Origin of the sequence: Amycolatopsis sp. WAC 01376 (genome assembly GCF_003947415.1) — a bacterium.
Classification (GTDB): Bacteria; Actinomycetota; Actinomycetes; order Mycobacteriales; family Pseudonocardiaceae; genus Amycolatopsis.
This window is the reverse complement of sequence record NZ_QHKL01000002.1, coordinates 55,542-167,582: the sequence shown is the minus strand read 5'-3', so window position 1 is coordinate 167,582 and position 112,041 is coordinate 55,542. Positions and strand designations below refer to the sequence as shown.

Here is a 112,041-nt window from a genome sequence, read left to right as displayed (position 1 = left end):
CTTCGAAACAGAAACGGTCACACGGCAGGCCGGACAGCGCGAGCGCCGTGGTCACCGCGGACGGGCCGGGAAGGCAGGTCACCGGCACGTCCGCTTCGACACAGGCCGCCACCAGGCGGAATCCGGGATCCGAGACGCTCGGCATGCCGGCGTCGGTCACCAAGACCACCGTTTCGCCCGACTTGAGCGATTCAAGCAGTTTCGGCAAGCGTGCGGTCTCGACGTCCTCGTAGAAGCTGACCACGCGGCCGACCGGCGAAACGGCGAGGGCGGCGGTGAGGGAGCGCAGGCGACGGGTGTCCTCCGCGGCGATCACGTCGGCCGTCGCGAGAGCTTCGGACAGGCGCGGCGAAGCGTCGCGGACGTCTCCGAGCGGGGTGGCTGCCAGCACGAGGCGTCCTTCGGTCATTCCCGAAGGTTAACCGGTTCGCAGATCCGGACACCGAGTTCACTCTTCCGCCCGTAGGATCATGCCCCGTGACCGCACTGCTGACCCGTGACAACGAGAGCGTGCGGCCGGATCCGGTCGACGCGTTCCGGCCACCGAGCGATCGGGAGGCCTCACTCCTCGGCCGCGGCATGCCGACCGATCGCCTGCGCGGCTGGGTCGTCACGCTGGTGCTGACGCTCATCGGCGGCATCGTCCGGATCCAGAATCTGGGAACGCCCACGGACAAGGGCACGCCGGTCTTCGACGAGAAGCACTACGTCCCGCAAGCGTGGCAGATGCTGCGCAACGGCGGTTACGAAGACAACTACGGCTACGAACTGATCGTGCACCCGCCGCTGGCGAAACATCTCATCGCGATCGGCGAGTGGCTGTTCGGCTACAACGCCTGGGGCTGGCGGATCATGCCCGCGCTGGCGGGCACGCTGATCGTGTTCCTCACCATCCGGATCGCCCGGCGGCTCACCCGTTCCACCCTGCTCGGCGCGGTCGCCGGGATCCTGGTGATCAGCGACGGCGTCCTGCACCTGCAGTCACGCATGGGCATGCTCGACATCTTCATCGCGTTGTTCGTGCTCGCCGCGTTCGCCTGCGTGCTGTGCGACCGCGACCAGGTGCGGCAGCGGCTCGCCGTGGCCGTCCGCGAAGGCTGGATCGACGAATCCCGGTTCGGCCCGAAGCTGGGTTTCCGGTGGTGGCGGTTCGCCGGCGGCCTGATGATCGGGCTGACCTTCGGCGTCAAGTGGTCGGCGCTCTACTACATCGCCGCGTTCGGACTGCTCACCGTGTTCTTCGACGTGGCCGCGCGCCGGGCCGCCGGCGTGCAGCGGCCTTGGGTCGGCACGCTGCGCCGCGACGTGCTGCCCGCGCTGTGGGCGATCGTCGTCATCCCGATCCTGGTGTACTTCGCCTGTTACTGGGCTTGGTTCGCGAGCGAGACCGCGACCGACCGCAACTACGTGGCGATCAAGGACATCGATCCCGGTTTCTGGGCGTGGATGCCGCCCGCGTTGCGGTCGCTCGGCGACTATTCGATGAACGTCCTCGACTTCCACGCGAACCTGGTGACTCCCAAGGACAAACCGCATCCATGGGAGTCGAAGCCGTGGACCTGGCCGATGGGGCTGCGGCCGATGCTCTACGCGTACGCGGGTGGCACCGACGCGACCGGATGCGGCGAGTCGACCTGTGTGCGGGCGACGATGCTGATCGGGACGCCGGCGATGTGGTGGCTGGCGCTGCCGATGCTCGGCTGGAGCGTGTGGCGGTCGGTCTTCCGCGCGGACTGGCGCTACGCCGCCGTGCTCGTCGGCTACCTGGCCGGGTTCCTGCCCTGGTTCACCAACCTCGACCGCCAGATGTACTACTTCTACGCGACGCCGCTGGCGCCGTTCCTGATACTCGGGTTGACGCTGATCCTCGGGCACATCCTCGGCGGCGCGAAACGCGGATTCGAACGCCGGGGCACCGGCATGCTCGTCGTCGCCCTCTACGTGGGGCTCGTCGTGGCCAATTTCGCCTGGTTGTGGCCGATCCTCAACGGCAACGCGATCACCAACGAGCACTGGAACGCCGAACTGTGGCTGCCGTCCTGGAAGTGATCCTCAGCTGTCCTGCGGCCTGGATCGCAGGCTGACTTTCCCGATTCAAGTGTGACACTTGGACGGGAGTTGTTACTCTCCCCTGGTCAACAGCAGTCCGACAGGGGGCATCATGACGATCCGACCGCTCGGAGCGGCCTGCGCGGCCGCGGCCTTGTTCTTGATCGCGGGCTGCGAAGAGCAGACACCGGGGACCGCGTCGCCGCAGACTTCGGCCGTTCCGAGCACTTCCGAAGCCCCGAGTAGCAGCTCGAGCGCGCCTACGCCGACTACGCGCGCCAGCGCTACAGCCCCTTCGGCGACCGCCGGGACGGTCACCAAGCCCGCCACCGGCGGGGCGGTGGCTCACACGCTGGACGGCGCCGCGAGCGTGATGGAGGAGTTCCATCACGCGCTGGGCGCCAAAGACCTGGACACCGTGTGCCGGATTTCAGCGCCCGCCTACGACGGCGGGATGAAGGAGTGCCGCAGCCTCACGCCGATGTTGTTCGAGATGTTCACGCCCGCGGATCTGAAGAACCTGAAAGCCACGCGGGTCGACCGCGCGAAGGTGAAGAGCCAGGGGCCCGACCAAGTGACCATCCCGCCCAACGCGATCGCGCCGAAGGCGACGATCATGGACGGGGATCCCAAGATCTTCACCATGGGCTGGCGCGGCGGGACCTGGGTCATCATCGAGTAGGAGAGCAAGGGACCTTTGCTGGCGTTCGTTAGCACACTAACTAACGCTAGCAAAGGTCCCTTGCTCTCTTTTCGCAGGTCAGCGCGGTGGGCGCTGGGGCTGCGGCTGCTGGTGGGGCTGCGGTTGCGACTGCGGAGGGCGGCGCGGGACGATCTGGGTGACCGGGCCGTCCGGCGACTTGCCCGCGCGAGCGAGCCAGCCTTCGACGTCGCGCCGCACGGCGCTGAGCGTCGGACGGCGGCGAGGCTCCTGGTCCAGCGAAGCGATGAGGATCCGCGCGTGCGCGCTGCGGTTCGGCAGCTTCGACACCGGTTCGGCACGGGCGGCGGCCATCAGCGCGGCCATCGGGGTCTCCCGGGTGCCGCGCGGAGGCTGGCCCGACAGCGCGTAGCTGACCGTCGCGGCGAGCTGCCAAGCGTCCGAAGCCGGGCTCGCCGCAGAGCCCATCGCCTGCTCGGGAGCGACGAAGTCCGGCGTGCCGATCATCATCCCGGTCGCGGTCATCTTCGAGTCACCCTGGCTGCGGGCGATGCCGAAGTCGATGAGGTGAGCGAGCCCGTTGCGGTCGAGGATGATGTTCGACGGCTTCAGGTCCCGGTGCAGCACACCCTTCTCGTGCGCCGCGGCGAGCGCGCCCGCCATGGTCGACCAGAGCCGTCCGGCGGCGATGTCGTCGAGCGGCCCCTGCGAGTCGACGATCTCGGCAAGCGAGCGCCCTTCGAGGTACTCCATGACCAGCGCGAGACCGTCGGGTTCCTCGACGAGGTCGTACACCTTGACGCAGTTGGGGTGGTTCACCACGGCCAGCGCCCTGGCCTCGCGCTGCATCCGCTCTTCGGTGTCCCGGTCCGGCGCGTGCGCGATCTTAAGCGCGACCGTGCGGTTGAGCTGCGTGTCGACGGCTTCCCACACGGTGCCGAAGCCGCCGTGGCCGAGCCGCCGGACGCGCTTGTAGCGGCCGCCGCCGGAGTTGCGGGAACCCGGAGGTGCCGGAACCGGTCCGGGGACCGCAGCCAGCGCGGGAGGTTCGGGCGCCTGCGCCAGCGCGGTCGCCGGGTACTGCTTGGCGGGCGGGGGCGGCAGCTGCTGCTGCGGTTTCGGAGCGGGCGGCTCCGGGCGGTACGGCTCGACCTTCTGCCGGGGCTGAGGGTCCGGCCGGTTGATCACCGACCACGGCGGCGGGCCGACCAGCGCGACCGGGATCAGCCCCAGCACGCTGAACGGCAGGAACCCGAGCCAGAAGTGCAAGGCGGTGTTCGCGCCCATGCCGATGCTCGCCAGCACCATCAGCACGAACGGGATCCAGAAGAACCGCGAAGGCCACTTCGGTCCGCGGCGGAACGCGGTCCGCGCCTGCAGCATCACGAAGAGCAGCGACAGCGCGGGCAACCCGACCAGCAGGATCAGGTAGAAGATGTAGCTCAGCTGCATCCCGCTCGGATAGAACAGGACCTCGTACACGTTCTGGCCGCGACCGAGGTACTCGCTCTGCGCGCCGATCAGCGGGCTGTAGTCGGAGTTGAAGGTCGACAGGTCGCCGGCGGAGAAGCCGGACTTACCGCCCGACTTCGACGACGCGGCCTCCTGGTAGACCTGTGAAACACCGGTGGCCAGCAGCCACGGCAGCAGGAAGACGGCGACGACGCCGATCCCGCCGAAGATGGACAGGGTCACCATGTCGTAGCGATTGCCGGTGCCTTTGCGGATGATCGCGACGACCATCGCTCCCAGTGCGGGCAGCAGCGCGACCAGCGCTCCCGCGGTGCTCGTCGCCCACACCCAGTCCCCTGGCCAGATCCCTGGCCCGAACAGGCTGTGTGCGAACGAAAGCAGCGCGCTCGCTAGTCCCATGGACCCTGCTCCCCTCGCTCGTCGAGGCCGTTTCCGGCCTTTTTACCCCTAGTCCAGCTTAGGACGCTCCATGCGCGCACAGGGTTGCCGGGTTGTCGCGGGCGTCTCCCCGCCGTTATCACCGGGCATCGACATGGCCGGAAGTCCATGATGGGGTCCGGTACCCGAGCGCGAAGGAGCATTCGATGCACGCCGAGACGTATCAGCGGAGCCTCGAAGACCCGGAGGGTTTCTGGCTCGAAGCCGCACAGGCGATCGACTGGACCCGTCCGCCGACGCAGGCCCTCGACGCGTCGAGGGCGCCCTTCTACCGCTGGTTCCCGGACGGGGAGCTGAACACGGCGTTCAACGCGCTCGACCGGCATGTCCGCGACGGCCGCGGCGAGCAGACCGCGCTGATCTGGGATTCTCCCGTCACCGATTCGGTACGCCGGTTCACCTACGCGGAACTACTGGACGACGTCGCGCGCTTCGCCGGTGCGCTCGCGTCTCTCGGTGTCGGGAAGGGCGACCGCGTCATCGTGTACATGCCGATGGTCCCCGAGGCCGCGGTCGCGATGCTCGCGTGCGCCCGGCTCGGCGCGGTGCACTCGGTGGTGTTCGGCGGGTTCGCGCCGAAGGAGCTGGCGGCGCGGATCGAGGACGCGAAACCCAAGGTCATCGTGGCCGCCTCGTGCGGGATCGAGCCGGCGCGGGTCGTCGAATACAAGCCGATCATCGACGAGGCGCTCGCGGGAACCGCCCATCAGCCGGACAAAGTCGTGGTGCTGCAGCGGGAGCGTGCTCGCGCCGAGATGGGAGCGCGCGACGCGGACTGGACCGAACTGGTCGCGAAGGCCTCCCCCGCCGACCCGGTGCCGGTCGCCGCCACCGATCCGCTGTACATCCTGTACACCTCCGGCACCACGGGGAAGCCGAAGGGCGTCGTGCGCGACACCGGCGGGCACGCGGTCGCGCTGGCCTGGTCGATGGGCGCGATCTACGACATCGGGCCCGGTGACGTGTGGTGGACGGCGTCCGACGTCGGCTGGGTCGTCGGCCATTCCTACATCGTGTACGCGCCGCTCCTCATCGGGGCGACGTCGGTCATGTACGAGGGCAAACCGGTCGGGACCCCGGACGCCGGCGCGTTCTGGCGGGTCATCGCCGACCACGGGGTGAAGGCGTTGTTCACCGCGCCGACGGCGCTGCGGGCGATCAAGAAGGTCGACCCTGACGCGGCCGAAATCGAGAAATACCAGCTCAGCGAGTTCAAGACGTTGTTCATGGCCGGTGAACGGCTCGATCCGGAGACCTATCACTGGGCGCACGACAAGCTCGGCGTGCCGGTGATCGACCACTGGTGGCAGACCGAGACCGGCTGGCCGATCGCGGCGAACCCGCGTGGGCTGGAGCCGATGCCGGTCAAACCCGGTTCCGCGACGAAACCGGTGCCGGGCTGGGACGTGCGGATCCTGGACCAGGCGGGCGACCCGCTCCCGGCCGGCCGGGAAGGCGCCATCGCCATCAAGCTGCCGCTCCCGCCGGGATCGCTGCCCACGTTGTGGCAGGACGACGAGCGGTACCGCGAGGCGTACCTTTCGCGGTACGACGGCCACTACCTGACGGGTGACTCCGGGTACGTCGACGAAGACGGCTATCTGTTCGTCATGGGCCGCACCGACGACGTCATCAACGTCGCGGGCCACCGGCTTTCGACCGGTTCGATGGAGGCCGTACTCGCCTCCCACCCCGCCGTCGCCGAATGCGCGGTGATCGGCGTCCGGGACCAGCTCAAGGGGCAGCTTCCGCGCGGGTTCGTGGTGCTGAAGTCGGGTGTGGATTTCGACGCCGAAACACTCAAATCCGAATTGGTCGCGCTGGTGCGGCGCGACATCGGGCCGGTCGCGGCGTTCCGTGACGTGTCCATTGTGGACGCGTTGCCGAAGACGCGCTCCGGGAAAATCCTGCGCAAGACCATGCGCGGGATCGCCGACGGCCGCGACGAGCAGGTGCCCTCGACCATCGAAGACGCGAGCGTTCTCGATGCCTTGAAAGCGGTCCTGCGCGGCGGGTGACCGGTGATCGGCACGGCGTACTGGTCCGATCGGGTGTTGTCGTGTTTGCCCTATTGGTCTATACCTCTATGAGCAGAGAGTCTCCAGGTACCCGACCGGAGGTGCTCCATGAGTAAACGCCTGTCCAGAACCGTGCTCGGCGTGGCCGTCCTGAGTCTCGTGACGTTCGGCCTGCCCGCGACGGCGAGCGCGGGACAGCACGCGAAAGCCGAACGGACCGTCGCCGAGGTCGTCCCCGCGCCTGTCGACGCGAAGCCCGATCCTCGCGCGAACTTCCGGCTCAACCCCGCCACCGTCATCCGCACCGACCGCGAAGGCAAGCAGGTCGCCGAGTACCTGGCCGGGCTTCTCCGGCCGGCCACCGGCTACCGGTTGCCCGTCGTCACCGGCCACCGCGGCGGCGGCCCGGCCATCTCCCTCGAAACCGGTCGCGCGAGCGACCGGGTCGGCACCGAGGGCTACCAGCTCAAGGTCTCCTCTTCCGGCGTGACCCTGAAGGCGAACACCGACGAGGGCCTGTTCCTCGGAGTGCAGACACTGCGCCAGCTGTTCCCGTCGGCGATCGAGGCGAAGACCGTCCAGAAGCGGTCATGGGTGGTTTCGGGCGGCACCGTGCTCGACTATCCGCGCTTCGGCTACCGCGGGGCGATGCTCGACGTCGCCCGGCACTTCTTCACGCCGGCGCAGGTCAAGCTCTACATCGACCAGATCGCGCAGTACAAGATCAACACGCTCCACCTGCACCTGAGCGACGACCAGGGCTGGCGGATCGAGATCAAGAGCTGGCCGAAGCTGGCGACCGTTGGCGGGCAGACGGCCGTCGGCGGCGCCCCCGGCGGGTACTACACGCAGGAGCAGTACAAGGACCTGGTGCGCTACGCGGCTTCGCGGCACATCACGATCGTTCCCGAAATCGACATGCCGGGGCACACGAACGCGGCCCAGCACTCCTACGCCGAACTGAACTGCGACGGGGTCGCGGTGCCGCCGCGCACCGACATCGAGGTCGGCTACAGCTCGCTGTGCATCAACAAGGACATCACCTACAAGTTCGTCGACGACGTCATCCGCGAACTCTCGGCGATCACCCCTGGGAAGTACATCAACATCGGCGGCGACGAGGCCCACTCGACCACCCCGGCGGACTACCAGACCTTCGCCACGAAGGTGCATCCGATCGTCGCGAAGTACGGCAAGACGATCACCGGCTGGCACGACATCGCCAAAACGAAACCGCCGGTTTCGGCCGTTCCGCAGTTCTGGGGCACGACCGGCACGGACGCCAACGTGGCCGAGGCCGCGGCGCGCGGCAACAAGATCCTGATGTCGCCCGCGAACAAGGCGTACCTCGACATGAAGTACCACCCGCAGACCCCGCTCGGGCTGAGCTGGGCCGGGCTGATCGAGGTCAAGACCGGTTACGACTGGGATCCGGCCACGTATCTGCAGGGCGTGTCGGAGAAGAACGTCATCGGCGTCGAGGCGCCGCTGTGGTCGGAAACGCTGATCACCAGTGACAACATCGAGTTCATGGCGTTCCCGAGGCTGCCGGGGCACGCCGAGATCGGCTGGTCACCGAAGGCTTCCCGGACTTGGGACGCGTATCGGCTCCGGCTGGCGAAGCAGAGCCCGCGGTGGGTTCAGCAGGGGATCGACTTCTACCGGTCCACGCAGGTCGACTGGAAGTAGTTCCCGAGTGTCATGAAAGGGTCGTTCAGGACGAAAAATGTCCTGAACGACCCTTTCATGACACGGCCGCGGCGTCGAGGCGGGCGGTGATCGCGGCGCGAGCCAGCGCGTAGGGCTCCGTGCCGCCGAACATCACCGAATCGGCGTTCGCGGCCCGGCCGAGCGCGTGGAGTTCGAAGGCCAGCCGGTTCACATCGACGGACTCCCGCAGGTCCCCCGCCTTCCGCGCCTCGACGACAGTCGACCGGATGAACTGGGCGAAGCCCCGGCTCGCCTTCGCGACCGCGTCGTGGACCCGGCCGGTGCGCGCGTCGAACTCGGCGCCGGCGTTGAAGAAGAAACAACCGCCCGGGAAGACGCGACGTTCCGAGTAGTCGAGCCAGTTCGCGCACAGCGCGCGCAGCCGGGCGATGCCCTGCTCGACCTCCAGTGTCGGCTCGACGACGTTTTCCGCGAAGATCGCGCTCGCCGTCTCGACCGCCGCGAGCTGCAGTTCCTCCTTGGAACCGAACAGCGCGAACACCCCGGATTTGCTCAGTTCCAGCTCGGTGGCGAGCCTGCCGAGTGACAACCCGTCGAGTCCTTCGACGGACGCGATGTCGACGGCGCGCCGGAGCACGATCCGCCTCGTCGCGTCGCCGCGGGCCACCCGGCCGTCAACCGGCATTCCGTTCCTCTCGCCGCCGTTTCGCCGATTCCAGGCCGTCACGGTACTGCCGGGAAAGCGCCGGTGCCGCGAGCACCCGGTCCAGCAGCGCCCAGTACGCGTCCTGGCGGTCGTCGTCCAGCTGGGCGACGTTGGTGAACGACGCGACGTACACCTCGGCGATCGTCGGGTTCACCGGATCGCGTTCTTCGAGCGTCATCCGTCCCGAGGTGGGGACCTCGCCCGTCCGAAGCACGCGCAGGTACCAGCCGCTGCGGCCGGAGTCGATCATCGCCGGGATGACGTCCTTGCGCCCGGTCTTCATCGCGAGTTTGAAACACGGCGTCCGCGGCTGAGAGACCTGGACCAGCGCCTCTCCCCAAGCCCAGACATCGCCGACGCGCACGTCGTACTCATCGGCGCCGGTCACCGACGCGTTCTCCCCGAAATCGCCCGCGACCACCGGAAAACCCTGCTCCGACCAGGCCGCGTAGTGCGTCGAAGGGTAGACGTAAACCGCTTTGTCGACGCCACCGTGGACACTCCGGTCGGCCTGATCGTCACCGGCCAGATTGATCTCGTCCAGCTTCAAGAACGGCGTCTCCACCCGCGATTTCGCAATGGCGCTGTACACCGGGACGTCGCGCTTCGTGCCCAGCACGGACGGCCGCCCGACGAAGACTTCGTTCACCTCAAGTGTGCTCACACCCTAGAAGATAGCACGATCGTTCGTATACTTTGACTCCATGGACTTTCTCGCACTCACGACCCGGGCACATCACGCCACCGGAACCACGATCGCCGGAATCGGCGCGGACGACTGGGACCGCTCGACCCCCTGCGCCGAATGGACCGTCCGCGACATCGTGAAACACCTTATCGACAACAACGAGCACCGCGCCGCGCAGGCGACAGGCCTTCCCAGGAAGACCCGGCCGACGGCGGACGGCGACCTCGCCACGTCCTATGAAGAGAGTTCCGCCGAGTTCCTCGCGGCCTTCGGCGGCCCGGCGCTCGAAAAGACCTTCGACTTCGGGAACTTCGGTCCGCTCCCCGGCAAGAACGCCTTGGCCGTGCTGTTCGTCGACACGCTCACCCACGACTGGGACCTCAATACCGCCCTCGGCCGTGAACACCGCTGGGACGACGAACTCGCGTCTGCCGCACTCAAGGTGGCGAGCCGCTACCCCGACGTGCTGCCGGTACGCGGGCCCGGCGGCGCCTTCGACCACGCTGTCGAGGCACCGCCGGGCGCCACGCCGGGCGACCGGCTCATCGCGTTGCTGGGCCGTTCAGCTCAGCCGACTCTTCGTCACTGAACAGCCGGGAGCGGACCAGGAAGCGGACTCCTTCGGGCGCCTCCAAGGAGAATCCGCTCCCCCGGCCCGGAACGACGTCGATGGTCAGATGCGTGTGCTTCCAGTACTCGAATTGGGGGCCCGACATCCACACCGGAACGTCGTCGATGTCCTCGACGCTCAGGTCACCAAGGTGGACATCGGCCGCCCCGGTGCGGAATTCGCCTGCCGGGTAACACATCGGGGCGCTCCCGTCGCAGCACCCGCCGGACTGGTGGAACATCACCGGCCCATGGAGTGACACCAACCGCCGCAGAAGATCCGCGGCGGCCGGTGTCAAGCCGACCCGCTCGGCCATCAGAAGAACCCGAGCGCACTGTCCGAATAGGACACCAGCATGTTCTTGGTCTGCTGGTAGTGGTCCAGCATCATCTTGTGGTTCTCGCGCCCGATGCCGGACGCCTTGTAGCCGCCGAAGGCCGCGTGCGCCGGGTAGGCGTGGTAGTTGTTGACCCAAACCCGGCCCGCCTGGATGTCGCGGCCGGCGCGGTAGGCGGTGTTGCCGTCACGCGACCAGACACCGGCGCCGAGGCCGTACAGCGTGTCGTTGGCGATCTTCAGCGCGTCGGCGTAGTCGTCGAACCTGGCCACCGAGACGACCGGGCCGAAGATCTCCTCCTGGAAGATCCGCATCTTGTTGTCGCCTTCGAACACCGTCGGCTGCACGTAGTACCCGCCGGACAGTTCGCCGCCGAGGTCGCTGCGCTCGCCGCCGGTGAGGATCTTCGCGCCTTCCTTCTGGCCGATGTCGATGTAGGAAAGGATCTTCTCCAGCTGGTCGTTGGAGGCCTGCGCGCCGATCTGCGTCTCGGTGTCGAGCGGATGGCCCTGCTTGATCTTCTTGACCCGCTCGACGGCGTCGCCGAGGAACCGGTCGTAGATGCCGGACTGGATCAGCGCCCGCGACGGGCAGGTGCAGACCTCGCCCTGGTTCAGCGCGAAGAGCGCGAAACCTTCCTGCGCCTTGTCGTAGAACGCGTCGTTGGCCGCGGCGACGTCGTCGAAGAAGATGTTCGGGCTCTTGCCGCCGAGTTCGACGGTGACCGGGATGATGTTCTCGCTGGCGTACTGCAGGATCAGCCGTCCGGTGGTGGTTTCGCCGGTGAACGCGACCTTCCGCACACGGTTGCTCGACGCGAGCGGCTTGCCGGCCTCGACGCCGAAACCGTTGACGATGTTCAGCACGCCCGGCGGGATCAGGTCGCCGATGAGCGACATCAGCAGGTGGATCGACGCCGGGGTCTGCTCGGCGGGTTTGAGCACGATCGCGTTGCCGGCGGCGAGCGCGGGCGCGAGCTTCCAGACCGCCATGAGCAGCGGGAAGTTCCACGGGATGATCTGGCCGACGACGCCGAGCGGCTCGTGGAAGTGGTAGGCGACGGTGTTGTCGTCGATCTGGGAGATGCCGCCCTCCTGAGCACGCAGGGCGCCGGCGAAGTAGCGGAAGTGGTCGATCGCGAGGGGGATGTCGGCGGCGAGGGTCTCGCGGACCGGTTTGCCGTTCTCCCACGATTCGGCGACGGCGATCGCTTCGAGGTTCTGTTCCATCCGGTCGGCGATCCGCAGCAGCACGTTCGACCGCTCGTCCACCGACGTCCGGCCCCAGGCCGCGGCCGCGCCTTCGGCCGCGTCGAGCGCGCGGTCGACGTCGGCGGCGGTACCGCGGGCGATCTCGGTGAACACCTGTCCGGTCACCGGGGTCGGGTTCTCGAAGTACTGACCGCTCGCGGGCGGTACGTACTCGCCTCCGATGTAGTGGTCGTAGCGCGACTCGTAGCTGACGACGCTGCCTTCGGTGTTCGGTGCCGCGTACTTGGCCATCTTTCCTGCCTCATCGCTAGGGGTGACGGATGGCGGTGAAGCTAGGCCGGGTGAGGTTGCACGCACGTTGCAACGAAGTGAGCGCGGTCACCTATCCTCGAAAACGTGGCGGAGCTGCCCGGAGGTGAAGCGTCGCCGCGTGACCCTCAGGCGTACGCGCGGCTGCTGAAGGACGTCCACGACGCCGTCCTCTCCGGTGTCCCCGCGCCGCGTTCCCCCAGGTCGATCGTGTCGGCTTCGTGGAATCGCTCGCTCGCCGCGCGCGTCGACCCGGACAAGGGCGTCGCGCCACTGGTCTACGACTCCGGCGAAGTGCACGGGCTGCGCGACGAGCATCCGCTGGCTCCGGTGCTGCCGATCCTGCGGCAGACGCTGGTGAGCATCGCCGACGACGCCGAGCACATGATGATCGTGACCGACGCGGCCGGGCACATCCTGTGGCGTGAGGGCGCGGCGGGCGTGCTGCGGCGCGCGGACGGCGTGATGCTCGCCGAAGGCACCCGGTGGAGTGAAGACGTCATCGGGACGAACGCGATGGGCACCACGCTCGCCACCGGGGAACCGGTGCAGATCTACTCGGCCGAGCATCTGGTGCGGACCTATCACGGCTGGACTTGCGCGGCGGCGCCCGTGCGCGATCCGGAGACCGGCGCGCTGCTCGGGTCGATCGACGTCAGCGGTCCGCTGAGGACGGTCCATCCCGCGATGCTCGCGCTGGTGACGGCGGCCGCGCAGCTCGCCGAAGGCCAGTTACGGGCGCGGTTGGCGATGCGTGACGAACGGCTGCGGGCCGCGAACATGACTCACCTGGAAGCGTTACGCGGCGCGCCGGGAGCCCTGCTGTCGGCGAAGGGTCGCGTGCTGGCGGCCGAAGCCTGCGGCGATCTTCCCTCCACTGTGGACATCCGGCCCGGCGGCGGGCCGCTGACCCTGCCCGACGGACGGCTCGGCACGGTGGAGCCGTTGAGCGAGGGCTACCTGCTGCGCCTCCGGAACCGGGTTCCGCCGAGGCGCCCCCGGCTCGCGCTGGAGTTCCTCACCGACGGGCCGCCATCGACCACAGTGGACGGTCGTGAGGTGCCGTTCACCTTGCGACACGCGGAGATCCTCACTCTGCTCGCCCTGAATCCGGGCGGCCTTTCGGCGGAACGGCTGGCCTTGCTGCTCTACGGCGAGAGCGGCAACCCGGTGACCGTGCGCGCGGAGATCCACCGGCTGCGGACGCAACTCGGGTCGGACATCGTGCAGACGCGGCCGTACCGGCTTTCCGCCGAGGTGGACGCCGACTTCCTGCGGGTCCGCGCGGCGCTCAGGACGGGCGACGTCCTCGGCGCCGCGAAAGCGTTCCGCGGTCCGCTGCTGCCCGAATCGGAGTCGCCCGCCGTGCGCGAGGAGCGCGAGTCGGTCACCGCGTCGGTCCGCCGCGTCGTGCTCGGCAGCGGGGACGCGACGGCGCTGTGGTCGTACTGGGAGACGCCGTGCGGCGCCGACGACCTGGAGATCGTCGACGCGCTGTGCCGGGTGCTCCCGGACGGCGATCCGCGGCGTGCCGTCGCCTTCACCCACCGTGCTCGTCTGGAGCACTGAGTAGACAGCGTCTACATCAGTTTGATAGACAGTGTCTACAAGGTGAACTCGCGGTTACGGAGATCTGGATGGGCTACCAACGTTTCGTCGCGCTCGGCGACAGCTGCGCCGAAGGGCTGGCCGATCCGCATCCGTCGGGTGGCTTCTACCGCGGCTGGGCCGACTTCGTCGCGGCACGTCTCGCCGAGGAGGAGCCCGGTTTCCGCTACGCCAATCTCGCGGTCCGCGGCCGCAGGCTCGACCAGATCCACGCCGAGCAGACCGCGGCGGCGACCAGGCTCCGGCCGGATCTGATCGCGTTGTTCGGCGGCGGCAACGACGTGATGAGCCGCGGCTGGGACGCGCGCACGGTCGCCCGCCGCGTCGACACGGCCATCCGCGCCTGCACCGAGATCGCGCCGGTGGTCGTCACCTTCACCCTCAGCGACATCTCCCACCGCATGCCGATGGGTCACCGCATGCGCCCGCGCCTCACCGCGCTGAACGACGCCGTCCGCGAGGCGTCCGTCAGCTACGGCGCGACCCTCGTCGACCTGTGGCCGGACGACGCCGCGCACGATTCCCGCTATTTCGGCCCGGATCGGCTGCACCTGTCCGAACAAGGCCATCGCCGGCTGGCCGGGCACGTGCTCGGCAAACTCGGCGTCAGCCACGACCCGGCCTGGCTCGAACCGCTGCCCGGTTCGGCCGGGCGACCTGGCCTGCGCGCGGATCTGCGGTGGCTGACGCGGGAGGTCCTCCCGGTCGCGGTCACCCGTTTCCGCAACCGGCTCGTCGGCCGTCAGCCTGGCGACGGTTTCCTGCCGAAACGCCCCGAACTCCTGCCCGTCCACAAGGAGACCCGGTCGTGGGCGCCCGAACCCGCCTGATCGACACCGCGGCGAATCTGCTGGCAGAAGAGGGCGTCGGCGCCGTGACGCTGCGCGGGATCGCCAAGGCCGCCGGCGTTTCGCACGGCGCGCCGCTGCGGCATTTCCCCGGCCGCGCCGCCCTGCTTTCGGCGGTCGCCACCCGCGGCTACACCGAATTGCTCGATCGCGGCGCCGTCCTGCCGGACGGGACACCACGCGAACGGCTCATCGCGGCCTGCCACGGCTACCTCGATTTCGCGCTGGCCAATCCGGCGATGTTCGAGCTGATGTTCCGCCGCGACCTCATCGACGCGGACGATCCCGAACTCACGCGGGTGAGCAGCGCGGTGTTCGACTTCTTCGCCGCGATGGTCGCCGAACTGCAGGAAGGCGGCTGGCATCCCTCGACCGATCCGCGGCTGCTCGCGTCCTCGCTGTGGGCGTCGCTGCACGGACTCGCCCAGCTGTGGTTGTGGGGCGGGCTGGCCGGTGCGAGCTTCGCGCCGACACCGGAAAGGGCGCTGGCCGTTACGCTGGACGCCTACCTCGGGTCGTGAACCAGACGCTCGAAGTCCTTGCCCAGAACGGATTTCGCGGCATGCCAGCCACCCATCCCGTGCACGCCGGGCCCCGGCGCCGTCGCCGCCGAACACAGGAAGACGCCGCCGAGCGGGGTCCGATGTGGATTCCAGCGCGGGACCGGCCGTCCGAGCATCTGCCGCAGATCCACCGCTCCGGCGGCGACGTCACCGCCGGGATAGTTCGCGTTGTAGGCCTCGAGTTCCGGCGCGGTGACACAGCGGCCCGCCAGGATCGTGTCGGAGAACCCCGGCGCGAACCGTTCGATCCGCCGCCGGACGAGTTCGGTGGCGTCTCGCGGATCCCCGTGCGGCACATGGCAATACGCCCACACCGGCCGTTTGCCCGGCACCCCGCGGGACGGGTCGATCGCCATCGGATCGGAGACGAGCACGAACCGGTCTTCCGGATCTTCCCCGCGCACGATGGCGTTTTCGGCGGCGTACACCTGGTCGCGCGTTCCGCCGAGATGGACGGTGCCCGCCTTGCCGACCTCCGGTACCGCCCACGGAACCGGTTCGGACACCAGGAAATCGACCTTCGCCACGCCGGGTCCGTAGCGGTAGGACTCCAGCGCCTTCCGGTATCGCGGCGGCAGCAGGTCACGGGCGATTTCAAGGAAACCACGCGGGGCGATGTCGAGGATCACCGTGCGCGACTCCGCCAGCTGCCGCAGATCCGTGATCCGGCTGCCGGTGTGGATCCGGCCGCCGTGCGCGCGGACGTCGGCGTCGAGAGCCTCGGTGATGGCTTGGCTTCCGCCGCGGACGATCGGCCAGCCCGTCGAATGCGCGAGATGGCCGAGCAGGAGCGTCGCGCCCGCGGCGGCGAGCGAAGGCTGACGGCTCATCACATGCGCGGAGACACCGGAGAGCAGCGCGGGGGCTTCGGGGCCGGTGAACAGTCGCCGCTCCAACCCGGAAGCGAGCATCGCCATCCGGGCCGGGAGAAGGGCGGCGATCCGAGGGTCGCGGGGCGGATGGCGCAGGTCCCCGAGCAGCAGATCGGCCAGTTCACGGCTGTGCCGGGCCAGCGGTCCCAGCAAGCGGCGCCACCGCGGGCCGTCCGTACCGAGGGCATCACAGGTCCGGTCGAGATCTTCATAGGCGAGACCGGCCCGGTTACCGTCGAGCGGGTGCGCGTACGCGATCTCCGGCCGCAGGAGGTCGACTCCGTGCCCGGCGAGACCGAACCAGCGGAAGAAAGGCGACGCCGCCGCCAGCGGATGTCCGGTGGCGCAGATGTCGTGACGGACTTCGTCGTCGAACAGCGACGCCGTCCGCGTTCCGCCTCCGATCTCGCCCGCCGCTTCGTGCACTTCGACCGACAGGCCCGCCCTGACCAGCAAGACCGCCGCCGCGAGCCCGTTCGGGCCCGCACCGACCACCGACACGTCGATCGCCATACCGCCCCCTTGCCGGGATGCGGACATCCCGCCCGAATATTGTCGGACCTCTCTCCTAGATTGATCCGCTCCAACCCAATCAGGAAGGAGGGCCATGCCCGACCATGACACGCTGCTCGCGCGCGTCCGGAAACTCCTCGCGAAGGCGGAGGACCCGGCGGTCACCGAGGCCGAAGCCGAGTCGTACAACACCAAGGCCGCCGAACTGATCGCCAGATACGGCATCGATCAGGCGTTGCTGGCCGCTTCCGGGGCGACGGCGGACGAGATCACCCAGATCATGATCCCGATCGACAACCCGTACAGCCGGGACAAGGCGGGACTGCTCACGAACATCGCGCATCCGCTGCGCTGCCGGGCCCTGCTGCACCGGCTCGGCCAGTCGGTCACCGCGGTGACGGTGTTCGGCTTCCGCTCCGATCTGGAACGGACGGAACTGCTGTACACGAGCCTGCTGCTGCAGGCGACCACCCAGCTGACCCGGGTCCGCCCGGAGAACCGGGTGTTCGCGGGTGAATCCCTTGCCGCGTACCGGCGCACCTGGCTGCACGGGTTCTCCGGCGCGGTCTACGAACGGCTCCGCAACAGTGAGGACACCGCGGCCCGCACCCACACCACCGCGGCGGGCCATCGCTCCGCCGAACTGGTCATCCAGGACCGGACGGCGATGGTCAAACAGGCGTACGACGAGCAATACGGAGATCTGCGCTCGGCACCGCCGAGGCGGTTGTCCGGCAGCGGCTACCTCGACGGTCACTCCGCCGGCGAGCGCGCCAACCTCAACACCACCGGAATCACTGGACGGCGCCGCGCGCTGCCCGTACGCTGACCGGTCGCACCACCTCGCACGGATGAAGCCGTGCTCGAAAACCACCTCGTGAGAATCGCGTGTCCTCGGCTCTACTGAGGACATGATCGTGATCGAAGACCTGGCCACCCGGCCCGACCTGCGCCAGCCCGCGCTCGCCCTCGGCGGTGTCGGCGGCGAATTCCTCCAGCACGACCCGGCCGGTCTGCTGGCGAAGTCGTCCCACCTCGCCGCCCGCTGGCCGGAATACTTCCTGGTGCTGCTGGAAGACGATGTCCCGGTGGCGAGAGCGGCCGCCGTCCCGGTCGGCTTTCCGACGGCCGAACGCCCGGAACTGCCGGACCACGGCTGGGACGCCGCCTTGATCTGGGCCGCGGAAGATCTGCTGAGCACCCGTGAGACGAAGACACTGATCGCACTCGAAGTGATGGTCGCGCCAGGCCGTCGTGGCGGCGGCCTGGCCACAAAAGCGTTGGAAGCACTGAAAAAGCGCGCCTCGGAAACAGGTATGCGCAAGCTCGTCGTGCCGGTCCGCCCGGCCGGGAAGGAGAAGGCACCAAGACTGTCCTTTGAGGACTACATCGCCCGCCGTCGCCCGGACGGGCTACCGGAGGATCCGTGGCTGCGCACGCATGAACGGCTCGGCGCCCGGTTCGTGAAGGTGGCGCCCTTCGCGATGACGGTCACCGGCACCTTCGCCCAATGGAAAGCGTGGACCGGCGTCGAGCTCCGGGACGGCCTCACGGCCGTGCCGGGCGGGATCGCGCCGGTGCTCGCCTCCTCGGCACTGGACCTCGGCGTCTACGTGGAGCCGAACGTCTGGCTGGAGCACCTGGTAGATCAACCCGGCACCTGCTAGATTTCTTTGGCATGTGCAGGAGTGCGGCATGACCGCCACCGGACCGTCCGGCGACGAGCTGCTGCGGGTGCTGGGGGCGCTGGCGAATCCGCACCGGCTGCGGATCGTCGCGGCGCTGCGCGCGGAGCGCGCGTATGTGAGCCAGCTGGCGCGAGAGCTCGGCATCAGCCGGGCGCTGTTGCAGCTCCACCTGCGCAAACTGGAGGCGGCCGGGCTCGTGTCGGCCGCACTGGAGCTGTCGGAGGACGGGAAAGCGATGAAGTTCTACGAGGTGAATCCGTTCGTGATCGAGCTGAGCCCGGACACCATCGCCGCCGCGGCACCGACGCTGAGCACACCGGCAACCGGCGACGAGGGGGAGCGACCGTGAAGTGGCATCAATGGCAGGAAGTCGCCGGGCTGATCGGCATCTTCGTGTTCCTCACCGTGGTGATCACGGTGGTCGTATGGCAGTTCGGCGCGACCATCCGGGCCAGGGGCGCCCTCGCCCGCGAGCAGGAATACCGCAGGCTCGCCGAAAAAGCCGTCCAGGCGCAGGAAGAAACCGAACGCAAACTCACCGAACTCGACGGACGCCTCGCGGATTTGCAGAAGAGCGTGGGCACGGTCGAGCGGATCCTCAAGGAGGTCGACTAGACACGGCCTGATCACCGGTGAAAGACCCTGGGCCGCCGAGCGGCAACTCGACGGCCCAGGAAAGAAGAAGCAAAAACCTCGCCCGAGGCATCTCACTCCTTCACGCAAAGGACTGTAGTTCATGCTGCCCGAAAAGATCGCCGCCTGGTCTCTGAGGCACCGCGCGGTCACCCTCGTCGGCTGGGTCGCCCTCGTGGTCGTCGCCCTGCTGTCGGGAATGCTGCTGGACGGCGAAAGCCGGCGAAGCACCGATCCCGGCGAGTCCGGTCGCGCACAGACCGCTTTGAATGCCCAGGACGCCTTCGAACCGTTGCGCGAGAACGTTCTCGTCCAGGCGAAGGAGCCCGGCTCACGACCGTTCGCCACCGACGAGGAACTCCGGCGAGCGACCGAAGACCTGGTCACCACACTCACCCGATCCGGCTCCGTCATCGACGTCCGCTCACCGCTGGCCACCGACGGTGCCGAGCGGATCTCGGCCGACGGCGCGTCCGGCCTCGTCGGCTTTTCGATCGCGGGCGGCGAGGAAGACATCCGCCCGAACTTCGAAACCGCGTCCGCGCTGGTCGACGAGGTCGCTTCCCGGCATCCGTCGGTCCGGTTGGGCCAGTCCGGGGATCTCAGCCTGTCGACCGTGGTCGACAAGGGCATCCGGGAGGACGTGAAGCGGTCGGAACTCCTTTCGCTGCCACTGACGCTGGTGATCCTGCTGATCGTCTTCGGCGCGCTGGTCGCGGCCTCGGTGCCGTTGCTGCTGGCGGGCACGACCGTCGCGGCGACGTTCGGTTTCCTGTCCGTCGTCGACGACTTCACCCCGATCAACGGCGCGACCACGGTGATCACCCTGCTCATCGGGATGGCGGTCGGCGTCGACTATTCGTTGTTCTTCCTGAGGCGGCAACGGGAAGAACGCGCACGCGGCCACTCCGTCGACGACGCGATCCGCATCGCGGCGCGGACCTCCGGGCACGTCGTTGTCGTCTCGGGCGTCACGGTGGTCCTGTGCGTGAGCGGGTTGGTGTTCACCGGACTCGACAACTTCACCGGTCTCGCGATCAGCACAGCGTTCGTGGTCGGGCTGGCCGTGCTCGGCGCGGTCACCGTTCTGCCGGCACTGCTCTCGCTGCTGGGTGACAAGGTCGATCGCGGCCGGATTCCCTGGCTGGGCAAGCGCCGCACCGCCGCGGAGAAGTCACGGTTCTGGTCCGCGACGGCCCGCGTCGTCACCCGGCGGCCGTCGCTGTGGGGCGGACTCGCGGTGGCGCTGCTGATCCTGCTCACGCTGCCCGCCCTCGGCATGCGGCTGCAGGATCCGACACCGGCGGAGAGCCTGCCGCGGTCGGTCGCGACGATCGACGTCGCCGTCCGCACCCAGGAAGCCTTCCCGGGAGCCGTCTATCCCGCAATGGTGGTGCTGACGGCCGAGAACGGCGGCCCGGTCGACAGCCCGGCGTTGCGGTCGGCGATCACGGATCTCGACCGGCGGATCGGGGAGACCTCCGGTGTGCTCAACAAACCCGTCACGGTGGCGAACGTCGACGACGCCGTGGTCGTCCGGGTCCCGCTGTCCGGCGCGGGCCGCGACGCGGAAGCCGATGCCGCGCTGGCGAAACTGCGCACCGAGGTACTCCCGCGGACGATCGGCGAAGTGGACGGCGTCGAGTTCGCGGTTTCGGGCCGCACGGCGAGCGCCCGCGACTTCGCCGACCGAGTCGTCGAGCGGATGCCGCTGGTGTTCGGGTTCGTCCTGCTGGCGGCGTTCGTGTTGCTGCTGCTGGCTTTCCGGTCCGTGGCGGTGGCGCTCGGGTCGATCCTGCTGAACCTGCTGTCGATCGGCGCGGCGTACGGCGTGCTCACCTGGATCTTCCAGGACGGCCATTTCGCTTCCCTGCTGGGATTCACCCCGTACGGCGGGGTCGTCGGCTGGCTGCCGATGTTCATGTTCGTCCTGCTGTTCGGGCTGAGCATGGACTACCACATCTTCATCCTCAGCCGGATCCGCGAACACCGGGCCGAAGGCGCCGTCACCGCGATCGTCCGCGGCACCGGCACCAGCGCGGGAGTGATCAGCGGAGCGGCGGTGATCATGGTCGGCGTGTTCAGCGTCTTCATCACGCTGAGCGCGATCGAGTACAAGATGATGGGCGTCGGGATGGCGGTCGCCGTGCTGATCGACGCCACGCTGGTCCGCGGCGTGCTGCTGCCCGCTTTCCTGACGGTGCTGGGAGAACGGGCCTGGCGGCGCGACGGTAAATCCGTGGCCCCCGAACGCGTCCCGGAACTATCGTCGCCGAATGCCTGACGCGCTCTTCGCCCACGCCCGGCTCGCTCCGATCTACGACGCCTTCGACGGCGCTCGCGACGACCTGGACCACTACCTCGCCATCATTGGCGAACTCGGGGCGAAGAGAGTGCTCGACGTCGGCTGCGGCACCGGCTGTCTGGCGGTTCTCCTGGCCGAGCGTGGGATCGAGGTCGTGGGGGTCGATCCGGCCGAGGCGTCGCTGGAGATCGCGAAGGCCAAGGACCCGGAAGGGAAGATCACCTGGATCCACGGCGACGCGAAGGACGTGGGCGCGGCGGGCGCCGATCTCGCGGTGATGACCGGGAACGTGGCACAGGTCTTCCTGACCGACGGCGAATGGCGCCGGACGCTCGAAGGCGTCCGCACCGCGTTGGTGCCCGGTGGTCACCTGGTGTTCGAGATCCGGCGCCCCGGTCGCCGCGTGTGGGAGGACTGGGCCGCGGACACCGCGCACGACATCATCGACGTTCCCGGCGTCGGCGAGGTCGAGCAATGGCGTGAGGTCACCGAGGTGGACCTCCCGTTCGTGTCGTTCCGGTACAGCTACCGGTTCGCCGACGGCGAGGTCGTCACCTCGGACTCGAAGCTGTGGTTCCGCGAACGTGAAGATCTCGAAACCTTGCTGGCCGAACACGGCTTTCGCGTCCTGGACGTCCGGGACGCCCCCGACCGTCCAGGACGCGAGTACGTGTTCATCGCCCAGCGGGCCTAGAGGACTTCGCCGTCCGGAACGGTTTTCGGACCGGTGATCTTCACGTCGCCGCGGACGACGACGTTCTTCCCGAAGGTGACGTCGCCGTCCACCGAGAGGCTCGTGCACTCCTTCAGCGAAGGGGCGGAAGGGATCCGCGCGTCGAAGTCCGGCAGAAGCTTGTAGAACTCCTTGCTCAGCGACACGAACGGCGGGGTGGTGAACTCCGGGATCATCTCCCCGCCCTCGTCGAGCACGTACGCGTCGGACCGGACGACGAGCAGGTCGTCGGTGGTCTTCACCGGCGCGAAGCGGCTCCGCGGGATCTCGATGGCCCGCGCGCCCTCGACCGAGCCGATCGCCGCGCCCATCGCCGTCTCGAGCTGGATCACCGGCGTACTGGCCGAATCGGCCGGATCGACGGTCTTCCGGTTCACGATCAGCGGCAACTGCGGTGCGGCCGGGTCGGCGTCCTGCAGGGCTTTCAGCCGTTCGAGGTCGACCCAGATGTTGTTGGTGTTGTAGAAACGCCATTTGCCGACGTCGCCGAACGAGTCGTCGCCGTCGGGAACCTGCGCGGACTCACGCAGCACGATCCGGCCCGCGCGCCGCGCGAGGTGCCCGCCCTTGCGGTCGGCCGCGGTGCCGAGCACGGTCTCCATCGCGAACGGGACGTTCTCGCTCGCGAGCCACGCGGCGATCCGCGCGTCCGGCAGCGCGCCGAGGTTGTCGGCGTTGGACACGAAACACCAGCGGATTCCCTCCGCCAGCAGCGTTTCGAGCATCCCGCTCACCGCGAGCGCGATGTAGATGTCGCCGTGTCCCGGCGGGCACCATTCCAGTTCCGGGTTCGACGGCCATTCGGCGGGCCGCCCGTCAGCGGTGATCTTCGGTTCGCGGCCCTGCAGGAAGTCGGCCGGGATGACGTCGTCGGCGAGATCGGGGTACTTCTTCAGCAACTCCAGCGAAGGCTCGCGGGTGCCCGCCGAATTCATCAGGATCAGCGGAAGCCGCGCGTTGTACTTCTCGCGGGTGGAAAGCACCTGCATGGCGATGACGTCGAGGAACGTCTTCCCCGGCTTGATCTCCAGCAGCGACTTCGGTCCGGTGAGCCCCATGCTCGTGCCCAGCCCGCCGTTGAGCTTCAGGACGGCGGTGCGGTCCAGCACCCGGCGCGCTTCTTCGGCGTCCGGCTCGGGCAGGTCGACGAGCCTGCTGATGTCCTCGAGAGGTTCGAGTTCGTTTCCCGGCAATTGACCGGCGCCGGGTTCGGACAGCTGCTCGAGACGCCTTCGCAAGGCAGCCAGCTCCATGGCGTGGGCCCCCGCGGAACGCATTTTCGACAGCGTTTCGGCGAACTGATCGGACAGGTGCGCGTCAGAGCTCATTGTGCCCTTTCTGAACCACTGCGTCGGGGCGTCAGTCTATTACCGGTCTTGGCGCCAGGCCGTGCTCCGGGGTCAGTACCCCGGTCATGCGGACGTCATGCGGTTCCGCGGGCAACTCACGCACGAGTTCGGCGTCCCGGACGACGGCGATCAGCGCCGCACCGGGCGCCGCGAAGGCGAGCGACCGGTCGTAATAGCCGGCGCCCCGGCCCAGCCGGACGCCTTGATCGTCGACGGCGAGCGCGGGGATCAGCACCAGATCGGCCGTCCCCAGCGTGTCGGGACCGAGGCGGCGCCCCGTCGGTTCGAGCAGCCCGCGCAGCCGGCCGGGCCCGAGGCTCGGCGGGCCTTCGTAGACGGCCCACTCCAGCGGCCCCGGCGCTTCGGGGACGATCGGCAGCAGCACACGTTTCCCCAGGTCGAGAAGTTGATCAAGCAGTCCCGTCGAGCCCGGTTCGGTACCGAACGGGACGTAGGCGCAGACGACCTCGCCCGGCAGCCGACCGGCCGCGATGGTGAGCGCCGAGGCCTCCCGCAGCCGCTCTTCCGCCACCTGCGAACGTCGTTCGGCGGTTATCCGGGAACGCCACTCCGCTTTGCTCAGGTGTTCATTGCCAGGCTCGACCACGCGGTCAGGTTAGGCTTCACGCCTATGACAGGCGCAGCGACCACCCCGGCGGCACGGACCACGAGGAGCTTGCCCGATCGGGCGATTTCCGCGGCTTCGGACCGCATCACTCCTGGTAACGGTGGTGAACTTCAGTTCACCGACGGGCCTTCATCGCGTGCCTGGTCGAACGAACGGATCGAGATCCCCCAGTCATGACGGAGCCCATCGCCGAAGCGGCAGAGACCGAAGACGCGGGACAGTTCCGTTCCGTCGAGGATCAGATCGCGCTGACCCTGGACGCCGCGGTACGCCCGCGTCCGGTCCGGGTCGCCATCTCCGAGGCCCAAGGCCTCCTGTGCGCCGAAGAGGTCGTCGCCGAACACGCACTGCCCGGTTTCGACCAGGCGGCCGTCGACGGTTACGCGGTACGAAGCGTCGATGTCCGCACCGCGGGCCAAGAGCCGGTGCAGCTGCCGGTGGTCGGCGAGATCGCGGCCGGTTCCCGCCAGCCGCGGCGGCTACAGCCGGGCCAGGCCGTGCGGGTCGACACCGGCGCGCCGCTGCCGACGCTCGCCGACGCCGTCGTCCCGACCGCCTACACCGACGGTCACCAGGCCAAGGTCACCGTGCACAAGTCCGTGCCGTCCGCGGGCTACGTCCGCCGGACCGGCGAGGACGTGCAGATCGGCGACGTCGCCGTACGCAAGGGCGACACCATCGGCTCGGCCCAGGTCGGCCTGCTCGCCGCGGTCGGCCGGGCGAAGGTCCTGGTCTACCCGCGGCCGCGGGTTTCGATCGTGTCGGTCGGCGACGAACTGGTCGACATCGACCGGACCCCGTCGGTCGGGCAGGTCTACGACGTCAACTCCTACGCGCTGTCCGCCGCCGCGCGCGACGCGGGCGCCGAGGTGAGCCGCGTCGGCATCGTCCCCGGCGATCCGAAACGGCTGCGCGAGATCGTCGAAGGCCGCCTGCTGATGTCGGAGATCGTCGTCGTCGCGGGCGGCGCCGGCGGAAGCGCGGGCGACGAGGTGCACGCGGCGCTGTCCGACCTCGGCCACATCGACATGACCCGCGTCGCCATGCATCCCGGTTCGGTGCAGGGGTTCGGCAGGCTCGGCCCCGATTCGGTGCCGACGTTCCTGATCCCCGGCAACCCGATGAGCGCGCTGGTCGTGTTCGAGGTCCTGGTCCGCCCGCTGATCCGCGCCGCGCGCGGCACCCGCAACCCGCATCGCCGGATCGTCGGCGCGCGGCTGCTCTCCCCGATCACCTCGACCAAGGGCCGCAAGGGTTTCCTGCGCGGGCAACTCCTGCGCGACGAGGGCAACGGCGAGTACCTGGTGCAGCCGCTCGGCACCTCCGGCGCCCATCTGCTGGCGTCACTGGCCGAGGCGAACTGCCTGATCAACATCGACGAAGACCTCACCGAGGTCGCCGCGGGCGAGCAGGTCAAGGTGACCTTCCTGGCCCAGCGGGCGTAATGGGCGCACCGATTTCCGGCGTCGCTTATCCGATCGAGAGCAGGCATCCTGGCTGGCCCGCGAAACTGGGGCCGCTCCGGGTGCCCGCCGGGATCCTCGCCGTCCGGCCGATCCGGCTACGGGACGCCGGCGAGTGGAGCCGTGTCCGGCTGCGGGATCGCGGCCACCTCGAAATGTGGGAACCGACCGGTGTCGGGCCGTGGCCGGACCGCAACGCGTACTGGTCGTGGCCGTCGCAATGGCTGGCTCTGCGCGGACTGGCCCGGCGCGGTCAATGTCTCCCGTTCACCATCACGGTGGATGGACGCTTCGCCGGGCAGATCACTGTGGGTAACGTCATCCGGGCGTCACTCCGATCCGCCTGGATCGGCTACTGGGTGTCATCGGACATCGTTCGCGGCGGCGTCGCGACCGGCGCCGTAGCCCTCGTCACCGACCACGTCTTCGACTTCGGCGGGCTACACCGGCTCGAGGCCACCGTCCGCCCCGAAAACACCGCCAGCCTGCGGGTTCTCGCCAAAGCAGGGTATCGCCAAGAAGGTCTTTTCGAGCGATATCTCGATGTCGCGGGCGGCTGGCGCGACCACTTCTGCTACGCCGTCACCAAGGAGGAAACCGGTGACGGACTGGTGTCGCGGCTCGTCGCGAAGGGCCTCGCGGAGCGCGTTTGACCCCGTCACCGGGTCGTTCCGGTGACCGCGTTACCACAAGCTGTGAGATTCACCTAATTTGGTGATGCATTTTCCGTGATCGAAACCGGCGAGTCTGCGCGGCGTGTGTGACTGTTGTGGCTAGCGTGACTACAGCAGTGGATCGGGGGAGGTGACGGGAGATGCCCAGTTCGGTGATCATCGTCGCGCTCGCAGCGGCATGGCTCGTCGTTCTCGTGCCCATGGTCGCCCGCAAGCGCCAGCAGGTCGCACGGACGACGGACTCGGCCTTGGCGGCGCGAGTCGTGCGGAGCGGGAGCACACGCCACGAGGGACCGGAGGAGTTCGCGATGGCGGAGAACACGGAACCATCGGTAGAAGACGACCTGGCCGAACTCGAGGCGGAGCTCGACGCCGACCTCGAAGACGAGGAGCCGGAAGCCGAACCGCTTCCCCAGCCCTCGCACGCGGCCCGTCCCGAAAGAGAACGCCAAGGCGCCGGCTACCGGCCGGGCCGGGGCGGATTCGACCCGGAGGCGGCGGATATGGCCGCCCGCGCCAAATACGCGTTCCGGCAGCGGGTCGTCATCGCGCTCCTGGTGCTGGTCGTCACCACCGCGGCCGTCGCCGGCTTCCTGACCCCGACGGTCTGGTGGGCGAACGGTGTCGTCGACGCGGGCCTCATCGGCTACCTCGCGTACCTGCGCCGCCAGGTCCGCATCGAAAACGAGATCCGGCAGCGCCGCCTCGCCCGCTTCAACAACACCCGCGCCCCGCGCCGCCCGGAGACCGCCGACGACGAACCCCACGAGTCCCACGAGGACGTCGAGGTCGTCGCCGCCGAACGCCCGGCCGTCGTGGAGCGCAAACCGTCCCCGATGTCCCGCCTCCGGCGCCAAGCCGTCGTCGTCGACCTCGACGACGAGGATCCGGCCTTCCACGAGCTCGACGAGCCCGGGACCAGGCCTTTCCGCCGGGCCGCCGGAGAGTGACCCCCGGATTTTGGGGCTCCATGAGCCACTGATAGGCTCATGGAGCTCCAAATGAGGGGCAAGTTTCACCAGGGGCTGTAGCGCAGTTGGTAGCGCGTCTCGTTCGCATCGAGAAGGTCAGGGGTTCGATTCCCCTCAGCTCCACTCTCTCAGAACCCCTTCAGATCGGCTGTTTCAGCTGTTCGGAGGGGTTTCTTGACGTTCGGCGTCGATCTTGCGTGATCGTCTCCGCTGGTGACTGTGTGCCCCAACCCGGCCTGCCGGCCCTCACGATGGCTAAAGCTCGTGCAGTGTTCCGGGCGGTTAAGAGCTGCCCGGAACACTGCACGAGTCAGTCAGGGGTCACACGCGACAGGGGTTTCCGCCGGGGTGGCCCGCGGTGGCTTCGACATTGGCCTTGGCCTCACCGATCACCACGTCGGTGAGCGGGGTGTCCAGCACGACCGCTTGTTGGGTAACGCTTGTCGCGGTCGTCACGGTGCTGTTGAGCCGCAGCGAGCCGACCACCAGCGGGATCGTCAGTGGCGCACTGCCCACCGCCACCGAAAGCCCGTTGATCTTCAGGCTGGCGATGCTCGACGAACCGGCCAGCGACGGCACCAGCCCACCCGGTCCGACGACACAGGTCGCCGTCGCCGTGGATCTGATCACGCCCAGTTCGATCGTCACCAGCGGGACGACCGCGCCGGCGGTGACCTTCGAGGACTCCACTCTCGCCTCCGCGAAGGCGTTGTCACCGGCAGCGGGTGGCGATGCGGCGAGACTATCGGGTGTCTGGTCGGTCCTGGCGTCGAGCACGTTCAGCCGGACACCGACGATACCGGCGTTCAGGTTCACGTTCGCCAGGTTCTGATGATCGTCGGCACACGGCACGTCCGCCGGGTTCGCCCTGGTCACAATCAACCCGGCCAGGTTGAGAACCGTTGCCTGGCACGAGAAAACGCCGGTCCGATCCGAAGTCCGGATCCGCAGGTCGGACAGGATCGGGCTGGCCCCGCTGGGACTCGCCTTCAACGTCGCACGTGCCTCGATGTAGCGCCCGGTCATGGTGAACTGAGCGCCATTGCCGACCGCCGCAAACGGCTCGGCGGCCAGCCCTGCTTCGGTGTCCGAGGTACGCGCCTCGACGGTGATGCTGGTTCCCGCCGGGACACTGCCCTGCGGCTCGGTGTTCCAGGTGATCTTGCCCCAGGTCTGGCCCGCGACGCCGCCATCCTGGACGGCGGACCAGGTGCCCTGCGGCGCGGTGATCTCACCGAGCACGGACCCGGTCATGTCGCTGTAGTTGTACGGACCCGCGCCCGCACCGAGGTCGACGGTCAGGTCGACCGCGCCGACCGGGACCCCGCCACCGCCGATCGGCCCGGCGGCCGGGTCGATACGCTGGGCGTTGTTGGTGTTGAGGTTCGTGACCCACACCTTGCCGTTGCTGTCCACCGCGACTCCGGTCGGACCGGCACCGCCGGGCAGCGCCACATTGCCCACGAAAGTACCGTCGGTGCGGAGATGCCCGACCGTGGTCTGCGGCCCGAGTATCGAATGCGCGACCCACACGTTCCCGGCCCTGTCCGCGGCGACACCCTGTGCGTACTGGTTGCCGTGCGGGAAAGTACCGAGCACGGTGCCCGCCGGCGACATCTTGACCACTGCGGATCGGTCAACGGTGGAGTGCCAGATCTCGCCGGTGTTCGGGTCCATGCCGAGCCCGTAGTCACCGTGCGAGGTGCCGAGACAGGAACCGGCGCCGGTTCCCGGTTCGTAGCGCAGCAGGTTGTTGCCGAAGCGCGCGGACCACAGCGTGCCCGCCTTGTCGATCAGTCCGCCGTACCCGCCGCAGCCGAAGTTGATCTGGGAACCCGCCACGGGATCCCCGGACGTTCCCATCAGCTTTTCGTGATCGTTGTCGGCTCCGCCGGTCCACAGGTCGTTGTTGGCGTCGACGGCGACCGTCCTGGTGTTCGTGCCGGTGACACGGGTGTAGTTGATAATGCATTCATCGGCCGCCGTGCTGACGCCACCATTGTCGTTGACACCACCGGCGTTGGTCCATGGCCGGATGTCGCCGAGACCACGGGTGGTGGCGTACAAGCCGTCCTGGTCCCGGTCGTCACAGGTGTTGTACCCGAATGGGCCCTTGAGATAGTCACCGACCGGATTCGGCGTGCCGTCGGCATTGCTGCGCGTGCCGCCCTGAATCACGCCGATCCTGGTCACGGAGCCTTTTCCGCCGGCACTTTCCTCGCGGTTCGACAACCAGGTATTGCCGAATTTGTCGACCGTCGTGCGGGACGGGTTGTGCCCGCGACCACTGGGCGCCGATGTCCATTCCCCGACGATCGCGCCGGTGTTGACGTCGATGCGGACCATCGTTCCCCTGGCCGAAGCCGCGACATTGACGTACGGGAAGAACACCGTCGACCTGTTGAGCTGCAACTGGTTGTTGTTGGGCGCGTCGTGATTGACGTCCTGCAGTACCCCGTTGTCGAAATCGGCGTCCGTCGTATAGAGGACGTTCTTTCCCGCGACCGGCGCAGCCGCAGCGATACCGGGCAGCTGCGTCACCACAAGCGCTGCGGTCAGCGCTAGAACGTTGACCGCACGGATAAATCTTCGAGATCGTTGGCGCATCGCTAAGTCCCTCCCGAACAATACAGGTGCCCACGTCGTCGTGGATGCCCATCAGGAGTCGCAGGACGTATCAGACATGTTACCCGATGCGATCTACGAACATTTATTTCCAAATAGGACAAATACACAAACCGGGTCGGCCGAATGGCATTCGGGTGGCGCACTACGGCAAACTGATGAAGGGCCTCGGCAGTGTTCGCCGTTCGATGCCGAACCAGTCACCAAGCCCGTACACCGTCTCGCCGGACCGGTAGCCGGCGATCAGCTGCTCGACTTGATCGGCACGGAGTTGCCGGACGCGGCGGGGACGGTCGCGTTTGATCGACGACGGCTCGGGCGTATCGAGGCTGGGAAGCTTCTCGCGGAGCTCTTCCAGGACTCTGACTTGATCTTTTTCTCGAGTAAGCAACCCTAAGGCCCACAGCAGGTCAAAGACCCTTCCCAGGGTTATAGGAAGGACCATTTTGCTACCCGTACAGCCGCGAAGTACTGCAGCGGATCATGGCAAGCTGATCTGACGAAATCTCCGTGTAGATCTCCATCGTGACCGCGAACTGAGCGTGCCGGAGAATGCGCATCGCGACTCGAGGGTGCACGTCGAGATCCACCAGCAGCGACCCGCAGGAACGGCGCCGCCATGCACACTGATGTACCGGACGCCCGCCTTCCTCCATCACGTCGCCCACGACCGGAGAAAAGTTGCGCGGCTCGATCAGCGTGCCCTGCTCGGACGTGAACACGAGCCCGCTGTCCAGCCAGGTGTCTGCCTTCTCCTTGTCCCTCCCCCGACGCTCCACAGCCGCAGCTTCAACGCAGCTGCGGCGATGTCGATCAGGGACATGATGTCGGTCGGCGCCTTCACTTGGCGATGCAGGCACTTCCCTGGCTCCTCCCAGCTGTCAGGCGTATGCACGAGCACCAGCCTCCGAGGGACGCGTCGACTCGACAGCACGCCCCCGGATTACCGGTCGGTACCGCTTCGCGCGGGAATCCCTCTGAGTAACACCGAAGCGGGATAGTTCACCTCGCTGCGAACGCGGCCGCCGCCAAAGCGGCCGCGAAAAGCGCGTACGAAGCAAGCAGCCCAGTGCCCGAAGAGCTCAAGGTGCCACCGACGGCCCGCCCCAGCAACTGCCCGACGCATTCCGCGCTGATGACGGCGGTCGCCAGTTCCGCGGCGGTGAAATCGCTCGCGCCCGCGGTCGTGGCTCTGAGGTACAGGCCCGGATAGGCCAATCCGATGCCGATTCCGGCGACGGTCCAGGCGATGAGTGCTACGGCGAACGAACCGCCAAAGGCGACGACAGCAGTGCCGAGGGCCGTCAGGCTCAAGCCCACGACGGGAAAGCGCGCCGAGGGGAACTTCGCGGCCACCAGGCTGGTCACCGCCCAGCCGAGCGGGGCGGCGCTCAGGACGATCGCCGCCTGGCCGAGGCTCACCTGGAGCTCGCTCGTCAGAAGCACGGTGATCAGGCTGTCCGCGCCGAAATACCCGATCGCGAACAGCACCATCGCGCCGAGCGCGGCCGGGGTTCCGGGCCGCAGTCGCGCGGTGCCGGGAGGCAGGATCGCGATCATCCCGGCGACGGTGATCGCCGCCCCGGCGAGCGCGAGCGGCCAGAAGCCGTTGCTGAACACGACAAGTGCCGCTCCGAGCGGCACCGACAACGTCCGCAGCAAGGGCCGGGGCGCGTCGTCGCGTGTGTCGTCGCGGGCGGCGCGTACGACCAGCAACCGTCCGAAAAGGACGAACGGCACCGGCAGCAACAGGGTCCACCGCCAGCCGACGAGCCGTTCCAAGCCCAGGGTCGCCGCGGGGCCTGCCAGGGCGGGCACGATCCACATCGCCGAGGACGCCGCGATCACGCGGATCCGCAGCCGGTCATCGAGATGCCGGATCGCCGAGCTGACACCGAAGATCGCCAGCAGGCCGCTGGCGAGCCCGGCGGAGAACTGGCCGAGGGCGAACATCCACGCTGTCCGCGACATCGCGGCCAGGAAGAGCCCGCCGAGATAGGCGATCATCCCGATGGCGAGAGTGCCGCGCGGGCCCAGGCGGGCGAGAACCCGGCTCGCCAGGGGAAGTGCGACGAAGAGTCCCAGCGTCGAGCCGGCGATCAGGAGCCCGAGGTCACTCCTCGCGTCGAGATCGCCGGCGACGACGGGCAGCAGGGTGGAGGCGACGAATCCGGTGACGGCCGCCGCGAACTCGAGTGCGACGATGCCGACCGCGAGGAACAGCGGACTCGCGCGCCGGGTTCCGATCACGTGTAGAGGTCTCGGTCGTACCGGTTGAGCTGCACCCAGACACCGTCGGGATCCTGGACGCGCATCGAATGCCCGAAGCCTTCGTCCATCGGCGGACCCGGCTCGAATCCGGCGGCCCGCAGGCGCTCCGCGACGTCTTCCAGGGGTTCGTCGACTTCGAAGGCCAGTTCGCATCGGCCCACGTCGTCGCCGGTCGACCGGTGAATGGCCAGCATCCCGCCCTCAGCGGGCATCTCGACCCAGCCGCCGGGGCGCGACACCGGCCCGACCCGCAGGCCGAGTACCTCGTAAAACCGCGTCATCGCCTCGACGTCCGAGCTGTACCGGATCGGCATAACCTTCATCGTGCGCGTTCCTCACTGGTCCGCAGGTACTCCTCCAGCACCCGTTCGACGAACGACGAAAGCGATTCGTCGGCGTCGACGGACGCGTGCTTCACCCGCTTGATGAGGTCGTTCGGCAGATAGACGTTGAATTGCCGTTTGGCGACCTGGGTCATGCTCGCATGCTAGCAAGTGAGCATGCGGTCATGCGAGCGATCGCGAAGCACCAGCGGGATCGTGGCCAGCGCCAGTGCGGCGCCGATCCACGGGATGGCGGCCAGCGAAGCTCCCAGGTTCAGAGCCCCGGCGGCGAAGGCCGGAGTGAGGCTGATGCCCAGCTGGAAAGCCGAGACCGTGGTCGCGCCGGCGAGAGTCGGGGCGGAAGAGGCGATGGTGAACACCCGCCCGTAGAGCGCCGGGTTGAGCACGAAGGCCGCGACTCCCAGCAGGAACACCGTAGGTACGACAACCCAGGCGGAGGAGGCGAAGAGGGCGAGCAGCGCCGAGAAGACCGCGATGCCGACGGCGCCGCCGAGCAGGGCGTCGTGCGGGCGCTTGTCGGAGATCCGGCCGCCGAGAGACAGCCCGGCGAAGGCGCCGATCCCGAACAGCGCGAGGACCGCGGGGATCCAGACCGCAGGAAGGACGTCCGCCAGCATCGCCGCCAGGTAGTTGAAGGACACCATGTACGCGGCGGTGCTCAGGATCGTGATCGCGTAGATGCCCCACAGGCGTGGCGTCCGCATGGCGAGCAGTTCCCCCGCAAGGCTCGGTGCGGCGGACGCGGTGACGGGCAGGCCGACGGCGCACGCGACCACGCCCAGCACGGTGAGCAGCACGACGCCCCAAAAGCCACCGGTCCAGTCGGTGAGGTTGCTCAGCAGGGTGCCCGCCGGTCCCCCGGCCACCATGGCGACGCTGAGTCCGGCGACGACGACGCCGGAGGCGCGGGCGTTGCGGCCGGGAGTCACCAGGCTGATCGCCGTCACGGCCGCGACGGCGAAGAAGCCGGCGTAGGCGAGACCGGCGACGAACCTGGTGACCAGCAGGATCCAGTAGTCGTCGGCGAGCAGGCCGGTCGCGATGGCAGCGGCGAAGACGGCCTGCGTGGTCATCAATGCCGTTCTCCGCGGCCACTTCAGGCTCAGCACGGCGAACGGCGGGCCACCCAGCACGACGCCGAGGGCGAACGCGGTGATGAGCGCGCCCGCGGACGACAGGGAGACGCCGAGATCCGCGGCGGCCGAGGGCAGGACCCCGGCCATCAGGAACTCGGCGCTCCCCATCGCGAACAGGCTGAAAGCAAGGAGATAGACCCCGAGGGGGAGGCGCTTGGTCTCGATCATGGCGCCAGCATCGGCCGCTTCTGGCTGTTTCGGCAAAGAACTTTGCCGGAACCGGGACGACCTGGTGTGCTGGCGAAATGGAGAGCGACCCCACTGTCACCGCGGCGATCGAATCGATCGCGCCCCGGCTGCGCCGCGCCCGGGAGAAGAAGGGCACGACGCTGATGGAACTCAGCCGCGCCACCGGCATCTCCACCAGCACCCTGTCCCGGCTCGAATCCGGACAGCGCAAGCCGAGTCTCGAACTGCTGCTGCCGGTGATCGCCGCGCTGGGCCTGCGCGTCGACGAGATCGTCTCGTCACCAAGAGTGCTCGAACCGCCCTCCGACGGCCGTGTCCTCATCCCGCTCACGCGGCATGAGAACGGGCCCCGTGCCTACAAGATGACGATCCCGCCGGGCGACGACGAGCCCCGACCACGAACGCACGGCGGCCGCGAATGGCTTTACGTGCTGCGGGGAAGGCTCCGGCTCGTACTCGGCGACCAGGACGTCGTGCTCGGTCCCGGCGAGGCCGCCGAGTTCGACTGCCGGACGCCGCATTGGTTCGGCGCCACCGGCCGCGGGCGGGTCGAGGTGCTCAGCCTGTTCGGCGAACAGGGCGAACGGGTCCACGTCCGCGCCCGCACCCGGTGACATCAAACGCGCTGCTGGATACGGATCAAGTTCCCGGACGGGTCGCGGACTGCGCCGTCACGCAGGCCGTACGGCTGGTCGGTGGGTTCCTGGATGACCTCGGCGCCCGCCTCCTGGAGATTTTTGAAGAGACCGTCGAGGTCGTCGGAGGAGAACAGGATGCTCGCGTAGGTGCCCTTGGCCATCATCTCGCCGATGACACGACGCTCGTCCTCGGTGATACCCGGGTCGACGGCCGGCGGGTGCAGCACGATCGACACGGGCTGCCCCGGCGGGCCGACGGTGATCCAGCGCATGCCGTCGTAGCCGACGTCGTTGCGCACCTCGAAGCCGAGGGTGTCGCGGTAGAACGCCAGCGCGGCTTCGGGGTCGGTCTGCGGGAGGAAGCTCCCGTGAATGGCGATGTCCATGACGGTCACGCTAGGTGAGACCGGTTCGCCGCGCTTCTCGATTCCTGATCGGTCCTCGGCTAGGAGATCCGCTTGGTCAGATGCACGGTGACCCGGTCGCCGATCTCCTTCTGGATGATCTTCCGGAACGGCTTGCGCAGCGGCATCATGTGCACTCCGCCACCGATGGGCAGCATGCTCACCTCGTAGTCGTGGCCGTCCACGGTGCCGCTGACCTTGACGGCCTTGCCGGTACCGAAGAACTCCGAGGAGTCCGGCATGTTCACGCACGGCCAGCCGCTGTTCGAGTCGGGGATGACCTCGGCGGTGAACGTCACGTCGATCGCCTGCGGTGTCGTGTCAGCCATGCTTTTCACTCTTCCTTGCCGCTTGGATCGCGGCGACAGCGCGGTCGACGTCGGCTTCCGTGGTGCTCCAGTTGGACACGGAGATGCGCATCAGGCGCATCCCGTGCCAGGCGGTCGCGCCCATCCAGCACTCGCCGGAACGCTGGACGGCTTCGACGATCCTGTCCGTTTCGTCGCCGAAGCTGACGAGGACCTGGTTCAGCACCACGTCGTTCACGACGGTGATGCCTTCGCTCGCTTCGAGTTTCTCGGCGAACCTTCTGGCCAGCGCGCAGCATCGTTCGACCATCTCGGCGATCCCGGCGCGGCCCAGCTCGCTGAGCGCCGCCCACGTGGCGAACCCTCGTGCCCGGCGGGAGGACTCCGGCACGAAGTCGCTCGGCGCTCGCACCCCGCCGTCTCCCTGGCCGGTCAGGTACGCGGCGGTGAGCGCCATCGCGGCCCTGTGCGACTCGGGATGGGCGCAGAAGGCGTAACCGCTGTCGTAGGGGACGTTGAGCCACTTGTGCCCGTCGACCGCCCACGAGTCGGCCGTTTCCAATCCCGCGGTCAACTTCCTGAGCGAGGGAGCGGCGGCCGCCCAGAGCCCGAAAGCGCCGTCGACGTGCACCCAGGCTCCGTGCCGGTGGGCGATCTCCGTCGCGGCGGCGAAATCGTCGAAAGCGCCGGTGTTCACGTTCCCGGCCTGGAGGCAAACGATTGCGGGCCCGTCGAGCGCCTTCTCGAGATCGGCGACGTCGATGGCGCCTTGGCCGTCCGCGCGCACCGGCTTGACGACGTCGGTGCCCAAACCGAGCAAGCGGAGGGACCGGTCGATCGTCGCGTGCCGCTCTTCACTGGCGATGACCCGCAGCGGCGGCGCCCCGTGCAATCCACTGCGTTCGACGTCCCATCCGGCCCGCGCCAGCACGTGATGCCGGGCGGCGGCCAGGCAGACCGTGTTCGCGCCCTGCCCGCCGGTCACGAATCCGAACGAGGCACCGGACGGGAGGGCGAGAACGTCTTTGAGCCATTCGCCCGCCACTTCCTCGACGATCGCGGCGGCAGGCGACGTGACCTTGTTGAACGCGGGCTGGTCCCAACCGGTCGCCAGCATGTCGGCCGCCGTCGCCGCTTCGAGCGCTCCCCCGGTGACGAACCCGAAGTACCGCGGCCCGGTGTTCGCCACCAGCGCCGGCTCGACGGCGTCGGCCAGCCGCCGGATCACGTCGGCGGGCGGGACCGGATTCTCGGGCAGGTCGCCGAGCTTTTCCCGGACACCCGTCGTGTCGTGCGGGAAGACCGGGCCGTCGGCGACGCTTTCGCGGTAGCCCGCCACGCGGGCGGCGACGTCGGCCAGCAGACCGCGAAACTCTTCTTTGCCGCGGGGCTTCATTCGCTCATGCTTTCACGACCGCGGCCGTGAGGGATCCTTCTTGAACCAGGCACCGGCCAGGAACAGAGCGCCGATGAGCAGCAGGACGATCGTTCCGGCGTCGAAACCACCCAGCAGTCCGAGCAGGACCGCCCAGGCGACAACGCCACCACCCAGCCAACCGGGCACGCGTTCGCCGCGCCGGGTCGACCGGACCACGAAAGCGCCGAGCAGCAGCAACGGCACCCCGAAACTCCCCGGGCTGAGCCAGAACGCCTCGGCCATGGGGAGCCGGTCGGGCGAAGGGTCCAGCGTGACCGTGTTGAAGAAACCTTCGTCGAAGATCCGCGCCCAGACTTCCTGCCGCATCGTAGCGGCGACCACGGTGTGGAAGAGGCCACCGCCCAGGGCGAGAATCCCGCCCCAGGTGGCAGGGTCGCGCCACCGGACGCGGGTGGTGGTCGTTTCGGTCGTCTTGTCGATTGTCGTCATGCGCATCAGGCTGCTCGCCTGCGCGACCGGAATCCTCGGCCTGAGGTCGCCGGCACCTCCACCGAAATGATGAGATCGGCTCAGCCCGGACGCACGAGTCCGTTCTCGTACGCGAAGATCACCGCCTGCACCCGGTCACGGACCCCGAGCTTCGCGAGGACGTGACCGACGTGCGTTTTCACCGTGGCTTCGGAGAGGAAGAGCCGCTTCGCGGTCTCGGCGTTGGAGTACCCCTGCGCGATCTCCAGCAACACGTCGCGTTCGCGCCCGGTGAGCCGGTTCAGCAACGGAGAAGTCTCACGTGCGACCGCGAGCTGGTCCAGCATGCGACGGGTCGTGGAGCGCGCGATCACGGCATCGCCGGCATGGACGGCGCGGATGGCGTGCAGCACTTCGTCGGCCGACGCGTCCTTGAGCAGGAACCCGCTCGCACCGGCGCGCAGGCCGGCGATGGCGTACTCGTCGAGGTCGAACGTCGTCAGCAGGATCACTTTGGGCGCGTTCTCGCGGGCAGCGACCACTCCGGTGGCCTCTACTCCGTCCATACGCGGCATCTGGACGTCCATCAGTACGACGTCGACCCGTGTCTCGGCGAGCTTCGCGACCGCCTCGACCCCGTCTGCGGCCTGGACGACGATCCGGATGTCGTCGGTCGCGTCGACGACCATGGCCAAGCCGGTCCGGACCAGTTCCTGGTCGTCGACCAGTGCGACGTCGATCGTCATCTCGAAGCTCCTTGTTCGCCGACGCGGAACTCCGCGCGCACCCTGAAACCGCCGTCGACGGGACCGGCCTCGAACGTACCGCCCGCGGCTCGCACGCGTTCCCGGACACCGTTCAGGCCGGCGCCCGTGCCGGGGAGAGACGGCCGCTCGCCGGCACCGGCGCCGTCGTCCTCCACGACGAACACCGACGCGCTCGGGGTGTGCGTGATCGTGACCGTGACAACCGTATGCGGGCCCGCGTGTTTGACGCTGTTGGTCAAGCCTTCCTGGACGAGCCGGAACGCCGCCATGGCCGCGCTCGCCGTCAGCACGTCGAGCCCGCCCTGGTCGGTCAGCCGGACATCGACGCCCGTCGCGCGGACACGCTCCACCAAGGCCGGGATTCCGGCGAGCGAAGGCCGCGACTCGGTCTCCCGCAACACCCGCAACGTGTTCCGCATGTCGGCCAGCGCCTCGCGGGCGGTCCCGGCGATGACGGAAAGCGCCTGTGCCGCGCGATCCGGCGACTTGGAGGCGATGGCGGAGCCGCCTTCGGCCTGGCGCACGATGACCGCCAGTGAATGGGCGACGATGTCGTGCATGTCGCGGGCGATGCGCTGACGTTCGCCGGCCGCGGCACGCTCGGCGGTTTCCGCGGCCTCGTCGGCGAGGCGTCGCCGCCGGTCGAACCGGAAACGGCCGACGGCCCAGGTGCCAGCCACCGCCGCGACCAGCGCGAGAACGGCCAGCAGCAGCGTGAGCCACCCCGTGGGGAGCGCGCCGTAGGCCGTCGCCGTCCGAGCCGTGCACAGCAACGCTCCGAGCACGCTGATCCCGAGGGCGAGCAGGCTTTCGCGCAGCGGCCGTCGCGCGGCGACGGCGTACAGAAGCACCAGGTACGCCGCCGACGTCGGGAGGAAGAACAGCGGGATCTCCATGCTGTCGCTCGCACTCACCAGCCCCAGTGGCGCGGGCCGGACCACCGTGTTCGGCAGCGCGACGGTCACCGCCATCGCGAGTCCGGCGGAGATGAACGCGGCTCGAGTGGCGATCCTCCGCAGCGCGACGGCGGCGAGCACCGTGAACCCGCAGAGGCCCGCCACCCACAGCGCCCAGGCCGGGGAGTCGGCCACCAGGAGGATCTCGAGCGAAGGCGGTCCCAGCAGTGCCGCGATGGTCACGGCGATAAGGGCGTCCAGAACCGTCGGGTGTGTCCGCGTCCACCGGTCCACGCGGTCGGTCCACGTCACGGCCATGATCGTAGACACCGTTCACCGCGCGGTACAGATCGCTGACCAGGCGGGGATGTGACGTTGGGAAACCTTGTTTGACCTGCGCCGGAATGCCCCGGTACCGTGTTGTGTTAGCACTCTTGTCGGCTGAGTGCCAGTGCACGAAGGAGCAGCAGTGCCCACCTACCAATACGCCTGCAAGGAATGCGACCACGCTTTCGAGGCCGTGCAGTCGTTCTCCGACGCGAGCTTGACCGTGTGCCCGCAGTGCTCGGGGCCGCTTCGCAAGGTCTTCAGCTCGGTCGGTGTGGTCTTCAAGGGCAGCGGTTTCTACCGCAATGATTCACGCGACTCGAAGGCCAACACGACCACGGCCCCGGCCAAGACCGAGACCAAGTCGGAGCCGAAGACCGAGTCGAAGTCGGAGACCAAGAGCGCGGCATCCTCCTCCACGGGTACGACGAAAACGGCCGCCGCCGCTTCCTGACCTCCCGAGTTGTCCACAGGCCCCCGGTTATCCACAGCCGGGGGTTTTCGTTCTTTCCAGGGCACCGCACCGGCCCCTAGCGTCGAGATCATCACCGATCGACGAGGGGGAATCCCGTGCTCCACCATCTGCCTGTCCTGCGAAGACTCCACGGCAGGCCCGCGCGGCTGCTCCGCCGCTGGCTCGCCCTGTCCCTGCTGCTCAGCGGCCTGGTCACGCTGTTCCTGCCCGCTTCCGCCCGCGGGACGCCCGGCACCGCGACCGTGGTTTCCGCGCGTGACCTCCCGGCCGGGACGGTGCTGCGCGCCGGGGACCTCAAGCTCGTCGACCTCCCGGACGACGTCCGTCCACAGGGCGCCCTTGGCCGGTCCGACTCGGCGGAGGGGCGGATGATCATCGGTGCGGCACGGGCGGGTGAGCCGCTGACGGACGTCCGCCTGGTGGACGCGGCCATCCCCGGATCGGGTGATCCCGAGAGTTCGACTGTCCCGGTGAGGCTCGCCGACGCCGGGGTCGCGGAACTGCTCAGGCCGGGTCAGCGGGTCGACGTCGTCGCGGCCGCCGAAGCCGGGCGGGAGGCGTCTGTGCTGGCCAGCATGGCTGTCGTGGCGGCGGTCGGCGAGCAGGGCGACCATGATCCGAAGACCTCCGGTGCCGGGAGCAAGGGACCTTTGGTGCTGCTTTCCCTGCCCGCCGCGATCGCGACACGGGTCGCGGCCACTTCGCTGGAACGGTCCATAGCGGTTACCCTCCGCTAGCTCGCGCCCTGCCCTGTGGAGGCGGGCGCCTGCGTCCCCCCGGTATGGAGAAGGGACGGTCGGCGAACCGTCCCAGGTGAAGAGGAGAGCGTCTTGATCAAGGGTTTCAAGGACTTCCTGATGCGCGGGAACGTCGTCGACCTGGCGGTCGCGGTGGTCATCGGCGCCGCGTTCACAGCGATCGTCACGGCCTTCACGAACGGCCTGATCAAACCGCTGATCAACGCCATCGGCGGTTCGGACGCCGCCAAGGGGCTGGGGTTCAACATCCTCAGCGCGAACGACTCGACGTTCATGGACTTCGGCGGCGTGATCAACGCGGCGATCAACTTCGTGATCGTGGCCGCCGTCGTCTACTTCGTGATCGTGCTGCCGGTCAAGCACGTCCAGGAGCGGCGCAAGCGCGGTGAAGAGGCGGGCCCTTCGGAGCCGACCGACGTCGAACTGCTCACCGAGATCCGCGACCTGCTGCGCGCGCAGCAGAACCGCGCGAGCTGATCCGGATCACCGGTCGTGATGAGGCGGCCGGTTCTCCAGGAACCACGAGTCGGAGTCCGGGGAACGCTGCCCCGGCTCTCGCTCGTCGGAGGTCGTGTCCGGCAGGACGTCGCCGAAGATCTCGTCGACCCGGCGCTGTTTCTCCGCGCGAGAGGCCGCCGCGGCGGGGCGCTTGTCTTCGTCTTCACCTGGCATGACGTCCATTTTCGCACCGGTCGCGGGGTACGCCGCCCGGTGGGACCATCAGCGCATGAGCATTGTCGACAAAGCGAAGGGGCTGGCCGCGCAGGCCATCCACAAAGCGGAAGAGGTCGCGGGCGAAGTCCGCGAGAAGGCCGGGCCGCTGGCCGAGAAGGCCGGCGACGTCGCGGCCAAGGGTGTCTCGGCGGCGTCGGCCGGGGCGAACAAGGTCACCGGCGGCCGGTTCGAGGACAAGATCGGCCACGTCACCGAGAAGGTGGAAGGGGTGTTGCACCAGGACAAAAAGGGCGAGCCCGGGACAGAGCCCGGACCCGCTCCCAAGAACTAGGCCTCTTCGAGACCGGACAGCTCGTCGATCACGTACGGCACCAGCGACGAGAGCGTCGCCATGCCGTCGCGGACGGCCGCGCGTGAACCGGCCAGGTTGACCACCAGCGTGCTGCCGGAGACGCCGACGAGCCCGCGGGAGATGCCCGCGTCCACCGCGCCGGCGGCGAGACCGGAGGCGCGCAGTGCCTCACCGATGCCCGGGATCGGGCGGTCGAGCACACCGGCCGTCGCGTCCGGCGTGCGGTCGCGCGGGGAGACCCCGGTGCCGCCGACGGTGATCACCAGGTCGGCGCCGCCGATCACCGCGGTGTTGAGCGCGTTGCGGATCGCGGCCGTCTCGGCCTCGACCACCACGACACCGTCGACGATGAACCCGGCCTCTTCGAGCAGCTCTGTGACCAGCGGTCCCGTGTTGTCCTCGTGTTCGCCGTGGGCGACCCTGTCGTCCACGATGACCACCAGTGCGCGGCCCAGCCGTTGTGCGCTCCGTTCCATAGGCACACCGTATCCGGTTTCGGCTGATCTTCGCTCCCGTGGTGCCGCGGGCCACGACTTGTGACGATTCCCTGACGTGAGCCGGAGATCCGGCGCCGCCGTCGCGGATCGCCCCTAGCGTCGGGAAGGTGCGAACACTGGTAACCGGCGGGGCCGGATTCATCGGCTCCCACATCGCCGATCTGCTGTCCGATCAAGGTCACGAGGTCGTCGTCCTCGACACCCTCCTGCGCACCGCCCACGGTTCTTCGCGTCCGCCCGGGTACACCGGCCGCCACCGGTTCCTGCGTGGCGACGTCACCGACGCGGCGCTGGTCGCCGAGTCGCTGGACGGTGTCGAGGCGGTCTGTCACCAGGCTGCCGTCGTCGGGCACGGCGTCGATCCGTCCGACGCGCCGTCGTACGCGCTGAACAACGACTACGGGACGGCCGTGCTGCTGGCCGGGATGCACCGGGCCGGGGTCCGGAAACTGGTGCTCGCCTCGTCGATGGTTGTCTACGGCGAAGGCCGGTACGAATGCGCCAGCCACGGGATCGTCCCGCCGTCGCCGCGGAAACAGTCCGATGTGGACGCCGGACGCTTCGAGCCCACGTGCGCGACGTGCGGCGCGGAACTCGAGTGGCGGCTCGTCCCTGAGGACGCGCCACTTCGGCCGCGAAGCACCTACGCGGCCACCAAGCTCGCGCAGGAACATCTGGCGGCGGCGTGGGCCCGGCAAACCGGCGGGACGGTCTGGGCGATGCGCTATCACAACGTCTACGGGCCCCGGATGCCGCAGAACACCCCGTACGCGGGCGTCGCGTCGCTGTTCCGGTCCTCCCTCTTACGCGGCGAGGCGCCGATCGTGCTGGAGGACGGCGCGCAGCAGCGCGACTTCGTGCACGTCCACGACGTGGCCAGGGCGAACGTCCTGGCGCTACGCACCGACGGCCCCGAAGGTGACCTGACGCCGCTGAACATCTGTTCCGGGCAACCGCACTCCGTCGGCGAACTCGCCGAAGAACTCGCGAAGGCCTGCGACGGACCGGCTCCGAAGGTCGCCGGCGGCGCCCGTCCCGCCGACGTCCGGCACGTCGTCGCCGATCCCGCCCGCGCCGAACGGCTGCTCGGCTTCACCGCGCGAACCGGTTTCGCCGAAGGCATCGCCGGTTTCGCCACCGCTGAGCTGCGGGAACCGGTCGGTCTCTGAAACCGGGAACAGACCCGGCCCCCACCGGGTTGTCGTTCCCGGCAACGGAAATCGACTTTTTGGGGGTTTTGGTGGGCATCACCGTCGGAGACATCGAGATCGAAGCGCTCGGGGACGGCCTGATCAGGTTGCCGCTCGCGTTCTTCCCGGGTCTCGACCCCGAAGCCCACCCGGATGTCTTCGACGAGGACGGCACCGTGCACGTGCCGACCGGCGCGTACCTGATCCGCGGCAACGGCCGCACGATCCTCGTCGACACCGGCCTCGGCCCGCGCGAATTCGCGTTCCCGCCGGGGATGACGCCCGCCAAGGGCGACCCCACCCCGCCGATGGGCACAGGCGGCGACCTCGCGGCCGCGCTGGACAAGGCGGGCTGCCCCATCGACGAGATCGACACCGTCTTCCTCACCCACCTGCACAACGACCACATCGGCTGGATCGCCCCCGAGGGCGACCTGACCTTCCCTGGTGCTCAGGTCGTCTTCGGGCAACTGGACTGGGACGCCCTCATCGCGCCCGCCGGGACGGCCGAATGGAGCCGTGTCGGCATGGAGACCGCCCGCGCCGCGGGGCTGACCGAGGCGATCAGCGGCGACGACGTCGAGATCGCGCCCGGGATCGTGGCGCGGCATGCCCCCGGTCACACGCCCGGCCACTACGTCCTCGACATCACCGCGGACGACGAGCGCCTGCTGTTGCTCGGCGACGTCCTGCACACGCCCGCCCAGCTGACGGACACGCGGGTGAGCTTCCTCGGCGACGTCGACCCGGATCTCGCGCTCCGCACGCGGCAGCGTTTCCTCGCCGAAGCGGAAGAGACCGGCGCGATCATCGCGCCGGCCCACTTCCCGGACATGGGTTTCCTGCGACTCTGACCTACTTGCCGCAGAGCACCTTGTCGGTGAGCAGCTGATCCGCCTTGTAGTAGGCCTGCCCCAGGTCGGCCGCGGAGTCCCCGTAAGTCATGGACAGTTCGAAGGTCCTGCTGCCGTCCGGGGTGCCGGCCATCAGCGTCCCGTAGCCGTGGAACCCGCCCATCCCCTTGAGGACGGTGCCGCAGCTCGCTTCCTGGACGTACAAGCCGAGGCCGTAGCCGCCCTTGGGGTGCGGTTTGCGCATCTCGGCGAGCAGCGGGGCGGGCAGCAGCTTTCCGCCCAGCAGCGCGGAAAAGAACGTGTGGAGGTCCTTGGTGGTCGAGATCAGTTCACCGGCGCTGGACGCCCATGAGGGGTTCTGGTTCGTGATGTCGACCGTCTTCCACTGCCCGGGCTTCTCCTCGTAGCGGTAGTAGCCGTGCGCGTGCGGCCCGGGGATCCCCGGCCACGTGCCAGGTACGACGGTGTCCCGCAGTCCGAGCGGCCGCAGGATCCGGCGCTGGAGCTCGTCGCCGTAGGGGCGGCCGGCGACCTTCTCGATCACCAGCCCGGCCAGGACGTAGTTGATGTTCGTGTAGGTCCAGTCCGTTCCCGGCTCGAACAGCGGCGTCTTGGACAGCCCGAACCGCACCAGCTCCTCCGGCCGGTACGTGTGGTAGCGGTTGTCCAGGAATTCCTTGCCCACCAAGGGGATTCCCGGTACGACGGTGCCGTCCGGCCGGATCGCGCCGGTGTAGTCCACCAGACCGCTGGTGTGCTGCAACAGCATCCGCACCGTGATCCGCCGGTCGAAGGCGAACTCGGGCAGGTAGCCTGCCACCGGCGCGTCCAGGCCCACCTTGCCCTCCCCCACCAGCTGCAGGACGACGGTGGACACGAAGGTCTTGGTGTTGCTGCCGATCCGGAACCGCCCGTTCGTCGGCGGCTTGGCGGCCGAGCCCAGCTCGCGCACCCCCGCGCTGCCGGTCCAGTCACCTCGCGCGTCGTGCACCCGTAGCTGCGCCCCGGCGAAACCGGAGGCGGCGATCTCCTGGACCATCGCCCGCAGATCCGGGCGATCCCGTCCGCTGTCCGCGGCGGCCGCTCCCGGGATGGCCCCGGCCAGTAGCGCGGCCGCCACCGCGGTGATCCCCGCCCGCCGGAAGAATGTGCTCGCTGAAGTCGTCATGGCGGCAACGATCGCCGTCCGCGCTGACACCGCGGTGACACGCCGCTGACACGGTCAGGGCATGGACAGCGGCAGCCGGACTTCGAACCGGCAGCCGGGACCGTGGTTGCGGACGCCGATGCGGCCGCGATGGGCTTCGACGAGGCCTTTCGCGATCGCCAGCCCGAGTCCGCCGCCGCTCGCCAGCCCGCCGCGTTCGGGGGTGCGCGCCGTCGTCCCGCGGAACGCGACGTCGAAGACCCGGCCGATCTCGTCGTCGGGGATCCCGCCGCAACCGTCGGAGACCGCCAGCAGCGCCTCGCCGCCTTCGATGCCGATCTGGACCGCGACCGTTCCGTCCGGCGGGGTGTGCCGCACTGCGTTGGACACCAGGTTGCGCACGATCCGCGCCAGTTCCGGGTCGCTGCCGGAGACGACCGGCCACACGTCGGCGTACTCGATCATCCGCACGCGTTTCTGCTCGGCGAGCGGCACCTGCGCGGCGACGGCGTCGCTCACGACGTCGCGCAGCGGCACGGCTGCCATGGTCAGCTGCAGCGCTCCCGCGGTGATCCGCGACAGTTCGAACAGGTCGCCGACCATGCCGGACAGCCGCGTGGTCTCGCCGCTGATCCGCCGCGCGTAGCCGGTGATCTCGACCGGTTCGGCGACGACGCCGTCCGCGACCGCCTCGGCCATCGCCTGGATCCCGGCCAGCGGGCTCCGCAGATCGTGGCTGATCCACGCGACCAGTTCACGACGCGACGCCTCGGCCGCGCGCTCCCGTTCCCGCGCTTCCCGTTCCCAGACACTGCGGCGCGCGATCGCGCGGCCGAGCACGAGCGCCGCGGGCACGGTCACCAGCGCGACCAGCAGGCAGACCAGTGTCATCGTGGTCAGCGCGGGGGTGAACATGAACCCGCTGATCCCGAGCACCGCGATCAGCGTCGCCAGTACCGGGATCAGCACGAGGATCGTCATCGTGCTGGCCAGCGAACCGCGTCTGAGCAGGTACAGCGCCAAAACGCCGAGCAGCACCACCGGCACCGCGAACATCAGCGCGAACGGCAGGATATGCCAGGCGTGCGCCAGCATCTCGCCGAACGACTCCCCGGAGCCGATCATCGCCGCACCGGGTCGTACCGGTAGCCGACGCCCCATACGGTGGCGACGCGGACGGGTTTCGCGGGATTCTTCTCGATCTTCTCGCGCAACCGTCTCACGTGGACGGTCACTGTGGACTGATCGCCGAAGTCCCAGCCCCAGACCTTCTCCAGGAGATCGGCGCGGGAGAACGCCACACCGGGATGGGTGAGGAAGAACGCGAGAAGGTCGAACTCCCGGCTCGTCAAAGGGAGTTCCACGCCACCGATGGCCGCCTGCCGGGCGCTCATCTGCAACGCGAGGTCGCCGTCGGTGATCACGCGTGCCGCCGACTCGGGCCTCGGCATCCGCGCCCGCCGCAGGACCGACGCCACACGCAACGCGAGTTCCTTGGGGCTGAACGGTTTCGTGACGTAGTCGTCGGCGCCGAGCTGGAGCCCGGCGATCCGGTTCTCCTCCTCGCCGAGCGCGGTCAGCATCACGACGGGCACCTGGCTCACCTGTCGCAGGCGGCGGCACACCTCGAGTCCGTTGAGGCCGGGCATCATGACGTCGAGGACCACGAGATCGGGCCCGGTCGCGGAGAACAGCCGCAACCCCTCGGTGCCGTCACCGGCGACGTCGACATCGAAGCCCGCGACCTCCAGGTACCGCCGGACGACGTCCCGCACGGTCTCGTCGTCGTCGACGACGAGCACCCGCCCTTGCTCTGTCATGCAGCCCACCTCACCAGCTCGTCAGCACCAGATGGTTCACCACCAGCGCCGTCGCCGCGAACGAGGCGAGCCACCACCGCCGTCCCTTCGGCGGCAGCAGCGCCACCGCGGGCAGCAGCCACACCTCGAACGGTAGCCAGATGCGTTCGACCTCCGCCTTCGACAGGCCGGACAGGTCGGCGAAAGCGATCGTGAGCACCGCGGCCAGCACGATCAGGGTGACCGGCTCGCGGAACGACCGTTTCGGCTCGGCGAGGAACTCCGCGCCCGCGCGCCGTGTCCCGGCGATCACGGCCGGGCCGATCGCGATCAGCACGGCCGCGATGTCCGCCCACACCCAGTAGGAGTACGGGCGCAGTGTCGCGATCCCCTGGTAGTAGCGCTCGACGACCAGGTGATAGCCGTCGAGCCACCAGAATCCGGCCAGCGCGAACGCCACGACGACCACGGCCACGCCTGCCGTGGCGAGCAGCAGGATCCGCCACTGGCGGGTCAGCACGACGACAGCGAGCACGATCACGCCCAGCAGCACGAGGCCGTAGGAGAGAAAGAGGCCGAACCCGAGCAGCAAACCGCCGGGGAGCGCGAGGATCCGCCGCCGTGTGGCGAGCGCCAGCAGCGCGATGCCGGTCGCGGTGACACCCGCGAAGAGACCGTCTGCGGACACGCCGATCCAGATCGCGCCCGGGGTCAGGACGGCGAACGGCAGGACCGTTCTCGCGGCGTCCTGCCTGCCCAGCGCGGAGAGCGTCACCGGCACGGCGACCACGGCCAGGCAGCCGATCAGCACGACCAGCGTCGACGCCCAGGCCCCGCCGTGCAGGCCCAGCCGGTCGAGCCAGACGAAGACCAGCGTCGCGCCCGGCGGATGTCCGGAGACGTGCGTCGTCCAGGAATCCGGCTGGAAATCGAGGATGCGCGAGGAGAACTCGTTCAGCATCTTCGGGATGTCGGTGATCCCGGGAACCTCGTGCAGGTACTCGTGTTCCGTGGTGAGCCTGCCGGTGAACCCCCGCGCCCAGCCGTCGATCATCGCCAGCGAGAACGTCCAGAGCAGCGCGGTCACGTAACCGAGCGCGAGCAGCGGACGCCAGCGCAGCCGCGCGGAGAGCAAGGGACCTTTGGTGACGACCAGGAGCGCGAGCACGACCGCGGCCACCGAACCCGGCCCCACATGCGGCAGCCACAGCCCGAACAGCGGCGGCGCGAAGGCGTAGATCACCACCCCGGAACCGGGACGGTTGTAGTGGAGGCCGACCGCGATCGCGGCGGCGACCACGAGCATCGCCAGCCCGACGGCGATCAGATCGGCCCGGGGGGCGGTGCGGGAAGGGGCGGTGACTGTGGACATCACCGGCACCATAACCGCGTTTTCGGCCTCCGACGGGCCGGTGACGCAGTCCGTCAGAACTCGGTAAGACTCACCCCGCCGGCCTCGACCCGACCAGGAGCAGGCACAGCACAGCCACCGCCGTGACGATCCCGGCGATCAGCAGCATCGGGTCGAGCGACGGCTCCGAAGCCACCGCCTGCTGGGCGACGGGCGGGGCGGCCTCGGACGAAGGCGCGGGAGCCGCCGGAGCCGCGGACGCACTGCTCGTCGGCGGCGTGCTCGCCGTCGGACTCGGCGTCGCCGACGCCGTCGGACGAGCCGTGGTCGGTTTCGCGGGCGCGGGAGCCGGCTGCTTCGAGGGTGTCTCCGCGGCGAGCACGGTGACCGTCGCGCGCATTTCCGGATGCACCGAGCAGTAGTAGGAATACGTTCCGGGCTTGGTGAAGGTGTGACTCCAGCTCTGCCCGGCCGAAAGCTGCGGGCTGCGGAACGCGACCGGAGCGCTCGTCGTGACGACGTCGTGGGGTGCCTGATCGTGCTGCATCCAGGTGACCGTGTCCCCGGCCCGGACGGTCAGCGCGGCCGGACCGTAGGCGTAGTCCTGCATCATCACCTGCTGCGTGGCCGCTTCCGCCGGCATGGCTTGCAGGATCAGGAAGAGCGCCGCCAGCACGACACCGGTGACCCGCTTCATCGGACGAACTCGATCGCGATCTCGACGTGGATCCGGCGGACGTACCAGGGCGCGCGCCGTGGCCGGGGCAGGATTCCTTTGGCCCACAAGATGATCCGTTCTTCGTCGACATGGCGTAGCGATCCGTCGAGCACGAGTCCGCGGTTTCCGAGCCGGCCTTCGATCCGCACCCGGTTCTCGTCGACGACGAGTTCGTCGGAAGTGAAGGTGAGCACGCGGGTCGTGCGGCGCCTCAGGACGAGGTACCGCAACGGCCACGGATAAGTGCGCAGCGAAGGGACGTCCAGTTCGACGAAGAGCCCAAGGTCACCCAGATATCCCGCGGTCGCGGTGAACCTGCCGCGGGCCAACGGGAAGCGCAGGAATCTGAACGACGGTTCGAGGACGCAGCGGTCCGGGCACAGCGTGTGACCGGCCGCGGCCGGGGCGGGCAGGAGTTCGGTGTCGGACATCGCTCGTCTCCGTGCTGGGGAACGTGGATACTGGCGAAGGGCCCGGCCGGCCGCTTACCGGCCGGGCCCGCCACTAGCAGCTCGCCTGGTTCAGCAGCGGCGTGAGCACGGTTTCGAGCCACACCGTATGCGTCTTGATGTACTGGTCGAGGTTCAGCAGATCGGTGACCTGCTGGCCGAGCGACGTCTCCAGATGCGCGGATTTGACGTGCGCGACGATCGGCGCGAGCGTGTCGGCGACGACCTTGTCGGCCGACCCGTCCAGCACCGGGGCGAGGACGGTTTCCAGCCACACCGTATGCGTCTTGATGTACTGGTCCAGGTTGAGGATGTCCTGCACCTGCTGGCCGGGCGAGGTTTGCAGATGCGCCGCCTTCACGTGGTCGATGATCGGCTGGAGAATTCCCTTCGGCACGCAGGATCCCCCGCCGGGGCTGGTAGTCGGCATCGAATGCGACGAGGACGTCGGCGGCTTGCTGCTCGTCGAGGTCGGCGGCGCCCTCGGCGGTGTCGGCGGCGGAGTGCCCGAGCCCTCCACCTTGACCGAGGCCTTCATGTCCGGATGCACCGAGCAGTAGTAGGAGTAGTCCCCCGCCTTGGTGAAGGTGTGGCTGAAGGTCTGCCCCTGCTGCAACGTCGGCGACGTGAACTTCTCCGGGCCGTCGGTGATGACGACGTTGTGCGGCGCGGTGTCGTGGTTGGTCCACGTCACCGTGTCGCCGACGGCGACGGAAAGGCTCGCGGGGCTGTACTTGTACCCCATCATCTCGACGGTCTTGGCCGCCTTCGGCTCCGCCGCCTGTTCCTGCGAAAGTCCCTGGTACAGCGGAACCGCCAGCGGCCCCTGCTTGGACAGCGCGGCGAGATCGACGGCGGCGGTCCGACCGGTGTCCGCCTGCTGCCCGCCCCGCAGGGTGGCGAGGCTGAACAGCGCGACACCCAGGGCGAGGATCGCCACCGCCACCGGCCAGGTCCGCCGCGTTGACACCGACGGCGGCGCCTCGGCGGCGGGGTTCTTGGGCTCTGGGTTGTCCATGAAGGACACTCCTTTCTGTAGAGCGGTCACCGGCCGGGGCTGGCCGTGACGAGGAGGCTCGCCGCGAGGAGGACCACGATGACGAGCGCGGTCTCGGCGGCGACGGAATAGACGAAGGGGCGGACAGTGGCGGCGTTGCCGCGCAGGACGACGGCGAAGTCCAGTCGCCGCGACACCCAGCTCTTGCTGCCCTGCGCGATAATGAGGACGAAGGCGAGAACGAGCAGCTTCACCAGCAGCGTGCGACCGTAGTCCGTTGTGGACAGTCGATCCCAGCTGCCGACCGTCTGCCACGCGAGTACGACACCGGCCACGACCACCGCGAGCACGGAGAGCATCGCCAGCCGGGAATAACGCGGTACGACGGCGGCGAGTTCTCCGGGATCACGCCGGGACAGCACCCCGAACAGCAGCACGGCGAGCCCACCGATCCACGCGCAGATCCCGGCCAGATGCACGAGATCCGCGACCTGGGTGAGCAGCGGCCTGCCGCTCTCGACCGCGTGCCCGGTCAACCCCGTCGTGCGCAGCAACCCCAGCGTCACCACGCCCGCGCCGACCCGCCACGCCGTCGATTTCGCCGCGATCCGCCCGCGCTGCAACAGATCCGCGAGGACGACCCCGGCAAGGAGCCACAGCAACGCCTTCGCGAACCAGACGCGCCCGAACTGCGTATCGAGCCCTTGCCCGAGCAGGTCCCAGTCGAAGAGGTCGGCGGCCGGGCGTTGCGCCGCCCAGGCACCTTGCAGGCCGAGCCCGGCCACCGTGCCGGCGAGACCGAGCAGCCAGCCGATGCCGACGACCTTGCGCGCACGGCTGTGTTCGGCGCCGGCCGGCCACAGGAACGCGAAGAAGAACAGGCCGCCCGCGAACAGGGTCATGCCGAAGTAGTCCACACAGCGCGCGAGTACGTACCAGGTCTTGACCACGGCTCACCGGACCACGGGCGGGACGGGAACCGTTTCGAGGACGACCGTCCCGTCGGGCGCGCGGCAGTATCCGAGCAGCGTCGCACCGAGGCCGTCCGGCCCCGTCACCCCGGGGCCGCCGGTGACCCCACCGAGCAACGGAAGCGCGCCGGCGGTGTCCAGAAGCTGTTGCGCCACACCGGCTTGACAGGCCGGAAGCTCGGTGCCGGGCGGTGGTGGAGGCGGTGGCGTCGCCGACGGCGGGCCGGGGTGCGGATGCGACGGCACGGGGTCCGGTGGCGGCACCGAAGGACTGACCTCGACACCGCCACCGGGCACGGTCGGCTCCGGCGGGGCCGCCGGGGCGGGGACGCCGGTGACCGGAACCGCCGGCAGGGAAGGAACAGGGACGGGCGCGGGCGGTTCACCGCCGGGCAAAGGCGTGCTCGCCGACGGCGCGGGCTGGGCGAGCACCGGCGGGTTTTCCGCGGCCGCCGTCCCGGGTTTCAGCCCGAGACCCGAGGCGTACCCGACCACGATCACGACGGCGCCGGTGAGGCTCGCCGCGATCAGCTGATCACGGCGCGGGGCGATTCCTCGTAAGGCCACGAATACGTCCTCCCGTACGGGAAATTGACCGGGAAAAGAGCAGGTTCGATGGGCCAGAAGGAAACCAGTTGCCGCGTTACCCGGCATGATCGTCACATGAAGGCCAGGTAAAGGAAGCGGGCTCCGTGCCGCCGGACGGCTGTGAGTTCTGCCGCCGAATGCCCGCTCGACACGACCATTCGAGTGAAGCACCGGGATGCGCCGTCGTTCTTTCCCGAAAGCCGGTGAGTTTTCGTTAACACGGTTGTAGCGCGAACTCCCGCCGCCGCAACGCGTCCGACCCTTTCGTCGCCGACGATGGCTCCCATTCCCCGTCGTCCGACGCATTTTTGAGGGAGAACCATGTCGCTTTCCCCGCGCGGCGCCTTTGTGGCCATCCTGGTGCTGGCGTTCACCGCGCTGGCCGGCGCCCAACCGGCCATGGCGCACAGCGTGCTCGTCTCCAGCGATCCGGCGAAGGACTCCTCGATCGCCTCCGCGCCTTCCGTTGTCACTCTGGTTTTCAACGAGCCGATCGACCGCGGGTTCACCGAACTGGCCGTACTCGGCCCGGACGGTTCGTCGCATTGGGAAGGCGGGGCGCCGGTGGTCACCGGGGAGAAGCTGTCCGCGCCCCTGCGGCCACTGGGAGCTGCGGGCGTCTACACGGTGAGGTACCGCGTGGTGTCCGCGGACGGCCATCCCGTATCGGGTTCGGTCCCGTTCACGCTCACCGCGGCAGGCCCCGGCACGGCCGCCGCCGATCCGGTGGTGCGCACCGACACCGCGGCCGCGGGCCCGGCGACGGACGACTCCGTGCCGGTGTGGCCATGGATCGGCGGGGCCGCATTGGTAGCTGTCGCCGGAGCGTTCGTGGCCAGGCTGATCGCGAAACCGTGACGACCGGGCACCCTAACCCTGTTCCGGCCGCCTGGCCGCTCGGGGAAGGGCATCGTCAGAACTCGGTAAGAACTTCGCCGACGTCATGATTCGGTAAGCAGCGCAAGGGTTCTGGTCCGTCCATCCCGGACTTAACGTGCTGTGCGTGAACGATGACCAGGTTGACGTCGTGCTCCCCTGTCTCGACGAGGCCGGTGCCCTCCCCGGCGTACTGGCAGCCCTGCCCGAGCGATATCGGGCGATCGTGGTCGACAACGGCTCCACGGACGGTTCCGCTGGGATCGCGGCCGGGCTCGGGGCGAAGGTCGTCCACGAACCCCGGCGCGGCTACGGCGCCGCGGTGCACACCGGGCTGGAGGCGGCCACGGCGGACGTCGTCTGTTTCGCCGACGCAGACGGTTCCCTCGACCTCGCAGAACTGCCGAAGCTGGTCGATGGCCTCGCTGACGCCGAGCTGGCGGTCGGGCGGCGGGTGCCGACCGGCCCCGGTGTCTGGCCGTGGCACGCGAGAGCCGGCAACGCGCTGATCTCGTCCCTCCTGCGACACAAGGGATTGCCGGTCCGAGACATCGCGCCGCTGCGCGCCGTCCGGCGGCAGGCGTTGCTCGATCTCGACGTCACCGATCGCGCCTTCGGCTACCCACTCGAACTGCTGATCAAGGCGAGCCGCGCGGGCTGGCGGGTCGCCGAGTTCGACGTGTCCTACGGCGAGCGCGCGAAGGGTACGAAGTCGAAGGTCTCCGGTTCGCTGCGGGGAACTCTGCGGGCGACCCGGGATTTCGGGCGGGTGCTGAGCCGATGACCTTCTGCCTGTTGATCGTCGCCAAAGCGCCAGTGCCCGGTTTCGCGAAGACGCGGCTCTGCCCGCCCGCGACGCCGGAACAGGCCGCCGAGATCGCGGCCGCCTCGCTGCTCGACACCCTCGAAGCCGCCTTGCTGACCCCGGAAGCGCGAGTGGTCGTCGCCATGACCGGCGAACTCGGCAGGGCCGCCCGCGGTTCGGAAATCGCCGCTGTACTCCGGAAAACGGAGGTGATCCCCCAACGCGGGGAAGGTTTCGACATGCGGCTCGTCAACGCCCACGCCGACGCGCCCCGTCCCGGCGAGCCGGTGCTGCAGATCGGGATGGACACTCCGCAGGTCACCCCGGCACTCCTGACCGAAGCCGCGAACCGGCCCGAGGATTCCGTCCTCGGACCGGCCGAGGACGGCGGCTGGTGGGCACTGGGACTCAAGGACCCGTTACACGCCAAGGCCCTCGCCGGGGTCCCGATGTCGCGTGACGACACCGGCCTCCAAACCGTGCGCGCGCTGGCCGACATCGGGCTGCGGCCCGGCAGCCTGCCCACACTGTCCGATGTGGACACGATGGCGGACGCGCGCCGGGTCGCGGTGGCGGCACCCCGCGGCCGGTTCGCCCGAGCGGTGGCCGAAGTCCGGTGACCGCCTTCGACCGCGGCCTGCTCGGCCACCGCTGCTGGCTGGAACTGGCGACCGGCGAACGTGTCGACCTGCCGGTGGACCGCTGGACGGCCATCCCCTGCGACGGCGACGACGTCCTCCTCGGTGCCTGTGACGGTCCGACGCTGGACGTCGGCTGCGGCCCCGGCAGGCTCACCGCCGCGCTGTCCGAACGCGGTGTCGCGTCGCTCGGCGTCGACATTTCGGCCACCGCCGTACGGCTCACCCACGCCAGGGGTGCCGCCGCGCTCCACCGGGACGTCTTCGACCGGCTCCCCGGCGAAGGGCGCTGGCGGCATGTCCTGCTCGCCGACGGGAACATCGGCATCGGCGGCGATCCGCACCGCCTCCTCGCGCGGATGGCGGAGCTGATCGGCGACGGTGGGACGGTGCTCGTCGAGCTCGACCCGCCGGGCCGCGGACTTCGCCAGGACCGGGTCCGGCTGCGCCCCGATGACGGCGCCTGGTTCACCTGGGCGTGGGTCGGCGTCGAAGCGATCGCGGAACTCGCCGCCCGCACCGCGTTCCGGGTCGCGTGGGCCACCAGCCACGGCCACCGCTGGTTCGCCTGCCTGGAGAAAGCATGAACACACCTTCGGAGCGCGTGACGTCCCGGATCGGCCTCGCTCTCGCCGTCACCTTCACCCTGTGCTTCGTCACCGGCCTGATCAGCCATCTCATCCAGCATCCGCCGTCGTGGTTCGGCTGGCCGAACCGCCCGGTCTGGCTGTACCGGGTCACGCAGGGCACGCACGTGCTCTCCGGGATCGCGTCGATCCCCTTGCTGCTGGCGAAACTCTGGAGCGTCTACCCGAAACTGTTCGACCGTCCGGTGCTCCGTTCGCTGCCGCACGCGCTCGAACGCCTGTCGATCCTGGTGCTGTCCGCGGCCGCCTTCTTCGAACTCGTCACCGGCCTGTTCAACATCGCCCAGAACTATCCGTGGACGTTCTACTTCCCGCAGCTGCACTACGCGGTCGCGTGGGTGGCGATCGGCTCGATCCTGGTGCACATCGCGGTGAAACTCCCGATCATCCGCCGCTCGGTCACCAAGCCAGCCGAACCTTCACGCCGCGCCTTCCTCCGCACGACCTGGCTGGCCGCGGGCGTCGCCGTCGTCGCGACAGCCGGGGCGACGGTTCCGTTGCTGCGTAACGTTTCCGGCCTGTCCTGGCGGAGCGGCAAGGGACCGCAGGGGCTGCCGGTGAACCGGACAGCCGCGGCGGCAGGCGTACTGGACACGGCGAACGACCCGGCCTGGCGGCTTTCAGTGGTGACCCCGAACGGAACGAAGACCTATTCGCTGGAAGAACTCCGCGCGCTGCCGAGGACTTCGGCCGAGCTGCCGATCGCCTGCGTCGAAGGCTGGAGCGAATCCGCGCGGTGGAGCGGTGTCTCGCTGCCGGAGTTGCTGCGACACGCCGGAAGCACGCCGGGCACACCGGTCCGCGTGTTCTCACTGGAGAAGGCCGGTCCGTACGGGATCAGCGAACTCCCCGGCGAGCACACCGCGGACGAGCTCACCCTGCTGGCGCTGGAACTCAACGGTGAAATCCTCGACGCCGACCACGGCTTCCCGTGCCGGATCATCGCCCCGAACCGGCCCGGCGTCCTGCAGACGAAATGGGTCACCCGGCTGGAGACGCTGTGAAGACGTTGCGGCTGTTGCTGTTCCTGCCCGGCCTCGGCGCACTCGCGTGGGGCGCGGTGCTGTTCTCCGAGTACGCCTTCCCGCTGCGCCCGGACGTCTTCGGGACGCTCGGCTGGCTCGTCGGCGGTCCCTTGGTGCACGACGTGCTGCTCGCGCCACTGATCGGTGCCGTGGGATTCGCGCTGAGCAGGTTCCTCCCGGAACGCTCGCAGACCCCGGTGAAGACGGGCGCGGTGCTCTCGGGGGTGCTGACGCTGATCGCGTTTCCGTTGCTGTGGCGGCCTTTCGGCGGAGCCGCGAACCCCGGCCTGCACGACGCCGACACCGTCACCGGCTTGCTGGTCAGCGTCGCGGTCGTCTGGCTCGGCGTGCTCGTGGCTGTGTTCCTCCGCCGAAAGCGCGTTATTGAGGGGTAATCGCGGGGATTCACTCGCGGGCGGTGGGGCGACCGTGCCGCGAAAGCCACTTTCGCGACCCCAGGCGTCGCGAAAGTGGCTTTCGCAACCTCCCAACTTTGCCTTACCCCTCAATAAAAGGGCCACGCGCGACCGGGATTGGCAGCCGGTCACGCGTGGCCTCTGGTTCCGGCCCGCTGGGGGTTCGAGCCGGGGTTTGGTCTCGGCCGCGCACTGCGGCCGAGCGTTGGGGAGTGTTAGTTCGGCGTGACCGGCTGGCCGCCGAGGGTCACCTCGATCACCTTGCCGTCTGCGAGGGTGAACTTGACCTTGTCGTTCGGTGCCCTGGTGCGGATCTCGGCGACGAGCGCGTCCGCGTTGGGGATCGACCGGTCGTCCAGCTTCGTCACGACGTCACCGGATTTGAGGCCCGCCTTCTCCGCGGGGCTGCCTGCCGTGATCTCACCGAGCTGCGCGCCTCCGGTCGGCGCGGTCTGCACTCGTGCGCCGATGAAGGTCTGCTTCGCCTGGCCGGTGTTGATGATGTCGTCGGCGGTGCGGCGTGCCTGGTCGATCGGGATCGCGAAACCGATTCCGACGTTGCCGCCGCTCTCACCGCCCTGGCCCTGCGCGGACTTCGGGCTGTAGATCGCCGAGTTGATGCCGATGACCTGGCCTGCCATATTCGCGAGCGGGCCGCCGGAGTTACCCGGGTTGATCGCCGCGTCGGTCTGCACCGCCGACATCACCGTGGTCTGGTCGCCGCCGCCACCGGCGCTCACCGGCCGGTTCAGCGCGCTGACGATGCCTGACGTGACAGTGCCAGTCAGTTCGAACGGCGATCCGATGGCCACCACCGGCTGCCCGACCCGGAGATCGTCGGACCGGCCGAGCTCCACCGGGGTCAGCCCGCTGACGCCGCTGACCTTCACCACGGCGATGTCCGTCGTGGGGTCGCGGCCGACGACGGTCGCCGTGCCCTTCTTGCCGTCCTGGAACACCGCCTGGATCTGCCCGCCACCCGTGGCGACCTCGACGACGTGGTTGTTGGTCAGCACGTAGCCGTCGGTGCTGAGCACGAAGCCGGAGCCCTCGCCCGCACCCGACCGCCCGGACACCTGGAGCTCGACGACGCTCGGCGACAGCTTCTGCGCCACCGCCTCGACCGAGCCGGCGGGCAGATTGCCCGTCTGCTGGGCGGGCTTCGGCGCGTCGAGCGCGTTCACGGAAGAGCCGCCGGACGCGTCACCGGTCAGATAGCCGACCGTACCGCCCGCGACCCCGCCGACGACCAGCGCGATCGCCGCGACACCGGCGAGCAGCTTGCCCGAAGTGGACTTCGAGGCCTGGCGCTGCTGCGGCACCGCGTACACCGACGGACCCGGCTGCGTGTACGGCGTCTGGTGGCCCGGCACCTGGTGGCCCTGGGTGTACTGGCCCTGCGTCTGGTGCTCCCGCGCGGGCGCCTGCTGCGCCTGGGCGTGGGGCGACCACGGGTTGTACTGCTGTTCCGGGGTGTAGGCCTGCTGCGCTCCGGTGTGCGGAGTGGCATGGCCGCCGAGCCCGGTCGCGTCAGTCTGCTGCGGGGCGGGCTGCGCCGCCCAGCTCGCGCTCTGCTCCGCGTCCGGCTGAGCGCCGGCGGGCCGCGCCTTCTCGGCGTCGTGGCCGCTGGGGTCGTTCTCGGTCATGTCTTCACCTTGCGGGATGGTCCTGAGAAGTTCCTGAGCCAAAGCTGTGCATCGCACATGAGTATGGCCCTGTCAGCGGGTGGCGCGCAGTCTGTCGGCCGCCGGCCTCACGCTTCTTCGGCCTCGGCCGTCTCCGCCGTTTCGGCGATCATCAGCTCACCCGCCTGCTCGGTGAGCGTTTCCCTTGCGCTGTCGGGCAAACCGTCGTCCGAGACGACGACGTCGGCCTCTTCGAGCCCGGCGATGGTGGAGATGCCGACGATGCCCCATTTGGTGTGGTCGGCGAGCACCACCAGTTTGCGGCCCGCTTCGACGAGCGCGCGGTCGGTCTCGGATTCGGTGAGGTTCGGCGTGGTGAAACCGGGGCCGCCGGCCATCCCGTGCACGCCGAGGAAGACGACGTCCAGATGCAGCGATCGCAGGCTCTGCACGGCGACCGGCCCGACCAGCGCGTCCGACGGGGTGCGGACGCCGCCGGTGAGGACCACCGTGCGATCGGGCTGGTTCGCGCCGCGCAGCACGTCGGCGACCTGGATGGAGTTCGTGACGATCGTCAGGCCGGGGACCTCGTCGAGTGCCCTGGCCAGCGTCCACGTGGTGGTGCCCGCGGAGATGCCGATCGCGGTGCCCGGCCGGACCAGCCCGGCGGCGAGGGCGGCGATGGCCTCCTTCTGCGCTCGCTGGCGCACGGATTTGGCTTCGAAACCCGGTTCGTCGGTGCTCTTGCCCACGACAGAAGTGGCGCCGCCATAGACCTTCTCGACCAGCCCCCGGCCCGCGAGCACGTCGAGGTCGCGGCGCACCGTCATATCCGAAACGCCGAGCCTCGCGACGAGATCGCTGACCCGGACCGCCCCGGTCCGGCGCGCCTCCTCGAGGATCACCGCCTGTCGCTGCCGCGCGAGCACGAAGCCTCCGATAACCACACTGGATCAACTACACAAAATCCTACACGATCAAACATGCCGCGACGAGCGGATCAGCCTGCCACCATGAGGCCATGGCCAGGCTTCGCGACGTCGTCTTCGACTGCCACCACCCGGCTTCACTGGCGCGCTTCTGGGCTTCCGTGCTCGACGGCTACGAAGTCGCACCCTATGACGAAGAAGAGCTTGAGCGCCTTCGTTCGCTCGGGTTCTCCGGCCCCGAAGAAGACCCTTCGGTGTTGGTCGAAGCAGCGTCGGGTCCGCGGCTTTTCTTCAACCGGGTCTCGGAATCGAAGGTAGTCAAGAACCGCGTGCACCTGGACCTGACCGGAGACAACGTCGAACGCCTCGTTTCCTTGGGCGCGCGCGTACTCGCGAGTCCCGAAGACGGGCTCGTCGTGCTCGCGGATCCGGAAGGGAACGAGTTCTGCCTCGTTACTCCGCCGCCGTCTCCTTGACGCCGTCGATCGGGACGTTGCGGAAACTCAACACGAAAAGCGAGACGGCGCCGAAGAACAGCGCGATGTCGGCGACGTTCCCGACGAACCAGCCGTTGTAGTCGATGAAGTCCACGACGTGACCGCGCGCGAACCCCGGCTCGCGGAACAGGCGATCTCCCAGATGCGTCGTCGCGCCGCCGAGCAGCAGCCCGAGCGAGATCGCCCAGCCCGCCGAACGGACCTTGCGCGAGATCCACAGCAGCGCGACCACCGCGGCCGCGGCCAGGATCGCGAAGATCCAGGTGGAGCCGGCGCCCAGCGAGAACGCCGCGCCCGGGTTGTAGAGCAGCCGGAACCGGATGAAATCGCCGATCACCGGGATCGGCGCGCGGTCGGTGAGGGCGTCGACCGCCCACCATTTGGTCAGCTGGTCGGCCACCAGCAGCACCGCGGCCACCAGCAGTGTCCACAGCAGACGACGGGGCGGCAGCTCAGGCTCGTTCTCGGTGCTCATCACCCGTCAGAGTAATCACCTGTCAGGCAGGGGCTCCCGGGAGCCGCAGGGTCATCAGCGCACCGCCCGCGGGAGCTCGTCCCGCGTAGACGTCGCCGCCGTGCCGCTGCGCCGCGTGCTGGACGATCGCCAGGCCGAGCCCCGAACCGGGCAGCGTCCGCGCCTCCGACGAACGGTAGAAGCGGTCGAACACCTTCGGCAGGTCCTCGTCGGCGATCCCCGGCCCCGCGTCCTCGACCTCGAGCACCGCGGTGCCGTCGCCGACCGGGTACAGCCGGACCCCGACCGTCGACCCCTCCGGCGAGAACTTCACCGCGTTGTCCAGCAGGTTCAGCACCGCGCGTTCCAGCGCGCTGGTGTCGCCGGTCAGCACCCACGGCTGGAGCGAGACGTCGAACTCGATCTCGCCCGCGCGGCGGCGCGCCCTGTCGAGCGCGCGCTCGACGACGTCGACCATCTCGACCCGTTCATGCTCGATCCGCGGCTCGTCCTGGCGCGCGAGTTCGACGAGGTCGCCGATCAGCTGGGTCAGCTCGTCGAGCTGACCGCGGATGTCGGCCTCGATGTCACTGCGGTCCTCGTCGGACAGCGTCCGCGCCCCCGGCCTGCTCGCCGAAAGCAGAAGCTCCAGGTTCGTGCGGAGCGACGTCAGCGGGGTCCGGAGTTCGTGCCCGGCGTCCGCGACGAGCTGCCGCTGCCGTTCCTGCGATTCGGCGACCGTGCCCAGCATCGTGTTGAAACTCTGGGTGAGGCGGGCGAGTTCGTCGTCGCCGCTGACCGGGATCGGCCGCAGGTCACCCGTGGTGGCGACGCGTTCCGCCGCCGACGTCAGCCTGTCGACCGGCCTCAAGCCGGCTCTCGCGACGGCCGTCCCCGCGGCCGCGGCGACCAGGATCCCGGCGCCGCCGATCAGGAACAGGACCACCGAAAGTTCGTTCAGGGTGCGCTTGGTCGGGCCGAGCGACTGGGCGAGCACCATCGCCTGCCCCGCCCCCTGCGGGAGGGCGACGACCCGGCTGTCGGTCTTCGGGTCGGTGCGCAGGGAGAACGGCGACTCCCCGGTGGCGACCGCGATCTCGTCATGGCCGTAAGGCGGGCGGCTACCGGACTGCGGGAAGGTCAGCCGGATCTTCTCCCCGACCGTCAGCTGGCCGATCTGCAGGTCCGCGCTGGCCAGGAAGGCGCCGGGCACCTGCTGCAGCTCGGTCTGCACCTGCGGCGAGTCGACCGCGGCCTGCGCGCGGGCGAGCAGATTGTCGTCCACCTGCTGATAGAGGTTGTCCTTCACGACGAGATACGCGCCGAGGGACACCAACGCCACCGCGCCCGCCACCGAAGCGGCCGCGAGCAGCGTCACCCGGCCGCGGAGCGAGAAGCGCCGCGTGCTCCAGCGGTCGCCGCGCGGATCCTTTTCGGACACGTCGACGACCGGGACCGCGTCCGTCACGGCGGGGTTTCCCTCAGCACGTAGCCCACTCCCCGGACCGTGTGGATCAGCCTCGGTTCGTTCCCAGCCTCGGTCTTTCGGCGCAAATAACCGACGTAGACCTCCAGCGCGTTGCCCGAGGTCGGGAAGTCGTATCCCCACACTTCCTCCAGGATCCGGCTGCGGGTCAGAACGTGCTTCGGGTACGAGAGGAACAGCTCCAGCAGCGCGAACTCGGTCCTGGTGAGACTGATCTCCCGGCCCGCCCGGCGCACCTCGCGCGTCCCCGGGTCCAAGGTGAGGTCCGCGAACGAGAGGACCTCGGCGTTCTGACCGGCCTGCGGATCCGGGATGGCCCGACGCAGAAGCGCGCGAAGGCGAGCGAGAAGCTCTTCGAGTGCGAAGGGCTTCGGCAGGTAATCGTCGGCGCCGGCGTCGAGGCCGGACACCCGGTCGGAAACCGTGTCCCGCGCCGTCAGCACGAGAATGGGCAGGTCGTCACCGGTGCTTCGCAGGCGTCGGGCGACCTCCAGGCCGTCGAGCCGCGGCATCATCACGTCGAGGACCATCGCGTCGGGTCTGTTGGCGATGATCGCTTCCAGGGCCTGCGCGCCGTCCCCGGCCAGTTCCACCTGGTAGCCGTTGAACTCAAGGGATCGCCTGAGTGATTCACGGACGGCCCTGTCGTCGTCCACTACGAGGATGCGCATGGCGACAGTCTTACGCAGAGTGCTGAGACTCGCCTAAGAACACACACAGAACCAACAAAGGAAATCCGGCAGTCCAGAAGACGTTTCAGCCGGTCTCTGGCCCTTTCGCAACGGGTGCGTTCCATCTACGCCACAAAGCGAGCATCCGGACCCCCACCACCGCCGCGGCTGCTACAGCGGTCACCGGACCCGGCGGCAGTCGCAGAGCGTGACCGAGCACGACGAGCACGGCCCCCGCGAGCGCGGCGACCGCGTAGATCTCCTTCCGCAGCACGAGCGGGATTTCCCGGAGAAGGAGGTCACGCACCGCGCCGCCACCGATACCCGTCGTCATCCCGATCAGGCACGCCGCGTAGGGAGTCGCCCCCGCGTTCAACGCGATAGTGGTCCCCGCCGTCGCGAAGACCCCAAGCCCGAGCGCGTCGGCCAGCAGCACGGCGCGCCGCAGCTTCGCGATCTGCGGATGGAAGACGAACACGACCAGCGCCGTCCCGCCGCAGACCGCGAGATACGGCCAGGTCCGCAGGCTCGTGGGCGGCGTGATCCCGAGCAGGACGTCACGGATGATCCCGCCGCCGAGCGCGGTCGTGAGCCCGACGACGACCACCCCGAACACGTCCAACCTGGACCGCACTGCCGCGAGGGCTCCCGAAGCCGCGAACGCGATCAAGCCGAGGAACTCGAGCGCGGTGAGGATCATTACTGGTCGAGCAGGCCACCGCGGTAGGCAAGCAGCGCGGCCTGCACCCGGTTCGCCGCGCCGATCTTGGACAGGACGGCCGAGACGTAACCCTTGACCGTGGCCTCGGACAGGTGCAGGCGTCCGCCGATCTCCGCGTTGGACAGCCCCTGCCCGATCAGCCCGACGACCTCACGCTCCCGGTCGGACAGCGACGCGAGCAGCTTGCGCGCCGGCTGCGCGGCCCGCTGCTCGTCCCGATGCGACTGGACCATGCGCGCCGCGACCCCCGGATCCAGCACCGCGCCACCGCGCGCGAGGTCTCTCACCGCCCTGAGGAGCGCGGCCGGGTCGATGTCCTTGAGCAGGAAGCCGTTGGCCCCGAGCCTGAGCGCGAGACTGACGTAGTCGTCGATGTCGAACGTGGTCAACATGGCCACGGTCGGCGGATCCGGCAGGGCGAGAATGGCCCTCAGCGCGCGAATGCCGTCGTCAGGCGCCCGCATCTTGATGTCGAGCAACGCGACGTCAGGGTGGTACCGCCGGGCGACCTCGACCGCTGATCTCCCGTCGCTCGCCTCGCCCACGATCTCGATGTCGGCAGCGCCCGACATCATGGCACGCAGGCCCGAACGGACCAGTTCCTCGTCGTCGGCGAACATGAGCTTGATCAACGAAGCCCTCCGGCAGCCGGGGGAGCGGCGTCTCGCGTCCCGTTAACGAAGATTACCTACTGTTGTTCAGGGTTTCGAAACCAGACACGTACGAGTGACCCTCGCGGGTCATCTGTGTCGATCTAGGCGTCGATTCAGACCCTGGTTTGCTGGTGCAGAGTGTGGCTGCTCCTGGGCGGATCCGCAGGTCGAGTGTCACTAGGCGGCCAGTGGCGTGGTCTGGCCACATGCTCCTTCTTGCGCTTGCACACAACCGCCGTTCGGGGGTTTCGCAGTGTTCACCTCGCTGGCCGCTGGGTTGCTCGGCCCTCGTGCCCCACCGGGGCCGTCGCACGGTACGCTGCGCGTGGCAGTACATGCCCTCGTAGCTCAGGGGATAGAGCACCGCTCTCCTAAAGCGGGTGTCGCAGGTTCGAATCCTGCCGGGGGCACAGTCATCTGACCGCAGCAGATCGTCCATCCATCAGCGGCGACGCCGGGTGATGAGTGATCTTTAGTTGTGCGACAGAATGCGCCTGAAGCGGCACAGTCCGATGATGCCCAGCGTTCATCCCGGCATGCTGGCCTGATGACGCGCCCGAGACCCGATTTTGTCAGAGGTGCCTCATACACTGCCCGAAACCGCGAGCGAGGGGGTGCGCATGGCCGTCAGACCAGTACAGCAACGCAAGGCGCAGGACCCGGATTCCACTGTGCCGCGACTGGTGACAGTGGTGGATCGGGTGCTCGCCGGCGACATTGTGCTGCCGAAGTTCCAGCGGAACTTCGTGTGGACTCGGCAGCAGGTCCTCGATCTTCTCGATTCCGTCTCACGCAACTATCCCATCGGCAGTGTCCTCCTGTGGCTGAGCACGGAGGAGCTGGCAAGCGAGCGCACGGTTGCTGGCCTGGCGGTGGAGGAGCCGCGGCACGGCTATCCGGTCAACTACATCCTTGATGGGCAGCAGCGCCTGGCCAGCATCTGCGGTGCCCTCCACTGGGAGCCCGACAACGATCCAGACAGTCTCTGGAACATCGTCTATGACCTGGAGGAGCAGGAGTTCAAGCACACGGGAACGCTCGATGGCCCATCACCGCACGTCATCCCGGTGCGTCTACTCGCTGATGGCTTCGGGTTCGCGAGCCGTGTGTCACGGGTCGGATCCGACGAACTCCAAGAGCGGGCCAAGGCACTCTACAATCGTTTCTCGAACTACCAGATCGCGGTAATCACACTTCGCGGGATGCCGTCCAACGAAGTTGCAAAAGTTTTCGAGCGGATCAACAGCACCGCCACCCAGCTCACCGTCGTCGACCTGATGCGCGCGGCGACGTGGAGTCCGGAGTTCGATCTCAAAGACGAGATCGACAAGTTGCTCGAGGTGCTGGATCGCAAGAAATACGGTCGTGTCGACACCAAGACCATGCTTCGGACGGTCTCGGCGGCAGCGGGCTTCGGGTTCTCCCGGGACGACATGAATGGACTGCGGGATCTCTCCCGTGAAGAGCTGGAAAATGCGGTCGAGGCTGCCGGAGAATCGGCCAAGCGGGCAGTGGACTTCCTGACCACGCAGATCGGCACCCCACGGGCAAGCGCCCTGCCGTATCTCAACCAGTTCGCTGTTCTTGTTGAAATCTTCCATCAGGTCCCCAAGCCGACGACCGCACAGTTCGACGCCATCGAGCACTGGTTCTGGCTGACCGCGAGTGGCGAGTACTACAAGGGCTGGAATGCCCGCCAGATGGCCGACGACCGCGAAGCGATCGGCGCCTTCGCTCGAGGTGAGCGTGCCGAGATCGAGGTTGGCGCCGGCTTGCCGCGGAGCGTGCTGTGGCGACTCAGTCAGTTCCGGGCTACCAACTCGCCATCGAAACTACTTGGCTTGATGTTGGCGGGGGCACATCCTGTGGACCTCCGCCACGGCCGGCGCATCGATACGGACAAGGCCCTATCCTGGCAGAATGACAAGGAATTCCACCACTTCTTTCCTAAGGCATTTCTGAAGAAGAACGGAATCGGCTTCAGTCGGGCCAATGTCTGCGCGAACCTGATCATGCTGAGCTCGGTGACGAACATCTACGTGAGTGACCAGCCACCGTCCGTGTATCTCAAAGACTTGTGCGAAACCCAGGGCAAGGAGAAGATTCGCAAACGCCTTGCCTCATGTCTCGTGGATGACGCAGCATTCGAGGCGGCTCTGCGGGACGATTATGAAGGCTTTTTACAGGCCAGGTCAGACACGCTCCACCAGCGACTGATGCAACTCATCGGACCGTCCGTGGGCGAGGCGGGAGAGTACGTCGCGGTTGCGGACGAAGCGGAGAGCGAGAGCCTTGTCAGCGACGACCCCGTGGACCGGGATTCCGCGGACTGAGAGGCCACAGAACTATGCGCGTCACGGACATGCCGACCGGGGACCGGCCACGCGAGCGGCTGTGGGACTTGGGCGCGGAGGCCTTGGCAGACCGCGAACTCCTGGCGCTCCTACTAGGAGCCGGAACCCCAGGATGTGACGCGGTCGAACTCGCCGGTCGGCTGATCGCAGCGCACGGCGGGCTACAGGGACTGGCTCGAGCGGATCCGCAGGCGCTCGTCGCCTTGCCGGGAATGGGGCAGGCCAAGGCGGTCCGCGTTGCTGCGGCCTTCCAACTTACTCGGCGTCTCGCAAGTCAGGGCACGGCCGAGCGGCGACGGGTTGTCACGACCGCGGACCTGGCCGCCGTCGCAGCCCCGCTACTGCGCGGACTGCGTCATGAGCGAGTCGTGGTGGTCGTCTGTGACCCGTCCGGAGCGGTTCTCCGCGCGTCTCGCCTGACCGACGGGGCGACTGACCGCAGCCTGATCCCTGTCCGTGACGTTCTGGCTCTGGCCTTGTCATCCGGCGGCGCGTCCTTCGGTGTCGCACACAACCACCCCACGGGCGACCCCACCCCCAGCACCCCCGACCGCCACGCCACCACCCGCCTCCGGGATTCGGCCGTAACGGTCGGACTGGGCTTCCTCGACCATGTCGTGGTGACGGACACCGGGTGGCGTCGCGTTACAACTGACCCGTGAACGCGGCATTGAGAATCGACGGCCGCAGCGCGTCGAGCGCAGGCTCGGCGTAGGCGCTGTTCAGCTTCTCGGCGAGCGCGTCAAGTGTCCGCGCGACCTGATCCTGAACCGGACGCGGGGGGAGAGGGAACGTCAACGCCTCAAACCGCTTTCGCCCAAGAGTCCGGTTGCGCTCGGCCCCCGCGGAACAGGCCGAAGCGATGAGAGCCTGACCGGGTTTGCTTAGCAGAAAATAACGGAGATAGCTGACGTTCGCGCGGTCATTGGCTGGCAGGTAGAAGAAGAACCTGTTGGATGCGATGTGTCCCTCGTCCGCGGTCCGAGTTACTGAGATTCCACCTTCCCAGGCCATGAGATTGCTTAGTGCGAGCGCATCTTTGGGGAAAGTAAAGTAATTGAGCTTGCTTAGGTTTTCGCCAGGCGCACTCGGGTAACGAATGATCCCTCTTCCGAAGGAGCGAATCCCAATGGTCCGATACTCCCGACGCGAGTCGATCTCAACGGGCGTGCGGTCAAATCTCAGGACATCGCCCACGCGAACAGTCTGATGATTGCCTTCGATGGCGGAATCAACAAGAGACGCAAAAAGTCCTGATTGCAAGACGGAAATCTTCTTGCGAAGCACACCAACTTCGTCCGCGCGACCCAACAAGGTGTCCAACTTATCGGCGATTCGACACTGCTCAATGAGACTAGGAAGAGGAACTGCGATCGACAGAAGCTTACTTGCGCTTACGCGTTCCCGGCGAGCGCCAAGCCCCTTTGAATCCCTGTTGAGCAGACTCCAGAAGTCAGGCCACTGACAGATGTAGCCGAGGTAGCGGGCTTCCGTTCCGGATCGCAGCGCGAAGGTTGGAAACTCAGGAGAGAGGAATGTCTCGTCAAATCGGTCAGGAACAAGACAAATGGCACCCTCGAATGCTTTTAGCCTACTCATGACAATCTGCCCCTTGTGGAGCCGATGCATCTTCTGGTAGCTGGTTTCTTCGCCCAATATTGTTCCGCGAGAAAAAATTCCTCGACCGAACGAATATACTCCAGCGATATCATACTTCGATGCGCCTTCTAGTTTAACTTCATCAATTTCGAGCGTCAATGCTTCAGCTAGCGGGCGCACGGGAAGAGTTGTCACCATTCGCTCCCAAGTTCCATCTTCAGCTCATTCAGAAGGGCGAGAATCTCGTGCTCTGTCTTGATCAGCTCGTCTATGAGCTCCACCGGAGGCCGGTGCGCAAGGTCGTCACCTACATGTGGGTTCGCGAGATCAAGGTTGTAGCCGCCCGCCTTGATGTCCGCCGCTTTCACCTGCCAGGCGAACTCATTCTGCTCGCGACCCTTTCGCCCCTCGCCACACCACCACTTCTCGCAGTCCTCGAAGTCCTCATATCGCATGGGCTTGGTCTTGCTGTAGCCGCGCCGCCCTTCCGGCAGCGGAATCTCATAGAACCAGGTCTCTTTTGTAGAGCCGGTCTTGTCAAAGAAGAGCAGGTTCGCTGGAATCTGAGTGTACGGCGCGAAGACGCCTTGAGGAAGGCGGACAATGGTGTGCAGATTGCACTCCTTCATCAGCTTCTCCTTGATCTTTGCCCCGACACCGCCCCCGCCAAACAGCGAGCCGTTTGGCAGGACGATCGCACATCGCCCTCCTGGCTTGAGTCGCTCGATCACCGAGTACAAGAACAGCCACGCCGTCTCTTGCGTGGCCACCCCCGCGTTGTCGAAGCGTGCCGCTACCGACTTCTCCTCCTCTCCACCAAACGGCGGGTTGGTGAGTACCACATCCACTCGATGTTGGGGACTGCTCTCGTCGCGCATCCTGAGCAGAGCATTGGTCCGCGTCACATTGGGAGTATCGATACCGTGGAGCAGCAGGTTCATCATGACGAGCAGGTAGGGCAGCGGCTTCTTTTCAATACCCCGGATATTGCGATGAAGCTGAGCAAGCTCCATCCGGGAAGAAGGTAGCTCCTTCAACTCGTCGTACGCCTCCACCAGGAAACCACCCGTCCCACAGGCGGGATCGAGGATCGACTGCCCAAGCTTGAGGAACGACTGTTCAACCATGAAGCGGATGACTGGGCGGGGCGTGTAGAACTCGCCGGCGTCCCCCGCCGCGTCGCGCATCTCTTTGAGAATGGACTCGTAGACGGTGGCCATCGTGTGGATGTCGTCGGCGGACTCGAAGCTGATGCCGTTGACGACGTTCACCAGGTCACGAAGCAGCGTCCCGGAGAGCATCCGGTTATTGACCTCCTGGAAGATCGTGGAGATCACGTTGCGCGGGTCGCCTTCATTGTCGCTCTTCAGGCTCCGCAGGTGTGGCAGCAGCTCGGTGTTGACGAACGTCAGGAACTCCTCACCGGTGAATTCCGTCTTCGCGCCCCAACTCTCCCAGTCGTACGGGTTGGCGATCGCGCGCTCGTATTCCAGGTTCTCCGCTTCTCGTTCCTGTTCCACGCAGACGTCGAACGCACGGAGGAAGAGGATCCAGGACAGCTGCGGCAGCCGATCGAGGTCACCATTGAGGCCGGCGTCCTTGCGCATGATGTCGCGAGCCGACTTGATAGCCGACTGAAGTTCGGCGCGCGTCTGCTTCTTGGGCTGGACGGGGACATCGATGGCCAATTGGCCATCCGTATCCGAGCGGGGCATCAGAGATCCGTTCCAGTGGTGTCGTTGAGAGATTTGGTCCAGAAAGCACGTAGCAGGCCCAGTGCGATATCGAGGTCGGCTGCGGTGTCGGTCAAGTCGGCGGCGAGAGAAGGGTACGCCTCGCGCCACAGCGGGGGTGGGTCCGGTAGAACGTCGGGTAGTGGATGGGTGGCCCGGACGGCGAAGACGTGCTGCACCACACCCCACAACCCGCGGTCGGGGGCCAGGCCGCTTTCGATCAGTAAGACGAGATCGGCGAGATCCTTGACCCGGGTGTTCGGACGGTCGCCGTAGTCGCGGGTGAAGGCATGCAATTTTTCGGCGAAGTGCTGCCGTCGATCCACGGCCTCGATCCTCCGTGGCGGGATTCCCGCAAAGTCCAGTACACCGAGCAAGGTGAGTGATTCAGTGGCGGCCAGCTCTTCGCTGCGCGCTGCGACGTCCAGGCGGACGCCCGCGAATGGCTTGCCCGCCAAACCCGCTTCCACGGAGAACCTCCACGCGGGCCGCCCAGCGCTGTCCGCGGCAAGTTCCGCAGGAGGTCCTACCCGGAAAGTGAACCAGTCTCCGTCCGGATCCGCTGTCAGAGCGTCGAGCAATGCATCCCGCATGGCGTTTCCGTCCATGTCTGCCGCTCGTACTGCCAGGTCAAGATCTTTGGTCGCGCGCGCCCGGTTCCGAAGCCGGAACTCGAGCGCGGCCCCTCCCTTGAGGATCCACTCGCCTTCCGGATCGGCGGAAAGGCGCACGGCAAGACGGTCGAAGATCACTCGCCGGCGCAATCGCCCCAGTTCCATGTCCTCTGTCTCCGACTGTCGTTTAAGTCTGGTCTCAAGAGCACGTCGAAGTGCGATGGCATCCCCGTACTGGTTCACGACAGTTCCGCTCTCATGGCACGCTCTATGGCAAGTTCGGTTCGAGGGCCCAGTTCCTGCGCGGCGTGGAGCAGGCGACGACGGGACGACATCCCGCGCTCCAGGGCCTCGGCCACAGCGGAATCGAGGATGTCCTGATCCACACCCACCGCAGCGCTTTCGGTGATGGCGCGCACGGGGGTGGTGACCCGGAAGCCTTCGTGTTGCTCGATCTCGTCGTCGCTCAGCACGGCCCGATGCAGGACAACGGCAGGGTCCCGTTGTCTGAAGCGCAGGGGGACGGTGAGATGCACCTCAGCAGGGTTGGCGGTACCCAGGTCATGGACAGTCAGGGCTGTCATATGGGAGACGACGGCTTTTTCCTTGCTCCACAGGAACCAGCGGACCAGGTGGTCTGTCTCAAAGCTGGGGAGGTCCTGGTACTCCCGGAAGCGGTAGATGCCACGATCGACGCGGATCCAGTTGCGCCGTTGGACGTGGAAGTGCTGTGCCTGGTAGGAGTACCCGGCTCCCAGCGCCTGGGCGGCCGTGAAGTACCCACGCTGACGGCCAGCCTTCCGCCAGAGGCGGTCACGGGCCGTGTCATCGCCGATCACCTCGGCAGCGTAGCACGCACTCAACTCTACGTTATTTTTAGCTCTGCGTTCACCACATACTTGAAACTAAAAGTTTCTTAGAGCTATGCGACGTCGAAGATGCGTCTTCCGAGCTCGTCGATCGCCTTGTGCATCGCCGGCGCGCCACCGAAGCGCTTGGCCAGCTGCGTCACGGTGCCCATGTGCTGAATCGGCGGTACACGCAGGGCGCTCGGTGCCAGCTCAGACGCACCGTGTTCCGTGAACTTTTCCAGCAACGCGTCAAGTACGACCCGCGCCTCAGGTGCGAATCCGTTGAGGAACTCCTGGTGCTCCCGGCGCACGCGATGCGCCCGCTCGGCCCGGCTTACCAGCGGCAGCTCCCAGGCCGCGTTGATCAGCAGGTCGATCGGATCCACCTCCGGGTGGTCCAGCTTATGCAGCAGGTCCTCCTCCGTGATGAAACAGTTCTGCTCCAGCTGCTTACGCAGCGTCTCACGGCTCTTAACGTTAGCCCACTGCGTTCGCAGATCAGTGGGCGACAGGTTGAGCTCCAGGATCTGGCCCCGCACGAATTCTCGGTAACGGACCATCTTCAACGTTGTGCCGTCGGACTGCAGTTGATAGTGCACGTCGTTCCAGACGAACACCTCGACGCCTTCGACGTAGATGCGCCTCTTGCTGCTTTTGATCGCATCGGCAAGATCATCGTCGGTGACGACTTCCTCGGCATCCTCCAGCAGGACTCCGCCGTCCACGGTCTCGTATATCGCCGCCGGTTCGGCGACTTCGGGCATCGCGCCGTCGACGACCTCGGGTACCGCGTCGTCAACGCTTTCGATCAGCCGCCCCTGTTCGTCCGTTTTGTCATTGGTGATACGCAGGGGCGGGCCGTCGAACTCCGGGTCGTTGAAAAGAATGGTCGCCTCGACGAAGTCGATGATATCGAACGAACCCTTCTGTACGTCTTCACAGAGACGGGTGCCGCGGCCGATCATCTGCTTGAAAGTCGGCATCGACAGAACGCGCCGCAAGATCACGATGTTGCGCACCGGGGGGATGTCCACGCCTGTGGTCAGCATCTGACTGGTAACGGCGATTACCGGCTCGTCCGAGTAAATCTTCTGGAACCTGTCCAGGTTCTCTCGCCCGGCTTGGCCGTCGTCGTCGGTGATCCGGCAGACATAGTTCGGAAACTGCGCCACTATGTCCAGGTTTGCCTCATTCAGCGCTGCGACCATCCGGTGTGCGTGATCGTTGTTCTCACAGAAGACGATGGTCTTGGCCATCCGATCGGTCTGACACAGATAATCGGTGATGTAGCGGGCGGCTTCGTCGGTGCGCTCCCGGATCGCGAGCACCTTCTCGAAATGGCGCGGAGTGTAAAGTTTGTCCGGGATTTCGTCGCCGTCGATATCAAGCTGTCCAGGAGCGGGCTGAAAGCCTGTAACGTCGACATTCATATGAACTCGCCGGAGGCGATAGGGTGCAAGGAAGCCGTCCTCGATGCCGTCCTTGAGCGTGTATTCGTACGCTGGCTCCCCGAAGTACCCGAAGGTGTCCCGTTCCTTTTCGGAAATTGGTGTGGCAGTGAGGCCTAGTTGAACCGCAGGATCGAAGTGATTCAGGATTGCACGCCACTGCGAGTCAGCGTTCGAGCTCCCGCGATGACACTCGTCGACGATGACAAGGTCGAAGTAGTCCTTGGGGTACTGGCTGAATAGCGTCTGCTCGTCGCCGTTCTCCAGTGATTGGTACAGAGCGAAGAAGATCTGACGGGCCCGCTGGGCGTGACCTCCGCCGATCTTGTGGACAATGTCGCCGAACGCCGGCGTGAAGTAGTCGTTCTTCGGCTGGTCGACAAGGATGTTTCGATCGGCGAGGTAAAGAACGCGAGGCTTCCTGTCACCTGTCCAGGAGCTTTCTCGCAGTTTGGCCACGAGCTGGAAGGCGACCATTGTTTTCCCCGTGCCCGTGGCGAGCGTCAACAGGATCCGCTTCTGGCCGCGCGCGATTGCCAGCAGAGCGGCGTTGACTGCACGGCGCTGGTAGTACCTGGGCCGTTTGGGGGTGAGATTGGTGTTCTTGAGTTCGGTGTTGAACGGCGCGAGTAGAAGCTCACGCTCCAGGTCCGTGGTGATCGAGTTCCCCTCGCAGTACCGCGCCCACAGCTCCGCAGGCGAGGGAAACCGCTGAACCCGGCGGTAGTGTCCGCCGGTCTCGATCTCCCAGATCTCGCGACCATTGGTCGCATAGGCGACGGGTACGCCGAGATGACGTGCGTACCGCCGAGCCTGCTCGATGCCCTTTGCCACGTCGGAACTGGTCCGCTTCGCCTCGACCACGGCCACCGGTACCTCATCGCTGTACTCCAGCACGTAGTCGGCGACCATGGCCGGGCCGCGGCGATGCCTGCGGGCAGAGGCGATCATCTTCCCGTCGTTGATCGGGTACTGCTCGCGGATCTGTTGCTTCTCGATCCAGCCAGAGGCGACCAAGGCCGGTACGACGAAAGTCCTGCAGGTCTCCTGCTCGTTCATCCCTGCCCCATTAGCCATAAGGAATTTCTACACCACGAGCACGACACATGTGGCGCAAATCTGCAGTACGAGCCAGCCGCCAGACGTGCAAACGGACCTGTTCGACGAACACGGATACATCGACCAGTTCGCTCAGATGACGGCCGAGACGGCCCCGCTCACTGACGGAATGACCGGCCCGGAGACGTGACCTGGAGCCGGACCGAGACTTGCCGGACAGCGGCGTTGGTGCCTGACATCGAGCCAGCCCTGCCCCGCGGCCGGCAACCACGTCATCGCGGACGTGAGAGATCACGCCTCATGGCGACAGTCCCCGGCCGACCGAAGGGTGTCCAGCACGGGAACCCATCACGGGCCCAACACCGATCCGGCGCCGTCAGCCTACTGAGCGACTTGACAGATGACTTTAAAACTTGGAGACTGTGAGTTATCCAAAGTGAAGGAGTTTTCGTGCGAACCCACGAGGTATACATCGACCACGAGGTGTACGTGTTCCTCCAGGAGCACGCGCGGCCGTTCGAAGACTCCGTGAACGACGTGTTGCGACGACTACTCTTGGAACCTGGGAACATCGCGAGCCAGGAGCAGCGATCCAAGTCGCCGGATGATACCGCGCAACGTCGTTTGGGCGATCTGATGCCCCTCATCGAACTGAGCCTCTTGCAGTCAGGCGACGAATTAGTTCATGAGCAGCCTCGCAAAGGCATCATCCAACGTGCGACTGTGACGGAAGACGGATGGGTGCGAGCAAAGGACCAGGACTTCTCCAAAGTTTCCCCCGCCTTGAAAGCGTGCGTTGGTCACGAGATCAACGGTTGGCGCAACTGGACTCACCGCACATCAGGTCGATCTCTGCAAGAACTGCGAGAAGAGCTACGGCGAATGCAGGACGGCTCACGCTAGGACCTGACTCCGTGCTCAAGAAGGCGCCGTTTGTGAACCGCTCATAATCGATCGAGTATATCGCGGCTACAAGAGCGCGACAGTTCCTCGCGCTGTAGGCCAGCTACGCGCCCGAAGGCCGCAGGACAACACCTGAACAACACCCTGTTCACCAGCTTGTTCAGCGACGGACAAATCAGCACACCTTGCGCGGCCACGGAACCGCTCGGAATCAGCCTCGGCCTGCGACTGGCGGATGTCGTCGGCGTTAGCCCAAACCAGCAACTCTGACACACAGCGAAAGTACGGCAGCCGATAGGCTGATCGCTTGTAACAATCACTTGAGGAGCACTCGTTGGCGGTACCGGACTATCAATCCCTGATGGCACCGTGCCTGCATGCGCTGGCAGGTGGAGAGCCTCTCTCGGTGCGAGAGCTCCGCGACACGGTCGCGCAGCGCATGGACGTCACGTCTCAAGACCGGGAGATGCGGATCCCAAGCGGTTCGTTCGTTTTCGACAACCGTATGCACTGGGCGATCACCTACATGGCACAAGCAGGCTTGGTCACTCCACCGCGCCGCGCTGTCGTGCAGATCACCGATCGCGGCAAAACCGTCCTACAGCACCATTCGAACCGCGTCGACAACACAGTGCTGGCGCAGTTTTCAGAGTTCGCCGAGTTCAAGAGCCGAAGCAAGGACACGGTGCACGACTCGGCGCAGACCCAAGACAACGCCGACGCGGTTCCTCCTGCTGAGTCTATCGCCAATGCGGTGAAGCTCGCACATACCGCACTCGCTGACGAACTCATCGAGCGAGTGCGCGAACGTGATCCAGAATTCCTGGAACATCTTGTCTTGCGAACACTCACCGCGATGGGTTATGGCGGGAATCACGGAGCAGCCGAGCACCTGGGCCGCAGCGGCGACGAAGGCTTGGACGGAGTGATTCGACAAGACGCGCTCGGCCTTGACCGCATCTACGTCCAAGCGAAGCGTTACGGGAGAAGTCGAGCCGTCGGGCGGCCCGAGATCCAAGAATTCGTCGGTGCGCTCCATGGCGCACAAGCGGATCGAGGGGTCTTCATCACGACCAGTCGCTTCACTCCGGAGGCACAACAGTTCGCAGAGCGAATCCAAGCTCGCGTGGTCCTGATCAACGGTATCGAACTCGCTCAGCTCATGATCCGCCACAACATCGGCGTACAGGTCCGAGACACCTACGTCGTCAAACGCATGGACGAAGACTTCTTCGAGGACTCCTAGCACCGGCGAACAGGTCGGACCGGGCCGAGCGACTTGCGACCTTGTGGTTCTCACGTTACAAGAACCGACACGCCACTCGATGCGGTGAATCCTTTGCATATGGCTCCCGCTGGGGTGTTTTGGGGAGTGAGACTGCCCGCCTACTCCGAAAGGCTCCCCCACATGACCTACTCCCCGTCGGACTTGGACGTGATCGAGCAGCGGTTCCTGGCGTTGGCCGCTGAGCCGCGGGCGTTGACCCTTGATTGCGCGGCGATCGGCTGTGGACTGCCTGCCGAAGCGAAGTCCGTTGACGAGGTACGGGTACTGCTCCTCAAACGTCAGACCAGCTGGGTCACCAAGAACGCCGTTTGGCAGGACTTGGTCAGGCGGGCGCACGCGACGCCTGAACCGTGGACCATTGTCGCCACCGCGATGATGATGCCCGGCCTGAAACACATCGGCGGCAAGCTCAGGGCCCGCTATCCGGGCGACCGAAACGATCTGGACTCCGAGATCCTCGAGGGATTCTTGCAAGCACTCGACGTCGCGGACGACGGCGTCCCAAAGGTGTACGGGCAGCTCTACTGGGCAGCGTTCCGCCGCGCGCACGAAGCCTGTAACCGCGAGACCCGTCTGGCCATGACCAGGTCCGAACTCAGCGAAACCATCGTCGCTCCGAATCCCGCCCTCGGACACCCGGACCTCGTCCTGGCTGACGCGATGCTCTCCGGCGCCGTAACGCCGGCACAAGCCGACCTGGTGTCGGACGTACTTCTCGATCACGATGAGCGCTCGGCGGCCGCAGAGCGTCTGGGAATCAGCCGTTACCAGGTGTCATGTCGACTGGACGCGGCAACACGCCGCCTCGCCTCTTATCTGAGCGCGGGTCCCGATGCTGCCTGACCTGGACCTCGCTACGCTAAGTAGTGCACAGAAGCAAGGGAGCGCTTGTGCGCGATGCGGCCGCGTCCCCCTCTGTCCGCGAAGCCTCGACGGAACCGACCTCGTTGTTTGCGCGGATGAGCACACACGCATCTGTACAGATTCCGTGTTCTGGCTGACGCAGCCCTGCCCCTGGTGGTGTAACTCAGGGTGGCACAGCGACGACGACTGTGGCGAAGACCGACGGCATATGTCGGACTGGACGGGCAAGGTCCCTCTCGTGTTGGAAGACGGTCAGAAGCTGAGGAACGGCCTGTCATACCAACCCCAGTACGCGACGGTCCACCTCGTTCAGGAGTCACGTGAGATCGAGCCGCGAATTTGGTGCGGGAAGGGCTATACCAACCAAGGCTGGCACATGACACCCGCCGAGGCTCGGGAACTCGCCGCGACGCTGTCCTCCGCCGCCGACATGGCGGAGCGGCAAGTTGCCCCGCTGACGGCGGCAAAAGTGTGCTGACCAGGCGTCTGGAGGGGCGCCACCAAGACTGTCGGTGCCCTCTCCATAATGGGATTGTGACCGCCGACCAGGAGTCCCAGCCGTTCGCGCACCTGAGCGCGCCGAACGCGGCGCTCTACCGGGACGTCCTGTTGACGTTCGTGCGGGCGAAGGACCGGTTCATCGTTCACATGCGTCCGGAGGATGTCGCAGGGGACCTGGGCAGGCCGGGTGACATCGAGCAGGTCGCGGACGCGCTGGACAAGCTGGTCGAGTGGGGCAACTTGCGGGCCGATCCGGACACGAGCCGGGTGACCAGTGTCGCCGACTTCCATCGTGCTCGGTACCTCTACCAGCTCACCGCGGCCGGTCAGGCCGCTGAAGAGGCACTCGCGGTTTATGACCAGGCGCTGGGCCGCCGGGGTTCGCTGCAATCGGTGGCGCTGGAGGACATCGCCGCGCAACTGCGGGCACTCGTGGAGCTGGCGGGAGCCCGGGAGCTCGACCCGGCGAAGGTGCATCTGTTGCTGCTCGCGCTCGCCGAACGGTTCACTGGACTGGCCGACAACGCGCAGGCGTTCATGGCGTCGCTACGCCGCGTCATCGATTTCGCCGACGGGGACGTGGAGGCGTTCGTCGCCTACAAGCAGCGGCTGATCGACTACGTCAACCGGTTCATCGCCGATCTTGCCAACCGGGGTGCGGAGATCGCCACTCTGCTGGGCAAAATTGAAGAAGCCGGTGTGCGAGGGCTGCTCATGGTGGCCGCGAAACGCGAAGCGGCCGATGTCGCGCCGGACGATCACGAGAACGCGGCCGCCATCGAAAGTTGCTACGACACTTGGCGAAATCGGTGGCGTGGGCTGCATGACTGGTTCGTCTCGGCCGACTCTCGCCGTCAGTCGCAGGCGCGTCTCCTGCGTGGAGCCGCTGTCACGGCGATCACCCAGCTCATCGACACGGTGGCCGCGCTCAACGAACGTCGTTCCGGGCGCTCCGATCGCTCGGCGGATTTCCGGACGTTGGCGCGGTGGTTCGCCCAGGCCCCGGACGACAACGCGGCGCATCGGCTGTGGCGGACGGCGTTCGGGCTCAGTTCGGCGCGACACCTCACAGCCGACAACGAGACCATCGCCGCGTGGAAGGAAGAGCAACCCGCACCGAGTACGCCGTGGCGGCAGGCGGCCGGGGTGCACATCAGTCCGCAATTGCGCCGGACGGGATCCTACGAGCGGCGCGGTCAGCCCAACCGGGTCTCGGACCGTGCGGAGCAGCGACGGATCCTGGCCGAGCAGGCGGCTCTCGAGGCCGAGCAGGTCGCCGCGGCGCGTGAGCGGCTGGCAACGCCGGGACCGACACGACTGTCGGCGCTGGGTGAGCTCGACGCGCGGGCGTTCCGGCTGTTCCTCGGCCTCCTCGGCGACGCTCTGTCCTCCCGCGCTCCCGGCGATCATGAAGTCCGGACCACCACGAGCGACGGCACGATGGAGGTTCGCCTGACCCTCGTGCGAGGTGGCGGAACAGTGCGCATCGAAACCGAGGACGGGACACTCCAAGGGCCGGAGCACCTGATCGAGATCCTCGACCTGATCGGAAACGGCCGGGTGGAGGCGATCGCGTGACCGTGCTCGCCGAGGAAATCGTCGCGCAGAAGCGAAAAGCCCTGCGGGCGCTACTCGCCAAGCCCTTGCTGACCGCGGGGGCGGACGACGAAGTACTGCGGTTGGTCCGGCGCCATGCGGCAGACTTGCGTGATTGGCTCGCCATGGAAACGGGCTGGCGGCTACTGGTCGGCGCGGAATCCGCGCGCTTGTTCAAAACCGCGCCGACGTTGACCGACCCGACCCATCCTGCGAGGGACGGTAAAGGCAAGCCACCGTTCGGCCGCCGCAGGTACGTCCTGCTTTGCTTGGCGCTGGCCGTTTTGGAGCGAGCCGACGCGCAGATCACCCTCGGCCGTCTCGCCGAAGGCGTGCTCGCCGCCGCAGGTGAACCGGAGCTCGTCGACGCCGGAGTGTCGTTCAAGCTGAGCAGGCGTGACGAACGATCGGATCTCGTCGCCGCGGTCCGGTTGCTGCTCAGCTGGGGCGTACTCGAGCGTGTCGCCGGCGAGGAAGACTCCTACCTGAGCGACAACGGAGACGTCCTGTACGACGTACAGCGCCGAGTGCTGGCCGCACTCTTGACCAGCGGCCGCGGCCCTTCGACGATCAACGCCGCCGATTTCGAAACCAGGCTCGAAGAGCTCGCCCACGAGCCTGTGGCCGACACCGATTACCTGCGCAATCGAGTCCTGCGCCACCGGCTCACGCGCCGCCTGCTCGACGATCCAGTGGTCTACTACGACGAACTGGCCGACGACGAACTGGCGTACCTGACCGGCCAGCGGCATGCGATAACGCGCCGGATCGAGGACGCCACCGGGCTGGTCGCCGAAGTCCGTGCGGAGGGCGTCGCGATGGTCGACCCGGACGACGAACTGACCGATGTGCGCATGCCGGAGCAGCGCACCGATGGTCACGCCACCTTGCTCGTCGCCGAGTACCTCGCGGCACGGAACGGGCCGGTGCCCATCGAGCGAGTACTGGCGTATGTCAGGAAGATCGCCCGCGAGCACGCCTCCTACTGGCGTCGCGGAGTCACCGAAGAAGGCGCTGACGAGGAACTCCTCGCCATCGCGTTGCACAAGCTGCGCGCATTGCGTCTCGTGGAGGATTCCGTAGGGGATCCTCCGATGGTGCGTGCGCTGCCCGCGATCGGCCGCTATCGGCTCGACGCGCCCACCATTCGGGAGAGGAAGACCGGGAAATGACTTCGCCCGTCCCGGACAGAGCCCGCTGGCAACCACTTCGTGCCGGCCTGGTCGACCTTTTCTACTACGACCTCGAAGAGTTCCACTTCCATGACGGTCGTTTGCTGTTGCGCGGCAACAACGGAACCGGCAAGTCCAAGGTGCTCGCGCTCACCCTGCCGTTCCTGCTCGATGGCGAACTGTCGGCACACCGGGTGGAACCGGACGGCGACCGCAACAAACGCATGGAATGGAACCTGCTGCTCGGCGGGAAACATCCGCACAACGAACGCCTCGGCTATACCTGGCTGGAATTCGGCCGTACCCTTCCCGACGGGAGCGCCGAGTACCGCACGATCGGCTGCGGTCTCAAGGCCGTCGCAGGCCGTGGCATCGCCAGGCACTGGTTCTTCGTCACCGACCAGCGCGTCGGCCGCGACCTCTCCCTGGTGAGCCCGACCAGGGTGGCGTTGACCAGGGAGAAGCTCAAGGACGCCGTGGACGGGCATGGCCTGGTCTACGACACCGCGTCGGAATACCGGCGTGCGGTGGACGAAGCCCTGTTCGGGCTGGGGATCCACCGCTACGAAGCCCTCGTCAATCTGCTGATCCAGCTTCGGCAACCGCAGCTGTCGAAGAAACCGGATGAGAAACTGCTGTCCCGAGCGCTCACCGAGGCGCTCCCACCACTCGACCCGGCCCTGGTGGCCACGGTCGCGGAAGCGTTCCGTGGACTGGACGAGGAGCGGGAGACCTTACGCGCCCTCGCCGAAGCGAAGACGGCTGCGGAACAGTTCCTCACCCATTACCGGCGCTATTCCCGGATCGCGGCTAAACGCCGGGCGGGACCGGTTCGCCAAACCCACAGCAGGTACGAACAGCTCGGACGTGAGCTGGGTGAAGCCGAGGCCGCTCACGAAAAGGCGACACTGGCGCTCGAAGGAACACAACGGCTGCTCGACGAGTTGACGGCGGCGAAAGCCCAGCTGGAGGCACGCCGTGCCGCGCTGCAGAGCAGTCCGGAAATGCGGGACGCCGAAGCTCTGAAACAGGTGGGAGGAGAGGCCAGCAGGCTCGGTGAGTTCGCCGCGAAGCGGGAACGTGACCTGACGTCGGCCGTCGAGAACTTGCGACGCCGTGAGGAGCAAGCCGGAACAGCACGGCGAACGACCGACGCCGACGCGGAAATTTTGGGGCAGGCAAAGGACATCGCGCGAGAGGCGGCCGAAGCCGCTTACTTGGCCGAGGGGCATGCCGCGGTCATCGCCGACCAAGACGAGCGAGCAGGCCAGGCACTCGTCGAACGTCAGACCAAGGCGGTCGAACAGTTACAACGGCTGCTCAACGCCGCGACAAAGGCCGAAGCCGCGTCGCGTTCGGCACGCGAAAGCGTGGACCGGATCACCGCCGAGCAGCAGGACGCCTCCGAGCGGATCACGGCGGCTGAGGAAGGCATCGCCGAACTCGGTGCCGCGCTCGTCGCCTCTTACCGTGCCTACCTGGCGAATACAGAGCAATTCACGCTGTCTGATGTGGACGGTCTGCTCGAGGCCCTGGACGCTTGGACCGAGGCCCTCGCGGGCGCGAATCCCGCCGCATCGGCCGTGGAAGAAGCCGTGCTGCGGGCGACCGCCGAATTCGGTCGCAGGCAAGCCTCCCTGGACGCCGAACGAACGGCGGCGGTCCACGAGCGGCAAGCGATCTTCGATGAGATCACCCGGCTCGAGGCTGGTGGGCACGACGCTCCACCGAGGCCGTACACCCGTGACGCGGAAGCACGAGCAGACCGCCCTGGCGCTCCGCTCTGGAAGGTTGTGGACTTCGTCCCCGGCGTCACTGCGGAGCACCGAGCCGGGCTCGAAGCGGCATTGGAGGCCGCGGGGGTCCTGGACGCTTGGCTGACCCCGGACGGTGAACTGCACAGCACGCTGACCGGCGACGTGGTCGTCAAACCCGGCGATCACGCACCGGCCGGCGGCCTCACCGCTGTCCTCGCGCCGGCGGTGGACCGAGCCGACCCGCAAGCCGCGGCTCTGGCCGACGATGTGGTCGAAACGGTGTTGCGCGCGATCGGTCTCGGTCCCGGTGCGGGCACCTGGGTCGCGGTGGACGGCAGGTTCGCCATCGGCGTGCTGAGCGGGGCGTGGCACAAGGAGACGGCGGCCTATCTGGGTGAAGGCGCGCGCGAAGCCGCGCGCAGGGAACGCGTTCGGCGACTGCGGGACGAGGGCGTCCGGCTGGACCGGCACCTTGCCGAGCTGGTGGACGCAGAGGACAGCCTTGTCGCCCGGCGAGCCGCCCTCACCGCGGAACACCGTGCTCAGCCGACAGACGCTGACCTTCGCGACGCTCATGCCAAGCTCGCCGGCGAACATGACTCGAAACGCCGGATCGACGTCCGTCTCGGTGAAGCTGTCGCTGTTTCCGAGGAGTGCGCCGAAGAGGCAGAGCGGACTCGCGGGAAGGTCATCGAATTCGCCGGTGACGTAGGTCTGCCGGCCGACCTCGAGGAACTCGCTCGAGTTCGTCAAGCCGTCGGTGACTACCGGGTCGCCTTGGCGGGGCTTTGGCCCGCGGCGCGGGCACTGGCTCGGGCCCGCGCGGACGCGATCAAAGCCGAAGACGAACTGCTGGCCGCTGCCGAACACCACGGCGAAGCGCAGGAGTCGGCGATCAAAGCCCGCGCCGAAGCCGAAATCGTGGCGGAACGCCACCGCGTCCTGATCGAGACAGCGGGTGCGGGAGTCGATGAGCTCTATCGGAAGCTGGCCGCGGTCGCTACGGACCTGGATGAGCGAGACACCCGCGAAAAGCAGGTGCGCCGAGACGAACAGGTCGTGCGCGAAGAACGGGGTACGGCCAACGGGCGGCGCGAGACCCTTCGGGATTCGATCGCGATCGCCGTGGCCGAACGCGACCAGGCCATCAGCGAGCTGCGAGCCTTCGCAACGACGGGACTGCTGACGACAGCCGTCCCCGATTTGGACTTTCCCGATCCTGGCAAGGAATGGGCTGCCAACCCGGCCGTCACCCTCGCCCGGGCGGTCAACGCCGCGCTGGACGGCGTGGACGACGCGGACCGACCTTGGGAGTTGGTGCAGCAGCGTGTATCGGCCGAGCACAAGCTGCTGACCGACGCGCTGTCCAGGCACGGCCATTCGGTCGGCATGACGGTGCGGGACGGGATCATCGTCGTCGATGTGCTGTTCCAAGGGCGCACTCAAGACATTCCGACGCTGGTGGCCGCTTTGGAAGTGGAGAACGAGCAGCGGGCGAACCTGCTTTCAGCGAAGGAACGCGAAATCCTCGAGAACCACCTCATCAACGAAGTGGCGGGCACGCTGCAAGAATTGATCGGTAACGCCGAGGACCAGGTACGGTCCATCAACAGCGACCTGGAAGCCCGGCCGACGTCGACCGGAATGCGTCTGCGGCTGCAGTGGCGTACTTCGCGGACGGCGCCCGACGGCCTCGACAGGGTGCGAGACCGGTTGCTACGGCAGACCGCCGACGCCTGGAGCGGGGAAGACCGGACCGCCGTCGGCGGATTCCTGCAAGAGCAGATCAACCGCGAGCACGCCGAAGACGCGGCGGGTGGCTGGGTTGAACAACTGACTCGTGCACTGGACTATCGGACCTGGCACGAATTCGCGATCCAGCGCCACCAGGACGGACAATGGCGGTCGGCGACCGGCCCGGCCTCCGGCGGCGAACGGGTACTCGCCGCGTCGGTCCCGCTCTTCGCCGCGGCATCCTCTTTCTACTCGTCATCGGCCAATCCCCACACTCCGCGTCTTGTCGCGCTCGACGAAGCTTTCGCCGGCGTCGACGACGACTCACGGGCCAAATGCCTCGGCCTGCTCGCGGCGTTCGACCTCGACGTCGTGATGACCAGCGAACGCGAATGGGGTTGTTACCCGCAGGTGCCCGGTCTGGCCATCGCACAGCTCGCCCGGCGTGACGGAATCGACGCCGTGCTGGTGACGCCCTGGAGGTGGAACGGCCGCGAGCGTGTCCAGGAGCAACGACCGATTCCATACGTTCCGAGTGCCTGATGGCCGATCTTGAGCGCCTCCGCAGACTCTTGGGTGGCAAAGAGACGGCTTGGCTGCTCGATCGCTTGCGGAGAAGGATGGTCAACGGCAAGCCGTTGAGCGGAATCGTCTCTCTCGGCTCGGCGACGCAGGACCAGCGCAGGGCCATCGAAAGGTTGCTTGGTCGCCGCGCCGGTACCGGTTCTTCCCTCAGCGTTTCTCTGGACGAAGTCGACGCGATACTCCGCCGCAGCGGTGCGGCGCCGGACGGCCTCGCCGACGCGACAAGGCTGCTGATCGGAGCCGTGCCGGACAGGGCGACCGAGGCCGCGGCATGGGCGGCCGCCCATGAGCCCCTGGAGGAACTGGCCGCACAACGTCCGGAGCTGGCCACGTGGCGTGGCTGGTTGGACTCCACCGGCATGGTCCGACGGCTGGCTTCCGATCCGGGGACCGCTTCGGCGTTGACCAGCGCCGCGGTCCGCGTTCTCACCGAGTTGCCCTCGAAAGGCATCGCGTTGGGACGCCTCGCTGCGGAAACCACTGGCGACGCGCACGGCCTGGACGAAGGGCGCCCCCTGGCGACGATCGTCCTCTCGGCGGCGAGGTGCCTTCGTGGCACCCCGCCGGTTGGAGACGGAACAGCGGGTGAACGCCGTGCTTCCTGGGCCGCGGTCGGCGTACACCGTGACGAGCTGTCCTCCTCCGTGCTGTGCCTCGGCTTACCCGGTGGCGCGGACACGGTGACCGGCCGGATCCTGGCGCTGGCAAAGGAAGCCGGTGAACCGTGTGTCCTGACGCTACGCCAGTTGAACGCCGCGGTTCTCGGCGTCGGCCCCTGGGTCGTGTCGGTGTGTGAGAACCCGATCGTGCTCGCCTCCGCGGCCGATGAGCTGGGTCCCGGTTGTCCTCCCCTTGTCTGTGTGAACGGCCAGCCATCGGCCGCGGTGTGGCGTCTGCTCGATCTTCTGGCTGCGGACGGCGCCCGATTCAGGTATCACGGCGACTTCGATTGGGGCGGCATCCGGATCGGCAACACCGTGCGGGACAGGATCTCCTGGCAGCCCTGGCGATTCGACGCCGCGACGTACACCGGGACGACCGCAGCGGGCGGTCCGCTGGCAGGCCGGCCGGCGGACGCCTCCTGGGATCCGGGGCTACGACCGGTCCTCGAGCGACGCGGGGTGCGCATCGAAGAGGAACTGGTTCTCCCTGCGTTGTTGAATGATCTACGCGCCCTCATGAGCTAGTGGCTGAGGGGTCGCGAGTGTTTTGGCACGTTTGATCACCTCTTCGGGAGTCAGCGCACTCTTCGGGTGATGACTGAGGCAGTTCGGCGTACGTATCCGTTGGGGTCGGGAGCCTTCGGTGGTCGCGTAGAATTGGCCGACCTTGAGCGCGCCGATGTGGTCCAGCGTGCCGCCTTTCGACTGAGCGATCCCCCGAGCCGCCGCCACCTGGGTGGGTGCGTTCAGTTGCCCGAAGAACTGCGTCGCCGAGTTTCCAGGGATGCGATTGTTGATGGCCTTCGGCGCCTGCGTCGCGAACACCATGCCCAGGCCGAACTTCCGTGCCTGTGCGACCAGCATCAACGTGCTCTGCGTGCTCGGGGTGGACGCGCCGGCCGGGGCGAAGGTTTGCGCCTCGTCCATGACGAACAGGCCACCGAGCGGTCGGTCGCCGGCAGGGTTGCTCTTGATCCACGCGAACAGCTCCAGCTGCAGCTGGTTGACAAAGCCCTGTCGCTGTTCTTCTGTCTGAAGTCCGACGAAGCTGATCACCGAGACCCGCGCCTTCTTGCCCGGTGATGGGGTCAGCAGGATGCCGGGTTCGACAGGCTCGCCGGAGCCCCCGAACAACGGGTCGTTGACCCGCGCGGCGTGAAGTGACTTCGCCAGCTCCGCCGCCAGCTTGGGCGCGCCGTCGAGGGTGCTCGCACCCTCCGGGAGGTCGGCCAACAGTCTGATGAACCCCTCCAGGCTCCGCTTGCCTCGACGCGCGTAGTAGTCCAGCGCCTCACGAAGGATCGCCTTGCTCCACTCGGCCTTGTTGGTCCGGCCACTGATGTTCGCCCGCGGCGCGAGAGTGGCCGTCGCGACCTCGACGGCGCGGTTGAAGTCGTCCGGGTCTTTGCCGACACCGGCGAAGTCCGGCAGAGGCTGGAAACACAGTGGCCGCCCGGCTTGCAGTCCCGGCGTCCACACAACGATTTCGGTGCCTGCCAAGTACTCGTCGGCGAGCCGGGCATCTCCAGGCCGCCAGCCCGGAGGCGGCTCAGGCCACGGATCCCCGAGCCGAGCCAGATCGTTGTTCGGGTCCAACACGATCGACGACACCCCTCGCGAGGCGCACTCCTCGACGATTCGGCGGATCAGCACCGTCTTGCCGGATCCAGGCCCCGCGAAGATCGCGGTATGCCGCCTGAACGCCTCGAGCGCGATCTGCACCGGTGATTCGTCGGCCATGGCCTCGCCTACCGTGACCCACCTCGGATCGGCTGGTTCCGGTTCTTCTTTCGCCAGCTCCTCTGGTATCGGCGCACTCTGCGCCTCGACCTGTGTGCCGAGAACCGTGTCGAGCAATTCGGTCCCGGTCGCCGGTTTGCGGGCGATCAACCAGGCCTCGAGCCCAGGAGGCTTCTCCTTCAGCAGCGTTTCGAGCGCGCGAAAAGTACGCAGGTCGTCGTCGGTGACCGGAAGATCGAGACCACCGCCCTCCTTGAACAGAGACACCTCCCTGGCGGTCACCGGGCCCCTTGGCCATTTCGAGTTGCGAAGGATCACCAGGTTCCTGGTCCCGTCCGGACGAAGTCCCGATTCGAGACGGGCGTTGCGAAGCCTCGTTTGCGCCGCGATGGCGTTCGGATGCGCGATCGCCCGGAACGACCAGTGCGCCTCGGCCTCGGTCTCTTCGTCGAGCGTCCGGCGGAGCCGCGCGTGCAGTAGCGGAGACTTGGCGCCGAATGGCGGATCGACCTTCCACTCCACGCCGCTACCATCCTGTTCGACCATCCACGCGGTGAGCGCCGCCATCACCAGTTCCCGCATGATCCGGTCCTCGTGTGCCGAATCGAGCGCGGAGCGAACGTCGGAATCCTGCTTGAGCTCGGCGAACTGTCGGTCCATCGGCGAAAGGTCCCGCTGCGCCGGGACGATGTCCTCGAGCTTTTCCGATTTGGTGTCCAGACCATCCAATTCGGATGCCTTGCCGGTGTGCAGGCAGTACCGCACGTGCGCGTCGACTCGTTGCAGCAACGCCCGAGGTGTGAACCGCTTCTCGATTCCGTGGAAAGCGTGCTCCCCGATCGGCCAGGTCGGGTGCGGCGGCACGAAGCCGACCTCGGCATAAGGCGCGGCCAGCCGTTGCACCACCATCTCGCGGGCAACTTCCGCGTCCGCGATCTGGCCCAGCGTTCCGACCTCGCGAAACCGGTCGGCGGCCGTGGCGAATTCCGCCTCCTTGATCTTCTTCCAGGTAGGCGTGATGCACGCGACCAGCGAAAGTGTCCGGCGAGTGTTGTCGTGCAGCGCCATCAGCCCCAGCGCGACCCGCTCAAGCGACAGATTGCCGGTGGCGTCGGGACCGGACTGTGCGGCGATGGGATCGAGCTGGTCCACGGCGATCACGGTCGGACCGGTCATGGCCAGCAGCCAGGACACGTCACGGACGACGAGCCGCGCGGCACGCGGAGACGGGCGAATCCCCCATTCCGCTCGCTCACCGGGTCTCGACTCGTCGAACGAGCCCAGATAGTCACCGCCGATCGTGCTCAGCTCGTCGTCTGGCGATCCGTAAAGCACCAAGGCCCGCAGCGTCAGCCGACATTCCGCGGCCACCTGTAGATCGATCATGCGCAGCGCGTTGAGGAACTCGTCTATATCCCTTTTGGAGGGGCGGACCTCTCCGGTGATCGCTGCCGTCCGTTCCTGAGCGAGCCCCGCCTTCGCCGCCAGCCGACGCAAGAGAACCGTAAGCTGACTTTCCCCACTTCCGTTGACATGCAACAAGTCCCGCCGCACAGCCAGCAGTACATCTGCCCAGAAATCCTTGACCTGGTCCAGATCGACCAGGAAGAAATAGCCACCTTCCCGTTGTGCCTGACGTCGAACCCAACCGAGCAAGTGGGTCTTGCCCGCACCGCGTTGGCCTCTCACCACGAGGCCGATAGGACTTCGTGGTGCCTCATCCTTCGCATCCCGCAGACCGGCCAGCACCTCACGGTCCACCTCGGCATGCATGCCTTCGACATGGAATCGCGAGTCATCCCAGACATCGTCGGGTTTCCACGCCCAGTTGAAGCGCAACGCCTCGAGCGCTCGCCGCTCATCCGGCGTCATGACGACTCGATCGCCAGCAAATGAACGTCCTGAGTTCCCAAGCAGAGTGCCGCGGCCCGATCGTGATCGGTCAGCAACTTTTGATCCTCCTCCGGAGCCAAAGTCACACCCTTCTCCCGATTCAGCCTTAGGAGTGCCTTGTCGGTCTCGGCTCGTGGTACGCCGTTCAGCTCCTGTCGCAGATCGGTGAGGCTGACGTAGTCGCCCGGTCGCTCGGCGAGCTTCCGGTGGATCGCGCGAATCCGATCCTCCACGGATTCGGCCGGTGCGCAGGAGAAGACGTCCGCGAGGCCCCTCTCGGCGTCCTCCAGATAGCGACCTATGCCGGCAAGCACGGCGTACAGAGCCTTGCCCAAGGACTCCTGACGGGACGCATTCGGGCGGCCGGCGGCGAGTTCGTCCGCACACCAGCGCCACCCTGGGTCGGTCAACTCGAGCACGAACGGGCCATTGCCCGATCGGCTGCTTGTCACCAGTCCCTGGTCGTCGAGGCGTTCGCGCTCCGACCCGGTCAGGCGGAGTCCGTGCAGCTCGTTCATCTCGGTGTTGGACAGTTCGCGCCCCTCGGCCATCAGCACAAGCATCACAGCCCGCTGCTTGGCGCTCAGCTTCCTGTCGGGCATTCGTACTCCCTTGTCAGCCCAGTACTTCGAAGTCGACCGTAATCAGTTCCGCACGTCGGCCCGATTCGGAAAGCGCGCCGCGGGCGCGGACCAGGTGGCGCTCCTGGTGCGCGGCGATAGCAGCGCTATAGGCGTCCTGGCCGCTCAGGCGGGCCCACAGCACGCGCCGGCTGCCGTTCACGCCAGCGATCTCGCCACGTATGCGGATTCGCCAACGGTCATCGTGAGCCGGCTGGTCGTGCAAGCCTTCGACGACACCGGTCACGGTGACTTCCCCGCGTGGGCTCCGACGTCGCAGATGATCGGCAGCTGCGGCGATGATTTCGGCGCTGCCCATAGGAAACGTCACGCTCTCCGGGGCGACCTCGGCATGCAGTCCCCTAGCCCAGCGGAAGCCGATCTCGAACGGCGCGTGGCCGTCAGCACCGGCCAGGTTTCGCATGCCTTCGCAGAGCTCCGCCGACACCCCGGCGGAGACCGTACTGTCGAACGCCGCCAGGTCACCGGATACCGCCGCGTCCCGGACCGCGACCGTCGCGTCCAGCAATTGCAGGGAGACTCGCCTGGTCAGCTCTGGATCGTCACCCAGCGGCACGCGGACAGGGAAGACGTAGCTGCCCGCACGGGTCGGAGCGAGCTCCATGCGGTTTACGAGTGAGCTGACCAGTGCCGGGGCGTCGTCGGAGAAGGCGAAATGCGGACCATCGATCACCGCGCGTGCTGCCGATCCGAACACTGTGATCATGCCGTGCAACGCCTGCGCGCCATCCCGGAGTGTGGTGAACCCACTCGGCATACCTGTCGAAAACGTGCGGTACCAGTGCTGGTCAGCGTTCGGGGAGTTGATGTCGCGGACGATCTCCTCCTCCGGCCGCTGCTCGACGATCGCCAGCACCTCGACGATCTCGGCAACACGAAGCTCGCTGTCACCCATACCGTCACGTGCCGGTACAAGCAGGTCGTTGGCGTCGATGTGCGTCCACAGCGCAGCTCCGCGCCACAACTCGTCACGTCGCCGCCAGCCGGCGTGTTCCAAGTAGCTCGAAATATCTGCGACGGACAGCTGCCCGTTCACGCCGCCCCCGCCGGAACCGGATCGAACAACAGACGCAACAAGGACTTGATGGTCAGCACGTTGCCGAGCGGAACCTTGACCTTACGCCGACGACTCGTGCTGGGTTCGTTGATCGGTTGTTCGTTCTCGAGAGACAGGTAGAACGCCAGATAGTGCAACAGCATCCCACCGGTTTCGAACCGCGCGTACTCGTTGCGATCGTTCGGTACCGGCAACAGGAACAGGTAGCGCGGCACAGTGAAGTCGGGGCCGGCAAGCCAGTTGAACTGCTGCTCCGTGAGCCCGTCGTAATGCCATTCATCGCCGGACATTTTCGGGTTCGAAGACGTTTTCACCTGCACTTCGATGGCAGGCGAAGCCAAACCGCCCGGCTGACCCGGGAACCTGAACCCGAGATCGATTCCCACCCGGTCAAGATCATATTCATAGACGAGCAGTCCGGCCGCGGACGCAAGCGCGCGAATATAATCATGCCCGAACTTTCCCTGGTGATTCTGCGCGTCCAGCACCCGTCCTCCCCGGCGGCCGACCGCGTCTGACTTTACGACCGATACGGCGGCGATGTCAGCAACCCCTACCCGGATGGCGCAGAAGTACAGGTACGCCACGGCGTCCTGTGATCAATTCCGTCGGCGGCACGATCACGAGGCCACAGAGTACCGGCGCGGTCGGTCGCGGCCACGGTCAACTGGCGAACCCGGCCTGAGCCCTGAGGGAAGTTCATGCAATCCGCATCACACTCCTGGTTCGCCTGAGTCTCGTAAGTGAGCGACCAGTTCACCATGCAGGATCACCACATCGAAGCGGAGGATCATGTCCGTGACAGCTCTATCCAAATCAGGCTCCCCGGATCGGGTACGAGGTCATGCCACCTGCACCTCACTGTGCTCATACCCGGTTGGCGAGGGTGACGCCCCGTGCTCCGCCACTTCGGCGGCGGCAGGCGACTGGCGACCAGGGGTGCGGAAGTGGTTCGGAGTCGACGACGCAGTGCACACCAACGAGAATCGCCATTCCATGAACCCTGCGTTCGACGTTTCGTTTTCTCGCCGAGACGACGCCCTGAAGGGCGCGGCATGAACGGTCAGATGACAGCTGTCGCGACTCGTGGCGCGGAATACCCAGATCCGTTCATTCCTTCTCCAGACCAACTCAAGGGAACCGCCTGCATCGTATGTGGCGCCGACGACGCCCCTGAAGGCCAAAGAATTCCGGTGCACCATCAGGATTCGCCGGCTGTTTGGGCATGCGCCGAAGAAGCGACGGAAGCCTGCACACTGACAGGTCGCCCATGGTGGCAGACTGAACCTTGCCCCCGCTGGTGCCAGGGAACCCACAACGCATACGACCAGCCTGCAGATCGTCAACATTTCAGCAAGTGGGAATCCGCTACCCCGCTGAGCCTTCAGGAATTGGATAGCTACCGCATCGGGGACGAATACAAACACTCTGCCCAATTCGCGATTGTCTACCTTCAGCAACCTTTTCGAGAGTCTGCGCCCAAAGTTCGGCTGACTCTCCCGGGAAACGTGAACGGCTTTGAATTTACCGTCGAGGAAGCGCTGTCCATTGCCTATGCACTCTCGTTCGCCGTCGACCTTTCCGCCCCTACATCGATGGCCACATAGCAGGGAAGTAAGGACGCTCGACAGCACGGAGAGTTCTTCACCATGAATTCTCCGTGCAACCAAACGGTCTGGAGAACCAGTCGTCACGCCTCGTGGAAGTCATTGAGGCGATGAGCTTCAACGGACGACTCCGCGGCGGTCAGCCAATGCGGATAGGTGACATAGACCAGTTCCGCGTCCTCGTCGGCCACGTAGACCACCTCGGTACCCGCCCGTAGGTAGATCACCTCGCCGGCACCAGCCGTCACCGACCCCGAGGGGCCTTCGACGGTGAATGTGCCGGAAGTGATGACGAGGGCCTCGTCATAGGTCATCTTCCACGGGTTCTTCTCGCCCTTCCCGTAGCGGGCGAAGCCGACGGACATCGCCGCGCCGCTGTCTTGCGAGAGGACGTCGGCTAAGAAGATCTGCTGGTCGAGGCGTTGAAACCAGGTCGAAGCGTCGGCGCTCGTGAAGTGTTCGACGGACATCCAATTCTCCTTAAGTGGAAGTTCCTCCACTTAGTTAACCGGAGAAAGTTCCACTTGTCCACCGGTTAGGCTCACCGAGTGCTTCCCATCGCAGGAGCCGGGACTCCAGAGCGGGCGGACGCGGCTCGCAACCGGCAGAAGATCGTCCGCGCGGCGGCCAGGCTTGTGGCGGCCAAAGGGATCGACGGCCTCGCGTTGGACGAGGTCGCGGTGGAGGCGGGCGTCGGGATCGGGACCGTGTATCGGCGGTTCCCGGACAAGGGCGCGTTGGCGCAGGCGTTGCTCGACGAGAACGAGCGCGAGTTCCAGGAGGCGTTCATCAGCGGGCCGCCACCGCTCGGGCCAGGAGCGCCACCGAAAGAACGGCTCAGGGCGTTCATGGACGCGTACGTCGACAGACTTGAGACGCATGGCGAGTTGCTCATGGTCGCGGAGACGGAGACGCCGATGGCGCGGTTCGTCACGGGCGCGTACCGGCTGCACCACAGTCATCTGGTCGCGCTGATCGGCGAGATCGAGCCGGAAGCGGACGCGCATTTCCAGGCCGACGCGCTGCTCGCGCCACTGGCGGCGGCGCAGTATGTCTACCAGCGGCGAAGCATGACAACGGAACAGATCAAAGCGGGACTAAGAGATCTCTACCGGCCCAACGCGTAAGACGCCGTCGTCCAGCGGCACGCACCGCTTTCCGCCGCGGCCCCGCAGCGCCCGAAACGTACCGACGGGATAGACGACGTCCATCCACGCGCAGGGATTCGCGGGCCGGTGCACCTCGAAGCGCACCGGGCCATCGCCCGAGTCCAAAGTAAGAACAGTGCCTCGCGGCAGAGCGTCCACGTCGAAGCCGGAGAGTACGATGTTCCGCCGGGCCAGCAGTGGGTCGCCGGGCACCGAGGCAGAGAACAGTGTGACCGCGGCGGAACGATGCGCGGGATGGTTGAAGTACCGGTCCCCCACCAGCCCCAGTCCCGCGCGCACCACGACGTGGTCGCGCGAGACCGGGGAAGGATCAGGGCGCGCCCCCAAGGAGGGACGGCCCTCGTAGGCGTGCACGGACGAGACGTGCAGCGCGACGATCAGCGCTCGCCCAGTTGCCATTCCGGCCGCACGTAGTGGCAGGTGTAGCCGTTGGGGATGCGCTCCAGGTAGTCCTGGTGTTCGGGCTCGGCTTCCCAGAAGTCACCGGCCTGGGTCACCTCGGTGACGACCTTGCCGGGCCATTTGCCGGAGGCGTCGACGTCGGCGATCGTCTGTTCGGCGACCTGCTTCTGCGTGTCGTCGGTGTAGTAGATCGCCGAGCGGTAGCTGGTGCCGATGTCGTTGCCCTGGCGGTCGCGCGTCGTCGGGTCGTGGATCTGGAAGAAGAATTCCAGGATCTGGCGGTACGAGAGCTGCGCAGGGTCGAAGACGATCTCGATGCCTTCGGCGTGCGAGCCGTGGTTGCGGTAGGTCGCGTTCGGCACGTCGCCGCCGGTGTAGCCGACCCTGGTGGAGACGACTCCGGGGTGCCGGCGGAACAGGTCCTGCATGCCCCAGAAGCAGCCGCCCGCGAGAACAGCTTTTTCCGTCACGATTGATCTCCTCTGGTCGTTGACATCCAGTACAACGTGCCGGACCGCGCCTGTCATCCCCGTCCGGGTGTGACGGAACGCTTACGTCCGCCGTGCGTCTCACGCTAGGTGAAAACCCTGCTGGCGGTCCTCGCCCTCCTCCTGGCCGGTTGCGCGACGGCACCGGATGCCCCGAAACCCGAGGACGCCTTCCGGTTCGGCGGGATCTCGATGCCGGCGAGCGGGAAGGTGCTGGAGATGAAGTACGACCGGGGCATCGATTCGAGGTACGAGGTCGTCCTCACCCTTCCGGCGGAGGACGTGCCCAAGCTGCTCGAGGCGTCGAACTTCGCTCCCGGAGTGATGAACGACGACCGGATCGTCGACGGCCGCCGGGTGGTCCGGAAGGTCACCGTCCAAGGGACCACCGTGCACCTTGAGCTGTTCACGACCTGAGCACTCTGCGTGAAAACGACGGTCCGTTCGGACTCGTCTGGGTGACCCCCTAACGTGTAGCTCCACGCACCATCCGCCGGAGGACGCATGGATCCGCTCCGTGTTCCGCCCGAGCTGTTCCGTTTCACCGACGGCAGCAGATCAGGGCTCCCCCTGGCGATCCTGCACGCCTTCGGTGAGGCGAACGAGCGGCTCGTGACGGCGCTCGGGATCGACGACGTCCGCACGCGGCTGCGGGAAGTCGGCTGGCTGGAGACGCTCGACGACGAAGACCTGGTCAAGGCGCTGGACCAGCTGAGGACCCAAGGCCACCTCGACGTCGTCCAGAACCACGCGGGCGACTACCGGACGGCGTCCGAGTACGAGCGCCGTAATCTCCAGTACTCGCTCACTCGGCAGGGCGAAGCGGCGTACGCGGGTGTGGTCCGCGCGAACGAGGTGCTCAACGCGACCGGTGCTCTCCAGACCGCGACGCTCGAAGCGCTGGGTGAGCGGCTCGGTGAGCTCGCGAAGCAGCTCGAAGACGGCACCGACCGGCGCGTGTTCAGCACGCTCGCCGAAGTCGAGAGCCACCTCGAGGCGTTCCGCGACAACACGAAGCGCTTCAACGGCGACCTCCAGCGCCTGCTGCACGCCGAAGCCGACCTCGCGACGTTCCACGAGGTCAAGGCATCAACGGTCGCGTATCTGCAGGAGTTCCTGAACGACCTCGAGCATCACACGCACACCATCGCCACCCGCATCAAGGAGATCGACGACCACGGCATCGAGCGGGTGCACCGGCGCGCGCTCAACGGCGCCGCCCTGCCTGGCCCGGATCAGCGCTGGCTGGAGCTCCGCAAGGCCCGCTGGGGCGGGCTTCGCGCGTGGTTCCTGCCCGAAGACGGGGCGACGCCGCGGGTCGAGGAGCTCCACAAGGTCGCGCGACGGGCGATCATCACGTTGCTCCAGGTGCTGGACCGGATCACCGAATCGCGGCGGCGCGCGAGCAGTGCGGTCGCCGATTTCCGTGAGCTGGCGCGGTGGTTCACCGTCGTCCCGGCGCAGGAGGACCTGCATCGCCTGTGGTCCACGATGTTCGGGCTCAGTTCCGCGCGGCACGCGCACCTCGCCCACGCGGATCCGGAAGTGGTCAGCACGACGGCGTCGTGGCTCGACGCGCCGCCGGTCGAGGTGTCGGAACTGCTCCGGTCGGCGGGCCGCACCGAGCGGTTCACCCGGACCGGGCGCGTTCGCGACGTCACCGAGATCCGGGCGGCACGGGTCCGGCAGGCGATCGCGGAACGCGCCGAACTCGAGTCGGCGTGGAGCATGCTCGACACCGGCGGAGTCGTGCGGCTTTCGGCGTTCGAGAAGCTCGACCACACCGTTTTCGAGCGGCTGCTGGACCTGCTGGGCCAGGCGCTGGGCAGCAGCCCCGGCACGGACGGCACCCGGCGGAGCACGACGTCCGACGGACAGATCGAGATCGTCCTGAGGCCGTCGCGAAACGGCGCTGTCGCACGCCTGACCACCACGAGCGGTGTCTTCCGCGGCCCCGATTACGAGATCGAGATCAGTACGGCCGGAGGCGGTGCGTGAGCCTCACGAACCAACTGGTGATCGCGGAGCGCGAAGAGGTCGCGCGCGGGATCCGGGCGCTGCTGGCCACCCCGCTGATCGGCGAACGCGGCTCCCCCGAGACCTTCGACCTCATCCGGCGCCGCCGCGAACCCATCCGGCAGTGGTTCGACTACTACTGCGGCTGGACGCTCACCGTCGAACCCCGGCTCGGCTACGCCCGGCTGGTCAAGATCCGCGCGGCCGCCGATCCCACCCGCCCGGCGCGACGGGTGCGTTCCGGGCGCGCGGCGTTCGACCGCCGTCGCTACGTCCTGTTGTGCGTGGTGGCGGCCGAACTGCTCACGGTGCCGGTGACCACGATCGGCCTGCTCGCCGGCCGGGTCGCGAAAGCGAGCGCCGCGGACGACCTCGTGACCACGTTCGACGTGGCCACCAGGGCGGAACGGCTCGCGTTCGTGGACGTCCTCAAACTGCTGGAGTCCTTCGGCGTCCTCGAAACCGCCGACGGCGACCCGGAGTCCTTTGTGGACGAAACCACCGCGAAGGTGCTGTTCCGGGTCGACGCGACCCTGTTGCTGCGGATGCTCGCCGCGCCGGTCGGGCCGTCGCAGCTGGCCGTGCCCGCCGACGATGTCGCGTCGCGATTCGAGGAGCTGCTGGAGGCGGTGTCGTACGAGCAGCGCTACGGCCTCTCGTCGGGCCGCCACGAGGACACGCCGAGCGCGTCGGACGTCCAGCGGAACCTGTGGCTTCGGCATACGGTCTTCCGCCGTCTCGTCGACGACCCGGTGCTGTACTTCGCCGAACTGACCGCGGAGGAGCGCGCGTACCTCGGGTCGCCGACCGGGCGCCAGTTGCTGCGGCGCGCCGCGGAGCAGGGCGGTTTCGTCCTCGAAGAACGCGCGGAGGGCGTGCTGCTCGTCGACGTCGACGGGCTGGCCACCGACGAGCGGTTCCCCGACGACGGCAGCAACGCCAAGGTCGCCGCGCTCCTGCTGCTCGACGCGCTGGACGAGCCGCGGACGACCGACTACCTGCGCAACGCCACCGCGAAACTGCTGAAACGGTTCCCGCGCTGGGCCAAGACCTACCGGGGCAAGGACGGCGTGCGACGGCTGACCGTCGACGCGCTCGCGGTGCTGACCGGCTTCGGCCTGATCCGCACCGAAGGCGAACTCGTCCGGCCACTCCCGGCCGCCGCGAGGTACACCGACCGAAACGAGGAGGCGCCGTGACCGTGACGAGGTGGATCCCGTCCCGTGCGGGCATCCTCAACATCTGGCGCTACTACGACGAGATCTTCGAGTTCCACGACGGGCGGCTGCTGCTGCGCGGCCCCAACGGGAGCGGGAAGTCGAAGGCACTGGAACTGCTGCTGCCGTTCCTGTTCGACGCGAGCCTGCGCGCCAACCGGCTGTCGACCTTCGGCACCAGCGAACGCAGCATGCACTGGAACCTGATGGGCGAAGGCGCTTCCGGCGCCACGCGCGTCGGGTACGTGTGGCTCGAATTCGGCATGGCCGGGGACAAGTGGTTCACCTGCGGTGCGCGGCTTCAGGCGAGTACGCACACCAGCACGGTGCACGCCGACTTCTTCACCACCGGCCTGCGGGTGGGCGACGGCTTGCCGCTGGTCAACGAGGCAGGCCAGCCGCTGACCAAGAACGCGCTGGAAGAAGCCCTCGGCGAGCACGGGACGGTGCACGCCGGCGCGGCCGAATACCGCGCCGAGATCCGCGCGAAGCTGTTCCCCACCTTGAGCGAACAGCGGTACGACGCGCTGATCACCGCGTTGCTCCAGCTGCGGATGCCCAAACTCTCGCAGCGGCTCGACCCGAGCCTGCTGTCCAACCTGCTCTCCCGCGCGCTTCCGCCGTTGGGGCAGCAGGAGATCGCGGAGCTCGCCGAGGGATTCGAACGGCTCGACGCGCAGCGTGAACGGCTGGGCTCGCTGGAGACCGAGGTCGACGCGACCCGCGCGCTGGCCGCGCGGCAGAAGACCTACGCCCAGCGTGTGCTGCGCGCGGGCGCCGCGAACCTCATCGCCGCGACCACCGAACTCGACGAACTCGCCGCGGCTGCCCGTCGTTCGGCCGAGGAGTACGACGAGGTCGCCGCGAAGAAGGAAGCCGCCGAGGCACTGGCGGCGAAGCTCGAAAAGGACGTCGAGGAGACCGAAGCCCGCCTCGCCGGGCTGACCGAGTCCGACTCGTACCGAAAAGGCCAGGAACTCGACAAGCTGCGGCAGCGGACCCTGTCCACGCGCGAAAAGGCGGAAACGCTGCGCGCGGACGCGGATCGGCTCCGCGCCGAGGCGAACGCCGACGAGGAGCGGTCGCGGGCGGCGAAGCAGGTCGCGAAACGGCAGGCCGACCTCGTCCGCTCGATGGAGACCGAGGTCCGTGCCGCCGCGACCCGCGCGAATCTGGCCGGGGTGCACGACGAACTCGTCTCCGGACTGAACGAATCGGAACCCGCCAGGCTCCGTCCGTTGCTGCAGGCCGCCGTCCGCGGCAAACGTGACCAGGTCGAGAGCGTCGGCCGGGCGATGGACATCCGCGATCGCGCCGTCGGCCGCCGTCACCAGGCGGAGGCGGATCTCGACCGGGCGAGGTCGGATTTCTCGGCCGCGCAGGAAAGGCTGGACCTCACCACGGCGACGCGGGAGCTCGCGCTGAGCGATCTGCGCACCCGGCTCGCCGAATGGGCGATCGGCTGCCGTGAGCTGCGGTTCCCCGACGTGGAAGCGCTCGTCGGGGACGCCGAGGCGGAAGTCTCGTTGCTGGGCAGGATCAGCGCGGTCGCCGAGACCGTGCTGGAGGACATCATCCGGCGGGAGGCGGCGACCGGTGCCGCGCTGGCCGCGGCGCGCGCCGAGCACGACGAACTCCTCGTCGAGGCCGGCGTGCTCGAAACGGAGGACGTCCTCGCGCCCGCGTCGCCGCGCACCCGCACGGCGGACCGGGCGGAGATGAGCGGCGCGCCGCTGTGGCGGCTGGTCGATTTCGCCGGCTCGGTCCCGGAAAGCACGCACGCGGGGATCGAGGCCGCCCTCGAAGGCGCCGGGCTGCTGGACGCCTGGGTGAACTCCCACGGTGTCGTCGAAGGACACGACGTTCTCGCGGAGACCGGGACGCTGCCGGTGGTGACCTCCGGCCGTTCGCTCGCCGACGTCCTCGTCCCGGAACCCGACGCGGAACTCTCCCCGGCGAAGATCCGCCGGATCCTCGAAGTGATCGCCTTCGACGACGTGCTTCCCGCCGGTCCCGCCGCGATCGGCGCGGACGGCGCCTGGCGGATGGGTGGCCTGTCGGGCAGCTGGACGAAGGACGCCCCGGCGTACATCGGTGCCGCCGCCCGCCTGCGCGCCAGGGAGCGCCGGATCGCCGGGCTGCGGGACGAGATCTCCCTCCGTGAGAAGACGATCGCCGAACTGGACGGCGAGCTGGCCGCGTTGCGCGGCAGGCGCGAGCTGATCAAGATCGAACGCGCCGCCCGCCCCGGCCACGACGATCTCCTTGCCGCGACCGGGGAATCGACCGCGGCCGAGGCGGAGCTGACCGCCGCCGACGCGGCCGTCCGGCATGGGGAGACGGCCGTCTCCGCGCTGGAGATCGAGGCCAAGACCGCCCTGCACGAGCTGACCGCGCAGGCTTCGGAGAGCGGGCTGCCGACCGAACGCGCGCCGCTGACCGCGCTCGCCACGGCCCTGCGCACCTATTCCGACCAGGGTGAGAACTGGTTGTACGAGCACGGAAACCTGATCACCGCGCAGCAGCGGGCCGAGCTGTGCGCCGAGCAGGCGGACCGGTCGGAGGCGAACGCCGCCCGGCGTGAGGAAGAGGCTTCCGAAGCCGAGGCCGAACGCACCAAGCTCACCGCGATGCTCGACGCGATCGAGGGCAGCGTCGGCACCGGCCAGCGCGAGGTACTCGCCGAAATCGACGGCCTGCGCACGAAACTGCGCGAACTCGCCGTCGAACTCCGCGCCGCGAACTCCGAAGCCAAGGAACTCGCGGTCCGCCTCGGCGCGCTCGGGGTCCGGCGCACGACCGACGCGGCCGCCCGCGAGGACGCCACCAAGAAGCAGGACGCCGCCGCGCTCCGGTTCCGGAAGCTCGCCACCGGTGTCTTCCCCGCGGACGGCGGGATCGAGGACCTGCCGAAGTTCCAGGCCACCCTGTCCGCCTCCGACGGCGTGCGATCGGCGCTCGACACGGCCCGGCTGGTGGCCGCGGCGTGGCCGTCCGTGCCGCATGCGCCCAGCAACCTCGGCGAGGCACTGCACCGGCTGTCCGAGGCCGTGCACACCTGCCGGAACACGCTCAGCTCTCGGGCGGAACTCGATCTGGAGACCGACGAGGACGTCCAGATCTTCACCGCCGTCGTCGACGGGCTGCGGGTCGGCGCGGCCGAACTGCTGAAGATCCTTTACGCCGAAGCGGAACAGAGCAGGCACGAGATCACCGACCGCGAAAGCGACCTGTTCGACAAGACGCTGACCGGTGACACCCGCCGTCATCTCGCGGCCCGTATCCGGCAGGCCAACGACCTCGTCGACGGCATGAACGCGCGGCTCGAACGCGTGCGGACCGCGTCCAGGGTCGCCGTCCGGCTGGTCTGGCAGGTCTCCCCCGATCTGCCGCCGGGTACCAAGACCGCGCGGGACCTGCTGCTGAAGGATCCGGACCAGCTGACCGCCGAAGACCGCGTGTCACTGCACAAGTTCTTCCGCGAGCGCGTCGAACAGGCGAAGGCGGACGACACGGCGACCAGCTGGGAGCAGCAGCTCGCGCAGGTCTTCGACTACACGTCCTGGCACCGGTTCGTGGTCAAGGTCGACCGCGCGAACGGGGCGGGCTGGCAGCTGCTGACCAAGAAGCTGCACGGCGCGCTTTCCGGTGGGGAGAAGGCGATCGCGTTGCATCTGCCGCTGTTCGCCGCCGTCGCCGCGCACTACCAGGCCGCGCCCGAAGCGCCGAGGGTGATCCTGCTCGACGAGGTGTTCGTCGGCGTCGACACCACCAACCGGGGGCAGGTGTTCGGCCTGCTGTCCGCGCTGGACCTCGACCTGATGCTGACCTCGGACCACGAATGGTGCACCTACGCCGAACTCGGCGGCGTCGGCATCCACCAGCTCATCACCGGCGGTGACGGCGACGACGCGGTGACCACGGCTCGGTTCACTTGGAACGGGCACGACCTCCTGCCCGCCGAACCGCGTTAGCCTGAGCGGACCCAAAGGCGGGCGCAGCGGGGCCCTTTCCGGCGTTCGTCCTTGTGCGACGGCGGAAGGTGCGATTACGTTCCCACCGGTGGCGCCGACGGCCGTACGGATCCAGGTGCTGGGGTCGCTGCGCGTATGGCTCGACGGGACGGAAGTCGACCTCGGCCCACCGGGGCGCCGCGCCGTACTGGGGCTGCTGGCGCTCGCGGGCGGCGAGGCGATGTCCAAGCAGGACCTGGTGGACGCGCTCTGGGGCGAACGACCGCCACGCAGCGCGGTGAACGTCCTCCAGACGCACGTCAAACATCTGCGGCGGCTGCTGGAACTCGGCCGCCCGCCGCGGTCCGGCAGCGAGCTCCTGCCGCATGTCGGCGGCGGTTACGCCTTGCGCTGGGACGCCGTCGAGATCGACCTGCCGCACGTCCGGGGTCTCGTCGCCGAAGGCAACGACGCCCAGCGTGACGGCGAGACGGGCCGGGCCGCCGCCCTGTTCGGCGAGGCCCTGCGCTGGTGGCGAGGTAAACCGCTGGCCGATATCCCTTTGCTCGCAACGCATCCGAAGGTCGTGTCGCTGGTCGCGGAACGCCGTTCGCTGCTCGCCCGGTACGGTGACGCGATGCTCGCCCTCGGCGCGGCCGAAGAGGTGCTGACGGAGCTCGTCGAGGCCGCCGCGGACCAGCCGCTGGACGAACCCGCGCAAGCGCGGCTGATCCGCGCGTATCACGGCGCCGGGCAGCGGGCCACGGCTTTCCGTCTGTACCAGCAGGTTCGCGAACGGCTCATCGAGGAACTGGGCGTCGAACCCGGACCTGAACTGCTCGCGGCGCACGCCGCCCTGCTCGACGACGGCGAGCCGATCGGGATCGTCGAGGCCGGCCCGGCGAAGCGGATACCGCGGCAGTTACCCGCCGAAACGCACTGGTTCACCGGCCGGGCCACCGAACTGTCCATTTTGGACGAACTGCTGCCGCGCCCCGGCGGACACGGCGGCACGGTGGCGATCGCGGCCGTCTCGGGGAGCGCGGGGGCCGGGAAGACCGCGCTGGCCGTGCACTGGGCGCACCGCGTCTCCGGCCGGTTCCCCGACGGGCAGTTCTACGCGAACCTGCGCGGCCATTCGGCGGGCCCGCCCGCGTCCGCGCTCGAAGTGCTCAGCCGGTTCCTGTCCGCGCTGGAGATCCCCGCCGAACGCGTACCCGCGGACACGGAAACCGCGTCCGCGCTGTACCGGACGCTGATGACCGACCGGAAAGCCTTGGTGGTACTGGACAACGTCGCCGGTGCCGAGCAGGTCCGGCCGCTGCTGCCCGCCGGCCCCGGCTGTCTGGTGCTGGTGACCGGCCGCGACCGGATGACCGGGCTGATCGCCCTGCACGGCGCCCGGCGGCTCACGCTGGACATGCTCGATCCCGGTGAGGCACTGGAGTTGCTGGGCCGGGTGATCGGTACGGAACGGATCCAGGCCGAACACGAGGCGGCCGCCGAAGTGGCCGGACTCTGCGCGAATCTGCCACTCGCGCTGCGGATCGCGGCGGCCAATCTCGCCGACAACCCCGGCTACGGCTTGGAGGACTACGCCATCGAGTTGCGGAAGGGCAATCTGCTCGCCGCGCTCAGTGTGCCGGGCGACGAACAGATCGCGGTCCGGACCGCCTTCGACCTCTCTTACGCGGCCCTGCCCGCCGAAACGCAGCGTTTGTTCCGGTTGCTGAGCCTGATACCGGGCAACGACATCGGCATCGAACCGGTCGAAGTCCTCACCGGTCTGCGTGAAGCACGGCCGATGCTGGACACGCTCGCGGGGGCGCATCTGGTCGAGCAGCATGCTCCGGATCGGTATCACTTCCATGACCTGCTTCGCCGCTATGCCGCCGATCGCCTGGAGGCGGAGGAAAGCCGGGCAGAACGTGAAGCCGCCCGGCGGCGGTTGCACGAGTGGTACCTGTGTGCGGTCGACCACGCGGCAACGTTGGTGTATCCGCATATGTTCCGCAGCCATCCGGTCGTACCCGGCGGCCGGATCCCCGGCGCCGTCACGGAAACACCGGCGGACTGGCTGGAGACGGAACTGGGCGCCATCGTCGCCGTCGTCCAGGACGCCGCCAGATCCGGGCCGGCCGCGGTGGCCTGGTCGCTGTCCGACGCCCTGCGCGGCTACTTCTGGATGTCGTTGCGCCAGGTGGAATGGCGGGCCGCCGCCGAAGCCGCGCTGTCCGCCGCCGACGAGGACGGCGATCTCCACGCCGTCGCGTCCGCCCGGTTCAGCCTGGCCGACCTGAGTTTCCGCCAGGGCCGGTACCGGCAGGCCGTCCGGTATTACGCGGGCGCGCTCGTCCTCGCCCGGCGGGCGAAATGGGTGGAGGCGCAGGCGGCGGTGCTGGGCAATCTCGGCTGCGCGTATTGGCAGTCCGGACGGCTTCCCGCCGCCGCGGCGCGGTTCTCGCGGGGCCTGGAACTGAGCAGGAGCAGCGGCAGGCCCGCCGGTGAGGCCGTCGCGCTCGGCAATCTCGGGCTCGTCCAGTGGGAGATGGGCGATCTGCCGCGGGCGGCCGAGCATTACGCGCAGGCGCTGCGCCGGTATCGGCGGCTCGGCTCGCACTACGGCGTGGCGATCAACCTGAGCAATCTCGGGCAGGTGCAGCACGCTCGAGGCTTCGTCGCCGAGGCGGGACGGCTGCTCGCCAAGGCGCTCACCCTGCATCGCGACGCCGGGAACCGGGCGGGAGAAGCGGAAACGCTCGGCAGGCTCGCGTCCGTGTACCGCGATCTCGGCAGGCTCACCGACGCCCTCGACCACGCGCGCGACGGTCTGCGGCTGGCGCGGGAGACCGGCGAACCGCGTAGCGAAGGCGAAGCCCTCGTCGCGCTCGCCGGCGTGCATCACCGCGCGGGACGGCACCAGGACGCCGCGCGCCGCTACCGGCAGGCTTTGACCCTGCTGAGGGAAACCGGCGACCGGTATCCCGAGGTCGACGCACTCATCGGCCTCGCGACCGCCACCGGGGACATCGGCCAGGCCCGGCAGGCACTCGCGCTGGCCGAGCGGGCGGGCTACCGGGCGCTGCGACGACGGGCGGCGCTCGTCGTGGACGCCATCCTCCGCGCCTGAGTCACGTCGGTTCGATGCCGCTTCGAGTGTCGTACGCGCCCGCCGGGGCGAACGTGACGACGACCCACGGATTCACGCCGTGTTCCTTGCCGTCACTGGCCAAGCAGGAGAACTCGCTCATGTCGAACGCGCTCCACCTCGGACCTCCCTGCACCGGGTTCACCGCCTCCTCGATCCGGCCGACCCACCGGCAAGCGGTATCGAGCACCCGCGGGGTCACCGACGGCTCGGCCCAGCCGATCGTCCCGCCGTCCGCACACCAGGAAAGCCCGTAGGTGTAGGTCCACCTTCCCGGGTCTTCGAGGACGACGGGTTTGATGGTCTTGACGCCGGAAGCGCAGTCGCGCGCCGCGTCCGCCTCACCTTCGGCGGCGAACGTGAGCCCCGCGCAAAGGAGCACCGAACCGGCCACGACATTCCTGATCGTCATCGTTACCCCTCGTCCCGTTGTCCTCCCACTGTTCCGCCGGTCCCCCGCGCCCGCAATCCGCCGTACGCCGGGTCCAATCGACGTCCAATCGGTGTCCAGTGCCGCCGATTAGCTTGTGGCCGCACAGTTTCCGTTGAGGGGAGCAGGAGATGAAGACAGGGCTCAAGAAGGCCATGGTCGCGGTGGCCACCACGGTGACCGTCGCGGCGGCGCTCGTCGTCGGGACCGCCGGCGGGAGTTCGGCACAGGTCGCCGGGCTGAAGGCGTACGCGATCTCGACCGACGGCAAACTCATGGCGGCCTTCACCACCGACCAACCCCAGGTGCTCGGCTGGGTCCGGCTCGTCAACGGACTCGTGTGCGGGGAGACGAACCTGATCGGGATCGACTTCCGCGTCCAGAACGGCGTGATGTACGGGGTGGGCAACAAGGGCTGTATCTACACGATCAAGACGCCGCCCGAGACTCCCGATGTCGTTGTCACGAAGGTCTCGCAACTGAGCGTTCCGTTGTACGGCACGTACTTCGGCGTCGACTTCAACCCGGCGGCCGACCGGCTGCGCGTCATCAGCGACAACGGCCAGAACCTCCGTCACAACCTCGCCACCCACAGCACCACCGAAGACTCGACCCTGACCACCCCGCCGCTGACCGCCCCGACCAAGGGCGTCACAGCGGCCGCGTACACCAACAACGACCTCAACCCCGACAGCGCGACCACGCTGTTCGACATCGGCACCGCTAGCGACCAGGTGCTCATCCAGTCGCCCGCCAACAACGGGCTGCTGGCCCCGACCGGCGCGCTCGGCGTCGACGCCGGCCCGAACGCGGGCTTCGACATCTACAGCGACCTGAACGGCGGCAAGGCGACGTCGGTGACCGGGTTCGCGGTGCTGAACCCGGCGAGCGGCGGCTCGGCGTTCTACACCGTCAACCTGCTGAACGGAGCGGCGACCAAGGTGGGTGACTTCCCGCTGCCGCTGGGCGACATCGCGATCGTGCTCGACACCTACTGACCCCGGGAGCGGGAGCGGGCCCGTCCCTTCGGGGGCGGGCTTCTTCCGTCAGGACGTCATCGCCAGCAGCGGCCACGCGAAAAGGGCTCCGACCGCCCCCGCCGCCGGGAAGGTGAGGAACCAGGCGCCGAGGATGTTGCCCGCGGTTCCCCAGCGCACGGCGGAGAACCGCCGCGTGGCACCGGCGCCCATGATGGCCGCCGTGATGGTGTGCGTTGTCGAGATGGGCGCGCCGAAGCCGAGGGCGGCGACGTACAGCACGGAACTCGCGGTCGCCTCGGACGCGAAGCCTTCCGGCGGGCGGAGGTCGATCACCTTGCGGCCCAGCGTCGCGATGATCCGGCGCCCGCCGGAGTAGGTCCCGGCCGCGAGGACGGCGCTGACCAGGAAGTACACCCACAGGGGGATGTGCCAGCCGGTCTGGTAGCCGCCCGCGACCAGTGCCAGCACCACGATGCCCATCGATTTCGCGGCGTCCTGCATCCCGTGCCCGACCGCCATCGCGGCGGCCGAACAGGTCTGGGCGATCCGGAAGCCTCTGTTCAGGCGTTTCGGCTTGCCGTTGCGGAAGATCCACAGGATCGCGAGCATGAACGCGTAGCCGAGCGCAAAGCCCATCAGCGGCGAGATCAGCATCGGCACGATGACGTCTTCGACGATGCCGCCCCAGAAGACGAGGCCCGCCGAAGGCAGCGCCGCGCCGACCAGCCCGCCGACCAGCGCGTGGGACGAACTCGACGGCAGGCCGAAATGCCAGGTGACGAGGTTCCACGCGATGGCGCCGAGCAGCCCGCACGCGACCACCGTCAGCCCGGTGACACCGGTCGGCAGCTGCACGATCCCGGCCCCGACGGTCTTGGCCACCTTGGCACCGAAGAACGACCCCGCCAGGTTGCCGACGGCCGCCAGCACCAGCGCGGCGCGGATGCTCAACGCCCTGGTGGACACCGACGTGGCGATCGCGTTCGCCGCGTCGTGGAAACCGTTGGTGAAGGTGAAGCCGAGCGTGACCGTGATGACCACGAGGACCGCGATCAACTCGCCGCTCACGCTACGACTCCTTGACGACGATCGCTTCCACCGTGTTCGCGACGTGCTCGAAGGCGTCCGCGGCCTGTTCCAGGCTGTCGCCGACGTCCTTGAGCTTCAACACGGTGAGCGCCTCGTACTGTCCGCCGAACAGGCGGACCAGCAGATGGCGATACTCGCGATCGGCCTCGTTCTCGAGCGCGTTCGTCTCGACCCAGTACTGCTTCAGGTCCTTGTTCTCGGCGAACTGTTCGAAGGCGGGCGCGACGATGTCGCCGAGCTTCCGCAGGATCTCGAGCTGCCGGACCATCTCCGGTGGCGGCGGCTCGCCGTCGAAGAGCCCGTACAGGTGAGCCAGGGTGGCCGCCTCTTCGAGCTGGTCGATGACGTCGTCGAGCCGCGCGGCCAGCCGGTACATGTCGTCCCGATCGAACGGGGTGATGAACGACGTATTGAGCTTGTTGTACAGCTCGTGCGTCACTTCGTCGTTGTCGTGCTCGATCTCCACCAAGCGCTCACTGAGCTCCGCCGAGCCGACGGCGGGATCCCCGAGGCCGCCGATCGCGGCCGCGGCCCGCTCGGCGTTGTGAGCCGCCCGAGTGAAGAACTCGAACAGCTCGGGCTGCCGAGGGCGCAGTCGTAGTCGCATGCCAGAGGGCCTACCCGGAAATCCGATCACGGAAACCCCCGTACCGGCTCAAACCCTGGTCTGATACCTCCGATACCGGAGTCCAGCCCACGGTCCGATCCGGAAAGCGCCGTCTCCCAGCAGGCTGACCGGTATGAACCACACCTTCCCCGGCCGCCGCGTCGCCGCGGTCTCGATGATCCTCGGCCCGGTCCTCCTGCTCACCGGAACGCTGCTGCGGTCAGGCTTCGGCTTCTTCTTCCCGGAGCAGCTCCGGGCGATGAGCGAGCATCCCGCCCTGATGACGGCCGCGTACACGTGTTTCCTGGCCGGCAACGTCGTGCTGTTCCCCGCGATCATCGCGCTCGCCACGGAAATCGGCCGGACCAGGCGGGTACTGGCCGCCTGGGCCGGCTTGTCCGTCCTCATCGGACTCTTCGAACGGACCTTCCACGCCGGGATCGACCAGGCCGCGCTGGGACTGGCCGGACGACGCGGCGCCGGCTTCGCCGAAAGCGTCGTCAGCGAGTCTTACCAGGACCTGCATCTGTTCAGTTTCCTGTCGTTCACGATCATGTTCGGCTGGTACGTCCTCGCCTTCGCGGCATACCGCGCGAAGGTGCTCGGCGTCGACGGCTCGATCGGGCTGGCGACGATGGGACTTCTGCCATTGGGCGTGTTGAAGGGAACCGAATTCGTTTCGATCATCGGAACCGCCGGTCTTTGTGTCGCGTTGGTTCCGGCCGGTATCCGCGCCTTACTGGAAAGTCCCCGACCGAGCCGGAAGACGATGCTGCTCACGGCGGTGGCGATTCCGGCATTGGGTGCGCTCGCTTTCGCGAGCACGCTGGGCTGAGGATTTCTCCTCAGGCCAGCCAGACGGGCGTTTTCTCTTTTCTGTCACCGGATTCGTGATCACGCCCCGCCGGGAGACAGCTCATCAGCAGTACGAGACCGAGTGCCCCGAGAAGCATGTGCCCGGCGAGGATGCACAGCCCACAGAATCCGATCCACAATGAGATCTTCATTCTGGGATGGTAGGGCCCAATTCCGGGGCGCGACCCGGACTTGGGAAAGACTTAAGGTCTCCTTTGGGCAAAGGGTCTGTTCGGCGTACGGGCGTAATACACCACCAGTGACCCGGTCGCGGCCAGGAAGACCACCTGCATCAGACTCCGCGGCACCAGTTCGTCCAGCACCGACGTCACCGGCCCGTGCAGTGCCTTGTACACGTTCGCCGGGAACATCCCCAGCAGCAGGACGGTCAGCCCGGCGGCGGCCCACGGCGCCGTCCGCGACCACAGCACTCCCGCGGCGCCCGCGAGTTCGAGCACGCCGGTCACGGCGACCAGCAGCTCGGGCGCGGGCAACGCGGGCGGCACCATCGCGACGAGTTCCTCGCGCATGCCGATGAAATGCGCGAGGCCGGTGGTGACGAACAGTGCCGCGACGCCGCCGCGCACGGCCACCGGCCAGGGCTTCAGCCGCCGGACACCGACGGCGCCCAGCAGGGACAACGTCGCCGTGACGGCGATCAACATCAGTACGGGTACGAGACCGGGATCCATGAGCATGCCCTCCGAGCAGCGAAACTTTCCACTGACAAGATGCGCCGTTGCGGGTCATCTTGTCAATGACTAGATTCACGGGCATGAGTCCCTACCATCACGGCGACCTCCGCCGGGCCGTCCTCGACGCCGCCGTCGCGGCAATCACGGAACACGGCCCGGCCGGGATCAGCCTCCGCGACCTCGCCCGGCGCGCGGGGGTCTCGCACGCCGGGCCGGTCCACCATTTCGGCGACAAGGCCGGGGTGCTCACCGCACTGGCCACCGAGGGTTTCGACCTGCTCGCCGACGCGCTCGCGGCCGAGGGCGAGCAGGACTTCGCCGAGGTCGGCGTGGCTTACGTGCGTTTCGCGATCGAGCATCGCGCGCATTTCGAGGTGATGTTCCGCCCCGAACTCCACCGCGAGGACGACGAGGCACTGGCCGTCGCCCGTGACCGCGCGGGGCTTCTGCTGACCAGCGGCGCGTCGTCGGTCAGCGACGACGCGATGGCCGGGGTCGCCGCGTGGTCGCTGATGCACGGGTTCGCGAACCTGTGGCTCACCGGCGCGCTGCGCACCGAGCACCTCGAGGATCCGGACACCGCGGCCCGCGCGATCGCCCGGCTCCTCTTCCCCTGAACCCGGCTCAGACCTGCGCGGTCGGCATCACGGTGACCTGCTGGAGGTTCACCCGCGCCGGGAGCGAGGTCAGGAACGCCACGGTCTCGGCGATGTCGTCCGGCTTCAGCCAGGTCAGCGACTCGCGCGCGCCGTCCAGCCACTCCAGCGCGCCGGCGTCGGTGACATGGTCCTGAAGTTCGGTCTCGACCAGGCCGGGCTCGATCGCCGCGACCCGCACGCTCTTCGGACCGAGGTCGGCGCGGAGGTTCTTCGACAAGTGCGTCACGTACGCCTTCGAGGCGACGTACACGGCGAAGGACGGGAAGACGGCCTGCGCACCGATGGACGAGGTGTTCACCAGGTCCGCGACACCCTTTTCGGCCGCCGAAGCGACCAGATGCGGGACGAAGGCGCCGATCGCGTTCATCAGGCCCGTCATGTTGACGTCGATCATGCGCTGCCAGTCGCCGGTCGCGAGTTCGTCGATCGGCGCGGCCAGCATCACGCCCGCGTTGTTGAACAGCAGGTCCGCGCGGCCCAGTTCCGCCTCGATCCTGGCCGCCGCGGCCCGCATCGCCTCGGCGTCGGCGACGTCGGCCGCGAGCACGAGCGCGGTACCGCCGTCGCGCTCGATCTCCTTGGCCAGCGTCTCCAGCCGGTCCGCCCGCCGGGCGATCAGCGCGACCGCCGCACCCGAGGCGGCGAGCCGCCGTGCGGTCGCCTCGCCGATCCCGCTGGACGCGCCGGTGACCACGGCGACCCTGTTCGCGTGCCGTGCCGGGGAGTTCGTCATCTCTGTGTCTCCTAAGTGGACTCGTTCTCGCGTTCTGAGTCCAGGAAACCGGGTATCAGCCGGAGCAGGAACGGTCTGGTCAACCTGGGTCCGGCAGTACCAGGCAGGAGGATCCGCCAGTGTCCCGAGCCGGAAGTGGGTGCCGAAGGATCTTGTTTCGTGCGGTGAAGATGCTGTCGGCCGGGGCCGTCAGCACTTCGCTGACTTCAAGGTAGCCAGGATGCCTTCATGGCGAGGTTCCGGACCGGCCACGGGAGTGCCGGGGGTCGTCTTGAGTGTCAGCGGAGGTCGTGAGTGGCGATTCGGGTTAGAACCCGAATCGCCACTCACGACCCCGGACCAGGCGCGAAACGGCGGGTTGGGTGACGCGACACCGCACTCGCGTGCTCAGACCCGGATCTCGCGTGTTCAGACTCCGCACTCCCGAGTGCGGCATCTAGGCACGCGAGTCACGCCTTACCGAAGTACATGAAGGCCTCCTTCCTTGCGTCTAGCGCAAGGAAGGAGGCCTTCATGTACTTCACGACCAGCCGCCGAGGCCACAGCCGCCCCACTATCACCAGGGACCACATCCGACGGTAGCGAAAGCCTCCTTCACTACCCTCAGAGTAGGCAAGGAGGCCCTCACTACCAGGAGAACGCCTACGCAGCAGCGACACCGGGCCCGCGCCACGACACGGTTGCCTTACTCCTCACCTCACGACTCCGGACCAGGCGCGAAACGGCCGGATACCGATACGGATTTACGGCGCGAACTTCCGGTGCAGGACGCTAAACGAACTTGAGGTGCGAACGACGCCGCAACCGGAACCCCGACGCGACGGCGACCGCGCCGAGCAGGAGCACGAACGAGACCGCGCCGTGCGCGACACCCCGCGTCAGGTAACCGATGTCCGTGTGGTCGATGGCGTAGGTGCCGATCTCCCGGCTGGACCAGAACGGCAGCAGTCGCGCGATCAGGCTCGACGGGTCGGCCATCATCTGCAACCCGACGACCATCAGCAGGACCAGCGTCCCTTCGAGTTCACGCGGTAGAACCGAACTGAGCGCGAGCCCGAACGGCGCCGACACGGCGACCGTCAGTGCCATGATCAGCGCGACCGGGCCGTACCGGACGTCGTGCTGATCGACGAGGACCAGCACGAAGTACGGCGTGGACAAGAGGAAACCGACCGTCCACAGTGCACTCAAGCGGCCGAGGTACAGGTGCTGCGGGCGGTAACCCGAAAGCCTCAGCCGCGGTTCCATGGCACGGCTCGCGCTGCCGGCGAACAGCGCGGCGGTGCTCAGCGCCCAGCCGAGACCGAGGCAGACGAACCGGATGGACTGGCCGAGGTGATCTCCGCGCCTGCTCAAGTAGAACAGCAGGGGCAGCAGCACCAGGATCAGCAGGACCGACCGGCGCCGCAGCAGTTCGCGCAGCGCCATCTCCGCGACCGTCAGGATCTTCTTCACGCGACAGCCTTCCTTGCCGGGGAGAGTTCGAGGACGGTGTCGACCCGGTCCAGCTGGTTCAGCAGATGGGTGACCACCACGATCGCCTTGCCCGCCTCCCGCCATTGCCAGACCTGCTGCCAGAAGTCGAGGTAGGCGCCCTTGTCGAAACCCTGGTAGGGCTCGTCGAGCAGGAGCACGTCCGGTTCGCCGAGCCCGGCGAGCACGAGGTTCAGCTTCTGCCGGGTCCCGCCGGAAAGGTGCCGGGCCTGACCGCCCCGCGCGGGCGTCCAGTCCAGCGCCGCGGCACGGGCGGCGCCGACCCGGGCCGACTCCTCACGGGCCATCCCGCGGCCGGCGCCGATCAGGACGAAATGCTCTCCCGCGTCGAGGAAGTCCGCCGTGCCACCGTCCTGCGGGCAGTAGCCGAGCGAACCGCGCACACGGACCTCGCCCTTGTCCGCGCCGGTGAGCCCGGCGCAGATGCTCAGGAAGGTGCTCTTGCCACAGCCGTTCGCCCCGATCACCGCGGCGATCTCCCCCGACCGCACCACGAGGCCGACGTCGTCCAGCACCGTCCGGCGGCCGTATTTCTTCGTGATGCCACGAGCCTCCAGCAGCACCTCGCCGGGACGGCGCCTCGGCCGTCCCACGCTTTCGGCAACGGCCGAGGCGTAGACGGCGGGCGGTCCGAAGACCCGGATCGGGTCTCCGCCGCTTTCCCGCAGGTGCACCGCCGCCTCCGCGACCACCTGCCGTGCCGCGTCCTCGCCGACGCCGCGACGACGCAGCTCGTGCGTCAGCGCGGAAAGCCATCCGTCGTGGTTCATCTTCCCTCCCGCAAGATCGAGGCCACCCCGGCGGAGAACTCCTGCCAGTCGGCGGTGGCGTGCCGCAGTGTTTCCCGGCCTTCCGCGGTGATCCGGTAGTACTTGCGCGCGGGCCCGGCCGTCCCGTCCCGCCAGCTCGCGGTGACCAGGCCGAACCGTTGCAGCCGCAGCAGCACCGGGTAGAGCGTGCCGCCCTGGATGGGGCCGAGCCCGGCGGCGTCGAGCGCTTGGGCCAGCTCGTAGCCGTAGGACTCCCGCTCCGCGACCAGCGCCAGCACGCAGGGCGCCAGCACTCCCCGCAACCACTGGCCTCGCCGGTCCTGATCCACGGCGAGCAATGTAGCAGTACTACCTAGATAGCACTACAAGCTAGTTTGACCTGCGCCGATGTGCGCGAAAAGAAAAAACGCGGAAAAATCGCCGCCACTGTCGAATCGGCGGGACGCCCTTCGTATAGGGAGTGACAACCGCACGATTGAGGAGGACGCCATGACCCAGTACCTGATAAGCCTGTACCACCCCGACGGCCCCATCCCGCCGCCGGAGGTGCTCGAACCGGTGATGCGCAAGATCCAGGCGCTCAACGACGAGATGAAGACCGCGGGTGTCTGGGTGTTCGCCGCCGGACTCCACCCGCCGACCAC

114 protein-coding genes and 2 tRNA genes (2 of these 116 running past the window's edge) are annotated in these 112,041 nt (G+C 67.7%); 54 read left to right on the top strand and 62 right to left on the bottom strand.

The annotated features are described in order from the left end of the window. A protein-coding gene (gene rsmI, locus DMH03_RS10055; protein ID WP_125791756.1) for a 16S rRNA (cytidine(1402)-2'-O)-methyltransferase crosses the window boundary here: on the bottom strand, positions 1–409 show its start. 428 nt of this gene lie to the left of the window's left edge; 409 of the gene's 837 nt are visible here — the first part of the coding sequence; its start codon is at positions 407–409; its stop codon lies beyond the left edge, outside the window. A gap of 68 nt (positions 410–477) precedes the next feature. Here rsmI and DMH03_RS10050 point away from each other — a divergent pair, with 68 nt between their 5' ends. Continuing rightward, complete coding sequence (locus DMH03_RS10050; protein WP_125791755.1) at positions 478–2,049, top strand: dolichyl-phosphate-mannose--protein mannosyltransferase; 1,572 nt, start codon at positions 478–480, stop codon at positions 2,047–2,049. Between the two features lie 72 nt (positions 2,050–2,121). Here the strand turns inward: DMH03_RS10050 and DMH03_RS10045 are convergent, their stop codons facing one another. Then, positions 2,122–2,379 carry a hypothetical protein gene (locus DMH03_RS10045; RefSeq protein ID WP_233611396.1) on the bottom strand — a complete coding sequence of 86 codons (258 nt, stop codon included), beginning with the start codon at positions 2,377–2,379 and terminating at the stop codon, positions 2,122–2,124. A 10-nt stretch (positions 2,380–2,389) separates the two neighbouring features. Here DMH03_RS10045 and DMH03_RS10040 point away from each other — a divergent pair, with 10 nt between their 5' ends. Continuing rightward, the gene (locus tag DMH03_RS10040) at positions 2,390–2,731 is read left to right on the top strand and encodes a hypothetical protein (RefSeq protein WP_233611394.1); all 342 of its coding nucleotides are present in this window, start codon (positions 2,390–2,392) and stop codon (positions 2,729–2,731) included. Positions 2,732–2,809: 78 nt separating this feature from the next. Here the strand turns inward: DMH03_RS10040 and DMH03_RS10035 are convergent, their stop codons facing one another. Further along, complete coding sequence (locus DMH03_RS10035) at positions 2,810–4,582, bottom strand: serine/threonine-protein kinase (RefSeq protein WP_125791754.1); 1,773 nt, start codon at positions 4,580–4,582, stop codon at positions 2,810–2,812. A gap of 185 nt (positions 4,583–4,767) precedes the next feature. Here DMH03_RS10035 and DMH03_RS10030 point away from each other — a divergent pair, with 185 nt between their 5' ends. Beyond that, positions 4,768–6,639 carry a propionyl-CoA synthetase gene (locus DMH03_RS10030; protein ID WP_125791753.1) on the top strand — a complete coding sequence of 624 codons (1,872 nt, stop codon included), beginning with the start codon at positions 4,768–4,770 and terminating at the stop codon, positions 6,637–6,639. 108 nt (positions 6,640–6,747) lie between these two features. Then, a complete protein-coding gene (locus tag DMH03_RS10025) occupies positions 6,748–8,328 on the top strand; it encodes a beta-N-acetylhexosaminidase (RefSeq protein ID WP_125791752.1) in 1,581 nt (526 codons plus the stop codon). A gap of 55 nt (positions 8,329–8,383) precedes the next feature. Here the strand turns inward: DMH03_RS10025 and DMH03_RS10020 are convergent, their stop codons facing one another. Both DMH03_RS10020 and DMH03_RS10015 read right to left on the bottom strand, forming a co-directional pair. After that, positions 8,384–8,995: a TetR/AcrR family transcriptional regulator gene (locus tag DMH03_RS10020; protein ID WP_125791751.1), complete on the bottom strand. Its 612-nt coding sequence runs from the start codon at positions 8,993–8,995 to the stop codon at positions 8,384–8,386. Further along, entirely contained in the window at positions 8,985–9,680 is a 696-nt protein-coding gene (locus tag DMH03_RS10015; protein WP_125791750.1) for an MOSC domain-containing protein, read from the bottom strand. Before DMH03_RS10015 ends, DMH03_RS10020 begins: the two co-directional genes overlap by 11 nt. A gap of 40 nt (positions 9,681–9,720) precedes the next feature. Between DMH03_RS10015 and DMH03_RS10010 the strand changes: the two genes are divergently transcribed. After that, the gene (locus DMH03_RS10010) at positions 9,721–10,293 is read left to right on the top strand and encodes a TIGR03086 family metal-binding protein (protein WP_125791749.1); all 573 of its coding nucleotides are present in this window, start codon (positions 9,721–9,723) and stop codon (positions 10,291–10,293) included. Here the strand turns inward: DMH03_RS10010 and DMH03_RS10005 are convergent. Then, positions 10,247–10,630 (bottom strand): DUF779 domain-containing protein, encoded by a 384-nt coding sequence (locus DMH03_RS10005; protein WP_125791748.1) that lies wholly within the window; start codon positions 10,628–10,630, stop codon positions 10,247–10,249. The genes DMH03_RS10010 and DMH03_RS10005 overlap by 47 nt on opposite strands. After that, positions 10,630–12,153: an aldehyde dehydrogenase family protein gene (locus tag DMH03_RS10000; RefSeq protein ID WP_125791747.1), complete on the bottom strand. Its 1,524-nt coding sequence runs from the start codon at positions 12,151–12,153 to the stop codon at positions 10,630–10,632. The genes DMH03_RS10005 and DMH03_RS10000 overlap by 1 nt, the downstream gene beginning before the upstream one ends. Positions 12,154–12,258: 105 nt before the next feature. On the opposite strand from DMH03_RS10000, the gene DMH03_RS09995 reads away from it, so the two are divergent. From DMH03_RS09995 to DMH03_RS09985, 3 genes are all read left to right on the top strand, one after another. Further along, on the top strand, positions 12,259–13,740 hold the full coding sequence (locus tag DMH03_RS09995; protein WP_125791746.1) for a GAF domain-containing protein: 1,482 nt from the start codon (positions 12,259–12,261) through the stop codon (positions 13,738–13,740). Between the two features lie 68 nt (positions 13,741–13,808). Beyond that, positions 13,809–14,609 (top strand): SGNH/GDSL hydrolase family protein, encoded by an 801-nt coding sequence (locus DMH03_RS09990; RefSeq protein WP_125791745.1) that lies wholly within the window; start codon positions 13,809–13,811, stop codon positions 14,607–14,609. Further along, entirely contained in the window at positions 14,588–15,148 is a 561-nt protein-coding gene (locus DMH03_RS09985; protein ID WP_125791744.1) for a TetR/AcrR family transcriptional regulator, read from the top strand. The genes DMH03_RS09990 and DMH03_RS09985 overlap by 22 nt, the downstream gene beginning before the upstream one ends. Here DMH03_RS09985 and DMH03_RS09980 read toward each other — a convergent pair. Then, positions 15,133–16,575 carry an NAD(P)/FAD-dependent oxidoreductase gene (locus DMH03_RS09980; protein ID WP_125791743.1) on the bottom strand — a complete coding sequence of 481 codons (1,443 nt, stop codon included), beginning with the start codon at positions 16,573–16,575 and terminating at the stop codon, positions 15,133–15,135. The genes DMH03_RS09985 and DMH03_RS09980 overlap by 16 nt on opposite strands. A gap of 94 nt (positions 16,576–16,669) precedes the next feature. On the opposite strand from DMH03_RS09980, the gene DMH03_RS09975 reads away from it, so the two are divergent. The 6 genes from DMH03_RS09975 (at position 16,670) to DMH03_RS09950 (ending at position 21,895) form a co-directional block, all read left to right on the top strand. Next, positions 16,670–17,404, top strand: coding sequence for a DUF2786 domain-containing protein (locus tag DMH03_RS09975; protein ID WP_125791742.1), 735 nt, complete (start codon positions 16,670–16,672; stop codon positions 17,402–17,404). 82 nt (positions 17,405–17,486) lie between these two features. Further along, entirely contained in the window at positions 17,487–18,242 is a 756-nt protein-coding gene (locus DMH03_RS09970) for a GNAT family N-acetyltransferase (RefSeq protein WP_125791741.1), read from the top strand. 28 nt (positions 18,243–18,270) lie between these two features. Then, complete coding sequence (locus tag DMH03_RS09965; RefSeq protein WP_125791740.1) at positions 18,271–18,612, top strand: metalloregulator ArsR/SmtB family transcription factor; 342 nt, start codon at positions 18,271–18,273, stop codon at positions 18,610–18,612. Continuing rightward, on the top strand, positions 18,609–18,878 hold the full coding sequence (locus tag DMH03_RS09960; protein WP_125791739.1) for a hypothetical protein: 270 nt from the start codon (positions 18,609–18,611) through the stop codon (positions 18,876–18,878). Before DMH03_RS09965 ends, DMH03_RS09960 begins: the two co-directional genes overlap by 4 nt. A gap of 121 nt (positions 18,879–18,999) precedes the next feature. Then, positions 19,000–21,180: an MMPL family transporter gene (locus tag DMH03_RS09955; protein ID WP_125791738.1), complete on the top strand. Its 2,181-nt coding sequence runs from the start codon at positions 19,000–19,002 to the stop codon at positions 21,178–21,180. Next, positions 21,173–21,895: a bifunctional 2-polyprenyl-6-hydroxyphenol methylase/3-demethylubiquinol 3-O-methyltransferase UbiG gene (locus tag DMH03_RS09950; RefSeq protein ID WP_125791737.1), complete on the top strand. Its 723-nt coding sequence runs from the start codon at positions 21,173–21,175 to the stop codon at positions 21,893–21,895. The genes DMH03_RS09955 and DMH03_RS09950 overlap by 8 nt, the downstream gene beginning before the upstream one ends. Here the strand turns inward: DMH03_RS09950 and DMH03_RS09945 are convergent. Further along, complete coding sequence (locus tag DMH03_RS09945) at positions 21,892–23,262, bottom strand: UTP--glucose-1-phosphate uridylyltransferase (RefSeq protein ID WP_125791736.1); 1,371 nt, start codon at positions 23,260–23,262, stop codon at positions 21,892–21,894. The genes DMH03_RS09950 and DMH03_RS09945 overlap by 4 nt on opposite strands. 31 nt (positions 23,263–23,293) lie before the next feature. After that, complete coding sequence (locus DMH03_RS09940) at positions 23,294–23,866, bottom strand: 5-formyltetrahydrofolate cyclo-ligase (protein ID WP_125792857.1); 573 nt, start codon at positions 23,864–23,866, stop codon at positions 23,294–23,296. Positions 23,867–24,084: 218 nt separating this feature from the next. On the opposite strand from DMH03_RS09940, the gene glp reads away from it, so the two are divergent. The 4 genes from glp to DMH03_RS09920 all read left to right on the top strand — a co-directional run bounded on the left by glp (position 24,085) and on the right by DMH03_RS09920 (position 27,142). After that, complete coding sequence (gene glp, locus DMH03_RS09935; protein ID WP_005155621.1) at positions 24,085–25,356, top strand: gephyrin-like molybdotransferase Glp; 1,272 nt, start codon at positions 24,085–24,087, stop codon at positions 25,354–25,356. Further along, positions 25,356–26,027, top strand: coding sequence for a GNAT family N-acetyltransferase (locus tag DMH03_RS09930; RefSeq protein WP_125791735.1), 672 nt, complete (start codon positions 25,356–25,358; stop codon positions 26,025–26,027). Before glp ends, DMH03_RS09930 begins: the two co-directional genes overlap by 1 nt. A 161-nt stretch (positions 26,028–26,188) precedes the next feature. Continuing rightward, positions 26,189–26,998, top strand: coding sequence for a gephyrin-like molybdotransferase receptor GlpR (gene glpR, locus DMH03_RS09925; protein ID WP_125791734.1), 810 nt, complete (start codon positions 26,189–26,191; stop codon positions 26,996–26,998). A 71-nt stretch (positions 26,999–27,069) separates the two neighbouring features. Then, positions 27,070–27,142 (top strand) — tRNA-Ala (locus tag DMH03_RS09920). Between the two features lie 198 nt (positions 27,143–27,340). On the opposite strand, the gene DMH03_RS09915 is transcribed toward DMH03_RS09920, so the two are convergent. The 7 genes from DMH03_RS09915 to DMH03_RS09885 all read right to left on the bottom strand — a co-directional run bounded on the left by DMH03_RS09915 (position 27,341) and on the right by DMH03_RS09885 (position 33,563). Further along, positions 27,341–29,560 carry a hypothetical protein gene (locus tag DMH03_RS09915; RefSeq protein WP_199748814.1) on the bottom strand — a complete coding sequence of 740 codons (2,220 nt, stop codon included), beginning with the start codon at positions 29,558–29,560 and terminating at the stop codon, positions 27,341–27,343. Between the two features lie 229 nt (positions 29,561–29,789). After that, the gene (locus tag DMH03_RS42510) at positions 29,790–30,089 is read right to left on the bottom strand and encodes a hypothetical protein (RefSeq protein ID WP_233611392.1); all 300 of its coding nucleotides are present in this window, start codon (positions 30,087–30,089) and stop codon (positions 29,790–29,792) included. A 4-nt stretch (positions 30,090–30,093) separates the two neighbouring features. Next, the gene (locus DMH03_RS09905; protein WP_125791733.1) at positions 30,094–30,423 is read right to left on the bottom strand and encodes a hypothetical protein; all 330 of its coding nucleotides are present in this window, start codon (positions 30,421–30,423) and stop codon (positions 30,094–30,096) included. A gap of 223 nt (positions 30,424–30,646) precedes the next feature. Further along, complete coding sequence (locus tag DMH03_RS09900; RefSeq protein WP_125791732.1) at positions 30,647–31,894, bottom strand: MFS transporter; 1,248 nt, start codon at positions 31,892–31,894, stop codon at positions 30,647–30,649. Then, positions 31,891–32,229, bottom strand: coding sequence for a VOC family protein (locus DMH03_RS09895; RefSeq protein WP_233611391.1), 339 nt, complete (start codon positions 32,227–32,229; stop codon positions 31,891–31,893). The genes DMH03_RS09900 and DMH03_RS09895 overlap by 4 nt, the downstream gene beginning before the upstream one ends. A gap of 5 nt (positions 32,230–32,234) precedes the next feature. Beyond that, on the bottom strand, positions 32,235–32,393 hold the full coding sequence (locus tag DMH03_RS09890; RefSeq protein ID WP_125782406.1) for a CopG family transcriptional regulator: 159 nt from the start codon (positions 32,391–32,393) through the stop codon (positions 32,235–32,237). Positions 32,394–32,402: 9 nt separating this feature from the next. Beyond that, positions 32,403–33,563: an MFS transporter gene (locus tag DMH03_RS09885; RefSeq protein ID WP_125791730.1), complete on the bottom strand. Its 1,161-nt coding sequence runs from the start codon at positions 33,561–33,563 to the stop codon at positions 32,403–32,405. A gap of 77 nt (positions 33,564–33,640) precedes the next feature. Here DMH03_RS09885 and DMH03_RS09880 point away from each other — a divergent pair, with 77 nt between their 5' ends. After that, a complete protein-coding gene (locus DMH03_RS09880; RefSeq protein WP_125791729.1) occupies positions 33,641–34,198 on the top strand; it encodes a helix-turn-helix domain-containing protein in 558 nt (185 codons plus the stop codon). A 2-nt stretch (positions 34,199–34,200) separates the two neighbouring features. On the opposite strand, the gene DMH03_RS09875 is transcribed toward DMH03_RS09880, so the two are convergent. The 6 genes from DMH03_RS09875 to DMH03_RS09850 all read right to left on the bottom strand — a co-directional run bounded on the left by DMH03_RS09875 (position 34,201) and on the right by DMH03_RS09850 (position 38,755). Further along, positions 34,201–34,608 (bottom strand): VOC family protein, encoded by a 408-nt coding sequence (locus DMH03_RS09875; protein ID WP_125791728.1) that lies wholly within the window; start codon positions 34,606–34,608, stop codon positions 34,201–34,203. Positions 34,609–34,667: 59 nt separating this feature from the next. Continuing rightward, a complete protein-coding gene (locus tag DMH03_RS09870; protein ID WP_125791727.1) occupies positions 34,668–34,955 on the bottom strand; it encodes a DUF1905 domain-containing protein in 288 nt (95 codons plus the stop codon). Continuing rightward, entirely contained in the window at positions 34,948–36,330 is a 1,383-nt protein-coding gene (locus tag DMH03_RS09865) for an aminotransferase class V-fold PLP-dependent enzyme (RefSeq protein WP_125791726.1), read from the bottom strand. The genes DMH03_RS09870 and DMH03_RS09865 overlap by 8 nt, the downstream gene beginning before the upstream one ends. Before the next feature lie 12 nt (positions 36,331–36,342). Next, positions 36,343–36,801 carry a DUF6463 family protein gene (locus DMH03_RS09860; protein WP_125791725.1) on the bottom strand — a complete coding sequence of 153 codons (459 nt, stop codon included), beginning with the start codon at positions 36,799–36,801 and terminating at the stop codon, positions 36,343–36,345. Between the two features lie 80 nt (positions 36,802–36,881). Then, the gene (locus DMH03_RS09855; protein WP_125791724.1) at positions 36,882–37,526 is read right to left on the bottom strand and encodes a response regulator transcription factor; all 645 of its coding nucleotides are present in this window, start codon (positions 37,524–37,526) and stop codon (positions 36,882–36,884) included. Then, the gene (locus DMH03_RS09850; protein WP_158633071.1) at positions 37,523–38,755 is read right to left on the bottom strand and encodes a sensor histidine kinase; all 1,233 of its coding nucleotides are present in this window, start codon (positions 38,753–38,755) and stop codon (positions 37,523–37,525) included. The genes DMH03_RS09855 and DMH03_RS09850 overlap by 4 nt, the downstream gene beginning before the upstream one ends. Before the next feature lie 157 nt (positions 38,756–38,912). Between DMH03_RS09850 and DMH03_RS09845 the strand changes: the two genes are divergently transcribed. The 3 genes from DMH03_RS09845 (at position 38,913) to mscL (ending at position 40,480) form a co-directional block, all read left to right on the top strand. After that, entirely contained in the window at positions 38,913–39,224 is a 312-nt protein-coding gene (locus DMH03_RS09845; RefSeq protein ID WP_125791722.1) for an FmdB family zinc ribbon protein, read from the top strand. A gap of 116 nt (positions 39,225–39,340) precedes the next feature. Next, the gene (locus DMH03_RS09840) at positions 39,341–39,982 is read left to right on the top strand and encodes an SAF domain-containing protein (protein ID WP_125791721.1); all 642 of its coding nucleotides are present in this window, start codon (positions 39,341–39,343) and stop codon (positions 39,980–39,982) included. 93 nt (positions 39,983–40,075) lie between these two features. Next, the gene (gene mscL / locus DMH03_RS09835) at positions 40,076–40,480 is read left to right on the top strand and encodes a large-conductance mechanosensitive channel protein MscL (RefSeq protein WP_125791720.1); all 405 of its coding nucleotides are present in this window, start codon (positions 40,076–40,078) and stop codon (positions 40,478–40,480) included. A gap of 6 nt (positions 40,481–40,486) precedes the next feature. Here the strand turns inward: mscL and DMH03_RS09830 are convergent, their stop codons facing one another. Then, positions 40,487–40,675 carry a hypothetical protein gene (locus DMH03_RS09830; RefSeq protein WP_199748812.1) on the bottom strand — a complete coding sequence of 63 codons (189 nt, stop codon included), beginning with the start codon at positions 40,673–40,675 and terminating at the stop codon, positions 40,487–40,489. Between the two features lie 55 nt (positions 40,676–40,730). Between DMH03_RS09830 and DMH03_RS09825 the strand changes: the two genes are divergently transcribed. Continuing rightward, positions 40,731–41,009 carry a hypothetical protein gene (locus tag DMH03_RS09825; RefSeq protein WP_073846255.1) on the top strand — a complete coding sequence of 93 codons (279 nt, stop codon included), beginning with the start codon at positions 40,731–40,733 and terminating at the stop codon, positions 41,007–41,009. Here DMH03_RS09825 and DMH03_RS09820 read toward each other — a convergent pair. Next, positions 41,006–41,506, bottom strand: coding sequence for a molybdenum cofactor biosynthesis protein B (locus tag DMH03_RS09820; RefSeq protein ID WP_005155592.1), 501 nt, complete (start codon positions 41,504–41,506; stop codon positions 41,006–41,008). The genes DMH03_RS09825 and DMH03_RS09820 overlap by 4 nt on opposite strands. Before the next feature lie 128 nt (positions 41,507–41,634). Between DMH03_RS09820 and DMH03_RS09815 the strand changes: the two genes are divergently transcribed. Together DMH03_RS09815 and DMH03_RS09810 are read left to right on the top strand one after the other, a co-directional pair. Next, positions 41,635–42,696 (top strand): NAD-dependent epimerase/dehydratase family protein, encoded by a 1,062-nt coding sequence (locus DMH03_RS09815; RefSeq protein ID WP_125791717.1) that lies wholly within the window; start codon positions 41,635–41,637, stop codon positions 42,694–42,696. 71 nt (positions 42,697–42,767) lie between these two features. Next, positions 42,768–43,571 carry an MBL fold metallo-hydrolase gene (locus DMH03_RS09810; RefSeq protein WP_125791716.1) on the top strand — a complete coding sequence of 268 codons (804 nt, stop codon included), beginning with the start codon at positions 42,768–42,770 and terminating at the stop codon, positions 43,569–43,571. A gap of 1 nt (position 43,572) precedes the next feature. Here DMH03_RS09810 and DMH03_RS09805 read toward each other — a convergent pair whose 3' ends face one another. The 9 genes from DMH03_RS09805 to DMH03_RS09765 all read right to left on the bottom strand — a co-directional run bounded on the left by DMH03_RS09805 (position 43,573) and on the right by DMH03_RS09765 (position 51,570). Further along, a complete protein-coding gene (locus DMH03_RS09805; RefSeq protein ID WP_125791715.1) occupies positions 43,573–44,739 on the bottom strand; it encodes a serine hydrolase in 1,167 nt (388 codons plus the stop codon). Positions 44,740–44,793: 54 nt separating this feature from the next. Beyond that, positions 44,794–45,843, bottom strand: a complete 1,050-nt coding sequence (locus DMH03_RS09800; protein ID WP_125791714.1) for a sensor histidine kinase KdpD — start codon at positions 45,841–45,843, stop codon at positions 44,794–44,796. Beyond that, positions 45,840–46,538, bottom strand: coding sequence for a response regulator transcription factor (locus tag DMH03_RS09795; RefSeq protein WP_125791713.1), 699 nt, complete (start codon positions 46,536–46,538; stop codon positions 45,840–45,842). Before DMH03_RS09795 ends, DMH03_RS09800 begins: the two co-directional genes overlap by 4 nt. A 10-nt stretch (positions 46,539–46,548) precedes the next feature. Then, complete coding sequence (locus tag DMH03_RS09790; protein WP_125791712.1) at positions 46,549–47,901, bottom strand: hypothetical protein; 1,353 nt, start codon at positions 47,899–47,901, stop codon at positions 46,549–46,551. A 58-nt stretch (positions 47,902–47,959) separates the two neighbouring features. After that, on the bottom strand, positions 47,960–48,565 hold the full coding sequence (locus DMH03_RS09785) for a plastocyanin/azurin family copper-binding protein (protein WP_125791711.1): 606 nt from the start codon (positions 48,563–48,565) through the stop codon (positions 47,960–47,962). Continuing rightward, positions 48,562–49,017 carry a hypothetical protein gene (locus DMH03_RS09780; RefSeq protein WP_125791710.1) on the bottom strand — a complete coding sequence of 152 codons (456 nt, stop codon included), beginning with the start codon at positions 49,015–49,017 and terminating at the stop codon, positions 48,562–48,564. Before DMH03_RS09780 ends, DMH03_RS09785 begins: the two co-directional genes overlap by 4 nt. Positions 49,018–49,090: 73 nt before the next feature. Further along, positions 49,091–50,053, bottom strand: coding sequence for a plastocyanin/azurin family copper-binding protein (locus tag DMH03_RS09775; RefSeq protein WP_125791709.1), 963 nt, complete (start codon positions 50,051–50,053; stop codon positions 49,091–49,093). A gap of 26 nt (positions 50,054–50,079) precedes the next feature. Continuing rightward, positions 50,080–50,934, bottom strand: a complete 855-nt coding sequence (locus tag DMH03_RS09770; protein WP_125792855.1) for a copper resistance D family protein — start codon at positions 50,932–50,934, stop codon at positions 50,080–50,082. Positions 50,935–50,985: 51 nt separating this feature from the next. After that, the gene (locus DMH03_RS09765; RefSeq protein WP_125791708.1) at positions 50,986–51,570 is read right to left on the bottom strand and encodes a hypothetical protein; all 585 of its coding nucleotides are present in this window, start codon (positions 51,568–51,570) and stop codon (positions 50,986–50,988) included. 342 nt (positions 51,571–51,912) lie between these two features. On the opposite strand from DMH03_RS09765, the gene DMH03_RS09760 reads away from it, so the two are divergent. The 6 genes from DMH03_RS09760 (at position 51,913) to DMH03_RS09735 (ending at position 55,977) form a co-directional block, all read left to right on the top strand. Continuing rightward, positions 51,913–52,449 (top strand): copper resistance CopC family protein, encoded by a 537-nt coding sequence (locus DMH03_RS09760; RefSeq protein WP_125791707.1) that lies wholly within the window; start codon positions 51,913–51,915, stop codon positions 52,447–52,449. A 145-nt stretch (positions 52,450–52,594) separates the two neighbouring features. After that, entirely contained in the window at positions 52,595–53,251 is a 657-nt protein-coding gene (locus tag DMH03_RS09755; protein ID WP_125791706.1) for a glycosyltransferase family 2 protein, read from the top strand. Next, on the top strand, positions 53,248–53,892 hold the full coding sequence (locus DMH03_RS09750) for a DUF2064 domain-containing protein (RefSeq protein WP_125791705.1): 645 nt from the start codon (positions 53,248–53,250) through the stop codon (positions 53,890–53,892). The genes DMH03_RS09755 and DMH03_RS09750 overlap by 4 nt, the downstream gene beginning before the upstream one ends. Continuing rightward, positions 53,889–54,497: a class I SAM-dependent methyltransferase gene (locus DMH03_RS09745; protein ID WP_125791704.1), complete on the top strand. Its 609-nt coding sequence runs from the start codon at positions 53,889–53,891 to the stop codon at positions 54,495–54,497. Before DMH03_RS09750 ends, DMH03_RS09745 begins: the two co-directional genes overlap by 4 nt. Then, positions 54,494–55,561, top strand: coding sequence for a molybdopterin-dependent oxidoreductase (locus DMH03_RS09740; RefSeq protein ID WP_125791703.1), 1,068 nt, complete (start codon positions 54,494–54,496; stop codon positions 55,559–55,561). Before DMH03_RS09745 ends, DMH03_RS09740 begins: the two co-directional genes overlap by 4 nt. Continuing rightward, positions 55,558–55,977, top strand: coding sequence for a hypothetical protein (locus DMH03_RS09735; protein ID WP_125791702.1), 420 nt, complete (start codon positions 55,558–55,560; stop codon positions 55,975–55,977). The genes DMH03_RS09740 and DMH03_RS09735 overlap by 4 nt, the downstream gene beginning before the upstream one ends. A 236-nt stretch (positions 55,978–56,213) precedes the next feature. On the opposite strand, the gene DMH03_RS09730 is transcribed toward DMH03_RS09735, so the two are convergent. Both DMH03_RS09730 and DMH03_RS09725 read right to left on the bottom strand, forming a co-directional pair. Next, on the bottom strand, positions 56,214–57,644 hold the full coding sequence (locus DMH03_RS09730) for a S1C family serine protease (RefSeq protein ID WP_125791701.1): 1,431 nt from the start codon (positions 57,642–57,644) through the stop codon (positions 56,214–56,216). A 107-nt stretch (positions 57,645–57,751) separates the two neighbouring features. After that, positions 57,752–58,552, bottom strand: a complete 801-nt coding sequence (locus DMH03_RS09725; protein ID WP_125791700.1) for a DeoR/GlpR family DNA-binding transcription regulator — start codon at positions 58,550–58,552, stop codon at positions 57,752–57,754. Between the two features lie 92 nt (positions 58,553–58,644). Here DMH03_RS09725 and DMH03_RS09720 point away from each other — a divergent pair, with 92 nt between their 5' ends. Continuing rightward, positions 58,645–59,028, top strand: a complete 384-nt coding sequence (locus DMH03_RS09720) for a VOC family protein (RefSeq protein WP_125791699.1) — start codon at positions 58,645–58,647, stop codon at positions 59,026–59,028. Here DMH03_RS09720 and lspA read toward each other — a convergent pair. The 5 genes from lspA to DMH03_RS09695 form a co-directional block, all read right to left on the bottom strand. Then, positions 59,006–59,524: a signal peptidase II gene (gene lspA / locus DMH03_RS09715; protein WP_125791698.1), complete on the bottom strand. Its 519-nt coding sequence runs from the start codon at positions 59,522–59,524 to the stop codon at positions 59,006–59,008. The genes DMH03_RS09720 and lspA overlap by 23 nt on opposite strands. Before the next feature lie 22 nt (positions 59,525–59,546). Beyond that, positions 59,547–60,971, bottom strand: a complete 1,425-nt coding sequence (locus DMH03_RS09710) for a HAMP domain-containing sensor histidine kinase (RefSeq protein WP_199748810.1) — start codon at positions 60,969–60,971, stop codon at positions 59,547–59,549. Then, positions 60,968–61,660: a response regulator transcription factor gene (locus tag DMH03_RS09705; protein WP_037340466.1), complete on the bottom strand. Its 693-nt coding sequence runs from the start codon at positions 61,658–61,660 to the stop codon at positions 60,968–60,970. The genes DMH03_RS09710 and DMH03_RS09705 overlap by 4 nt, the downstream gene beginning before the upstream one ends. 85 nt (positions 61,661–61,745) lie before the next feature. Then, entirely contained in the window at positions 61,746–62,360 is a 615-nt protein-coding gene (locus DMH03_RS09700; protein WP_125782335.1) for a trimeric intracellular cation channel family protein, read from the bottom strand. Next, entirely contained in the window at positions 62,360–63,013 is a 654-nt protein-coding gene (locus DMH03_RS09695) for a response regulator transcription factor (protein WP_034305786.1), read from the bottom strand. The genes DMH03_RS09700 and DMH03_RS09695 overlap by 1 nt, the downstream gene beginning before the upstream one ends. 358 nt (positions 63,014–63,371) lie before the next feature. On the opposite strand from DMH03_RS09695, the gene DMH03_RS09690 reads away from it, so the two are divergent. The 3 genes from DMH03_RS09690 (at position 63,372) to DMH03_RS43025 (ending at position 66,050) form a co-directional block, all read left to right on the top strand. Then, a tRNA-Arg gene (locus tag DMH03_RS09690) sits at positions 63,372–63,444 on the top strand. 210 nt (positions 63,445–63,654) lie between these two features. Next, the gene (locus tag DMH03_RS09685) at positions 63,655–65,367 is read left to right on the top strand and encodes a DUF262 domain-containing protein (protein ID WP_125791697.1); all 1,713 of its coding nucleotides are present in this window, start codon (positions 63,655–63,657) and stop codon (positions 65,365–65,367) included. 14 nt (positions 65,368–65,381) lie between these two features. After that, a complete protein-coding gene (locus tag DMH03_RS43025) occupies positions 65,382–66,050 on the top strand; it encodes a RadC family protein (RefSeq protein ID WP_125791696.1) in 669 nt (222 codons plus the stop codon). Here the strand turns inward: DMH03_RS43025 and DMH03_RS09675 are convergent. The 5 genes from DMH03_RS09675 to hsdR form a co-directional block, all read right to left on the bottom strand. Further along, positions 66,034–67,185 carry a restriction endonuclease subunit S gene (locus DMH03_RS09675; protein ID WP_125791695.1) on the bottom strand — a complete coding sequence of 384 codons (1,152 nt, stop codon included), beginning with the start codon at positions 67,183–67,185 and terminating at the stop codon, positions 66,034–66,036. The two genes, DMH03_RS43025 and DMH03_RS09675, sit on opposite strands and share 17 nt — an antisense overlap. Continuing rightward, positions 67,179–68,675, bottom strand: coding sequence for a class I SAM-dependent DNA methyltransferase (locus DMH03_RS09670; protein WP_199748809.1), 1,497 nt, complete (start codon positions 68,673–68,675; stop codon positions 67,179–67,181). The genes DMH03_RS09675 and DMH03_RS09670 overlap by 7 nt, the downstream gene beginning before the upstream one ends. 26 nt (positions 68,676–68,701) lie before the next feature. Next, positions 68,702–69,577: a nucleotidyl transferase AbiEii/AbiGii toxin family protein gene (locus tag DMH03_RS09665; protein ID WP_199748807.1), complete on the bottom strand. Its 876-nt coding sequence runs from the start codon at positions 69,575–69,577 to the stop codon at positions 68,702–68,704. Next, the gene (locus DMH03_RS09660) at positions 69,574–70,173 is read right to left on the bottom strand and encodes a type IV toxin-antitoxin system AbiEi family antitoxin domain-containing protein (protein ID WP_125791693.1); all 600 of its coding nucleotides are present in this window, start codon (positions 70,171–70,173) and stop codon (positions 69,574–69,576) included. The genes DMH03_RS09665 and DMH03_RS09660 overlap by 4 nt, the downstream gene beginning before the upstream one ends. Positions 70,174–70,256: 83 nt before the next feature. Beyond that, positions 70,257–72,692, bottom strand: coding sequence for an EcoAI/FtnUII family type I restriction enzme subunit R (gene hsdR / locus DMH03_RS09655; protein WP_158633070.1), 2,436 nt, complete (start codon positions 72,690–72,692; stop codon positions 70,257–70,259). Between the two features lie 450 nt (positions 72,693–73,142). On the opposite strand from hsdR, the gene DMH03_RS09650 reads away from it, so the two are divergent. From DMH03_RS09650 to DMH03_RS09615, 8 genes are all read left to right on the top strand, one after another. Then, positions 73,143–73,595, top strand: a complete 453-nt coding sequence (locus DMH03_RS09650; protein ID WP_125791691.1) for a hypothetical protein — start codon at positions 73,143–73,145, stop codon at positions 73,593–73,595. A 334-nt stretch (positions 73,596–73,929) separates the two neighbouring features. After that, positions 73,930–74,841: a restriction endonuclease gene (locus DMH03_RS09645; protein WP_125791690.1), complete on the top strand. Its 912-nt coding sequence runs from the start codon at positions 73,930–73,932 to the stop codon at positions 74,839–74,841. 162 nt (positions 74,842–75,003) lie between these two features. After that, positions 75,004–75,726, top strand: coding sequence for a hypothetical protein (locus DMH03_RS09640; protein ID WP_125791689.1), 723 nt, complete (start codon positions 75,004–75,006; stop codon positions 75,724–75,726). 229 nt (positions 75,727–75,955) lie between these two features. Then, positions 75,956–76,225, top strand: coding sequence for a hypothetical protein (locus DMH03_RS09635; RefSeq protein ID WP_125791688.1), 270 nt, complete (start codon positions 75,956–75,958; stop codon positions 76,223–76,225). Between the two features lie 56 nt (positions 76,226–76,281). Then, positions 76,282–77,826: a TIGR02677 family protein gene (locus DMH03_RS09630; RefSeq protein ID WP_125791687.1), complete on the top strand. Its 1,545-nt coding sequence runs from the start codon at positions 76,282–76,284 to the stop codon at positions 77,824–77,826. Then, positions 77,823–79,016, top strand: coding sequence for a TIGR02678 family protein (locus tag DMH03_RS09625; RefSeq protein WP_199748805.1), 1,194 nt, complete (start codon positions 77,823–77,825; stop codon positions 79,014–79,016). Before DMH03_RS09630 ends, DMH03_RS09625 begins: the two co-directional genes overlap by 4 nt. Next, entirely contained in the window at positions 79,013–83,050 is a 4,038-nt protein-coding gene (locus tag DMH03_RS09620) for a TIGR02680 family protein (protein WP_125791686.1), read from the top strand. The genes DMH03_RS09625 and DMH03_RS09620 overlap by 4 nt, the downstream gene beginning before the upstream one ends. 77 nt (positions 83,051–83,127) lie before the next feature. Next, positions 83,128–84,279, top strand: a complete 1,152-nt coding sequence (locus DMH03_RS09615; RefSeq protein WP_199748803.1) for a TIGR02679 family protein — start codon at positions 83,128–83,130, stop codon at positions 84,277–84,279. Here DMH03_RS09615 and DMH03_RS09610 read toward each other — a convergent pair. The 4 genes from DMH03_RS09610 to DMH03_RS09595 are packed head-to-tail and all read right to left on the bottom strand — an operon-like array spanning position 84,259 to position 89,573. Further along, complete coding sequence (locus DMH03_RS09610) at positions 84,259–87,366, bottom strand: helicase HerA domain-containing protein (RefSeq protein WP_125791684.1); 3,108 nt, start codon at positions 87,364–87,366, stop codon at positions 84,259–84,261. The genes DMH03_RS09615 and DMH03_RS09610 overlap by 21 nt on opposite strands. Next, positions 87,363–87,989 (bottom strand): hypothetical protein, encoded by a 627-nt coding sequence (locus tag DMH03_RS09605; protein ID WP_125791683.1) that lies wholly within the window; start codon positions 87,987–87,989, stop codon positions 87,363–87,365. Before DMH03_RS09605 ends, DMH03_RS09610 begins: the two co-directional genes overlap by 4 nt. A 13-nt stretch (positions 87,990–88,002) precedes the next feature. Beyond that, the gene (locus tag DMH03_RS09600; protein ID WP_125791682.1) at positions 88,003–89,064 is read right to left on the bottom strand and encodes a hypothetical protein; all 1,062 of its coding nucleotides are present in this window, start codon (positions 89,062–89,064) and stop codon (positions 88,003–88,005) included. Continuing rightward, positions 89,061–89,573: a DUF4365 domain-containing protein gene (locus DMH03_RS09595; protein ID WP_125792851.1), complete on the bottom strand. Its 513-nt coding sequence runs from the start codon at positions 89,571–89,573 to the stop codon at positions 89,061–89,063. The genes DMH03_RS09600 and DMH03_RS09595 overlap by 4 nt, the downstream gene beginning before the upstream one ends. Positions 89,574–90,140: 567 nt before the next feature. Here DMH03_RS09595 and DMH03_RS09590 point away from each other — a divergent pair. After that, the gene (locus DMH03_RS09590) at positions 90,141–90,692 is read left to right on the top strand and encodes a hypothetical protein (protein ID WP_125791681.1); all 552 of its coding nucleotides are present in this window, start codon (positions 90,141–90,143) and stop codon (positions 90,690–90,692) included. An 83-nt stretch (positions 90,693–90,775) separates the two neighbouring features. Here the strand turns inward: DMH03_RS09590 and DMH03_RS09585 are convergent, their stop codons facing one another. Continuing rightward, entirely contained in the window at positions 90,776–91,162 is a 387-nt protein-coding gene (locus DMH03_RS09585; protein WP_125791680.1) for a cupin, read from the bottom strand. Positions 91,163–91,240: 78 nt separating this feature from the next. On the opposite strand from DMH03_RS09585, the gene DMH03_RS09580 reads away from it, so the two are divergent. Continuing rightward, complete coding sequence (locus tag DMH03_RS09580; protein ID WP_125791679.1) at positions 91,241–91,819, top strand: TetR/AcrR family transcriptional regulator; 579 nt, start codon at positions 91,241–91,243, stop codon at positions 91,817–91,819. On the opposite strand, the gene DMH03_RS09575 is transcribed toward DMH03_RS09580, so the two are convergent. Continuing rightward, positions 91,790–92,260, bottom strand: coding sequence for a molybdenum cofactor biosysynthesis protein (locus DMH03_RS09575; RefSeq protein ID WP_125791678.1), 471 nt, complete (start codon positions 92,258–92,260; stop codon positions 91,790–91,792). The two genes, DMH03_RS09580 and DMH03_RS09575, sit on opposite strands and share 30 nt — an antisense overlap. Next, the gene (msrA, locus tag DMH03_RS09570) at positions 92,239–92,733 is read right to left on the bottom strand and encodes a peptide-methionine (S)-S-oxide reductase MsrA (RefSeq protein WP_125782317.1); all 495 of its coding nucleotides are present in this window, start codon (positions 92,731–92,733) and stop codon (positions 92,239–92,241) included. The genes DMH03_RS09575 and msrA overlap by 22 nt, the downstream gene beginning before the upstream one ends. Before the next feature lie 108 nt (positions 92,734–92,841). Here msrA and DMH03_RS09565 point away from each other — a divergent pair, with 108 nt between their 5' ends. From DMH03_RS09565 to DMH03_RS09545, 5 genes are all read left to right on the top strand, one after another. Beyond that, positions 92,842–93,168 (top strand): hypothetical protein, encoded by a 327-nt coding sequence (locus DMH03_RS09565; RefSeq protein WP_125791677.1) that lies wholly within the window; start codon positions 92,842–92,844, stop codon positions 93,166–93,168. Positions 93,169–93,255: 87 nt separating this feature from the next. Then, on the top strand, positions 93,256–94,749 hold the full coding sequence (locus DMH03_RS09560; protein ID WP_125791676.1) for a TIGR02677 family protein: 1,494 nt from the start codon (positions 93,256–93,258) through the stop codon (positions 94,747–94,749). Continuing rightward, positions 94,746–95,966, top strand: a complete 1,221-nt coding sequence (locus DMH03_RS09555) for a TIGR02678 family protein (RefSeq protein WP_125791675.1) — start codon at positions 94,746–94,748, stop codon at positions 95,964–95,966. The genes DMH03_RS09560 and DMH03_RS09555 overlap by 4 nt, the downstream gene beginning before the upstream one ends. Beyond that, entirely contained in the window at positions 95,963–99,958 is a 3,996-nt protein-coding gene (locus DMH03_RS09550; RefSeq protein WP_125791674.1) for a TIGR02680 family protein, read from the top strand. Before DMH03_RS09555 ends, DMH03_RS09550 begins: the two co-directional genes overlap by 4 nt. Before the next feature lie 88 nt (positions 99,959–100,046). Then, positions 100,047–103,067, top strand: a complete 3,021-nt coding sequence (locus DMH03_RS09545; protein ID WP_233611389.1) for a tetratricopeptide repeat protein — start codon at positions 100,047–100,049, stop codon at positions 103,065–103,067. Position 103,068: 1 nt separating this feature from the next. Here the strand turns inward: DMH03_RS09545 and DMH03_RS09540 are convergent, their stop codons facing one another. Next, complete coding sequence (locus tag DMH03_RS09540) at positions 103,069–103,497, bottom strand: hypothetical protein (protein ID WP_125791673.1); 429 nt, start codon at positions 103,495–103,497, stop codon at positions 103,069–103,071. Positions 103,498–103,646: 149 nt separating this feature from the next. Between DMH03_RS09540 and DMH03_RS09535 the strand changes: the two genes are divergently transcribed. Continuing rightward, on the top strand, positions 103,647–104,513 hold the full coding sequence (locus DMH03_RS09535; protein ID WP_199748801.1) for a DUF4394 domain-containing protein: 867 nt from the start codon (positions 103,647–103,649) through the stop codon (positions 104,511–104,513). A 48-nt stretch (positions 104,514–104,561) separates the two neighbouring features. On the opposite strand, the gene DMH03_RS09530 is transcribed toward DMH03_RS09535, so the two are convergent. Continuing rightward, positions 104,562–105,563 (bottom strand): inorganic phosphate transporter, encoded by a 1,002-nt coding sequence (locus DMH03_RS09530; RefSeq protein ID WP_125791672.1) that lies wholly within the window; start codon positions 105,561–105,563, stop codon positions 104,562–104,564. Between the two features lies 1 nt (position 105,564). After that, positions 105,565–106,191, bottom strand: coding sequence for a DUF47 domain-containing protein (locus tag DMH03_RS09525; protein WP_125791671.1), 627 nt, complete (start codon positions 106,189–106,191; stop codon positions 105,565–105,567). A gap of 133 nt (positions 106,192–106,324) precedes the next feature. Here DMH03_RS09525 and DMH03_RS09520 point away from each other — a divergent pair, with 133 nt between their 5' ends. Further along, entirely contained in the window at positions 106,325–107,026 is a 702-nt protein-coding gene (locus tag DMH03_RS09520; RefSeq protein ID WP_125791670.1) for a hypothetical protein, read from the top strand. Between the two features lie 10 nt (positions 107,027–107,036). Here DMH03_RS09520 and DMH03_RS42025 read toward each other — a convergent pair whose 3' ends face one another. Together DMH03_RS42025 and DMH03_RS09515 are read right to left on the bottom strand one after the other, a co-directional pair. Then, positions 107,037–107,198, bottom strand: coding sequence for a hypothetical protein (locus tag DMH03_RS42025; protein WP_158633069.1), 162 nt, complete (start codon positions 107,196–107,198; stop codon positions 107,037–107,039). A gap of 51 nt (positions 107,199–107,249) precedes the next feature. Further along, positions 107,250–107,744 (bottom strand): DoxX family protein, encoded by a 495-nt coding sequence (locus DMH03_RS09515; protein ID WP_125791669.1) that lies wholly within the window; start codon positions 107,742–107,744, stop codon positions 107,250–107,252. A 77-nt stretch (positions 107,745–107,821) separates the two neighbouring features. On the opposite strand from DMH03_RS09515, the gene DMH03_RS09510 reads away from it, so the two are divergent. Next, on the top strand, positions 107,822–108,358 hold the full coding sequence (locus tag DMH03_RS09510; protein WP_125791668.1) for a TetR/AcrR family transcriptional regulator: 537 nt from the start codon (positions 107,822–107,824) through the stop codon (positions 108,356–108,358). 7 nt (positions 108,359–108,365) lie between these two features. Here DMH03_RS09510 and DMH03_RS09505 read toward each other — a convergent pair whose 3' ends face one another. From DMH03_RS09505 to DMH03_RS09490, 4 genes are all read right to left on the bottom strand, one after another. After that, positions 108,366–109,133 (bottom strand): SDR family oxidoreductase, encoded by a 768-nt coding sequence (locus DMH03_RS09505; RefSeq protein WP_125791667.1) that lies wholly within the window; start codon positions 109,131–109,133, stop codon positions 108,366–108,368. 771 nt (positions 109,134–109,904) lie between these two features. Then, a complete protein-coding gene (locus tag DMH03_RS09500; RefSeq protein ID WP_125791666.1) occupies positions 109,905–110,588 on the bottom strand; it encodes an ABC transporter permease in 684 nt (227 codons plus the stop codon). Beyond that, on the bottom strand, positions 110,585–111,397 hold the full coding sequence (locus DMH03_RS09495) for an ATP-binding cassette domain-containing protein (RefSeq protein WP_125791665.1): 813 nt from the start codon (positions 111,395–111,397) through the stop codon (positions 110,585–110,587). The genes DMH03_RS09500 and DMH03_RS09495 overlap by 4 nt, the downstream gene beginning before the upstream one ends. Further along, positions 111,394–111,726 (bottom strand): PadR family transcriptional regulator, encoded by a 333-nt coding sequence (locus DMH03_RS09490; RefSeq protein WP_125789302.1) that lies wholly within the window; start codon positions 111,724–111,726, stop codon positions 111,394–111,396. Before DMH03_RS09490 ends, DMH03_RS09495 begins: the two co-directional genes overlap by 4 nt. A 160-nt stretch (positions 111,727–111,886) precedes the next feature. On the opposite strand from DMH03_RS09490, the gene DMH03_RS09485 reads away from it, so the two are divergent. Continuing rightward, positions 111,887–112,041, top strand: partial view of a YciI family protein gene (locus tag DMH03_RS09485; protein ID WP_125789303.1) — the start only. The gene runs 214 nt beyond the window's last position; the window shows 155 of its 369 coding nt (coding positions 1–155); it begins with the start codon at positions 111,887–111,889; its stop codon lies off the right edge, out of view.

Coding starts and splice junctions, on each gene's coding strand:
- DMH03_RS09730 (WP_125791701.1), bottom strand. CDS start 57,644: ATGACCGAGAACGACCCCAGCGGCCACGACGCCGAGAAGGCGCGGCCC.
- DMH03_RS42025 (WP_158633069.1), bottom strand. CDS start 107,198: ATGAAGATCTCATTGTGGATCGGATTCTGTGGGCTGTGCATCCTCGCC.
- DMH03_RS09870 (WP_125791727.1), bottom strand. CDS start 34,955: ATGGCTGACACGACACCGCAGGCGATCGACGTGACGTTCACCGCCGAG.
- DMH03_RS09890 (WP_125782406.1), bottom strand. CDS start 32,393: ATGACCCAGGTCGCCAAACGGCAATTCAACGTCTATCTGCCGAACGAC.
- DMH03_RS09590 (WP_125791681.1), top strand. CDS start 90,141: ATGAACGGTCAGATGACAGCTGTCGCGACTCGTGGCGCGGAATACCCA.
- DMH03_RS09860 (WP_125791725.1), bottom strand. CDS start 36,801: ATGACGACAATCGACAAGACGACCGAAACGACCACCACCCGCGTCCGG.
- DMH03_RS09990 (WP_125791745.1), top strand. CDS start 13,809: ATGGGCTACCAACGTTTCGTCGCGCTCGGCGACAGCTGCGCCGAAGGG.
- DMH03_RS10025 (WP_125791752.1), top strand. CDS start 6,748: ATGAGTAAACGCCTGTCCAGAACCGTGCTCGGCGTGGCCGTCCTGAGT.
- DMH03_RS09865 (WP_125791726.1), bottom strand. CDS start 36,330: ATGAAGCCCCGCGGCAAAGAAGAGTTTCGCGGTCTGCTGGCCGACGTC.
- DMH03_RS09895 (WP_233611391.1), bottom strand. CDS start 32,229: ATGCCGATCCGGTACAGCTCGGACGTCGAGGCGATGACGCGGTTTTAC.
- DMH03_RS09950 (WP_125791737.1), top strand. CDS start 21,173: ATGCCTGACGCGCTCTTCGCCCACGCCCGGCTCGCTCCGATCTACGAC.
- DMH03_RS09720 (WP_125791699.1), top strand. CDS start 58,645: ATGGCCAGGCTTCGCGACGTCGTCTTCGACTGCCACCACCCGGCTTCA.
- DMH03_RS09945 (WP_125791736.1), bottom strand. CDS start 23,262: ATGAGCTCTGACGCGCACCTGTCCGATCAGTTCGCCGAAACGCTGTCG.
- DMH03_RS09610 (WP_125791684.1), bottom strand. CDS start 87,366: ATGACGCCGGATGAGCGGCGAGCGCTCGAGGCGTTGCGCTTCAACTGG.
- DMH03_RS09795 (WP_125791713.1), bottom strand. CDS start 46,538: ATGACAGAGCAAGGGCGGGTGCTCGTCGTCGACGACGACGAGACCGTG.
- DMH03_RS09685 (WP_125791697.1), top strand. CDS start 63,655: ATGGCCGTCAGACCAGTACAGCAACGCAAGGCGCAGGACCCGGATTCC.
- DMH03_RS10010 (WP_125791749.1), top strand. CDS start 9,721: ATGGACTTTCTCGCACTCACGACCCGGGCACATCACGCCACCGGAACC.
- DMH03_RS09515 (WP_125791669.1), bottom strand. CDS start 107,744: ATGCTCATGGATCCCGGTCTCGTACCCGTACTGATGTTGATCGCCGTC.
- DMH03_RS09760 (WP_125791707.1), top strand. CDS start 51,913: ATGTCGCTTTCCCCGCGCGGCGCCTTTGTGGCCATCCTGGTGCTGGCG.
- DMH03_RS09820 (WP_005155592.1), bottom strand. CDS start 41,506: ATGGAACGGAGCGCACAACGGCTGGGCCGCGCACTGGTGGTCATCGTG.
- DMH03_RS09825 (WP_073846255.1), top strand. CDS start 40,731: ATGAGCATTGTCGACAAAGCGAAGGGGCTGGCCGCGCAGGCCATCCAC.
- DMH03_RS09640 (WP_125791689.1), top strand. CDS start 75,004: ATGACCTACTCCCCGTCGGACTTGGACGTGATCGAGCAGCGGTTCCTG.
- DMH03_RS09830 (WP_199748812.1), bottom strand. CDS start 40,675: ATGCCAGGTGAAGACGAAGACAAGCGCCCCGCCGCGGCGGCCTCTCGC.
- DMH03_RS09505 (WP_125791667.1), bottom strand. CDS start 109,133: ATGACGAACTCCCCGGCACGGCACGCGAACAGGGTCGCCGTGGTCACC.
- DMH03_RS09965 (WP_125791740.1), top strand. CDS start 18,271: ATGACCGCCACCGGACCGTCCGGCGACGAGCTGCTGCGGGTGCTGGGG.
- DMH03_RS09615 (WP_199748803.1), top strand. CDS start 83,128: ATGGTCAACGGCAAGCCGTTGAGCGGAATCGTCTCTCTCGGCTCGGCG.
- DMH03_RS09605 (WP_125791683.1), bottom strand. CDS start 87,989: ATGCCCGACAGGAAGCTGAGCGCCAAGCAGCGGGCTGTGATGCTTGTG.
- DMH03_RS09770 (WP_125792855.1), bottom strand. CDS start 50,934: ATGACCCTGTTCGCGGGCGGCCTGTTCTTCTTCGCGTTCCTGTGGCCG.
- DMH03_RS09535 (WP_199748801.1), top strand. CDS start 103,647: ATGAAGACAGGGCTCAAGAAGGCCATGGTCGCGGTGGCCACCACGGTG.
- DMH03_RS10000 (WP_125791747.1), bottom strand. CDS start 12,153: ATGGCCAAGTACGCGGCACCGAACACCGAAGGCAGCGTCGTCAGCTAC.
- DMH03_RS42510 (WP_233611392.1), bottom strand. CDS start 30,089: ATGGTCCTTCCTATAACCCTGGGAAGGGTCTTTGACCTGCTGTGGGCC.
- DMH03_RS09780 (WP_125791710.1), bottom strand. CDS start 49,017: ATGTCCGACACCGAACTCCTGCCCGCCCCGGCCGCGGCCGGTCACACG.
- DMH03_RS09970 (WP_125791741.1), top strand. CDS start 17,487: ATGATCGTGATCGAAGACCTGGCCACCCGGCCCGACCTGCGCCAGCCC.
- DMH03_RS10020 (WP_125791751.1), bottom strand. CDS start 8,995: ATGCCGGTTGACGGCCGGGTGGCCCGCGGCGACGCGACGAGGCGGATC.
- DMH03_RS09805 (WP_125791715.1), bottom strand. CDS start 44,739: ATGACGACTTCAGCGAGCACATTCTTCCGGCGGGCGGGGATCACCGCG.
- DMH03_RS09635 (WP_125791688.1), top strand. CDS start 75,956: ATGTCGGACTGGACGGGCAAGGTCCCTCTCGTGTTGGAAGACGGTCAG.
- DMH03_RS09975 (WP_125791742.1), top strand. CDS start 16,670: ATGCCCGACCATGACACGCTGCTCGCGCGCGTCCGGAAACTCCTCGCG.
- DMH03_RS09790 (WP_125791712.1), bottom strand. CDS start 47,901: ATGGTGCCGGTGATGTCCACAGTCACCGCCCCTTCCCGCACCGCCCCC.
- DMH03_RS09700 (WP_125782335.1), bottom strand. CDS start 62,360: ATGATCCTCACCGCGCTCGAGTTCCTCGGCTTGATCGCGTTCGCGGCT.
- DMH03_RS09560 (WP_125791676.1), top strand. CDS start 93,256: ATGGATCCGCTCCGTGTTCCGCCCGAGCTGTTCCGTTTCACCGACGGC.
- hsdR (WP_158633070.1), bottom strand. CDS start 72,692: ATGAACGAGCAGGAGACCTGCAGGACTTTCGTCGTACCGGCCTTGGTC.
- DMH03_RS09675 (WP_125791695.1), bottom strand. CDS start 67,185: ATGGTGACAACTCTTCCCGTGCGCCCGCTAGCTGAAGCATTGACGCTC.
- DMH03_RS09955 (WP_125791738.1), top strand. CDS start 19,000: ATGCTGCCCGAAAAGATCGCCGCCTGGTCTCTGAGGCACCGCGCGGTC.
- DMH03_RS09525 (WP_125791671.1), bottom strand. CDS start 106,191: ATGCGACTACGACTGCGCCCTCGGCAGCCCGAGCTGTTCGAGTTCTTC.
- DMH03_RS09540 (WP_125791673.1), bottom strand. CDS start 103,497: ATGACGATCAGGAATGTCGTGGCCGGTTCGGTGCTCCTTTGCGCGGGG.
- DMH03_RS09880 (WP_125791729.1), top strand. CDS start 33,641: ATGGAGAGCGACCCCACTGTCACCGCGGCGATCGAATCGATCGCGCCC.
- glpR (WP_125791734.1), top strand. CDS start 26,189: ATGCCCAGTTCGGTGATCATCGTCGCGCTCGCAGCGGCATGGCTCGTC.
- DMH03_RS09705 (WP_037340466.1), bottom strand. CDS start 61,660: ATGCGCATCCTCGTAGTGGACGACGACAGGGCCGTCCGTGAATCACTC.
- DMH03_RS09800 (WP_125791714.1), bottom strand. CDS start 45,843: ATGATCGGCTCCGGGGAGTCGTTCGGCGAGATGCTGGCGCACGCCTGG.
- DMH03_RS09510 (WP_125791668.1), top strand. CDS start 107,822: ATGAGTCCCTACCATCACGGCGACCTCCGCCGGGCCGTCCTCGACGCC.
- DMH03_RS43025 (WP_125791696.1), top strand. CDS start 65,382: ATGCGCGTCACGGACATGCCGACCGGGGACCGGCCACGCGAGCGGCTG.
- DMH03_RS09520 (WP_125791670.1), top strand. CDS start 106,325: ATGAACCACACCTTCCCCGGCCGCCGCGTCGCCGCGGTCTCGATGATC.
- DMH03_RS09585 (WP_125791680.1), bottom strand. CDS start 91,162: ATGTCCGTCGAACACTTCACGAGCGCCGACGCTTCGACCTGGTTTCAA.
- DMH03_RS09495 (WP_125791665.1), bottom strand. CDS start 111,397: ATGAACCACGACGGATGGCTTTCCGCGCTGACGCACGAGCTGCGTCGT.
- DMH03_RS09775 (WP_125791709.1), bottom strand. CDS start 50,053: ATGGACAACCCAGAGCCCAAGAACCCCGCCGCCGAGGCGCCGCCGTCG.
- DMH03_RS10030 (WP_125791753.1), top strand. CDS start 4,768: ATGCACGCCGAGACGTATCAGCGGAGCCTCGAAGACCCGGAGGGTTTC.
- DMH03_RS09930 (WP_125791735.1), top strand. CDS start 25,356: ATGGGCGCACCGATTTCCGGCGTCGCTTATCCGATCGAGAGCAGGCAT.
- DMH03_RS09740 (WP_125791703.1), top strand. CDS start 54,494: ATGAACACACCTTCGGAGCGCGTGACGTCCCGGATCGGCCTCGCTCTC.
- DMH03_RS10035 (WP_125791754.1), bottom strand. CDS start 4,582: ATGGGACTAGCGAGCGCGCTGCTTTCGTTCGCACACAGCCTGTTCGGG.
- DMH03_RS09620 (WP_125791686.1), top strand. CDS start 79,013: ATGACTTCGCCCGTCCCGGACAGAGCCCGCTGGCAACCACTTCGTGCC.
- DMH03_RS09575 (WP_125791678.1), bottom strand. CDS start 92,260: ATGGCAACTGGGCGAGCGCTGATCGTCGCGCTGCACGTCTCGTCCGTG.
- DMH03_RS09750 (WP_125791705.1), top strand. CDS start 53,248: ATGACCTTCTGCCTGTTGATCGTCGCCAAAGCGCCAGTGCCCGGTTTC.
- DMH03_RS09885 (WP_125791730.1), bottom strand. CDS start 33,563: ATGATCGAGACCAAGCGCCTCCCCCTCGGGGTCTATCTCCTTGCTTTC.
- DMH03_RS09875 (WP_125791728.1), bottom strand. CDS start 34,608: ATGGACATCGCCATTCACGGGAGCTTCCTCCCGCAGACCGACCCCGAA.
- DMH03_RS10005 (WP_125791748.1), bottom strand. CDS start 10,630: ATGGCCGAGCGGGTCGGCTTGACACCGGCCGCCGCGGATCTTCTGCGG.
- DMH03_RS09855 (WP_125791724.1), bottom strand. CDS start 37,526: ATGACGATCGACGTCGCACTGGTCGACGACCAGGAACTGGTCCGGACC.
- lspA (WP_125791698.1), bottom strand. CDS start 59,524: ATGAGCACCGAGAACGAGCCTGAGCTGCCGCCCCGTCGTCTGCTGTGG.
- DMH03_RS09980 (WP_125791743.1), bottom strand. CDS start 16,575: ATGGCGATCGACGTGTCGGTGGTCGGTGCGGGCCCGAACGGGCTCGCG.
- DMH03_RS09785 (WP_125791711.1), bottom strand. CDS start 48,565: ATGAAGCGGGTCACCGGTGTCGTGCTGGCGGCGCTCTTCCTGATCCTG.
- glp (WP_005155621.1), top strand. CDS start 24,085: ATGACGGAGCCCATCGCCGAAGCGGCAGAGACCGAAGACGCGGGACAG.